This window comes from Symbiobacterium terraclitae (genome assembly GCF_017874315.1).
GTDB lineage: Bacteria > Bacillota > Sulfobacillia > Symbiobacteriales > Symbiobacteriaceae > Symbiobacterium > Symbiobacterium terraclitae.
This window is the reverse complement of sequence record NZ_JAGGLG010000012.1, coordinates 1-111,172: the sequence shown is the minus strand read 5'-3', so window position 1 is coordinate 111,172 and position 111,172 is coordinate 1. Positions and strand designations below refer to the sequence as shown.

The 111,172-nt window shown below is 68.6% G+C and carries 97 protein-coding genes and 3 tRNA genes; 26 read left to right on the top strand and 74 right to left on the bottom strand.

The annotated features are described in order from the left end of the window. Window positions 1-125 precede the first annotated feature (125 nt). Window positions 126-2,222, bottom strand: a complete 2,097-nt coding sequence (locus tag J2Z79_RS08990; RefSeq protein WP_209466529.1) for a beta-L-arabinofuranosidase domain-containing protein — start codon at window positions 2,220-2,222, stop codon at window positions 126-128. Beyond that, a complete protein-coding gene (locus J2Z79_RS08985; RefSeq protein ID WP_209466528.1) occupies window positions 2,215-4,752 on the bottom strand; it encodes a glycoside hydrolase family 2 protein in 2,538 nt (845 codons plus the stop codon). The genes J2Z79_RS08990 and J2Z79_RS08985 overlap by 8 nt, the downstream gene beginning before the upstream one ends. Before the next feature lie 139 nt (window positions 4,753-4,891). Here J2Z79_RS08985 and J2Z79_RS08980 point away from each other — a divergent pair, with 139 nt between their 5' ends. Both J2Z79_RS08980 and J2Z79_RS08975 read left to right on the top strand, forming a co-directional pair. Beyond that, a complete protein-coding gene (locus J2Z79_RS08980; RefSeq protein WP_209466527.1) occupies window positions 4,892-7,459 on the top strand; it encodes an alpha-mannosidase in 2,568 nt (855 codons plus the stop codon). Window positions 7,460-7,577: 118 nt separating this feature from the next. Continuing rightward, a complete protein-coding gene (locus J2Z79_RS08975; RefSeq protein ID WP_209466526.1) occupies window positions 7,578-8,147 on the top strand; it encodes a thioredoxin family protein in 570 nt (189 codons plus the stop codon). Between the two features lie 86 nt (window positions 8,148-8,233). On the opposite strand, the gene J2Z79_RS08970 is transcribed toward J2Z79_RS08975, so the two are convergent. From J2Z79_RS08970 to J2Z79_RS08925, 10 genes are all read right to left on the bottom strand, one after another. Further along, a complete protein-coding gene (locus J2Z79_RS08970; RefSeq protein WP_209466525.1) occupies window positions 8,234-8,695 on the bottom strand; it encodes a GNAT family N-acetyltransferase in 462 nt (153 codons plus the stop codon). Window positions 8,696-8,811: 116 nt separating this feature from the next. Next, the gene (locus J2Z79_RS08965; protein WP_245302481.1) at window positions 8,812-11,244 is read right to left on the bottom strand and encodes an alpha-mannosidase; all 2,433 of its coding nucleotides are present in this window, start codon (window positions 11,242-11,244) and stop codon (window positions 8,812-8,814) included. Beyond that, window positions 11,241-14,777, bottom strand: a complete 3,537-nt coding sequence (locus tag J2Z79_RS08960; protein WP_209466524.1) for a glycoside hydrolase family 38 N-terminal domain-containing protein — start codon at window positions 14,775-14,777, stop codon at window positions 11,241-11,243. Before J2Z79_RS08960 ends, J2Z79_RS08965 begins: the two co-directional genes overlap by 4 nt. Continuing rightward, the gene (locus J2Z79_RS08955) at window positions 14,774-15,355 is read right to left on the bottom strand and encodes a D-sedoheptulose-7-phosphate isomerase (RefSeq protein WP_209466523.1); all 582 of its coding nucleotides are present in this window, start codon (window positions 15,353-15,355) and stop codon (window positions 14,774-14,776) included. Before J2Z79_RS08955 ends, J2Z79_RS08960 begins: the two co-directional genes overlap by 4 nt. Then, window positions 15,348-16,355: an ROK family protein gene (locus tag J2Z79_RS08950; RefSeq protein ID WP_209466522.1), complete on the bottom strand. Its 1,008-nt coding sequence runs from the start codon at window positions 16,353-16,355 to the stop codon at window positions 15,348-15,350. Before J2Z79_RS08950 ends, J2Z79_RS08955 begins: the two co-directional genes overlap by 8 nt. A 14-nt stretch (window positions 16,356-16,369) precedes the next feature. Continuing rightward, on the bottom strand, window positions 16,370-17,257 hold the full coding sequence (locus J2Z79_RS08945; RefSeq protein ID WP_342589454.1) for a carbohydrate ABC transporter permease: 888 nt from the start codon (window positions 17,255-17,257) through the stop codon (window positions 16,370-16,372). Between the two features lie 5 nt (window positions 17,258-17,262). After that, window positions 17,263-18,198 (bottom strand): carbohydrate ABC transporter permease, encoded by a 936-nt coding sequence (locus J2Z79_RS08940; protein WP_209466521.1) that lies wholly within the window; start codon window positions 18,196-18,198, stop codon window positions 17,263-17,265. 91 nt (window positions 18,199-18,289) lie between these two features. Then, window positions 18,290-19,639 (bottom strand): ABC transporter substrate-binding protein, encoded by a 1,350-nt coding sequence (locus tag J2Z79_RS08935; RefSeq protein ID WP_209466520.1) that lies wholly within the window; start codon window positions 19,637-19,639, stop codon window positions 18,290-18,292. 84 nt (window positions 19,640-19,723) lie between these two features. Beyond that, complete coding sequence (locus tag J2Z79_RS08930; protein ID WP_209466519.1) at window positions 19,724-20,947, bottom strand: ROK family protein; 1,224 nt, start codon at window positions 20,945-20,947, stop codon at window positions 19,724-19,726. 206 nt (window positions 20,948-21,153) lie between these two features. Beyond that, window positions 21,154-22,419, bottom strand: a complete 1,266-nt coding sequence (locus J2Z79_RS08925; RefSeq protein WP_209466518.1) for an MFS transporter — start codon at window positions 22,417-22,419, stop codon at window positions 21,154-21,156. 173 nt (window positions 22,420-22,592) lie between these two features. Between J2Z79_RS08925 and J2Z79_RS08920 the strand changes: the two genes are divergently transcribed. The 4 genes from J2Z79_RS08920 to J2Z79_RS08905 all read left to right on the top strand — a co-directional run bounded on the left by J2Z79_RS08920 (window position 22,593) and on the right by J2Z79_RS08905 (window position 26,757). After that, window positions 22,593-24,044: a glycoside hydrolase family 32 protein gene (locus tag J2Z79_RS08920; RefSeq protein WP_209466517.1), complete on the top strand. Its 1,452-nt coding sequence runs from the start codon at window positions 22,593-22,595 to the stop codon at window positions 24,042-24,044. Between the two features lie 221 nt (window positions 24,045-24,265). Further along, a complete protein-coding gene (locus tag J2Z79_RS08915; RefSeq protein WP_209466516.1) occupies window positions 24,266-24,790 on the top strand; it encodes a V4R domain-containing protein in 525 nt (174 codons plus the stop codon). Then, on the top strand, window positions 24,787-25,980 hold the full coding sequence (locus J2Z79_RS08910; RefSeq protein WP_209466515.1) for a sensor domain-containing diguanylate cyclase: 1,194 nt from the start codon (window positions 24,787-24,789) through the stop codon (window positions 25,978-25,980). Before J2Z79_RS08915 ends, J2Z79_RS08910 begins: the two co-directional genes overlap by 4 nt. Window positions 25,981-26,073: 93 nt before the next feature. After that, window positions 26,074-26,757: a DUF554 domain-containing protein gene (locus J2Z79_RS08905; RefSeq protein ID WP_209466514.1), complete on the top strand. Its 684-nt coding sequence runs from the start codon at window positions 26,074-26,076 to the stop codon at window positions 26,755-26,757. 50 nt (window positions 26,758-26,807) lie between these two features. Here J2Z79_RS08905 and J2Z79_RS08900 read toward each other — a convergent pair. The 15 genes from J2Z79_RS08900 to J2Z79_RS08830 form a co-directional block, all read right to left on the bottom strand. Next, a tRNA-Thr gene (locus tag J2Z79_RS08900) sits at window positions 26,808-26,883 on the bottom strand. Window positions 26,884-26,960: 77 nt separating this feature from the next. Then, complete coding sequence (locus J2Z79_RS08895) at window positions 26,961-27,332, bottom strand: hypothetical protein (RefSeq protein WP_209466513.1); 372 nt, start codon at window positions 27,330-27,332, stop codon at window positions 26,961-26,963. A gap of 77 nt (window positions 27,333-27,409) precedes the next feature. Then, entirely contained in the window at window positions 27,410-28,075 is a 666-nt protein-coding gene (gene sigH / locus J2Z79_RS08890; protein ID WP_209466512.1) for an RNA polymerase sporulation sigma factor SigH, read from the bottom strand. A 319-nt stretch (window positions 28,076-28,394) separates the two neighbouring features. Next, on the bottom strand, window positions 28,395-29,180 hold the full coding sequence (locus J2Z79_RS08885) for a VanW family protein (RefSeq protein ID WP_209466511.1): 786 nt from the start codon (window positions 29,178-29,180) through the stop codon (window positions 28,395-28,397). 86 nt (window positions 29,181-29,266) lie between these two features. Further along, window positions 29,267-30,007, bottom strand: coding sequence for a 23S rRNA (guanosine(2251)-2'-O)-methyltransferase RlmB (gene rlmB / locus J2Z79_RS08880; RefSeq protein WP_209466510.1), 741 nt, complete (start codon window positions 30,005-30,007; stop codon window positions 29,267-29,269). 20 nt (window positions 30,008-30,027) lie between these two features. Further along, window positions 30,028-30,531, bottom strand: a complete 504-nt coding sequence (locus J2Z79_RS08875) for a dihydrofolate reductase (RefSeq protein WP_209466509.1) — start codon at window positions 30,529-30,531, stop codon at window positions 30,028-30,030. Next, window positions 30,528-31,379: a thymidylate synthase gene (locus J2Z79_RS08870; RefSeq protein ID WP_209466508.1), complete on the bottom strand. Its 852-nt coding sequence runs from the start codon at window positions 31,377-31,379 to the stop codon at window positions 30,528-30,530. Before J2Z79_RS08870 ends, J2Z79_RS08875 begins: the two co-directional genes overlap by 4 nt. 183 nt (window positions 31,380-31,562) lie before the next feature. After that, window positions 31,563-32,933, bottom strand: coding sequence for a TolB-like translocation protein (locus tag J2Z79_RS08865; RefSeq protein WP_209466507.1), 1,371 nt, complete (start codon window positions 32,931-32,933; stop codon window positions 31,563-31,565). 81 nt (window positions 32,934-33,014) lie between these two features. Next, the gene (locus tag J2Z79_RS08860) at window positions 33,015-33,407 is read right to left on the bottom strand and encodes a Mini-ribonuclease 3 (RefSeq protein ID WP_209466506.1); all 393 of its coding nucleotides are present in this window, start codon (window positions 33,405-33,407) and stop codon (window positions 33,015-33,017) included. Further along, window positions 33,404-34,813, bottom strand: a complete 1,410-nt coding sequence (gene cysS, locus J2Z79_RS08855; RefSeq protein WP_209466537.1) for a cysteine--tRNA ligase — start codon at window positions 34,811-34,813, stop codon at window positions 33,404-33,406. The genes J2Z79_RS08860 and cysS overlap by 4 nt, the downstream gene beginning before the upstream one ends. After that, a complete protein-coding gene (gene cysE / locus J2Z79_RS08850) occupies window positions 34,800-35,489 on the bottom strand; it encodes a serine O-acetyltransferase (RefSeq protein ID WP_209466505.1) in 690 nt (229 codons plus the stop codon). The genes cysS and cysE overlap by 14 nt, the downstream gene beginning before the upstream one ends. Before the next feature lie 360 nt (window positions 35,490-35,849). After that, window positions 35,850-36,323 carry a 2-C-methyl-D-erythritol 2,4-cyclodiphosphate synthase gene (ispF, locus tag J2Z79_RS08845; RefSeq protein WP_209466536.1) on the bottom strand — a complete coding sequence of 158 codons (474 nt, stop codon included), beginning with the start codon at window positions 36,321-36,323 and terminating at the stop codon, window positions 35,850-35,852. A gap of 2 nt (window positions 36,324-36,325) precedes the next feature. After that, entirely contained in the window at window positions 36,326-37,027 is a 702-nt protein-coding gene (gene ispD / locus J2Z79_RS08840; RefSeq protein WP_209466504.1) for a 2-C-methyl-D-erythritol 4-phosphate cytidylyltransferase, read from the bottom strand. Then, window positions 37,024-38,130, bottom strand: coding sequence for a PIN/TRAM domain-containing protein (locus J2Z79_RS08835; RefSeq protein ID WP_209466503.1), 1,107 nt, complete (start codon window positions 38,128-38,130; stop codon window positions 37,024-37,026). Before J2Z79_RS08835 ends, ispD begins: the two co-directional genes overlap by 4 nt. Window positions 38,131-38,266: 136 nt before the next feature. Then, window positions 38,267-38,746, bottom strand: coding sequence for a CarD family transcriptional regulator (locus J2Z79_RS08830; RefSeq protein ID WP_209466502.1), 480 nt, complete (start codon window positions 38,744-38,746; stop codon window positions 38,267-38,269). Window positions 38,747-38,961: 215 nt separating this feature from the next. Between J2Z79_RS08830 and J2Z79_RS08825 the strand changes: the two genes are divergently transcribed. After that, window positions 38,962-39,037 (top strand) — tRNA-Ala (locus tag J2Z79_RS08825). A 191-nt stretch (window positions 39,038-39,228) separates the two neighbouring features. After that, window positions 39,229-39,627, top strand: coding sequence for a nucleoside triphosphate pyrophosphohydrolase family protein (locus J2Z79_RS08820; protein ID WP_209466501.1), 399 nt, complete (start codon window positions 39,229-39,231; stop codon window positions 39,625-39,627). Window positions 39,628-39,700: 73 nt separating this feature from the next. Here J2Z79_RS08820 and disA read toward each other — a convergent pair whose 3' ends face one another. The 6 genes from disA to yedE form a co-directional block, all read right to left on the bottom strand. Next, entirely contained in the window at window positions 39,701-40,765 is a 1,065-nt protein-coding gene (disA, locus tag J2Z79_RS08815; protein ID WP_209466535.1) for a DNA integrity scanning diadenylate cyclase DisA, read from the bottom strand. Window positions 40,766-40,816: 51 nt separating this feature from the next. Continuing rightward, window positions 40,817-42,187 (bottom strand): DNA repair protein RadA, encoded by a 1,371-nt coding sequence (gene radA / locus J2Z79_RS08810; RefSeq protein ID WP_209466500.1) that lies wholly within the window; start codon window positions 42,185-42,187, stop codon window positions 40,817-40,819. Window positions 42,188-42,326: 139 nt separating this feature from the next. Further along, window positions 42,327-43,385: a bifunctional 3-deoxy-7-phosphoheptulonate synthase/chorismate mutase gene (locus J2Z79_RS08805; protein WP_245302479.1), complete on the bottom strand. Its 1,059-nt coding sequence runs from the start codon at window positions 43,383-43,385 to the stop codon at window positions 42,327-42,329. A 375-nt stretch (window positions 43,386-43,760) separates the two neighbouring features. Continuing rightward, window positions 43,761-43,973 carry a putative Se/S carrier protein gene (locus J2Z79_RS08800; RefSeq protein ID WP_209466498.1) on the bottom strand — a complete coding sequence of 71 codons (213 nt, stop codon included), beginning with the start codon at window positions 43,971-43,973 and terminating at the stop codon, window positions 43,761-43,763. Window positions 43,974-43,989: 16 nt separating this feature from the next. After that, window positions 43,990-45,159, bottom strand: a complete 1,170-nt coding sequence (locus J2Z79_RS08795; RefSeq protein ID WP_209466497.1) for an aminotransferase class V-fold PLP-dependent enzyme — start codon at window positions 45,157-45,159, stop codon at window positions 43,990-43,992. Continuing rightward, complete coding sequence (gene yedE / locus J2Z79_RS08790; protein WP_342589452.1) at window positions 45,156-46,283, bottom strand: YedE family putative selenium transporter; 1,128 nt, start codon at window positions 46,281-46,283, stop codon at window positions 45,156-45,158. Before yedE ends, J2Z79_RS08795 begins: the two co-directional genes overlap by 4 nt. Before the next feature lie 212 nt (window positions 46,284-46,495). On the opposite strand from yedE, the gene J2Z79_RS08785 reads away from it, so the two are divergent. Then, entirely contained in the window at window positions 46,496-47,782 is a 1,287-nt protein-coding gene (locus J2Z79_RS08785) for a choice-of-anchor Q domain-containing protein (RefSeq protein ID WP_209466495.1), read from the top strand. Between the two features lie 47 nt (window positions 47,783-47,829). On the opposite strand, the gene J2Z79_RS08780 is transcribed toward J2Z79_RS08785, so the two are convergent. The 5 genes from J2Z79_RS08780 to J2Z79_RS08760 form a co-directional block, all read right to left on the bottom strand. Next, a complete protein-coding gene (locus J2Z79_RS08780; protein WP_209466494.1) occupies window positions 47,830-50,331 on the bottom strand; it encodes an ATP-dependent Clp protease ATP-binding subunit in 2,502 nt (833 codons plus the stop codon). 158 nt (window positions 50,332-50,489) lie between these two features. After that, window positions 50,490-51,551: a protein arginine kinase gene (locus J2Z79_RS08775; RefSeq protein ID WP_209466493.1), complete on the bottom strand. Its 1,062-nt coding sequence runs from the start codon at window positions 51,549-51,551 to the stop codon at window positions 50,490-50,492. Next, window positions 51,538-52,080 carry a UvrB/UvrC motif-containing protein gene (locus tag J2Z79_RS08770; RefSeq protein ID WP_209466492.1) on the bottom strand — a complete coding sequence of 181 codons (543 nt, stop codon included), beginning with the start codon at window positions 52,078-52,080 and terminating at the stop codon, window positions 51,538-51,540. Before J2Z79_RS08770 ends, J2Z79_RS08775 begins: the two co-directional genes overlap by 14 nt. A gap of 15 nt (window positions 52,081-52,095) precedes the next feature. Then, window positions 52,096-52,551, bottom strand: a complete 456-nt coding sequence (locus tag J2Z79_RS08765) for a CtsR family transcriptional regulator (protein WP_209466491.1) — start codon at window positions 52,549-52,551, stop codon at window positions 52,096-52,098. Window positions 52,552-52,741: 190 nt separating this feature from the next. After that, complete coding sequence (locus tag J2Z79_RS08760; RefSeq protein ID WP_209466490.1) at window positions 52,742-53,914, bottom strand: class I SAM-dependent rRNA methyltransferase; 1,173 nt, start codon at window positions 53,912-53,914, stop codon at window positions 52,742-52,744. 120 nt (window positions 53,915-54,034) lie between these two features. Between J2Z79_RS08760 and J2Z79_RS08755 the strand changes: the two genes are divergently transcribed. Together J2Z79_RS08755 and J2Z79_RS08750 are read left to right on the top strand one after the other, a co-directional pair. Then, window positions 54,035-54,286 (top strand): hypothetical protein, encoded by a 252-nt coding sequence (locus tag J2Z79_RS08755; RefSeq protein ID WP_209466489.1) that lies wholly within the window; start codon window positions 54,035-54,037, stop codon window positions 54,284-54,286. A 4-nt stretch (window positions 54,287-54,290) separates the two neighbouring features. Then, window positions 54,291-55,076 (top strand): hypothetical protein, encoded by a 786-nt coding sequence (locus J2Z79_RS08750; protein WP_209466488.1) that lies wholly within the window; start codon window positions 54,291-54,293, stop codon window positions 55,074-55,076. Window positions 55,077-55,089: 13 nt separating this feature from the next. Here J2Z79_RS08750 and fusA read toward each other — a convergent pair whose 3' ends face one another. From fusA to J2Z79_RS08675, 15 genes are all read right to left on the bottom strand, one after another. Next, a complete protein-coding gene (gene fusA / locus J2Z79_RS08745; protein ID WP_209466487.1) occupies window positions 55,090-57,177 on the bottom strand; it encodes an elongation factor G in 2,088 nt (695 codons plus the stop codon). Between the two features lie 290 nt (window positions 57,178-57,467). Beyond that, window positions 57,468-58,148, bottom strand: coding sequence for a pyrophosphatase PpaX (ppaX, locus tag J2Z79_RS08740; RefSeq protein ID WP_209466486.1), 681 nt, complete (start codon window positions 58,146-58,148; stop codon window positions 57,468-57,470). 116 nt (window positions 58,149-58,264) lie between these two features. Next, window positions 58,265-58,714, bottom strand: a complete 450-nt coding sequence (locus J2Z79_RS08735) for a 4Fe-4S binding protein (RefSeq protein ID WP_209466485.1) — start codon at window positions 58,712-58,714, stop codon at window positions 58,265-58,267. Window positions 58,715-58,739: 25 nt separating this feature from the next. After that, entirely contained in the window at window positions 58,740-59,363 is a 624-nt protein-coding gene (locus tag J2Z79_RS08730) for a hypothetical protein (RefSeq protein ID WP_209466484.1), read from the bottom strand. A 25-nt stretch (window positions 59,364-59,388) separates the two neighbouring features. Continuing rightward, the gene (locus J2Z79_RS08725; RefSeq protein WP_209466483.1) at window positions 59,389-60,327 is read right to left on the bottom strand and encodes a c-type cytochrome; all 939 of its coding nucleotides are present in this window, start codon (window positions 60,325-60,327) and stop codon (window positions 59,389-59,391) included. A 29-nt stretch (window positions 60,328-60,356) separates the two neighbouring features. Next, the gene (locus tag J2Z79_RS08720) at window positions 60,357-60,521 is read right to left on the bottom strand and encodes a hypothetical protein (RefSeq protein WP_209466482.1); all 165 of its coding nucleotides are present in this window, start codon (window positions 60,519-60,521) and stop codon (window positions 60,357-60,359) included. A 21-nt stretch (window positions 60,522-60,542) separates the two neighbouring features. Continuing rightward, on the bottom strand, window positions 60,543-61,076 hold the full coding sequence (locus J2Z79_RS08715; RefSeq protein ID WP_209466481.1) for a QcrA and Rieske domain-containing protein: 534 nt from the start codon (window positions 61,074-61,076) through the stop codon (window positions 60,543-60,545). A 47-nt stretch (window positions 61,077-61,123) separates the two neighbouring features. Beyond that, a complete protein-coding gene (locus tag J2Z79_RS08710) occupies window positions 61,124-61,885 on the bottom strand; it encodes a cytochrome b family protein (RefSeq protein WP_209466480.1) in 762 nt (253 codons plus the stop codon). Between the two features lie 13 nt (window positions 61,886-61,898). After that, window positions 61,899-62,678 (bottom strand): selenite/tellurite reduction operon b-type cytochrome ExtP, encoded by a 780-nt coding sequence (gene extP / locus J2Z79_RS08705; protein ID WP_209466479.1) that lies wholly within the window; start codon window positions 62,676-62,678, stop codon window positions 61,899-61,901. A gap of 260 nt (window positions 62,679-62,938) precedes the next feature. Beyond that, complete coding sequence (locus J2Z79_RS08700) at window positions 62,939-64,165, bottom strand: 4Fe-4S binding protein (RefSeq protein ID WP_209466478.1); 1,227 nt, start codon at window positions 64,163-64,165, stop codon at window positions 62,939-62,941. Between the two features lie 63 nt (window positions 64,166-64,228). After that, a complete protein-coding gene (locus J2Z79_RS08695; RefSeq protein WP_209466477.1) occupies window positions 64,229-64,387 on the bottom strand; it encodes a hypothetical protein in 159 nt (52 codons plus the stop codon). Between the two features lie 13 nt (window positions 64,388-64,400). After that, complete coding sequence (locus tag J2Z79_RS08690) at window positions 64,401-64,586, bottom strand: hypothetical protein (protein ID WP_209466476.1); 186 nt, start codon at window positions 64,584-64,586, stop codon at window positions 64,401-64,403. Between the two features lie 21 nt (window positions 64,587-64,607). Then, a complete protein-coding gene (locus tag J2Z79_RS08685; protein WP_209466475.1) occupies window positions 64,608-65,570 on the bottom strand; it encodes a cbb3-type cytochrome c oxidase subunit II in 963 nt (320 codons plus the stop codon). 17 nt (window positions 65,571-65,587) lie between these two features. After that, complete coding sequence (locus J2Z79_RS08680; RefSeq protein ID WP_209466474.1) at window positions 65,588-66,991, bottom strand: cbb3-type cytochrome c oxidase subunit I; 1,404 nt, start codon at window positions 66,989-66,991, stop codon at window positions 65,588-65,590. A 39-nt stretch (window positions 66,992-67,030) separates the two neighbouring features. Next, window positions 67,031-67,639, bottom strand: coding sequence for a hypothetical protein (locus J2Z79_RS08675; protein WP_209466473.1), 609 nt, complete (start codon window positions 67,637-67,639; stop codon window positions 67,031-67,033). A gap of 342 nt (window positions 67,640-67,981) precedes the next feature. On the opposite strand from J2Z79_RS08675, the gene J2Z79_RS08670 reads away from it, so the two are divergent. Further along, window positions 67,982-68,353, top strand: a complete 372-nt coding sequence (locus J2Z79_RS08670) for a cupredoxin domain-containing protein (protein ID WP_209466472.1) — start codon at window positions 67,982-67,984, stop codon at window positions 68,351-68,353. Window positions 68,354-68,464: 111 nt separating this feature from the next. Here J2Z79_RS08670 and J2Z79_RS08665 read toward each other — a convergent pair. Further along, window positions 68,465-68,540: transfer RNA gene (locus J2Z79_RS08665), tRNA-Ala, on the bottom strand. A gap of 130 nt (window positions 68,541-68,670) precedes the next feature. Here J2Z79_RS08665 and J2Z79_RS08660 point away from each other — a divergent pair. After that, window positions 68,671-68,898: a hypothetical protein gene (locus J2Z79_RS08660; RefSeq protein ID WP_209466471.1), complete on the top strand. Its 228-nt coding sequence runs from the start codon at window positions 68,671-68,673 to the stop codon at window positions 68,896-68,898. Window positions 68,899-68,921: 23 nt separating this feature from the next. On the opposite strand, the gene greA is transcribed toward J2Z79_RS08660, so the two are convergent. Together greA and dusB are read right to left on the bottom strand one after the other, a co-directional pair. After that, window positions 68,922-69,395: a transcription elongation factor GreA gene (greA, locus tag J2Z79_RS08655; RefSeq protein WP_209466470.1), complete on the bottom strand. Its 474-nt coding sequence runs from the start codon at window positions 69,393-69,395 to the stop codon at window positions 68,922-68,924. Window positions 69,396-69,681: 286 nt separating this feature from the next. Continuing rightward, complete coding sequence (gene dusB, locus J2Z79_RS08650; RefSeq protein WP_245302477.1) at window positions 69,682-70,800, bottom strand: tRNA dihydrouridine synthase DusB; 1,119 nt, start codon at window positions 70,798-70,800, stop codon at window positions 69,682-69,684. 265 nt (window positions 70,801-71,065) lie between these two features. Between dusB and J2Z79_RS08645 the strand changes: the two genes are divergently transcribed. Next, window positions 71,066-71,740 (top strand): metal-dependent hydrolase, encoded by a 675-nt coding sequence (locus tag J2Z79_RS08645; RefSeq protein WP_209466469.1) that lies wholly within the window; start codon window positions 71,066-71,068, stop codon window positions 71,738-71,740. A gap of 60 nt (window positions 71,741-71,800) precedes the next feature. On the opposite strand, the gene J2Z79_RS08640 is transcribed toward J2Z79_RS08645, so the two are convergent. The 3 genes from J2Z79_RS08640 to J2Z79_RS08630 all read right to left on the bottom strand — a co-directional run bounded on the left by J2Z79_RS08640 (window position 71,801) and on the right by J2Z79_RS08630 (window position 75,637). Continuing rightward, complete coding sequence (locus tag J2Z79_RS08640; protein WP_209466468.1) at window positions 71,801-72,700, bottom strand: DegV family protein; 900 nt, start codon at window positions 72,698-72,700, stop codon at window positions 71,801-71,803. 186 nt (window positions 72,701-72,886) lie between these two features. Then, window positions 72,887-73,552, bottom strand: coding sequence for a response regulator (locus J2Z79_RS08635; RefSeq protein ID WP_342589451.1), 666 nt, complete (start codon window positions 73,550-73,552; stop codon window positions 72,887-72,889). Between the two features lie 15 nt (window positions 73,553-73,567). After that, window positions 73,568-75,637 (bottom strand): sensor histidine kinase, encoded by a 2,070-nt coding sequence (locus J2Z79_RS08630; protein ID WP_209466467.1) that lies wholly within the window; start codon window positions 75,635-75,637, stop codon window positions 73,568-73,570. A gap of 267 nt (window positions 75,638-75,904) precedes the next feature. On the opposite strand from J2Z79_RS08630, the gene acnA reads away from it, so the two are divergent. Together acnA and J2Z79_RS08620 are read left to right on the top strand one after the other, a co-directional pair. Beyond that, window positions 75,905-78,577 (top strand): aconitate hydratase AcnA, encoded by a 2,673-nt coding sequence (gene acnA, locus J2Z79_RS08625; RefSeq protein ID WP_209466466.1) that lies wholly within the window; start codon window positions 75,905-75,907, stop codon window positions 78,575-78,577. Between the two features lie 719 nt (window positions 78,578-79,296). Next, entirely contained in the window at window positions 79,297-80,946 is a 1,650-nt protein-coding gene (locus tag J2Z79_RS08620; RefSeq protein WP_209466465.1) for an S-layer homology domain-containing protein, read from the top strand. Window positions 80,947-81,000: 54 nt separating this feature from the next. Here the strand turns inward: J2Z79_RS08620 and J2Z79_RS08615 are convergent, their stop codons facing one another. Then, window positions 81,001-81,336 carry a hypothetical protein gene (locus tag J2Z79_RS08615; protein WP_209466464.1) on the bottom strand — a complete coding sequence of 112 codons (336 nt, stop codon included), beginning with the start codon at window positions 81,334-81,336 and terminating at the stop codon, window positions 81,001-81,003. Window positions 81,337-81,490: 154 nt separating this feature from the next. Here J2Z79_RS08615 and J2Z79_RS08610 point away from each other — a divergent pair, with 154 nt between their 5' ends. From J2Z79_RS08610 to J2Z79_RS19160, 4 genes are all read left to right on the top strand, one after another. Next, the gene (locus J2Z79_RS08610) at window positions 81,491-82,240 is read left to right on the top strand and encodes a DUF2161 domain-containing phosphodiesterase (RefSeq protein WP_209466463.1); all 750 of its coding nucleotides are present in this window, start codon (window positions 81,491-81,493) and stop codon (window positions 82,238-82,240) included. 185 nt (window positions 82,241-82,425) lie between these two features. Further along, window positions 82,426-84,033: a gamma-glutamyltransferase family protein gene (locus tag J2Z79_RS08605; protein ID WP_209466462.1), complete on the top strand. Its 1,608-nt coding sequence runs from the start codon at window positions 82,426-82,428 to the stop codon at window positions 84,031-84,033. 272 nt (window positions 84,034-84,305) lie between these two features. Further along, window positions 84,306-87,431 (top strand): pyruvate:ferredoxin (flavodoxin) oxidoreductase, encoded by a 3,126-nt coding sequence (nifJ, locus tag J2Z79_RS08600; RefSeq protein ID WP_342589450.1) that lies wholly within the window; start codon window positions 84,306-84,308, stop codon window positions 87,429-87,431. Window positions 87,432-87,443: 12 nt separating this feature from the next. After that, complete coding sequence (locus tag J2Z79_RS19160; protein ID WP_342589449.1) at window positions 87,444-87,857, top strand: thiamine pyrophosphate-dependent enzyme; 414 nt, start codon at window positions 87,444-87,446, stop codon at window positions 87,855-87,857. Window positions 87,858-87,935: 78 nt separating this feature from the next. On the opposite strand, the gene J2Z79_RS08595 is transcribed toward J2Z79_RS19160, so the two are convergent. After that, window positions 87,936-91,232 (bottom strand): S-layer homology domain-containing protein, encoded by a 3,297-nt coding sequence (locus tag J2Z79_RS08595; protein ID WP_245302487.1) that lies wholly within the window; start codon window positions 91,230-91,232, stop codon window positions 87,936-87,938. A gap of 268 nt (window positions 91,233-91,500) precedes the next feature. On the opposite strand from J2Z79_RS08595, the gene J2Z79_RS08590 reads away from it, so the two are divergent. Beyond that, entirely contained in the window at window positions 91,501-92,340 is an 840-nt protein-coding gene (locus tag J2Z79_RS08590; RefSeq protein WP_209466460.1) for an SDR family oxidoreductase, read from the top strand. Here J2Z79_RS08590 and hemG read toward each other — a convergent pair. The 5 genes from hemG to J2Z79_RS08565 all read right to left on the bottom strand — a co-directional run bounded on the left by hemG (window position 92,337) and on the right by J2Z79_RS08565 (window position 97,637). Continuing rightward, window positions 92,337-93,743 (bottom strand): protoporphyrinogen oxidase, encoded by a 1,407-nt coding sequence (hemG, locus tag J2Z79_RS08585; protein ID WP_209466459.1) that lies wholly within the window; start codon window positions 93,741-93,743, stop codon window positions 92,337-92,339. The two genes, J2Z79_RS08590 and hemG, sit on opposite strands and share 4 nt — an antisense overlap. Before the next feature lie 3 nt (window positions 93,744-93,746). Next, a complete protein-coding gene (gene hemH / locus J2Z79_RS08580; protein WP_209466458.1) occupies window positions 93,747-94,676 on the bottom strand; it encodes a ferrochelatase in 930 nt (309 codons plus the stop codon). 6 nt (window positions 94,677-94,682) lie between these two features. Beyond that, the gene (hemE, locus tag J2Z79_RS08575) at window positions 94,683-95,717 is read right to left on the bottom strand and encodes a uroporphyrinogen decarboxylase (protein WP_209466457.1); all 1,035 of its coding nucleotides are present in this window, start codon (window positions 95,715-95,717) and stop codon (window positions 94,683-94,685) included. Between the two features lie 137 nt (window positions 95,718-95,854). Next, complete coding sequence (locus tag J2Z79_RS08570; protein ID WP_342589448.1) at window positions 95,855-96,265, bottom strand: EVE domain-containing protein; 411 nt, start codon at window positions 96,263-96,265, stop codon at window positions 95,855-95,857. Between the two features lie 13 nt (window positions 96,266-96,278). Further along, on the bottom strand, window positions 96,279-97,637 hold the full coding sequence (locus tag J2Z79_RS08565; protein ID WP_209466456.1) for an N-acyl-D-amino-acid deacylase family protein: 1,359 nt from the start codon (window positions 97,635-97,637) through the stop codon (window positions 96,279-96,281). A 405-nt stretch (window positions 97,638-98,042) separates the two neighbouring features. Between J2Z79_RS08565 and J2Z79_RS08560 the strand changes: the two genes are divergently transcribed. The 3 genes from J2Z79_RS08560 (at window position 98,043) to J2Z79_RS08550 (ending at window position 100,154) form a co-directional block, all read left to right on the top strand. Continuing rightward, window positions 98,043-98,330 carry an RNA recognition motif domain-containing protein gene (locus J2Z79_RS08560; RefSeq protein WP_209466455.1) on the top strand — a complete coding sequence of 96 codons (288 nt, stop codon included), beginning with the start codon at window positions 98,043-98,045 and terminating at the stop codon, window positions 98,328-98,330. A gap of 118 nt (window positions 98,331-98,448) precedes the next feature. Continuing rightward, window positions 98,449-99,588, top strand: coding sequence for a rod shape-determining protein RodA (rodA, locus tag J2Z79_RS08555; RefSeq protein ID WP_209466454.1), 1,140 nt, complete (start codon window positions 98,449-98,451; stop codon window positions 99,586-99,588). Window positions 99,589-99,605: 17 nt separating this feature from the next. After that, window positions 99,606-100,154, top strand: a complete 549-nt coding sequence (locus tag J2Z79_RS08550) for a hypothetical protein (protein ID WP_209466453.1) — start codon at window positions 99,606-99,608, stop codon at window positions 100,152-100,154. A 38-nt stretch (window positions 100,155-100,192) separates the two neighbouring features. On the opposite strand, the gene sdhB is transcribed toward J2Z79_RS08550, so the two are convergent. Genes sdhB through J2Z79_RS08535 form a run of 3 tightly spaced genes read right to left on the bottom strand, consistent with a single transcriptional unit; the run spans window position 100,193 to window position 103,401 of the window. After that, window positions 100,193-100,945 (bottom strand): succinate dehydrogenase iron-sulfur subunit, encoded by a 753-nt coding sequence (gene sdhB, locus J2Z79_RS08545; RefSeq protein ID WP_209466452.1) that lies wholly within the window; start codon window positions 100,943-100,945, stop codon window positions 100,193-100,195. Between the two features lie 15 nt (window positions 100,946-100,960). Beyond that, a complete protein-coding gene (gene sdhA, locus J2Z79_RS08540) occupies window positions 100,961-102,739 on the bottom strand; it encodes a succinate dehydrogenase flavoprotein subunit (RefSeq protein WP_209466451.1) in 1,779 nt (592 codons plus the stop codon). Window positions 102,740-102,756: 17 nt separating this feature from the next. Then, window positions 102,757-103,401 (bottom strand): succinate dehydrogenase cytochrome b558 subunit, encoded by a 645-nt coding sequence (locus tag J2Z79_RS08535; RefSeq protein ID WP_245302476.1) that lies wholly within the window; start codon window positions 103,399-103,401, stop codon window positions 102,757-102,759. A gap of 359 nt (window positions 103,402-103,760) precedes the next feature. Here J2Z79_RS08535 and J2Z79_RS08530 point away from each other — a divergent pair, with 359 nt between their 5' ends. Further along, the gene (locus J2Z79_RS08530) at window positions 103,761-104,462 is read left to right on the top strand and encodes a hypothetical protein (protein ID WP_209466450.1); all 702 of its coding nucleotides are present in this window, start codon (window positions 103,761-103,763) and stop codon (window positions 104,460-104,462) included. Window positions 104,463-104,545: 83 nt separating this feature from the next. On the opposite strand, the gene J2Z79_RS08525 is transcribed toward J2Z79_RS08530, so the two are convergent. Both J2Z79_RS08525 and J2Z79_RS08520 read right to left on the bottom strand, forming a co-directional pair. Then, window positions 104,546-105,730, bottom strand: coding sequence for a pyridoxal-phosphate-dependent aminotransferase family protein (locus J2Z79_RS08525; RefSeq protein ID WP_209466449.1), 1,185 nt, complete (start codon window positions 105,728-105,730; stop codon window positions 104,546-104,548). A gap of 48 nt (window positions 105,731-105,778) precedes the next feature. After that, a complete protein-coding gene (locus J2Z79_RS08520) occupies window positions 105,779-106,270 on the bottom strand; it encodes a bifunctional nuclease family protein (RefSeq protein WP_209466448.1) in 492 nt (163 codons plus the stop codon). A gap of 157 nt (window positions 106,271-106,427) precedes the next feature. On the opposite strand from J2Z79_RS08520, the gene J2Z79_RS18905 reads away from it, so the two are divergent. Further along, window positions 106,428-107,117, top strand: a complete 690-nt coding sequence (locus J2Z79_RS18905) for a molybdenum cofactor biosynthesis protein (protein ID WP_209466530.1) — start codon at window positions 106,428-106,430, stop codon at window positions 107,115-107,117. A 47-nt stretch (window positions 107,118-107,164) separates the two neighbouring features. Here J2Z79_RS18905 and J2Z79_RS08510 read toward each other — a convergent pair whose 3' ends face one another. From J2Z79_RS08510 to J2Z79_RS08500, 3 genes are all read right to left on the bottom strand, one after another. Then, entirely contained in the window at window positions 107,165-109,261 is a 2,097-nt protein-coding gene (locus tag J2Z79_RS08510; RefSeq protein ID WP_209466447.1) for a hypothetical protein, read from the bottom strand. Window positions 109,262-109,352: 91 nt separating this feature from the next. After that, on the bottom strand, window positions 109,353-110,159 hold the full coding sequence (locus J2Z79_RS08505) for a type III pantothenate kinase (RefSeq protein ID WP_209466446.1): 807 nt from the start codon (window positions 110,157-110,159) through the stop codon (window positions 109,353-109,355). Window positions 110,160-110,164: 5 nt separating this feature from the next. Beyond that, window positions 110,165-110,956 carry a type III pantothenate kinase gene (locus J2Z79_RS08500; RefSeq protein ID WP_209466445.1) on the bottom strand — a complete coding sequence of 264 codons (792 nt, stop codon included), beginning with the start codon at window positions 110,954-110,956 and terminating at the stop codon, window positions 110,165-110,167. Window positions 110,957-111,172 lie beyond the last annotated feature (216 nt).

The following is a 111,172-nucleotide window of genomic DNA, read 5'->3' as shown; positions in this document are numbered from 1 at the left end:
ATTGTAACAGAAGGGCGGCTTCTTTTGTATTTAGACAAAAAGAAAAGGGGGCTGTCCCTAAGTCATCCTCGATGACTTTTGGGACAGCCCCTTCGCGTTGCGCCAGATCGCGGCCGGTCCCGCTCCTACTCCTCCGGCAGCCCGAAGTCGATCCCCCAGCGGGCCGCGTACCGTGCCGCCTCCTGCGCGGCGTAGAGCACGGCGCCCACGCTCCAGGCGTGGGAGAGCGTGAGCAGCATCCCCTTGGGTTGGAAGCAGTTGGTGTTGTAGTAGCGCTCGGTCACCATGCCTCTGTAGGCGTTAAAATCGCCGTCGGCCCGGGCGATGAACTGGAGGAAGCAGGCCAGGTTGTCCCGGGTGCGCTCCAGGTAGTAGTCGTCGCCGGTGTGGCGCCAGAGGCGCACCATCTCGGGCAGGGCGATGAGGCCGTAGTTGTGCAGGTGCTGGTTGGAGGGCGAGGCCTGGTCTGCGCCCCGGGAGCGGAAGTCGAACTGGGCGAGCATGGTGTGCTCCGGGAAGGCGAGGTTGTAGGTCCAGCGGAAGGTCATCGTCCAGTCGGCCGCCTGCCGGGCCACCGCCAGCCACTCCGGGTCCCCGGTCTCCTCGTAGAGCCGCACGTAGGCGATGACGGCGTTGTAGCCGTCCTCGCTGGTCGGGCAGAGGTGCACATCCTCCGGTGCGCCGTAGATGTAGGCCTCGTCCACGAAGCGCCGGTAATAGCGGCCGGCCAGCAGGGCGGCATCCCGGAACCGCGCGGCCTGGTTCTGGTGGGCTCCCTCCGCCGCCGTCTCCAGGAGCTCCGCACCCTCCAGCAGCGCGGCGATCCACAGCAGGCCGCCGGCGCCGTCCCAGTCCATCACCTCGCCGGTCTCCGCGTGGTAGTAGGCCCCCAGGGCGCCGTCGGGCCGCTGGACGCGGCAGACGTAGTCCAGGTTCGACCGCACGGCCTCTGCCCAGGTGGGGTGATCCACCCCCCGGGCCCGCTCCGCCGCGAGGGCGCGGATCGTGAAGAGCGCCGCCTCGGCGATGGTCCGGGCGTGGACCCAGCCCTTGTTGGGGGTCCACCCCTGGCTCCAGCCGCGGCCGCTGCGCCACTCGCCCCAGAAGATGCCCGCCGGCGCGAGGCCTGAGGCGATCTTGTCCATCACGGCCACGGCGGCGTCCACGTACTCCGCCCGGCCCTGGGCGCGCCCGTACTCGAGCAGGGCGTGGAGCCACGGCGTGCCGCTCACCCAGCCCACGTGCATGTTGGGCCGGTCCGGGGCGCCGGCCTCGCGGTCGAAGGCGGCGGTCTCGCAGAGGATAGCGAGCTCGGGCTTGTAGTGCCAGCGGTGGAGGCCGTGGGCGGTCAGCTCGGCGGCCCGGCGCAGGCCCATCCAGGGGCGCAGCGGGTTGACCGGCCGGTCCAGCCGGTACAGCTGCCGGACGAAGGGGGCGTAGGCGTGGGGCTCGGGCCCGCCGATCCAGACCCTGAAGCGCAGGACCACCTCCCCGCCCGGGACGAAGCGGTGGCGCGGGCGGTCGGCCGGCCCCGGCGTGCCCGGGGCCAGGAATGCGACGGGCTCCTCCCGGTAAGGGAAATCCAGCCAGATCCGCGTTCCGTCGGCATTGCCCGCGAAACCCACCCCGGAGATCCCCAGGGGGCCGGTCTCGGCCGTGGCCAGGGCCGCGGAGCCCTCGCCGTCCCAGGCGAAGACGGCCGGCACCGCCGCCCGGTCCGCCCGAAAGGCCCAGCGGTCAGAGACCAGCTGCTGCGGGTCGCCCCCGGCGAAGTCGTACCGGGGGTAGATGCGGGTGCAGTGGGGCAGCCGGTTCTCCCTGTAGAAGGCGCCGGGGATGAGCCAGGTGGGGCGGCCGGTCCCCAGCAGGTCGAAGCCGACGCGCAGTGCGGCCTCCAGCGGCGCCTCGCCCTCGTAGCGGACGCGGAGGTCGACGTCCCAGTAGGGGGCGTCCTCCCCGTCCCGGGGGGTCCAGACGCCCTCGGCCGCGAACCCGTGCGCCCTGCCCCGCACGACGAGCAGCGTACTGTGTGCCACGGCGCCAGATGCGGCCCCGGGGACACCGTCGGATTCGGCCCTGGAAACACCGCCGGCGCCGGCTCCGATCGGCACGGGAAGCGCACGCTCGCCCCCGCCTTCCGGCAGGAGCACCTCCAGCAGCGCCGTCGCCCGCAGCCGGTCGCCGACCCGGATCTCACCCTCGCGCACCCGCACCTCAGCCATGGCGAATCGCCTCCGTGTTCCAGCCCTTGATGACCACCGGCCGCTCCGGCCCGGCCTCGGGGGACCACTCCACCCGCACCGTCCGGCGCTCGCCGGGCAGCAGGTGGAAATGGTTGTCGCTGAACCAGGCCCAGCCGGGGGCGTCCAGCGGGCGGCCGTCGTCCAGCCGCATGCAGAGGGCGGCCACCGCCCCCCGGTTGGTGAGCGTCAGCTCCCCGCCCTCGCCCGCGGCCACCTCCACGCGGACGGTGGGCTGGCGGAGCATCTGCCGCAGGTCCGCCCCCGTGGCGAACAGGTAGCGGTTCCCAGCCACCCGCCCGGCGGCGCCGGACACCGCCAGGTCCAGGAAGAAGAGCGGCTCGGCGATCTCGGCCAGCGGCACCTCCACCGCCAGGACGGGGGCCGCGCCGGATGCGGGCGCCTGAACCGCCTGCTCCCGCGCCCAGTAGATCCGGCCGCCGGCGCCCACCACCCGTGCCGTCAGGGTAAGCCCCTCCACCGGGTGCGCGCCGGCGTGGGCCAGCCAGACCTCCGCAGCGAACCGCTCCCGGCCCGCCCAGACCTGGCTGTCGAACCGGGCGGTCACCGCCAGCGGGGCGTAGGCGCCGGCCACGGCCCAGTAGCCGGCCTTGGGCTCGGCGTAGTAGTCCACCGCCGCCGTGCACCAGGCGTTGGGGAACGGCTCGTTGAACTGCCAGGGAATCGAGCCGCTGCACCGCCACTGGCGGCGCCGGTTGGCCTCCAGGGCGTAGCGCAGCGCCTCGTGCTGCAGGAACTGGCTGGCGTGCGACAGGGTGACCCAGTCACCGATGCCGCCGAAGGCCTCCTGGACCAGCGGCTCGTTGTTCCACCAGGCCCCCCGGTGGAAGTAGACCGGGTTGTCCTTGGTGGCCGGCCACCGGTGCTCCGGGGCGATGGTGGCCTCGATGGCCTTCGCGTTGGCCATGCCCTCGGCGCCGAACTCCGAGTGGAGCATGGCGGTGGACCGGTTGTAGAGGGTATACTGCGCCGTGAGCCCCTGGTGCTCCCAGGGCCCGTGCACGTCGTGCAGGCCCTCCGGGTGCTCGTCCAGCGCCTTCACCGTCAGGTTGGAGACCGGGCCCGAGGGCGAGGTGGGCAGCCAGTGCCGGTCGGGGTCCAGCCGGCGCACGGCGTCCTTCAGGGCGGCCAGGACCGGCTCCGCGTCGGTGAGCGGCACGCCGCGGTCCATCAGCTCGTTGCCGCCGCACCAGATCACCAGCGACGGGTGGTTCCGCCGGCGGGGGATGATCCGCTCCGCCTCTCGGGCCATCATGGCCACATACGCCGGGTCGGTGGAGGGCTTGTTGCCGATGCCCGAGCTGGAGAGGATGAACTCCTGCCAGACCATGATGCCGTGCCGGTCGCAGAGGTCGTAGAAGGGCTCCTTCTCGATCAGGCCGCCGCCCCACACCCGGAGCAGGTTCACGTTGGCCCGGACCGCCAGCCCGATCAGCCGCTCCAGCTTGGCCGGCCGCTCGACGCCGTACAGCGCATCGATGGGCACCCAGTTCCAGCCGTTCAGGTAGATGGGCCGGCCGTTCACGACCAGCGTGTAGGGCAGGGCGTCCGGCGGGGCCCCCTCGTTCCGCACGGCCTCCACCTGCCGGATGCCGAAGGTGACCGTGCGGCTGTGGGACACGGCGCCATCCGCGGTGACGAGGCGCAGCGTCGCCTGGTAGAGCGGCTGCGGCCCGTGGCCGTTGGGCCACCAGAGCGCCGGCCGGTCCACCGGCACGGCGAAGTTCAGCCGGGTCTCCCCCGGGGGCAGGGCGTGGCGGGAGCTGTACCGCGCCACCACGGCCCCCTCGTGTGCGATCTCGATCTCGGCCTCCACCAGGCAGCAGTCCGCGGCATCCAGCGCTGCCGAGACCGAGAGGTCGGCCCGCCCGAAGCCCGGCGCAAGCTGCGGCCGCACCCAGAGGTCCGCCGCCCGCACGGGGCCGGTCACCTCCAGATAGACGTCGTCCCAGATGCCCTGGTGGACCATGCGGGGGCAGAAGTCCCACCAGTAGTTCATGCGGGCCTTGTGGGTGCGGACGTACTCGGTCTTGCTCACCTGCGGCTCCTCGTCCGGCGCCCGCTCGATGACCACCGCGAGCAGGTTCTCCTCGCCGTAGCGCAGCCGGTGGCCCACCTCGAACTCGACGGTGGTATACATCCCCTCGTGCCGGCCGAGCGGCTCGCCGTTGAGGAAGAACTGCGCCGCATAGTCCACGCCCTCGAAGTGCAGGGTAACCCTCCGCCCCCGCCAGCTGAGGTCCGCCTGGAACGCCTTCTTGTAGATCCAGGTCCGCTGGTGCACCCACTCCGAGAGCAGGCTCTGCTGCTCGTAGTAGGGGTCCGGGATCTGGCCGAGGCGCAGCAGGTCGGCCTGCACGCTGCCCGGAACCACGGCGGGGTACCACCAGCGCACGTCACGGGTGCCGGGCTTTTCGGAATCCCGCCAGACCCAGTCCTCGCCCAGGAAGCCCTTGAACAGCCAGTCCGATCCGTTCAGCGAGACCCGCACAGCGATCCCTCCGGTCTGCGATGACCTGGCCGGGGTGACCAGGAAAATGCGGAGACTTAGTCTAATGCTTATAGGAAGTCCTTCGCCCAGGCGGGGAGGATCTCCTCCCGGCGGGCGAGAGAAGGAGGATACGCCGCTCGTGAACAGCAAGCGCAGCAAGGCGGTCACCTTTACCCTGGCCGGCCACGCCCACCTGGACCCGGTCTGGCTCTGGGACCGGCAGGAGGGGTGCGAGGCCGTGAAGGCGACCTTCCGCTCCGCCCTGGACCGCATCCGCGAGAACCCCGACCTGGTCTTCGTGCACAGCTCCGCCGCGCAGTACCAGTGGATGGAGGTCCACCCCGACCTGATGGCCGAGATCCGGTCGGCAGTGGCGTCCGGCCAGTGGGAGCTGGTGGGCGGCTGGTGGGTGGAGCCCGACGTGAACATCCCCTCCGGCGAGTCGCTGGCCCGCCAGGGGCTCTACGGCCAGCGCTACTTCCAGCGCACGTTCGGCCGCCGGGCCCGGGTGGCCTTCCTGCCCGACTCCTTCGGCCACCCGCCCACGCTGCCGCAGATCTTCCGGCTGCAGGGCCTCGAATACTTCGTCTTCTGGCGCCCCCACCCCCACGAGGTAGAGTTGCCATCCAACCTCTTCTGGTGGCAGGGGCCAGATGGCACGCGGATCCTCAGCGCCCGCATCGAGACCTACAACTCGAACCCGAACCAGGTGGTGGATTCGCTGAACGCCGCCATCGACTGGCGGCCGCCGGACGCGCCCGAGTGGCTCGTGGTCTTCGGCGTGGGCAACCACGGCGGCGGGCCGACCAAGAAGGCGATCGCCAACCTCAGGGAGCTGATGGCCGCCCCCGACTGGCCCACCCTCCAGATGGGCCGCATCGACGGCTTCTTCGACCGGGCGGCCGCACGGGAGCACCCCGTCTACGCAGGGCCCCTGCAGTACACCTTCCGGGGCTGCTACACCTCCCACGCGGGGGTGAAGCGCTGGAACCGGGAGGCGGAGTCGGCCCTGGCGGCGGCGGAGAAGTGGTCCACGGTCGCGACCCGGTTCGGCCTGGCCTACCCGGAGGAGGCCCTGGGACGGGCCTGGCAGCACCTGCTCTTCAACCAGTTCCACGACATCCTCGCCGGTACCAGCATCCCCCGCGCCTACGCCGATGTGCAGCGCGAGATCGGCGAGGCGACCGGCACCGCCCGCCGCGCGGCGCACGCCGCCATGCAGGCCATCGCCCACCACATCGACACCCGCAGCGGGGACCACCCGGTGGAGGAGGCGATGCGCCGGGTGCGCACCGGCCCCGGCAACGCGGTGGCCGACCTGGGCGACGGGGTGCCCGTGGTGGTCTTCAACCCCAGCCCCTGGCCCCGCCGAGAGGTCATCGACGTGGAGCTGAACGATTGGCACATCGACGAGCTGCAGGTGCAGGACGACCAGAACCGGCCGGTGGTGCACCAGTTCGCCGAGGGCGAGGCCGGGCCCCCCCGCAAGCGGGTGGCCTTCCTGGCCGACGTGCCGCCCATGGGCTACCGGCTCTACCGGATCGTCGACCGGCCGGCTGCGCTCCCGGGCCCCGACGCCCTCCCCCTCACCGCCGACGAGCGCGTGATGGAGAACGCCTGGTGGCGGCTGGAGCTGGAGCCCCGCACCGGCGCCCTGCGGAGCCTCAGGGACAAGCGGCTGGGCCGGGAGCTGCTGGCGGGAGCCGGGGCGCAGCTGCTGGTGGTGGACGACCCCACCAACGCCTGGGGCAAGGGTGCCCATTTCCGCCACCTGGCCGGCGCCTTCGGCGAACCCGAGATCCAGCTGATCGAGCACGGCCCGGTGCGGGCCACCTGGCGCATCACGCTGCGCTGGGGCCGGTCGACCGCCCGGCAGGAGATCACCCTCTACCGGGAGAGCCCGGCAATCCACGGCCGGCTGGAGGTGGACTGGCACGAAGAGTACCGCTTCCTGAAGCTGGCCTTCCCCTTCGCCCTGGAGGAGGCGAGGATGACCTGCTCCGTGCCCTTCGGCTTCGTGGAGCGGCCGGCGGCGGGGCAGGAGGAGCCGATCCAGCAGTGGGTGAACGTGACCGGCTTCCTGGCGGGGGAGGGGAAGACCACCGAGGCCAACTGGGCCGGCCAGGGGGACGAGGGCGGCGCCGCGGGCGACCGGGCCGCCCGGCGCATCACCTACGGCGTGGCCCTGCTGAACGACGGCAAGCACGGCGCCGACGCGCTGGGGGGCGAGCTGCGGCTCTCCATCCTGCGCAGCCCGATTCACGGCGGCGGCGACCGGGACGCCCGGCCGCTCCGCCCTGCCGACCGCCACCTGGACCAGGGGCTGCACGAGTGCCGCTGGGCGCTGCTGCCCCACGAGGGCGACTGGCGGGATGCGGCGGTGGTGCAGGCCGCCCAGGACTTCAACGAGCCGCTCAGCTTCGTGCGGGAGTACGCGCACCCGGGCGCCCTGCCGAAGGTGCAGTCCTTCGTCTCCGTCGACCCGCCCCACGCCGCGGCGGTGACGGCGCTGAAGCGCGCCGAGGAGGGCGACGACTGGATCCTGCGGCTCTACGAGCCCTGCGGACGGCCGGCCCGGGTGCGGGTGCGCATCCCGCTCTTGGGCGCGGACGTCCCGGTGGAGCTGGGGCCGTGCCAGATCAAGACGCTGCGCGTCGGGCCGGACGGTGGGGTGCGTGAGGTCAACCTGTTGGAAGAACTGTTCTGACCGTACTCTCCAGGGGCAGGGCACGCTGGCGACGCAAATGCCGGCGGGTCCGTAGCGCAGGGCGGGCCGCCGCCGTCAAAACCACAGCAGGCGCATTTCGCCACGAGGAGGGGTCAGTGTGCCGGTGGTATCGGCGGAGCGTTTCGCGACGGGGCTCACGTGGGGAGAGTACCTGGCCGGGGCCACGCAGCATCAGGAGCGGCGCAGGGAGATCTACGAGTCGGTGACCTTCACGCCGGAGCAGCGGGAGGCGCTGGCGGCGCTGCGCCCGCTGGGGCTGAAGGTGCTGGTGCTGGAGGAGTACTGGTGCGGCGACGCCGCCCGGACGGGGCCGGTGCTCGCCCGGATGGCCGAAGAGGCGGGCATGGAGGCGCGCTGGTTCTTCCGGGACCAGAACCTGGACATCATGGACCAGTACCTGGAGAACGGGACCTCTCGCGCCATCCCCTGCTTCGTCTTCATGACCCGGGACGGCGAGTACCTCACCCACTGGGGCAGCCGGCCCCGGGCGGTGAAGGAGGCGGCCCGGCCGCTGCTTCCGCTGCCCCCGCAGGGCGACCCGGCCCGCCCCGCCGCCTTCGAGCGGTTCGTGCAGGTGCTGGGCGAAGCCTACGACAAGGTGATGCCCCACGGGGTGATCGACGAGCTGCTGGAGTACGTCAACACGGCGCTGAAGGCGAAGGGATAACGGAACGAGACCCGGGCGGCGCACGCCCGGGTCTCGTTCGTTGTGATCTGCCCTCTGCCTCCGGCGGAGTCGCCCGCACCCCGCGCTCACAAGTCCAGTCGGAGGCGGATCATGTCGCGGCACAGGATCCCGTTCTCGTAGATGGGCTCGGGGTAGTTGCGGGTGAAGAAGTCGGGGTCCACGCCCACGATCCGGAACCCGCACTTCTGGTAGAGCGCCAGCTGGTTCAACGAAGAGTTCCCCGTTCCCACCTCGAGGCTTCTGTACCCCAGAGAGCGGGCGGTTTCAACGGCGTGCAGGACCATCCGCTTTCCGATGCCCCTGCCCTGCTCCGCCTCCGCCACAGCCACGTTCACCAGTTCGACCGTGTGCGGCCGCGTGTCGATGAGGACGTAGACGGCGATGACCCGCCCGGCGCGTTCGCCGACGTAGCACCGGCCGCGGCGGAGATAGCTCTCCACGGCCTTCCGTGACGGATCGGCGAGCAGCAGAAGCGCCATCGGCGCCTCCTCGTCGGCCGCGAGCGGCCGGATGTTGAGGTCGTCCATCAGCCCCGCACCCCCCGTAGATGGCAGTCGGCCGGCATCCCCGGCATCACGCCGAGTCCGCGCAGCGCTGCGCTGCTCCTCCCGTCCAGCCGGGCGAACGGCCGCCGGCGCCGCGCTCATTCCTCCGTCCACTCGAGCAGGTTGGTCTCCACCACCGGCTCCGCCGGGTCGGTCGGCACCCGGAAGGTCTTGATCTCGCACGGCCCGAACCGGGCCTCGATCTCCCGGCCCAGCAGCGGGATGCGGATGGTGGCACTGGTGGCGACCCGATCCGTCTCGTAGGCCCGCACGATCAGGTCGTCGCCCTCTTCGGCCTTCTTCACCACGCTGACGATCACGTTGGGCGCGTCGACGGAGAGGAACGACATGGCGGGCGGCAGCGGGCCGTCGTGATAGGTCTCCAGGAGCGCCACGGCGGGCTGGTTCAGCTCGGCCGCCCGGCGCACCGTGCCCGCCTCCTCCCAGCCGCCCTCGTGGGGCAGCAGCGAGTAGGTGAAGCGCTGGACGCCCTGGTCCATGTACGTGTAGACGCCGTCGGGCGTGGGCACGTACGGGTCGTGGTGCGCGTAGATCGGGCTGCGCAGCACCGTCAGGCTCAGCTCCTTCCCCGCCACGGAGAAGCTGTACTTCCCGTCGTTGAGCAGCGAGAGCCCGTAGATCCCATCGGTGCCCCGCACCACGCCGGAGAGGTCGAGCCAGCTCTGCCCGGGCTCCTCTTCCCCGTCCGTCGGCCGCTCGATGTGGCCGTAGGGAATCTCGTAGGTGGCCTTGGGGAAGTGCAGGTTGGTGGGGAAGCGGAGCTTCAGCACCTTGTGCTGCTCCCGCCAGTCGACCGTCACCGCGACGTCGATGTGCTCCAGCTCCCGGTAGAGGCTGAAGTCCTGGATCACCGTCGAGCTGCCCCAGGCGCTCTCCACCCGGATCGTGGCCTTCACCGGCCCGCGCTCGATCAGGCGGACCCGGGTCGCCGTGAAGGAGCCCACCTCGTCGTCGAACTTGAGCACGCCGTGGCTCCAGGTGTCGCTGGGGTCGTGGATCACCGCGGGCCGGGCGCCGCCGCCGGTGATGACGGCGAAGTCGGCCTTCTTGTCGTAGAGGTGCTTGATGTAGCCCGTCTCGGGGTCGATCTCCAGCCGGAAGCGGCCGTTCTCCAGCACCGTGTCGGTGGCGCTCACCTCGGGGAAGGGCAGCCCGGGCTCCTCCCGCAGCACGAAGCGGTAGGTGCGGTAGCCCAGGGCGGGCAGGTCGGCGACGAAGCTGACCCGCCGGCGCCAGCCGGTCACGGTGGCGTGGGAGCGCACGAACTGGAAGGGCACCTGGTTCCCCTGGTCGTCCAGCAGCACGTGCTCCTCCTTCAGGCCGCCGGTCTCCATCTCCACCAGCAGCTTCGCCGGCCAGGCGTGGGGGTTGAAGACGACCACCGGCTTGCTGCCCTCGACGTGGTCGATCTTCACCCGCCACGCCACCGACTGGATGGCGTGGTTCAGCGCCCGCGCCCCGATGGCCATCGCCTCGCCGTAGAGGTCGCGGGCGTCCTCGTAGGCCTCCTCCAGCGACGTGCCGGCCAGGATGTCGTGGAACTGGTTGAAGAGCACGGCTCGCCAAGCCCGCTCCATATCGGTCGGATAGGGCTGGCCGGTGAGCCGCTGGGCGAGGGCCGAGAACTTCTCCGCGGTGATCAGCAGGTTCTCCGCCTTGCGGTTCCAGCGCTTGATGCCGCTGTGGGCGGCGTAGCAGCCGCTGGCGTGGTGCTGCAGGTCGTCGTGCACCACCGGGATCGGCAGGCCGCGCTCCAGCTGCGCCGCGAAGAAGCGGTCGGGCGAGCTCATCACCAGCTCCGGGAAGTCCGCCTCCCCGTTCATGCGCCGGATGGAGTCCAGGTTGGCCTTCGTGGGGCCGCCGCCGTGGTTGCCCACCCCGTAGAAGCACATGATCTCGTTGAACGGCTCCTTCGCCTCGCCCTCGCACTTGCGCACGTGCTTCTCGATGTCGCCGCTCCAGGTGAGGTACTCGAACGGGATGCGGAAGGCCAGCACCCGGGAGCCGTCGTCCGACTCCCACCAGAAGAGCCGCCCCGGCAACCCCTTCTCGTGGGGCCCCGGCCGCATGAACGTGTAGTAGTCCATACCGCTCTTCTTCAGGATCTGCGGGAGGCTGCCCGCGTGGCCGAAGCTGTCGGGGTTGAAGCCGGTCCGGGCGATCACGCCGAAGCGGGAGCGGAAGTACCGCTGGCCGTACAGCCCCTGGCGCACGAAGGACTCGCCGCCCGGGATGTTGCAGTCGGGCTGAATCCACCAGCCGCCGACGATCACCCAACGGCCTTCCTGCACGCGGCGCCGGATCTCGGCGAACATCTCGGGGTCGTTCTCCTCCACGAAGGCGTAGAAGGCCGCGGAGGAGCCGGTAAAGATGAAGTCGTCGTACTCGTTCATGCGGTCCAGCACGGAGCGGAAGGTCGCCTTGACCTCCTGGAATCCCTCCTGCCACTTCCAGAGCCACACCGGATCGATGTGGGCGTTCCCGATCATGTGCAGCTTCGCCTGCTTCAAGGCTCGGCGCCTCCCTCGTTCGTTTCCTCCAGCTCAATACGCACCGTTGTGAGGCCCCACGCGGGGACCGGCACCGCCAGCGAACCGTCGGGCCCGGGCGCCAGTTCCGCCCGCTCCCGCTCCAGCAGATCGGTCAGCCAAGCCCGGGCGATGCGCCTCCCGGGGATGCGCACGTACGCCGTCCTGGCCCCTCCGGCGATCTCCTGCAGGCGCAGCACGTAGCCGCCTGCCCAGCGCGCCCGGGCGAAGGCGGTCAGCACCACCTGCTCGGGTCCCACCTCCGCCAGCCGGCCGCCCGAAGGATCTGCGTAGGGCGCGCGCACCGGACGGAAGTCCTGGAACGACATCCGCTGGGCGTAGAGCCCCTGGCGGGTCGTCCAGCCCAGGCGGTAGGCCCTGTCCCGGGGGATGGTCCGGCCGCTGGTCAGCCGGTAGCGGAAGGCGATCTCGCCGCCCTGCTCGGCCTTGTAGTTGGTGTGCCAGTAGTTGTTCATCACGTACGAGAAGACTTTCCCGCCGGTCAGGTCCATCTCCTTCGGCCACCGGCCGCGCACCACGGAGCCCACGGTGAAGAGCGGGATGTCCGGCGAGCAGATCTGGATCTCCGCCTCCTCGGTCGAGAGCAGGATGGAGGTCTGCAGCGGCAGCCACTCCTTGCAGCCGCCGGGCAGCTGATCCCGGTGCCAGTCCACCCAGCCCAGGTGGCCGTCAGACAGGACGGCGGCCCCGGCCAGCGCGGTGGGGAAGGCGACGTAGACCGCCTCCTTGGCGCGGCGGGCCTCCTTGCGGTACCGGTACGCCAGGTCGACCCACCTCGCCCGGTGGGGCAGGGTGACGGTGAGCGTGAGCTCGCCCGCCTCCACCTCGCCGGTGAGGACCAGGGCCTGTCCCAGCGCGTGCCGTTCGATCCGGCAGCCGGTGGGACGGAACCGGTCCAGCACCTCGGGGTCGCCGTCGGGCAGGTCGGCCTGGTTCGAGACCAGCCGGGTGCCCTCGCCGCCCCGGGCGTAAAGGAGCCGGCCGAGACCGCAGGGGTCCGCCGCGTCGACCAGTTCCCTCCCGAGCGCCTTGTCGAACCAGCTGGCGATCGCGCCCCTGGCTGTGTCGACCGACACGCGATAGAAGTCGTTCTCGAGCACGACAGGTTCGTCGAACCCCGTCGTGCCGGTCTCGACAGTCACGCTCCGCTCCACGGCCGGCGACTGCTCCCCTGCGGGAACGGCAGTCTCAGCCCGCCCGGCCTCCTCCGGCTCTCCGGCCTGCCGCCGCTGCAGCACCAGCCGCCTGTAGCTGAGGCCAGGCAGCGGCTCGATCCAGAGCTCCACCAGGGCCTGCGTGGCCAGCCGCCGCACCGTCCGCATGGGCACGGCCTCCCCGGTGGCCGGGTCCACCGGCACCTCGTCGGGCTCGATCTCCACCTGCACCGCGCCGCCGGCGGCGAAGCTGTGGGGGTTGTAGACCACGACCTCCCGGCCGTCGTTGTTCCAGTTGAGGCTGTGGCGGGTGGCGGCCGCGTGGAGGAGCCGCCGGGCCCAGTCCGCGGCGCCGCGCGCGAAGCCCTCCTTGACGGCCCACTGGTCCCGGGCCAGTACGGCGTCTGGCTCGGTGCAGCTGAGGAACGCGCCCCACGTGTGCTCGTCGTAGAGCAGCAACTGCCGCCAGGCCTCGTCGAACTGGTCCAGGGGGAAGGCCCAGCCGGGGGTGTGGATCGCCGCCAGCGCCTCCAGCCGCTCGGCCGCGGGCAGGCTCGCCTGGGCCTGGCGCACCTGGATCGTCTCGGCCGCGGAGCTCAGCGCGCCGTCCTCCCAGTAGGCGCCGCCGTCGCCCCGCACCGTGGGCAGCCGGTCGCCGAAGCGCCCGGCCACCTCATCGAAGAACTCGGCCACGTCGCAGGCGATCAGCCGCGGGTACGCGTACGTCTCGTTCCAGCGCTGCACGAAGTCGGCCGGCTGCGGGTCCAGGTCGGTGTTGTCGGCCTCCTGCCCGTAGAGGAGGACGGCGTCGGGCAGGTAATCCTCCCGCTCGTACTCCGCCAGCCACATCTCGAGCCCGCAGGCGGCGGCGTCGGGCACGGGCGGCGAACCGCAGACCTTGCGCAGCTCGCAGTACATCTTGGACAGCCAGACCAGCACCCGGCCCCCGGCGGCCCCCTCCCACCAGAAGGGGGAGCGCCGGTGCAGGTTTCCGTTCAGCCGGAAGGGGCCGCGGTCCTGGTTGTTGGCGTGCACCAGGTACCGGATGCCGGACCCGGCCAGGATCGTCGGCGCGGCGCCGGTGATCGAGGCCACGTCGACCACGGCGTTGAAGCGGGCGGCGATCCCCAGCGGCCGAAGCATCCGGTCGCTCGCCGCCTGGTTCCGGATCAGATCCTCCAGCCCGGCCAGGTGGGTGAGCAGGTCCACGTAGTTGCCGGCCACGCCGATCTTGCCCGCGCTGACCGCCCGGACGAGCTGCCGGATGCGCTCCGGGCTGCGCGTCTGCAGGTAGTGCTCCAGGGCCCACGTGGAGTCCAGGTGGTACGCAAACCGGGTCTGGCCCTCCGGCAGCGCGGCCAGGCGGTCGAGGGCGAAGTCGATGTTCCGGCACAGCCGCTCCGCCACCTCCCACTGCCGGTGGGTGTAGCCGATGTCGGTGTGGGCGTGGGGGGCCACGTAGACCCGCCACTTGCGCTTCCGGCGCATCCGCCCTTCCCGGGCCCAGCCGGGCCCCTCGAGCCGCCACTGCACCTCGCCCTGGCCGTCGAACAGGTCGAAGGGCAGGCGGATGTGGCCGAAGGGCCGCTCCGGCAACTGCAGGCGGTACTCCTCAACCCGTTCGCCCTCGCGCAGGGTCAGCAGGACTTCTCCGGCGGGGCAGGCCCCGGCCAGCTCGATCACCACCCAGCAGCGCTCCACCAGTTCGCCGGCGCGGTTCCGGCGCCAGAGCACGGTGGGCACCGCCGAGACCCGGTGCACCCCGCCGTCCGGCCGCGCCGGCAGCTGCAGGAGCTCCAGCCCCTGGTAGACGAAACCGGCCCCGTTGGCCATCCGGTCCAGCCGCTTGATGGCCTCGGGGCGGTCGACCCGCAGGACCTCCCCCTCGTCCCGGGCGGTCAGTACCAGCTGGTTGGCGCCGCGCCGGAGCAGCTCCGCCGGCAGCACCACCTCGGCGACGCCCTCGGCGTAGATGGTGGTGTGCAGACCGGCGTGCAGCCGGATCTCGCCGGACCGGGCCGGCTCCGGCTGCAGGTAGACGGTACCGGCCACGCCGTTCACCGCCACCTCCAGGTGGGCCAGCCGCGGGGCGATGGCAAGATGGCAGAGCCGCAGGAGGTAGGCACCCTGCGGCTCATCGGGGAGGGCAAACTGGATGACATAGGGATAAGGGCGGTAACCCCCGTCGGGGTCGGCCTCGCTGGGGTGGAAGAGCGGCCACCGGCGGGTGCCGGCCGGGGCCGCGGCGTCCCAGACCACGGATCCCGTCAGGTCGGGCCGCCGGTAGTTGTCCACCAGGTCGGCCGGACCGATCTGCCAGAGGCGCTTTCCTTGGCTCACCCGTCCTGCCTCCCGGCGAGCGCCCAGTCGTCGATGCGCTCGCAGATCATGTGGATCATGAGGATGTGCATCTCCTGGATGCGGGCGGTAGTCCCCGACGGCACCACCAGGGCGTGGTCGGCGACCGGCGCCACCCGGCCACCCGAGCCGCCGGTGAGCGCTACGGTCACCGCCCCCTGCCGCCGGGCGGCCTCAAGGCCGCGCAGCACGTTCTCGGAGTTGCCGGAGGTGGTAATGCCCACCACCACGTCACCGGGGCGCACCAGCCCCTCCACCTGCCTGGCGAAGAGGTCGGCGAAGTCGTAGTCGTTCCCGATGCAGGTCACCGCAGAGGGGTCGGTGGTCAGGGCCACCGCAGGCAGCGGCCGCCGCTCGCGCCGGTAGCGGCCCACGAGCTCGGCGGTGAAGTGCTGTGCGTCGGCGGCGCTGCCCCCGTTGCCGAAGGCGTAGATCCGCCCGCCCTGCTCCAGGGCGCGGCAGATGACCTGCGCCACATCCTCCACCTGCGGCAGGAGCGACTCCATCTGGAGGGCGACGGACAGGTGCTCGGCCAGGTAGCTGCGCAATTGCTCAGACATGCGTCTCCACCTCCGTCCGGGCCTCCAGACGCTCCAGCACCACCGCTGCAGCACCGAGGATGCCCACGTCGTTGCCCAGCTCCGCCGGCACGATCTCCACCGCGCTGGCCAGCGGCCGCATGGCGCGCGCCAGGGCGATGCGCCGCACCGGAACGAAGAGCAGGTCGCCGTAATTGGTGATTCCCCCGCCCAGCACGATGCGCTGGGGGTTGAAAATGTTGATTACGTTGGCCAGGCCCGCTCCCAGGATCTCCATGGTCTCGTCCCAGATGCGCCGCGCCAGCGCATCCCCGCGCAGCAGCGCCTCCTTGACGGTCTCGCCCGAGATCGCGTCAGGCGAACCCGCCAGGTCCGTGAGCAGCGAGGACTCGCCGGCCTCCACCGCCTCGCGCGCCCGGGCGGCGATGCTGGTGCCCGAGGCGTACGCCTCGAGGCAGCCGCGGCCGCCGCAGTTGCAGGGGCGCCCGTTCACGTTGAGCGACATGTGTCCGATCTCGCCGGCGTTGCCGTTCTCGCCCGAGTAGAGGCGGCCGCCGAAGATGAGGCCCCCGCCGATGCCGGTGGAGATCGTCAGGTAGACCATGTTGCGCACGCCGCGCCCCGCCCCGAATCGGTGCTCGCCCAGGGCGGCGGCGTTGGCGTCGTTGTCGAGGTAGACGGGCCTGCCGAAGGCCTCTTCGAGGGTCTGCACCAGCGGAACATCCAGCCACCCCGGCAGGTTGGGCGGGTTCATGACGCGGCCGCGCTTGATGTCCAGCGGGCCGCCGCATCCCACCCCGCAGGCGAGCACCTGCTCCCAGGTGATGCCCGCCTTGCGCACCACCGTCCGGCAGAGCTCCTGCACCCGGGCGATCACCATGTCGGGGCCCTGGTTCGCCTGCGTGGGTATGCGCTCCTGGGCAACCACCCGACCGTCCCGCGTCACCACCCCGACCGCAAGCTTCGTTCCACCGATGTCTATGCCAAGTAGATAATCGGATCCCTTGTCGCCGGAGCGCATGCGCAGCCTCCTCTTCAGCCCTTCACGCCACCCGAGATGGCCGCGCCTTCCACGAAGTACCGCTGGAAGGCCGAGAACAGGACGATGATGGGGAGCATCACGATGATCGAGGCGGCCATGAGGTGCTGCCATTCGGTCTGCGAGCTCGACTTGAACATCGCCAGGCCGACCTGGACGGTGTACAGCTTCGGGTCGCTGATGTACAGGACCGGGCCGACGTAGGCGTTCCAGGCGCCCTCGAAGCTCATCAGGGCGACCGTGGCCAGCGAGGCCTTGGAGAGCGGCATGATTACCCGGGAGTAGATCCAGAACTCGTTGGCCCCGTCAATGCGAGCCGCCTCGCAGAGCTCCTCGGGGATGCCCATGAACATCTGGCGGAGCAGGAAGATGAAGAAGGGCGTTCCGAAGAACTTGGGCACCACCAGGGGCAGGTAGCTGCCCACCCAGCCCATCTTCGAGAAGAGGACGTACTGGGGGATCATCGTGACCATGCCGGGGATCATCATCGTGGAGAGCATCACGCCAAACAGCAGGTTCCGCCCCGGGAAGCGCAGGCGGGCGAACCCGTAGGCCACCAGGGAGCTGCTGAGCGTCTCGCCGATCACGCAGGCGGCGCTGTAGAGGGCCGTGTTGATGGTGTACCGGGTGAACGGCACCGAGGTCCAGGCCTCGATGAAGTTCCGCCACACCGGCGGCCGGGGAATCCAGGTCGCCAGAGCCACCTGGTCGTCAGGCTTCAGGGCCGTGGAGAGCATCCACAGGGCCGGGAAGAGGATGAAGGCGCTGACCGCGCCGAGGATGAGCATTGCCACCGTCTTCCAGGCGATGGTGTAGATGAGATGCCGCCGGCGGCTGCGCAGCAGCTCGGGTGTCAACTGGGGCGATGTCGAACTGGTGGCCACGGCGACTACCTCCTCTCACCCTCGTAGTAGACCCAGCGGTTCGAACCCCAGAACTGAATGGCCGCCAGGATCAGCGTGATGACGAACATCACCCAGGCCATGGCCGACGCATAGCCCATCTTCAGGTCGCGGAAGGCGGTGTTCCAGATGTACAGGCCGTTGAACAGCGTCGAGTTGGAGGGGCTGCCCGGCGGGTTGGTCACGATCAGGGCCGCCTCCCAGTACTGCATGGCGCCGTTGATGCCGGTGATCAACTTGAAGAAGATCGTGGAGGAGAGCATCGGCAGCGTGACGTTCAGGAACTGGCGCCAGCCTGAGGCCCCGTCGATCTGCGCCGCTTCGTAGAGCTGCTTCGGGATCGCCTGGAGGCCGGCCAGGTAGAGCAGGATGCCGCCCGTGGCGCTCCAGGCCGACATGACGATCAGGGCCGGCTTCGACCACTTCGGGCTGGCGAACCAGAGCGGCGGGCTGTCCACCCCGATGGACCGCAGGAGGTTGTTCATCAGGCCGTCCTGGGGGTTGAAGACCCAGACCCACAGCATCAGCACCGCAACACCGGTGAGGACCTTGGGCAGGTAGAAGATGGTCCGCCACATCTTCTGGAGCGGTACGTTCTGGAAGAGCATGACGGCGGAGACCACGCCCACCATGATGTTGATCGGCACCGAGAAGACCGTGAAGTACAGGGTGTTCCCCATGGACTTCCAGTAGAACGGGTCATTGAAGAACATCTTCTTGTAGTTGGCCAGGCCGATCCAGTCGAACTTCGAGGTCACGTTGTAGTTGGTGAAGCTGGCGTAGAGCGAGAAGAGCATCGGTCCTGCGATGAACACCACGAAGCCGATTGCCCAGGGCAGGATGAACAGGTATCCGGTCAGCGCCTCGCGCGCCCTGGCTGTCCACTGGAAGCGCGCACGCTTGGGCCTGGCTGCCGCTGCCATTCTGTGGTGTCACCTCCCTGAGTATGGAATGCGCACCTACGGAACGCCCCGGGGGGAGCCTGGCCCCCCGGGGCTTCGCCTCCGCGAACTGCTAGTTGCCCGCGAGGTTCTCCGCGACGACGTCCTCGATCTGGGACTGGGCCTGGTCCAGCGCTGCCTTGGGGCTCATGCTGCCCATCAAGGCCTCGTCGATGGCCGGGTTGAGGAAGTCCATGAAGTTGGTGGCGGTCATCGGCACGGGGATCAGGCCGGTGTACTTCATGTTGTCGGCCGCCCGCTTGAACTCAGGCGTGGTGATGGTCTCGACGGCCTTGGTGTACGCCGGGAAGTCGTTCTGCTCCTGGGCCCAGATCACGGCGGCCTCCTGGGTCCAGTACTTGGCGAACTCGAAGGCCTGCTGCGGGTGCTTGGAGCCCACGGGCAGCTCCACCGCGAAGCCGCCGGAGTAGGAGGCGTTCTGGTGCTGCTTGCCGTCGGGCGTCGGGACGGGGATCACGCCATACTCCAGGTTGGGGGCGTTGGTCTTGATCTCCTTCTCGAAAGTTGCGGTCTCGACCACCATGCCGATCTTGCCCTGGATGAACGCGTGCTGCGGGCCGGTGCCGAAGCTGCCCTTGAAGCTGGCGAACACGTCGTAGCCGTACCGGTCGGTCCACTTCTTGATCCACTCGAGGACCTCGACGTTCTTCGCGGCGTTGATGGTCGGCTTCTCGTCGTTCTCGAACAGCAGGCTGCCGGCGTTCCAGACCCAGCCCTGGAAGCCGAAGTTGCCCATCAGCGGGTGGAAGCCCATCTGGACGAGCTTGCTGCCCTCCCACTTATCGAGCTTGTCGGCGAAGTTCCAGAGGTCATCCCAGGTCACAGGAGCCTTCTCGGGGTCGAGCCCGGCCTCGCGGAACAGCTCCTTGTTGTAGTACAGGAACTTGGTCTCGCCGACCCAGGGCAGGGCGTAGATCTTGCCGTCATCGGTGGTGACGGCATCCCAGAAGTTCGGGTAGTACAGGTCCTTGACGCTGGCGGCGCCCAGGGCGCTCAGCTCCATCGCCTGGCCGTTCTCGCCGCGCTGGATGGAGGTGAAGATGTCGGGCGACACGACCATGTCGGGCGGGTTGCCGCCGGCCACGGAGGCCAGGTACTTGGTGTTCATCTCACCGAAGGGCACGAAGGTGTACTTCACCTGGATGTCAGGATGCTCGGCGTTCCACTTGTCGACGATCTTGTTGATGGTCGGCATGCGGGTCTCCGAAGACCACCAGCCCCAGAACTCGAGCGTCACCGGCTGGGAAGACGGCGGGGTCTGGGTCTGCTGGCCCCCCTGGGCGGGCTGCTGCGTCGCGGGCGGAGTGGTGCTTCCGCCCTTGCCGCCGCCACCGCAGCCGGCCAGCAGCGTGGCGGCGAGCACGGAAGACAGGAAAACAGCGGTAACCTTGCGTCCGATCATGCCCATGCGAACCTCCTCAGCGTGTAATGCGGGCCTCTATCGCCTGGGGACCGTGTGAGCCTCGGCCCAACGAACTCCCCACGCTCACGATGGAAAGAGATTGACCGGTCCCCGGAAGAGCCGGGCCAGGATCAGCGATGCCGCCCCTCGCACCAGAAAGTCATCCCCGAGGCCGGAGCGCACGATGCGCACCTGGTTGGAGAGCACCGGAAAAGCTCTCGCCCTGCCCAGCTGCAGCGCACGTTCGAGGACGATGGGACTGCGCTGGGCCAGCCGGCCCGCCAGGACGATCAGTTCGGGGTTATACATGTTCACCGTGTTGGCGACGGCGATGCCCAGCATGCGGCCGCACTCGTCCAGCAGGTCCGCGGCGAGCTTGTCGCCGGCCTCGGCGGCAGCCAGGATGTGCTCCGTGCCGATGCCGGACTCGGCCAGGTCCGCCAGCTGGCTGTTCACGCCCCTGCGGATCAGCTCGGCCGCCTTCCGGCCCAGGGCGAAACCGGAGGCCAGCGCCTCCAGGCAGCCGTGGTTGCCGCAGCTGCAGCGCGGCCCGTCCAGATCCAGCGTCCCGTGGCCGATCTCGCCGGCCCCGCCCTTGCCGCGGTAGAGCTGACCGCCGATCACGATACCGGCACCGATGCCGTCATCCACGATGATCAGGATCAGGTTGCGCACCGCCTTGCCGGCGCCGAACCAGACCTCGCCCGCTGCGGCGGCGTTTCCGTCCTTCTCCAGCATCACCGGCAGCCCGGTGGCCTCCTCCAGCAGCTGCCGCAGCGGCACGTTCTGCCAGCCCACCATGTTGGGCGGCGTCAGCAGCACGCCCGACTCGGCGTCCAGGGGACCCGGGGCGGCCACACCCAGCCCCTCCACCTTCTCAGCGGAGACGCCGGCGGCGGCGAGGACCTCGCGCACACCCTCTGCGATGCGGGCGACCGCCTCGTCCGGGGAGGTGCGCGGACACTTGGGCTTCTGCACCCGGCCCACCAGGTTGCCCGCCAGGTCGAACAGACCGATGACGAGCTTGGCGCTCTGGAGCTCGCAGCCCAACACGTACCGGGCGGTTGGGTTCAGCGTCAGCAGTACGGGCTTCCGCCCGCCGCTGGAGGTGCCGAGGCCGACCTCCTTCACGAGGTCGTCGGCGATCAGGTCGGCCACTGCGTTGGTCACCGTGGTGAAGTTCAGACCGGTGACCCGCCTGACCTCGGCCCGGGAGACAGGTCCCTGGCGCCGGATCACGTCCAGCACGAGCGAGCGGTTCAGTTGGCGGATCAAGTCGCTGTTCCCGGTCACCACCCGGCGGGTCACCTTGCGGTTCCACCTTTCTTTATCAGAACATGTAAGTTGCGCGATTCCTGGCAGCTGGGACCCCCGGAGGGCGGGAAAACCCCGCTCATTCGGGTCAACTTAGTCTATGTGCTAGAGTAATTGGCCGCGCACTGGGGGTTTTCCTGCTGACTTCCCGGGCCAAATCGCGTTTTTCTCATCCTCGAGTAGGAAACGGCACGAAAGCACTAGTCCGCGGGAAGGATCTGGCGCATCTGCCGTACCAGCGCGGGCTCTACCCGCACGGTCCAGAGGAGGCTCAGGAGGCCTGAGAGGAGGGCCGACCCGATGAAGAGCGGGACCAGGTGCTCTCCGGCCAGACGCCCGGCCAGGACGGGCGTGAGGAAGCCGGTCAGGCCTGCTGCGGCGGCGAAGAAGGCGAAGTACGAGGCGCGGTCCTGCCGCGGCGCCAGCTGCATGTTCAGGGTCTGGTTGGCGAGCCCCATCCCGGCGGAGGCGGAGCCGTGCACCAGGTGGCCGACGACCAGGGGGGCGAGCCCGAGCGGGGCGCCGAGCAGGTAGAGCAAAGGCACGAGTGCCAGCATCAGGGTGAGGATGCCGATGGCCCTGGTCTGCCCCACGCGGTCCTGCCAGCGCCCCCAGAGCGGCGCCGTCACGATCGAGGAGATCGAGGCCAGCGTGGCCAGCCAGGAGACGGTGGTGAACGAGAGCCCCAGGTACGAGAGCAGCGCCAGGGAGTAGAACGGGGTGGCGAGGCCCTGTGCGAAGCCCCACGCGGCGAAGAACCAGGTGGCGGTGAGGTGCGGCCCCGGGCGGGTGAGCGGGATGCGGACCGACTGCCAGAAGGAGTGGCTGCCGCGGCTGTCGCCCTGGGGAAGCTCCGGGTGGCGGAGCCACCAGTAGAGGTTGGCCAGGGCCGCGGCCAGCGCCACGACGTAGAGTGCGGTAAAGCCCGGAGCGCCCGGCCAGCGGTCGAGGATGCTGCCGAAGAGGAGCACGGCCAGCATCGAGACGAGGGCCGACCACGAGTTGCGCTGGGCGAAGAACCGCCCCCTCACCTCCACAGGCACAAGGTCGGACATGTACCCGTTCCAGACCACGGTGGACGGAGCCATCGCGATCCAGGCGAGGGCCTGGAGGGTCACGAAGACATAGAGGGCAGCGGGCCTGGGCAGAAGCCACAGCGCAGCCAGGCCGGCGAGGGCGCCGCCCACCCGCTGGATGCCCGAGAAGAGCGCCAGGAAGTCGCGCCGGCGCGCCAGCCCGGCGACCAGCGGTGCGACGAACAGCTGCATCATCGTGGCGAGGGAAGAGAGCGCCCCGAGGATCCCGAGCACGAACCCGCCCGCCCCCAGGTGCAGGGCCATGCCGGTGAGGAAGTTCCCGCCCAGCGCGCTCGACCAGATTGAGAAGGTACAGCCCTCCACCGTCGATGCCACCATGCCGCGTCGAGCCCGGTCATCCAGCGGGCCCGTTTGATCCGGTTCAGCCATTGCAGATCCTCCCTTGTGTTCCGAGCATCTCTTTGCTACAGTTGATATCCAAGTTCGCACGGTTCCGGTACAAACGGTTTCCAGGGGTCCCAGGGGGCTTGCGCGGCTGACCACTACAAGCGTATATGGTTGTGGGATGCATTATATGCCTATTTGAGGAGGATGACGAGCCCTTGGATGATCCGGTTAGTCGCCCGGTCGACGCCGTTCACCTGCGGCCCACAGACCGGAGCGCCAACGCCTGGTTCGGAGATCCCGTTCCGTTCTACTGGGAGGGGACGTATCACCTGTTCTACGTGTGGGACCAGGGGCACCTCGTGCTGCCCCGCGTCTGCCACAAGTGGGGCCACTTCGCCTCGCGCGACCTCGTGCACTGGACGGAGTACCCCATGGCCATCGAACCCGGCGAGGAGGCCTCCTGCGGTACCGGCTCGGTGTTCCACCAGGACGGGACGTTCCACATGTACTACCTCGGCCGCTACTTCACCACCAACGGGGTGATGCACGAGACCCTCTGCCACGCCACCAGCACCGACCTGGTGCATTGGACGAAGGATCCCGCCAACCCGATCTCGCGGCCGGACCTGAGCCGGTACGCCGCCACCGACTGGCGAGACGGTTTTCCGTTCTGGAACGAGGAGGCGCAGGAGTACTGGATGCTCGTTACCGCCTCCCTGAAGGACGGGCCCGAGCCGTTCCGGGGCGCGATCGCGCTGCTGGCTTCCAAGGACCTCCGCTCATGGGAGGTGCGGGACCCGTACTGGGCGCCGCACCTGACCCGGCACCTGGAATGCCCCGATCTCTTCGAGTGGAACGGCTGGTGGTACCTGCTCTTCTCCGGAGGCCATAACTCCACCCACGGCACGCTCTACCGCCGGGCCCGCAGCCTGAACGGCCCCTGGGAGACGCCCCGGGTGGAGACCTTCGACGGCCCGTTCTTCTACGCCGCCAAGACGGCGGGCGACGGGCGGCGGCGCATGCTCTTCGGCTGGCTGGGCACCCGCGCGGGCGACGCGGACTCCGGCTGGCCCCAGTGGGGCGGCCACGGGCTGGCCCGCGAGCTGGTGCAGGACCCGGCTGACGGCAGCCTGTGGGTCAAGTGCCCGCCGGAGCGGCTGCAGATGGGCGTCCCCGCGCCGGCGCCGCAGTTCACCCCCCGCCTGGGCGAATGGCGTGACGAGGACGGCAGGCTGGTGGCCGCTTCGCCCGGGCTGGCCTACGCCACCGCCGACCTGCCGGGCAACCGGCTGATCCGGTTCCGCTTCCGGCCCGAGGGGCGGGCCCGGCGCTTCGGCGCCCTGCTGCGCACCGACCCCGCGCTCACCGGCGGTTACCGCCTGACCATCGACCCCGAGGGGCAGCGGTTCACGCTGAGCAGCTACGGGCCGGAGGGGCAGCCCCGGCTGCAGGCCGTGGACCGTCCGCTGCCCTGCACGCCCGACCAGGAGTTTGCGGTGACGCTCTTCATCTCGGGCTCGATTCTCGAGGTCTTCGTCAACGACCGCGCCGCGCTGGCCGTGCGCGTCTACGACCACCGCGGGCCGTCCTTCGGCCTCTTCGTCGACGAGGGGCGGGGCGCGTTTACGGATGTCGTGGTGCGCACCCTCCCCGCCGATCCGTGGTAACCCCTGGCAGTTCCGACCCGAGGTGACCTCGTACACCACCGACCCCCTCGACCCGTCCGGCGGGCGTCCGGACCACCGACGTGAAAGCAGGCACCCCCGCGATCGTTCGGGGGTGCCTCTTCTTCCTGTGCAACTCTTTGCAGCGAACCATGTCTGGCCAGTGTAAAATAAAGAGTGACAGGTACCGTTCGCAGTGGCTCGCGTCAGCGAGGAGGATGGCCATGCGGAATGGGAACGGCCGATTCGCCTGGGATGCGATAGGGGACATCGCGCTGGGACGCCCGAACCTGGGGCCCACGGTCCGCCTCGAGATGTACCGGCTCCTGCAGTTCAGCCTCCGGAGCGTCCTCGAGGCCGATCTCGGCACCGAGGCGACCAACCGGATCCTCCGGGAGGCGGGGCGCCTGGCCGGCCGGGCGTTCGCCGAACGCTTCCTGGGGCCCATGACCGCCATGCCCGAGTACGTGCGCAACCTGCAGGCCAGGCTGCGGGAGTATGGCATCGGCATCATGCGCATGGAGGAGGCCGACGCCGAGGCCGGCCGCTTCGTGCTGACCATCGAGGAGGACATGGACTGCTCGGGCCTGCCCGAGATGGACACGGAGGTCTGCCAGTTCGTCGAGGGTTTCATCGCCGGTGCGCTCGAGTTCTCCACGGGCCGCGCGTTCCGCGTGACCGAGGTCGACTGTTGGTGCACGGGCGGGCGCATCTGCCGCTTCGTGGCTGAGGCGGTGACGGAGTTGTGAGCGCGCCGGACTCCCGCCTGGACAGCGCGGTCGCGGCCCTGCAGCGCCTGCTCACCGATCCTCAGGCCAGCGCCCTGCCGCCGGAGGAACTGCAAGGCCACGCCGCCTTCGCGGCCCTCTACCGGGAGCTGGCGGCCATCCGCGGCCACCTGATCCGCATCTGCCGCGGCGACCTGAGCCAGACGATCCGGGAGCGCGGGGTCCTGAGCGGCCATCTCAAGTCCCTGCAGGCCAAGCTGCGCCACCTCACGCGGCAGACGCAGAGGATCGCCGCCGGCGACTTCACGCAGCGGGTGGAGTTCCTCGGCGAGTTCTCGGCCGCGTTCAACGCCATGGCCGAGGCCCTGGCCCGCACCACCGCCGAGCTCGAGCGCAGCGAGGCCCAGTACCGGCTCCTCGCGGAGCACGTGGCAGACGTGATCGTCACCCTCGACCGCGCCGGCCGCTTCGTGTACGTGAGCCCCTCCGTGTGCCGGCTGACCGGCCACACCCCGGACCAGCTGGTCGGTCGCCCCCTCGCGGAGGTGACCGACGTCGGGGCGGCCCCGCGGCCGGACACGGTGATCGAGCTGGTCATCCGCTGCCGGGACGGCTCCGCCCGGTGGGCGGAGATGAGCACCGCGGCCCTGCCGGCCGACTCCGGCGACGGGGCGGTACGCATCTGCGTGCTGCGGGACATCACCGAACGGAAGCGGCTGGAGGCGAACCTGCAGCAGATGGCGACCACCGACGAGCTGACCGGGGCCTTCAACCGGCGCTTCTTCGTGCAGCTCTGCCAGCGGGAGCTGGTGGAGGCCGCACGCCGCTCCAGCCCCACCTCGCTGCTGCTGATGGACATCGACCACTTCAAGCGGATCAACGACCGGTTCGGGCACGCCGCCGGCGACGAGGTGCTGCGCCAGGTGGCTGTGACGGGCCGGCAGATCCTGCGGGCCGAGGACTCCTTCGCCCGCATCGGCGGCGACGAGTTCGCCGTGCTCCTGCCCGGGACGACGGCAGCCCAGGCGGTGCGGGTGGGCGAGGAGCTGGCCGTTCAGCTCACGGCCAGCTTCGGCGTGGCCCAGTGGCGGCCGGAGCACACCAGCGTCGAGGGCCTGCTCCACCGGGCCGACTGTGCGCTCTACGCCGCCAAGCGGGCCGGGCGAAACCGCGTGGAGAGCGACGCCTCCTGTGAGGAGAAGGAGGAGTAACCCTGTGCCATCTCCCGCGCCATCCGTGCAGGAAAGATGGACAAAAGGCCGAACATTTACGCTGGTAAAGGGGAAAAGCGGGAGGCTGTTGACGTGATCGGACTGGGCACCCTTGCGAACGTGGGAGCCGTGATCGTGGGTGGCGCGCTGGGGAGCCTGGTCATCCCACAGGTGCCGGAAGCCGTGCGCAAGGGCACCATGCAGGCCCTGGGCCTTGCGGTGATCCTCATCGGGCTGAAGATGGCGTGGGAGACCGAGAACGTGCTGCTGCTGGTCGTCTCGCTGGCGGTGGGCACCATGATCGGCGAGCTGCTGCGCATCGAGGACCGGCTGCAGGCGTGGGCGCAGAGGCTGGAGCGCTGGCCCATCACCCAGCGGGGGAGCTTCGCCAAGGGGTTCGTGCAGGCCTCGCTGCTCTTCTGCACCGGCGCGATGGCCATCACCGGGGCGCTGGAGGACGGGCTGAACGGCAACCCGGCGATCCTGTACGCCAAGTCGATCCTCGACGGCGTCGCGTCGATCATGTTCGGCTCCGTCATGGGCATCGGGGTGATGTTCGCGGCGATCCCCGTGGGGATCTACCAGGGGCTGATGACCCTGGGGGCGTCGGCGATCAGCGGGGTGCTGACCCCGGCGATGATCCGGGAGATCAGCGCCACCGGCGGGATCATGGTCGCGGCCATCGGGCTGAACCTGGTGGGCGCGACGGAGATCCGCATCGGGAACCTGCTGCCCGGGCTGGTGGTGATCGCGGTGCTCGCGGGACTGGTTCTGTAAATGCGAAGGGGCTCCGGAGGGCGTTTGCCCCCGGAGCCCGGGTATGTTTCTGGAGCTGGCGACAGGAATCGAACCTGCAACCGCCTGATTACAAATCAGGTGCTCTGCCAGTTGAGCTACGCCAGCGAATCGAGGCAGCGACTATCATATCACATTCCCCGGCCAGATTCAAATGTGTAAGGAGGGCCGGTGCCCTCCGGTGCCTAGGCGCAGCCGCACTTCTGCTTGCGGCGGTCGATGGGCAGTACGGGTATCTGCTGCGGCGGGGTGTTCACCGTGGCCACGCAGGGCACGCCTCCCGGTCCCGGCACGAAGAAGGACTTCGGGCACGTGACCAGGTTGAAGGCCTGGCCCTTCGTGCGGAAGGTGACGGGGGTGCAGTCCACGGTGACCTCGCCGATGGGTATCGCGCGGCGCCTGCGGTGGTGCCGGTCGTGATCGTGGCAGCCGCAGTCATCCCAGTCGTCCCAGTCGTGATCGTGCCAGTGGTGATCGTGCCGGTCGTGGTCGTGCCGGTCGCGTCCGCCGGCGCAGCCGCAGTCCCGGTCTGAGACGTCGTCGTTCCACCAGCCCATGCTCTCCCTCCTTCCCCCTTCCAGCCTATGACAGACGCGCGGCCGTTGACATAAAGAAAAAGGCCGCTGCCGGCGGCCTAGTCATGTCCCCTATCCATCCCCTGATTCCGGTTCTCCAGGTACCGTTCCAGCTTGCGCTTCACCCGCTGCAGGGCGTTGTCGATGGACTTCACGTGCCGGTGCAGCTCCACGGCGATCTCGTGGTACGACTTCCCGTCGAGGTAGCTCATCAGCACCTTCCACTCGAGGTCACTGAGGATCTCCTCCATCTTGCCCTCGATGTCGCCGAACTCCTCCCGGCTGATGATCAGCTCCTCCGGGTCGGTCACCTTGGAGCCCGAGATCACGTCGAGGAGGGTCCGGTCGGAGTCGTCGTCGTAGATCGGCTTGTTCAGCGACACATAAGAGTTGAGGGGAATGTGCTTCTGACGGGTCGCCGTCTTGATGGCGGTGATGATCTGGCGGGTGATGCACAGCTCCGCGAAAGCGCGAAACGAGGAGAGCTTGTCCGAGCGGAAGTCGCGGATGGCCTTGTACAGGCCGATCATGCCCTCCTGCGTGATGTCGTCGCGGTCGGCCCCTATGAGAAAGTAGGAGCGAGCCTTTGCCCGCACGAAGTTCTTATATTTGTTGATGAGGAATTCCAGCGCCTCCGTCGACCCCTCACGGGCAAACTCCACAATGTCTTCATCCAACATGGAGTCGTAGTCGGGGAAGACATCGCGCTGCGGTGTCGCCGTCATGAGCCGTCCCCCTCTCAATTCAATCCTTCAACAGATGTAGACTACGTATAAGTACGGCGACTACCCGTCCTGAGGCTGTCGCAACCGTCGTGTTGCGGATTGGAAGAGCGGCCCGAATTACGCCTTGTCCCTCTGCGGCAATCCTAATGTGGATTATACTCGCTGGCGCGAGATACCGTCAAGGCAACAGGCCCGCGTAACCGTAATCCGGCAGCGAAAATCGCCCCGCCTGAGCAGGGATTTCGACGGCGGTGTCGAAATATGTGTGTCGCCTTATTAGCGTCATGTCGGGTGGCCGGAGCAACCGGCCACCCGACTTCTATTCGCCCGTTCCCACCAGCACCTTTCCGGCCCGGGGCGGGTAGCGGTCGTGCGAGACCAGCTCCCGGCGTGCGCCCGGCCCGGCGCCGAAGACGCGGTAGATGCGCACCTCCAGGCCGGGCTGCCCCTCGTCCACCACCACCCGGCGGCCGCGGGGCAGCCCCGGGTCGGGCACCTCCGTCAGGTCGGGCGGCAGGAAGCGGACGTGCTCCTCCTCGATGGCGATGGGCTCCCCCTCCACGGGTCGGAGGGTGAGGAGCGCCACCTCCAGGTGTGCGGGCTCGCCCGGCACGAGGCGCACCGCGAGCCGCACGGGCACGGCCAGGCTGTTGCGGAAGCGGAAGTCCAGGAGGCCCCACACCACCGTGGCGTCCCGGCCGGGGTCGATGTACTGCAGAGGCCGGTCGTGGTGGTAGCGCTCCCGGATCTCGAGCCCGCCCAGCAGCGCGGCGTTGTACAGGGTCGAGGTCACCTGGCAGATGCCGCCGCCGTAGCCCAGCACGTACTCCCCCTGGTAGATCTCGTTGGCTTGGGCCCAGCCGTGCGCCGCATCCCGGGGGCCCACCACATCGTTGAAAGAGAAGATCTCGCCTGGCTGCAGCACACGCCCGTCGATCTTGGCGGCGGCGAGGGCGATGTTGTGCACGCGCCCCGGCTCCGCGCTGACGATCGGGGTGCTGAACCGCGCGAGAAGGAACTCCAGCCCCTCCGGCGGCCGGTCCGGGGCGCCATGCGCCCAGGCCGTGATCCGAAGGGGACAGGTGGCGAGCAAGGCAAGAAGCAACAGGGCGCAGGCCAGCCGGCCGGCCGCGGCTTGGGCGGAGCTGTGGCAGAGTCCGGTGTGGCGGCGGATGGAAGCGCCCCCCTTCGCTATCCCGTGCTGCTGCGCTGCCGGCGGATCTCGTAGACGAGGATGGCCCCGGCCACGGCGGCGTTCAGCGAGGTGACGTGGCCGAGCATCGGGAGCCGCACGACGAAGTCGCACTTCTCCCGGACCAGCCGGCTCATGCCCTTGCCCTCGCTGCCGATCACCACCGCGAGCGGGCCCGTCAGCCGGGCCTCGTAGTAGAGCTCCCGGCCGTCCTGATGGGTGCCGACGACCCAGTAGCCCCGCTCCTTGAGGGTGTCCAGCGTGCGGGCGATATTGGTCACCCGGGCCACGGGCACGTACTCCACCGCACCCGCCGACACCTTGGCCACGGTCTCGGTCAGCCCCACGGCCCGGCGCTCGGGGATGATCACGCCGTGCACGCCGGCCGCGTCTGCCGTGCGCAGGAGCGAGCCCAGGTTCTGCGGATCCTCGATCCCGTCCAGCACCAGCAGCAGCGGATCCTCACCGGAGGCCGCGGCCCGGGCCAGCAGGTCGTCCAGGTCGTGGTAGCGGTGGGCTGCGGCGAGGGCGATCACGCCCTGGTGGTTCCGCCCCTGCGCCATGGCATCCAGCCGCTCCCGGTCGACCTCCTGCACGACCACCCCCCGCTCGCGGGCGAGGGCCACGACCTGCCGGATCGACCCCTCACGGGCGCCCCTGGCCACCAGGAGCCTGTTGAGCGCGCGGCCTGCCCGCAGGGCCTCCAGCACCGGGTTCCGTCCTTCGATCTGTCCAGACACGGGTTCAGTCTCCTTCGCCTTCAGTCTGCCCGCACCGGCCTTCCCTGATGTGCAGCGCGCCGGTACCGCTCGATCACGAAGTCGTACGGGTTCTCGTCGTCCCGCGGATGGGGGGTGGCCTCCACCAGCTCCCACTCCGACGCCTCCCAGGCGGGAAAGAAGGTGTCGCCCTGGAATTCGTGGTCGATGCGGGTGAGGATCATCTCGTCCGCGTGGGGCAGGAACTGCCTGTAGAGTTCGGCCCCGCCGATCACGAAGAGCGGCCGCGGGTCCGCCAGCACCTCCGCCACGGAGTGGCGCACCTCGCAGCCCGGGGCCCGGAAGCTCCTGTCGCGGGTGAGCACGATGTTGGTGCGTCCCTTCAGCGGCCCGCCGATCGACTCGTAGGTCCTGCGGCCCATCACGACCACGTGGCCCATCGTGGTGCGCCGGAAGTGGCGCATCTCGGCGGGGAGGCGCCAGGGCATCCGCCCGTCCCGGCCGATCACCCGGTTGCGGTCCATCGCCGCGATAAGGATGATCATGTCGACATCTCCCCGCGAATCGCCGGATGGTGCCGGTAGTTCACCAGCTGGATGTCGTCCATGGTGAACTGGTCGATCTCCCGCACCTCGGGGTTGAGCCAGAGCTGCGGGAGGGGATAGGGCTCCCGTGCGATCTGCAGCCGCACCTGGTCCACCAGGTTGCGGTAGATGTGCACGTCGTTCAGGTAATGCGTGAAGGTCCCCGGCTGCAGCCCCGTGACCTGCGCCACCATGTGCAGGAGCAGGGCGTAGCTGGCGATGTTGAACGGCACCCCCAGGAAGAGGTCGGCGCTCCGCTGCCACAGCGCCAGGTGGAGCTTGCCGTCCTTCACGTGGAACTGGAAGGGGCCGTGGCACGGCGGAAGCGCCATCGCCTCCAGGTCCGCCACGTTCCACGGGTTGACGATCAGGCGCCGGGCGTTGGGATTGGGCCGCTCGGGGTCCGCCGCGATCTGTCGGATCTGGTCGATCACCCAGGCGATCTGGTCGTACGTCCGGCCGTTCGCGCCCTCCCACGCCCGCCACTGCTTGCCGTAGATCGGCCCCAGCACGCCGCCGTTCCGGGCGGCGTCCTTGTCCCAGATGTGGCAGCCCCGCTCGTGCAGGAACTCCAGGTCCGTCCGGCCCGCCAGGAACCAGAGCAGCTCGGCCTTGACGGAGTTGAAGAAGAGCTTCTTCGTCGTCAACGCCGGGAAGCCCTCGGCCATATCGTGCTTGAGCATCCGGCCGAACACGCCCACCGTGCCCGTGCCCGTCCGGTTCGGCGTCCAGCGACCCTCGGCGATCTCGGTCTGGTTCTCGTCGAGAATCTCGCGGCAGAGATTCAAGTATTGGATCTCGATATTCACGCGCCGAACCTCCCGCGGATGAGAACTTCTGTTTATTATTCCATCCCCCCGGCCCCGCCCCTGCCCGTGCATTCGCCGAATCGGACGCCGGGACCGGCTGAGGACAGCGGCACCCCCTGGATTCAGGGGGTGCGAGTGGTGCGGAAAGACGCGGCGCACGGGCCGTCGACGAAGCAAGACGGCCTAGTGGCAGCTGTCCTGGTAGGCCACGAACAGCTCCTCCCCTGCCAGCCCCACCGACAGCGTCCGCAGGGGCGCACAGGTCTGGAGATCGGCGAGCGAGCGGAGAACGGTCCCGGTGGCGACGTCGATCACCTGCCCACCGCCCATCACCAGGTGGCGGGAGTCCGGGGCCCAGACGGGCGCCCACTGCGGGTGGAGCATCTCGTCGCTGAGGGCCACGGCCGGGGTGGCAGGGTCATCGGTGGCGAAGATCCCCATCCGGTCGAAGTCGATCACCCACCGGCCATCGGGCGACTCCAGCTGCAGGGGCCCAGTGGGCTGACTGAGCTCCCCGGTCTCCAGGTTCAGGGTCCAGGCCGGCGTCCAGTTGGGGCCGCTCTCGGTGATCGCCAGAACGTCATTCGCGGCCCTCCGCCAGAGCAGCTGGGTCACGTCGCCGGACTGGGCAACGGTCGCCAACTCCCGCGTCGACCCCTGCGCCAGGTCGACCAGAACCGCCTGTTGTGAACCCAGCAGAAGCAGTGCAGCATCGCCCTTGGGTGAGACCGTCCCCTGGATCACGGAACCCGGCAGGGTGATCTCTTTCAGGACCTCCCCCTGGCGGTCGACGCGCCGCAGCGTGTGACCGTCGGCGATGAGCAGGTCGCCGCCACGCAGGAGCCTGGCCCATGTGCCTTCCTGGGTGTAGGCTACCGGGCGAACCTCTCCCGCCTCGAACAGGAAGTAGATCGTGCCCGCCCTCCCGAGCACGCTCCCCGCCGGGTCCGAGTCGACAATGGTGGCGATGTCGGCGGGAAACCCGTCGATCGGCAGGCCGTCGACGGCCCCGACGAGCCGATAGGCACCGCCGTGACACGGGAGACGCAGGCTCAGAGGAGGGTTCCGGTCGGGCAGCAACTCCCTGCCCGCTGCGTCCTTCACCCCCGCCATGGAGAGCTCAGCGCTGGAGCAGCCTGCCTGCAGTGTGAGCAGCGCCTCCTGGTCGCCGGACCATTCGAGGGTGTACGGGGTGTTGAAGACGGACTCAGCCACCCGTGCCTCCACGGAGCCGCGGTCGACGGGGCCGCTGAACTGGATGCGGATCTGCTTGGAGAAGGCGCTCACCCGGGCCGGCGCCTTGACCCAAGGGTACTCCACCAGGGAGATGGAGCTGGAAACGCTGACGGCAGCGCTCTCCCCGCCGGCTCCTCCCGCGGTGGTCCCCCCGCCGTCTGACCCGGTGTCGCTGCTGTCCCCGGCCTGTGCCGGTTCGCTCCCCACGGTCCCGCCCGGGCCCGTGGTCTCCCCCTGCGCACGCCCGCCGGAGGAGCACCCCACGGCCAGCACGCAGACCAAAGACAGTGCGGTCAACAGCCATCGCCTCGGAAGCATAGACCTTGCGTCCTCCTTAAAGAAGTCCCGTACTTCCTAGACGATGTTCAAGGGAAACGAGTTACACTGCGTGCACGAGCCTTAATGCTGCTCCTCCACGTGCGCCGCGGCAGCCTGGAGCAGCTGCTGGAGCCGCTCCTCCCGGCCGGCCAGGTGCAGGTAGCCCAGCAAGGCCTCGAAGCCGGTGGAGGCGGCGTACTCCGCCGCGTCGGCCGACTTCGGGGCCGCATGCCCCTTGGCGTTCCGGCCCCGGCGCACGACGTCCTGCTCCTCCTCGGTCAGCGCGGGCAGCAGGTGCTGCAGGATCCCGGCCTGGGCGGTGGCCCGGACGTAGCGCAGGGCCTGGCGGTGCAGGTCGTTCACCCGCACGTGTCCCAGGTCCAGCAGCCGCTCCCGCACGAAGGCCTCGTAGAGCGCATCGCCCAGGTAGGCCAGCGTGAGCGGCGGCAGCTCCAGCGGGTTGCTCAGCCTCATACCCGCTTCCACCTCACGCCCTGCGGGGTGTCCTCCAGCACGATGCCTATCGCCTTGAGCTGGTCGCGGATCCGGTCGGCCTCGGCGAAGTTCCGGGCCTTCCGGGCCTCCTGCCGGGCCGCGATCAGGGCCTCCACCTCCGCGTCGAGGTCCTGGGCCGCCCTCTCACGCTGCAGCAGCCCCAGCACCCCGGCCAGCTCCTTCAACAGGGCCAGCCCGCCCTCGGCGAGGACCCGGGAGGCGCCGGGAGCCACCCGGCTGTTCAGCTCGCGGCTGAGGTCGAAGAGCACGGCGATGCCCTCGGCCGTGTTGAAGTCGTCGTCCATGGCTGCGATGAACCGCTCCCGGGCGGTGGCCAGCTCGGCCAGCACCGCCGCCTCCTGCTCGGTGAGCTCCGCGTTCGGCGCGGTGCGCGCCAGGTGCTCGAGGTTGGCCACGGTGTTGTAGAGGCGCTCCAGCGCCCGCCGGGTGTCGTCGACCAGCTGGTCGCTGAAGTTGAGCTGCGTGCGGTAGTGGGCCGAGAGCAGGAACATACGGATCACTTCGCCGTCGAAGTGCTTCAGGATGTCGCGCACGGTGAAGAAGTTGCCCAGCGACTTGGACATCTTCGCCCCGTCGATCATCAGGTGCGCGTTGTGCATCCAGTAGCGGGCGAAGGGCCTGCCCGTCACGGCCTCCGACTGGGCGATCTCGTTTTCGTGGTGGGGGAAGGCCAGGTCCTCGCCGCCGGCGTGGATGTCGATGGTGTCGCCCAGGAACTTCCGGGCCATCGCGGAGCACTCGATGTGCCAGCCGGGCCGGCCGGCCCCCCACGGCGCGGGCCAGGCCGGCTCACCCGGCTTCTGGCCCTTCCACAGGGCGAAGTCGAACGGGTGCTCCTTACGGTCGTCCGGGTCGACCCGCTCCGACGCGCCGGCGACAAGATCCTCCAGGTTCTTGTGCGACAGCTTCCCGTAATCGGATTTTGTCGTGACCCGGTAGTAGACGTCGCCGCCCTCGACCACGTAGGCGTGGCCGCTGTCGATCAACTGCTGGATCATGTCGATCTGCTCGTCGATCAGCTCGGTCGCACGGGGGTGGACGTCCGCCGGGCGCACGCCCAGGGCCCCGGCGTCCTCGAAGTAGGCGGCGATCATCTCGTCGGCCAGCGCGCGCACGGTGATGCCCCTCTCCTGGGCGCGCTTGATCATCTTGTCGTCCACGTCGGTGAAGTTCTGCACGAAGGTCACCTGGTAGCCCCGGTACTCCAGGTAGCGCCGCACCGTGTCAAACACGACGAAGTTGCGGGCGTTGCCGATGTGGAAGTAGTCGTAGACGGTCGGGCCACAGTTGTAGAACCGGACCTTGCCGGGCTCGAGGGGGACGAACTCTTCCTTCTGCCTGGTCAGATCGTTATAGATGCGAATGCCCATGGGTCAGACCCTCCTGTGCTCTGCGCAGCGCCCGATTCTCCTCCTCCAGCCGCTCGATCCGCTGGGTGAGCCTGTCGATCTGCCGCTGCATCTGGTCAAACATGTTGGCGATGGGGTCAGGCATGTGGATCATGTCGAGCTGGTCCGTGCGAACGCCGTTCTGCACGACGACCCGGCCCGGGTTACCGACCACCGTCGAGTTGGGCGGCACCTCGCGCAGCACCACCGCGCCGGCGCCGATCCGGCTGTTGGCGCCGACCCTGAAGGAGCCCAGGATGCGCGCCCCGTTGCCGATCACCACGCCGCTCTCGATGGTCGGGTGCCGCTTGCCCTTTTCCTTCCCCGTGCCGCCCAGGGTGACGCCCTGGTAGATGGTGACGTTGTCGCCGATCTCCGCCGTCTCGCCGATGACGACTCCGCTGCCGTGGTCGATGAAGACCCCCTGTCCAATGACGGCGCCGGGGTGGATCTCGATCTGCGTAAAGAAGCGGGAGATCTGCGAGATCACCCGGGCCAGGAGCTTGAAGTTCCGCTTCCAGAGCCAGTGCGCCACGCGGTGCGCCCAGATGGCCTTCAAGCCGGGGTAGCAGAGCAGCACCTCCAGGACCGAGCGCGCAGCGGGATCCCGCTCCAGCACGACCTGAATGTCACGCCGAATCTGGCTCAACATCTCGCTTCCCTCCCCCTGACAGACGAAAGACCCGCCTCTGTCATCCCAGAGGCGAGTCAGTGCCCGCGGTTCCACTCTGATTGGGCGCACAAGCCGCGCCCCGCTCTTCGGGGTGCCATCACACCCTGTGCCCGCTAACGGTGGCCTTCCGTGGGCGCCTAGCGGCCGCAGGCATCGCCCGCGCCCGTTCGGGCCCCGGCTCCCGGGCGCATTTTCCCTGCGCTCGCCCGACCTCCGCTTGCAGCCGTGGCGGTGGCTCTCTGTGCGGGTTCCTGCAGGTACTTCTCCCGTTCGCTGCCTTTGCATTTCCTATGATTTTACGGGGGATGCCACCAGATGTCAAGTTGCCCGGGCCGGCGGTCAGGCCTCCGCGATCAGCGCCACGGCGTAGGCCGCCATGCCCTCCTCCCGCCCCACGAAGCCCATGCCCTCGTTGGTGGTGGCCTTGATGCCCACCCGGCGGGGGGCGACGCCCAGGACCCCGCTGATGCGCTCCCGCATCTGCCCCACGTGGGGTCCGATCTTCGGCCGCTCGGCCAGCAGGGTGATGTCGCAGTTGACCGGCCGGTACCCCTCCGCCTCGAGGAGGGCCACCACCCGCCGCAGGAGGTCCAGGGAGTCCGCCCCCTTGTAGGCGGGGTCGGACGGGGGAAACTGCTGCCCGATGTCGCCGAGGCCGGCTGCCCCCAGTAGGGCGTCCATCAGGGCGTGCAGGATCACATCGGCGTCCGAATGGCCGTCCAGCCCCAGTGCGTGGGGAATCCGGACGCCGCCCAGCACCAGCGGCCGCCCGGGCACCAGGCGGTGCACGTCGTAGCCGAACCCGACCAGCATCGTCATGCACCTCCCTCCAGCGCGGCCTCCGCGGCGCGGAAGTCCGCGGGGGTGGTCAGCTTGATGTTGCCCGGCTCCCCGCGGAAGACCCGCACGGGGACGCCGGTCCGCTCCACCAGCGAGGCGTCGTCGGTGCCGCTGAAGCCGTCGGCCATGGCCTGGCGGAAGGCCCGCACCAGCACGTCGGCCCAGAAGACCTGGGGCGTCTGCGCGGCCCACAGCGCGCGCCGGTCGGGCGTGGCGACGACGCGGCCTTCGTCGTCCACCTGCTTGATCGTATCCTGCACCGGCACGGCCACCACCAGCGCCGGGTGGAGGGCCGCCGCGCACAGCACGCCCTCCAGCACCTCCGGGGTCAGCAGAGGGCGGGCGGCGTCGTGCACCGCCACGATGCGGGGCCGGGAGTGGACGGCCTGCAGGGCCGCCCACACCGACTCCTGCCGGGTCTGGCCCCCGGGCACGATGCGGGCCACTTTCGGCAGGTGGCCCACGAGCTGCCGGGTCGTCTCGAGGTTACCCGCGGCGATGACGATCTCGTCCACCAGCGGGCACCTGCTGAAGAGCCCCACAGTCCGCACCAGCACCGGCTCGCCGCGGAGAGGGAGGAACTGCTTGGCAGTTCCTCCCCCCATGCGCGTGCCCGTGCCGGCGGCGGGGATGATCACGCTGACGGGAACCTGCACGCCACCGACATCGATGCTCACGGTGCCACCCTCTCCAGAGAAGAAAGCTTCGGCTTGGCAAAGATCATACGGCCGGCGGCCGTCTGGATGACGGAGGTCACCAGCACCTCGATCGTCTCGCCGATGTAGCGCTTGCCGCCGTCCACGACGATCATCGTGCCGTCGTCCAGGTAGCCCACCCCCTGGCCGGGCTCCTTGCCGTCCTTGACGACCGAGACGGTCATGTCCTCGCCGGGCAGGACGATCGGCTTGAGCGCGTTGGCCAGCTCGTTGATGTTGAGCACCTGCACGCCCTGCAGCTCGGCGACCTTGTTCAGGTTGAAGTCGTTGGTGACCACCACGCCGCCCAGCATCTTGGCCAGCTTCAGCAGCTTGATGTCGACCTCCGGCGCGTCGATCTCGCCCTCGTAGATGCGCACGTCGGCGCCGGTCTGCTTCTGGATCTGGTTGAGGATGTCCAGCCCGCGGCGGCCGCGGTTCCGCTTCAGCACGTCCGAGGAGTCGGCGATGTGGCGCAGTTCCTCCAGCACCACGGAGGGCACGACCAGCGGCCCCTCGAGGAAGCCGGCCTGGACGATGTCCGCGATGCGCCCGTCGATGATCACCGACGTGTCGAGGATCTTGGGCCTGCTGATGCCCTTGTACTCCTGAGGCTTGGACGCCGGCGCGGCAGCCGCCTGCTCCTTCTTGGCCGAGCGGCTGAAGATGGACGCGAACGCCTCGCTGACCTCCTCCCGCTTCCGGGTAGTGACCGTCATGCCCAGGTAACCGAACATCAGCGCCGTCAGAATGGAGATCACACCGCCGAAGAGGGGAATCTTGCCGATAAAGATACCGAGCAGGGCCGCAATGAGAAGCCCGCAGATAAGTCCGACCGAACCGAGGATGATATCGATGAATGAAGTTCCCGCCAACCGACCCTCGAGCCAGGTCACGAATGGATGCAGCACGAATCCGAGAAGGCCGCCCACGAGCGTGCCCACGACGAAGTAGAGCAGCGTGAACGCCCAGTGTTCCGGAACCGAAAGCAGAAGGGCGACGCTCTCCTTCCACAGGAACGTGAAACTGAAACCGCTGAGCGCTCCCACGGTCGTGAGCGCAATCCGCAGATTCCTCCTCAACATCCATTCACCTCCCTTTCTCCGATTGGGGGGCAGCTTGGACTGCTTCACCCCTCCGATTATGTGACGCTTTGGAGCGGTGCCAGGTTCTCTCGTTGCCAAAATGTGCACAAAGGCGGCGCCGGATTTCGGCGCCACCTCACTGGGCGAGGACGTGGTCGAGAAAGGAGCTGGCCTGCTCCAGCTTCAGGTCTCGCATCAGCACGATCTCGGACAGCAGGATTTGCCGCGCGTTCTCCAGCATTTTCCGCTCCGCGGTCGACAGCCCCTTCTCCCGGTCGCGGTGTGAGAGCGAGCGCACCACCTCGGCCAACGCGAAGATGTCGCCGCTGCGGATCTTTTCCATGTTCATTCGGTAGCGGTGGTTCCAGCTCTTCTCCGGCTGCTTCTTGGGGGAACGCAGCACCTCGATCACCCGCTGGAACGCCTGCTCCGACATCACCTGGCGGAGCCCGACGCTCTGCGTGGCGTCGCAGGGAACCAGGACCTGCATGTCGGAGACCGGCAGGCGGAGCACGTAGTACCGTTTTCGCTCGCCCAGCACCTCCCGGTCCTCGATGGCCTCGATGATCCCGGCGCCGTGCATGGGGTAGACCACCTTGTCACCTACCTGAAACACCGCCCTCACCCCCACCTTTTCGGACCGAACGCTCCGCACTTCGCCTGGATACAGGGCCGTCTGCCTCTCAGGGTACCAGACTCTAGCACCATTGTCAAGAAAAGTTTATATATTGTTTGTATTATTCGCGCGTGTGCTGTTCTGCGTGCCTGTCCGGTTCCCGCGGGGAAACGCTTGACGCAGGCGGGTCCGGCGTCTTACAATGCAGTCGGATCGGGGCTATAGCTCAGCTGGGAGAGCGCGTGAATCGCACTCACGAGGTCGGGGGTTCGAATCCCCTTAGCTCCACCAGACGCAGGGCGGAGCCGCAGGGCTCCGCCCTCAACCTTTGGGATCCGGCTGCGAAAAATGGCGCGGTTTCCCTGAACCCGCTGTTTGTCCCGGTTCTCCCCCTCTGCTACAATAGGAGCAGACCGGGTACTTCCCGCCGGTGCCGGCCCGGCGCACCCCTGACCCGCGACGGGACTGAGAGGTGAATGTCTGTGAAGGACCTGCTGTGCGACCAGTTTCAGGAGACGGTAAACGAGTATCTCATCAGGCACCGCAGCGTGCTGGACATCATGGCAAAACTCCAGGAGTCGACCGCCCGCGTCAACCGGGCAGTCACGAAGTCGGTGACCTCCTGCGGCTGTGTGGAGGTTCACGCGGCCCGGCAGCAGTACCCCGCGGACGCCACGCTGGAGCAGCTGCGCGACCACGCGGCTGACCACGTGAACGGCAAGCTCTGCGACCACTGCCGCGAGGTGGTGGAGGCCGAACTGGGCAACAACCTGTTTTACCTCGCCGCGCTCTGTAACACTTTCGACCTAAACCTTTACGACGTGATCCTCAAGGAGCACAAGAAGCTTGCGGCCCTTGGGGTGTACAACTTCGCCGATTGACGACTGAATGAAAAAGGAGCCCGAGCCGCTGAGCTCGGGCTTTTTGCTGCATTGGCGCGGCCGCCGTGCCACCTCAGGGCGGGGGCGGGTTCTGCGCCGGCCGCCCTCTGAGCGGCGCGCTGCGCTCCCGGAGGCGGTGCAGCCCCTCGCGGATCGCCCGCGCCCGCGCCTCGCCGATGCCGTCCACCTCGTCCAGCTCCTCCAGCGAGGCCTTCAGCACCCCCTGCAGCCGGTCGAACTGACAGACCAGGTTCTCGATCACCCCGGCCGGCAGGCGCGGGATCCGCCGCAGCATGCGGTATCCCCGGGGGGCGATGGGGCTGTCCAGCGACCCGGGGAGCGTGCCCGCGCCGAGGAGGCGGGCGATCGCCGTCAGGTCCTGCAGCATGTCGTAGGGCCAGGAGGCCAGCTGGGCGCGCAGCGCCTCCGCGTAGCCGGGGTCGCTGATGGCGGCGTAGTCGCGGATGATCAGCAGCTCTTCGGCGGCTACGCCCGCCGTCAGCTCCTCGAGCTGCATCGCCACCAGCCGGCCCTCGACGCCCAGTTCGGCGATGTAGCGCTCGATCTCAGCGCCGACGCGCAGGACCATCTCCGTGCGCTGGATCACCGTGGCGACGTCCTGGACGCTGACCATGTCGTCCAGCTCCAGCGCCGAGAGGCGCTCGACGGCCTCGTCCCGCACCAGTTTGTACTTCTCCAGGGTCTGCAGGGCCTGGTTCGTCTTGGCCAGGATGACCGGGAAGTCGCGCAGGATGTGCTTCACCGGCCCCTGGTAGAGCGTGATCAGGCTGCGCCGCTGGGAGATGGAGATGACCAGCTCGCCCGTCTGCTTTGCCACCCGCTCGGCCGTGCGGTGGCGCGTACCGGTCTCGCTGGTCGGAATCGACGCGTCGGGGACCAGCATCGCGTTGGCGCAGAGGATGCGCCTGGCGTCACGGGTCAGGATGATGGCCCCGTCCATCTTCGCCAGCTCGTACAGGCTGGCGGGGGTGAACTCGCAGTCAAGCCGGAAGCCGCCGTCCACCAGCGCCATGACCTCAGGCGAGTCGCCGACGACGATCAGCGCGCCGGTGCGGGCGTGCAGGATGGACTCCAACCCCTCCCGCAGCGGGGTGCCCGGTGCGACCTGGCGCACCATCCGCCATATGCCGCCCTGCTCCTCCACCCGATCACCCCCGTCGCCCACGAATCAGCGGTTCAGGGCCGCTTCCAGCCCTTCCATTACTGTCTCCACCCCGATCAGCTCCAACTCGCTCTTCACGCTAAGGCTACGAAGGTTGGCCCGCGGCAAGACCATGCGCGCAAAACCCATCTTCTCCGCCTCGCGGATGCGCTGCTCGATCCGGGAGACGGCCCGCACCTCGCCGGCCAGGCCGACCTCGCCGGCGACCACGGTCCGCGGATCCGGGGCCTGGTCCCGGAAGCTGGAGGCCAGGGCGACCGCCAGCCCCAGGTCGATGGCAGGCTCGGCCAGCCGGACGCCCCCGGTCACCTTCACGTAGGCGTCGTGGTTGCCCAGCAGCAGGCCCACCCGCTTCTCCAGCACGGCGATGATGAGCTGTACCCGGTTCAGGTCGATGCCGTCAGCCGTGCGGCGGGGCGAGACGAAGGTGGATGCGCTCACCAGGGCCTGAACCTCCACCAGCAGCGGGCGGGTGCCCTCCAGGGAGGGAACGACGACCGAGCCGGCCGCGTCCAGGGGCCGCTCCGAGAGGAAGAGCTGCGAGGCGTTGTCCACCTCCACCAGCCCGGCGTCGCGCATCTCGAAGAGGCCGATCTCGTTGGTCGAGCCGAACCGGTTCTTGACCGCCCGCAGGATGCGGAAGCTGGCGTGGCGTTCGCCCTCGAAGTAGAGCACCGTGTCCACGATGTGCTCCAGCACCCGCGGGCCGGCGAGGGAGCCCTCCTTGGTGACGTGCCCGACGATGAAGACGGCGGTGTTCTGCCCCTTGGCCACCCGCAGCAGCTGGGCGGCGCACTCCCGCACCTGGCTGACCGAGCCCGGGGCGGAGGCGAGGTCGGGCTTGAAGACGGTCTGTATCGAATCGACGATCAGCAGCGCGGGGCTGACCGCCTTCGCGTGCTGCTCAATGGCGTCGAGGTCGGTCTCGGCGAGGACCAGCAGGCGCTCGTGGATGGTGCCCAGCCGATCCGCCCGCATGCGGATCTGCCGGGCAGACTCCTCCCCCGACACGTAGAGCACGGTGCCGTGCTCCCGGGCCACCCGGGCGGCCAGCTGCAGCAGGAGCGTCGACTTGCCGATGCCGGGGTCCCCGCCCACCAGGACGAACGATCCCGGCACGATGCCGCCGCCCAGCACCCGGTCCAGCTCGGCCGAGCCTGTGGGCATGCGCCGGGCGTCCTCCGCGGCCACATCGCCGATGGCCACCGGCCGGCCGCCCGTGCTGAGGCCGGGCGAGAGCGAGCCGCGGCCGCCGGCCCGGGCGGACGGCTCCTCCACCATGCTGTTCCAGGCGCCGCATCCGGGGCACCTGCCCATCCACCGCGGCGACTCGTGGCCGCACTCCTGACAGAAAAAGAGGCTCCTGGCCTTCGCCATGCCTGTGCGGAACCCCCTTCGACGTTTGCTGAGCTACGTCTTTGTTTCGGAGCCGGCGCGCCGCCCTCCTGCCCGGCGGGCACACCAGAGAGCACCCCGGCACGGGCCGGGGTGCTCCTTCCGACAGAACTCCTCTGCGCTACAGACCCTCTTGAAGCCGCCGGGAGCACGCGAGGATGGCCTCCCAGACGGCCCGGACGTCCTCTCCGCGCATGGCCGGGCCGGCCCGCTGGATCAGCCGCTCCAGCAGGGCGTGCTCCCTGTCTTCCTGCAGCACGGGCAGCCCTGCCGCCGCCTTGATCTGCCCCACCCGCCGCACGGTCTCCATCCGGCGCAACAGGAGGGTGAGAATGCGCTCGTCCAGCCGGTCGATCTCCTCCCGGCACTCGGCGAGGCTCTGCAGGTCGTCGGCAGGCAGCAGCCCCAGCTCGCCCATCAGGCCGCGGAAGGCGGCGAAGTCCAGCTGCTGCTGCGCGTCGGAGAGGGCGCGGTCCGGGTCGGGGTGCACCTCGATCATCAGGCCGTCGAGACCGGCGGCCAGGGCCGCCCGGGCGAGGGCGGGAATCAGGTCCCGTCGGCCTGCGGCGTGGCTGGGGTCGACGATGACCGGCAGGCCTGAACGCTGCCTGGCCACGATGGCCGTGCTCAGGTCGAGGGTGTTGCGCGTGCAGGTCTCGAAGGTGCGGATGCCCCGCTCGCACAGGATCACCTGGTCGTTGCCCGAGTCGGTGATGTACTCGGCCGCGGAAAGCCACTCCTCCAGCGTGGCGCTCAGCCCCCGCTTCAGCAGCACGGGCTTGCCTGCGCGGCCCACCTGCTTCAGCAGGGCGAAGTTCTGCATGTTGCGGGAACCCACCTGCAGCACGTCGGCATACTCCGCCACCAGGTCGATCTGGGCGGTGTCCATCACCTCGGTCACGACGGGCAGCCCCGTCTCCTGCCGGGCCAGGGCCAGGAGCCGGAGCCCCTCCTCCCCCAGCCCCTGGAACGACCGGGGTGAGGTGCGCGGCTTGAACGCCCCGCCCCGCAATGCCGTCGCCCCCGCGGCCTTCACGGCCCGCGCGGCGGCCAGAATCTGCTCCTCGTCCTCCACGCTGCACGGCCCCGCGATGATCATCGGACGGCCTGAGCCCAGCCCAAGGCCCGCAAACCGGCCAGCCACCTTGCGCATCGTCACAGCAGTCAGACCTTCGGCCATGCTCATCCGCCTCCTTCGTGAAAATCAACAGGCTCCCGCCCCGGCAAGGGACGAGAGCCTGACTCCCGTGGTACCACCCTTCTGAGCCGCCCTGCGGCGACCCACTCGACAGCATGCGCGGAGGAGGAGATCTCCTCGACGCCGCTCCCCGTTAACGGAGGGAACCCGGCCCGGCCTACTGGAGCCGCTCTGCGCGGCCGTTCAGCTGGCAGCTCCCGGGCGAACTTCGGCGGCGGCCTCCATAGCGGCGCTTCCAGTCAGCGACGCCGCCTCCCTGCATGGGGTCCGGTCCGCGTACTTTGCCCGTTCATCACTTTTCGATATTGAAGCTCATTCTAGCCAGTCCCCGCCGAATCGTCAAGGGGGATTTGCATGCTATCCATCAAGTTCGTGTACCCCGGCCGTCTCCACCCGGCCATCCTCCAGCAGGCGTTCCACGCGCTCCCGCTCCGCCCAGTCGAAGCGCAGCGCGAAGCCGCAGTCGCTGGAGAACTGCCGCGGCGTGGGGACGAGCCTGACAGCGATGCCCTGCGCCTTCAGCGCCTTCTCCGCCTTGAGCGCCATCGACGTCGTGTGAAAGAGCACCACGCCATGTGCCAGGGCCTCACACCCCCCTTGCGATCGCCCGCACGGCCTGGATGGTCCGGTCGATCTGATCGACGGTGGTGAAGGGTCCGGGCGACAGCCGCACCGTACCCGTGGGGAAGGTGCCGATGGTCCGGTGCGCCGACGGGGCGCAGTGGAGCCCGACGCGGGTGAGGATGCCGTACTCGTCGTCCAGCCGGCAGCCCACCTCGGACACGGTCAGGCCGTCGATGGTGAACGAGACCACGGCCACCCGCTCCGTGCGGTCCGCTGAGCCGTACAGGCGCACGCCCGGGATCTCCGACAGCCCCTCCCAGAGGCGCTGCGCCAGTTCGCCCTCCCGCTGCCCCACGGCCGCGGGGCCGCCCATGGCCGCCAGCGCTTCCAGGCCTGCCCCGAGTCCGGCGATGCCCGCGAAGTTGACGGTGCCCGCCTCGAAGCGGTCCGGCAGGTCGGGCGGCTGCCGCTCCTGTGCCGAGCGGGAGCCGGTGCCGCCCCGCAGCAGCGGGACCATCTCCGCGGCGTTCACGCGCTCGCCCAGGATGAGCCCGCCCGTGCCTGAGGGCCCCAGCAGTCCCTTGTGCCCCGTGAAGGCCAGCAGGTCGACGCCCAGCGCCTCCATGTCGATGGGGACGGTGCCGGCGGTCTGCGCCGCGTCCAGCAGCACCAGTGCGCCCGCCCGCCGGGCCACCGCCGCGGCCTCGGCCACGGGGCAGAGCGTGCCCGTGACGTTGCTGGCGTGGTTGAGCACCACCATCCGGGTCGGGGCCGCCTCCACGGCCCGGGCGAAGGCGTCCAGGTCCAGCCGGCCCGCGGCGTCGCAGGGGGCGACGACCACCGTGACGCCGTGCGCCTCCAGGTCGCGCAGCGGCCGCATCACCGCGTTGTGCTCCATGCCGGTGCAGACCACGCGGTCGCCGGGGGCCAGGAGGCCCCCGAGCGCCATGTTGACCGCCATCGTGCCGTTGTGGGTGAAGATCACGCGTACCGGATCTGGCGCGCCGAAGAGCTCCGCCACCGCCTCCCGCACGGCATAGACCCGCCGGCCAGCAGCCAGAGAGAGCCGGTGCCCCGACCGGCCCGGGTTGCCTGCCTCGCGCTCCAGGCACTCGACGATCGCCTGCGCGACCCCCGGCGGCTTGGGCCAGGAGGTCGCGGCGTTGTCCAGGTAGGTCACGTCGCCGCTCATGCCGCCGACCTGGACTTCTCCTCGCCTTCGGCCACGTCGCGCAGGGTGAGGCCCAGGATCACCACCACCACGAGCCCGATGATCACCGCGGCCGGCCCGTACGGAGAGGGACCCGCGGCGGAGCTGGCCAGGTTGAAGTTGTGCGCCATGGCCGCGCCGGTCAGCAGGCCGAAGAAGAAGACCGCCGCGTCGGTGTCGCCCTCGCCGGCCAGGAAGAGCTGCCGGCCGGGGCAGCCGCCACCCAGTGTGAAGGCCAGGCCTGAGAGCAGCATGCCCATGAAGTTCCAGAGCCCGTCGGTGTGTGCGATGGGCTGGCCGGCAAAACCCGGCTTGAACTGCCCCAGGACCAGGTTCGTGACGAACGCGGCGGCGGCGAGGGCGACCACGCCCATGAAGAGCTTGGTGTCACGCAGCATGAAGAGGTTGCGGAAGGCGCCCACCGAGCAGAACCGGCTGCGCTGCGCCAGGAAGCCGATCGCGAGAGCCGCCAGGAGCGAGATCCACCAGGCCGCGTGCTGGGCGCCCGGCCCGCTGGTGCTGAAGAAGACCGGGCCAACCGGGTTTCCGTCCGCGTCGCGGCCGAAGAGCGGCGCCGCCAGCAGGAGGGCCAGCAGGCCCACCATCACGGCAGGCATGATCCAGCCCATCACCGGCGCCATCGGCCGGCTCCTGCCCAGGCTGTAGCCCCTGCGGAGGAAGAAGGTGGCCGCCCAGATGCCCGCCGCGAACCCGATCAGCCCCACGATGGCGTTCCAGTCGCCGCCGCCGAGGCGCAGGAAGGCCCGCCACGGACAGCCCAGGAAGACCAGCGCGCCGATCGCCGCGATCACGCCCATGATGTAGCGGACCAGGGGCGAGGAGCCGCCGCGGGCACGCCACTCACCCGCGGCCAGGGCCGCGATCGTGGCGCCCAGGACCAGGCCGATGATCTCGGGCCGGATGTACTGCACCGCCGCGGCCCGGTGCAGCCCCAGGCCGCCTGCGATATCTCGCGTGAAGCAGGCCACGCAGACGCCCATGTTCCCGGGGTTGCCCAGCTTGACCAGGATCGGAGCGAGGATGCCGACGACGAGTCCGGTGATGATAATTCCCCAACGTCCTTCGAACAGGCCTTTCAGCGACACGCACCGAACCTCCCTCGATAAGGGTGATGGTTCGTATATTTGACGTATCGGAAAGGATACCTTTACAAACAAAGACAGTTCATATGTGAGTGACACTTGGCCAGGCGGGGGACGTAGCGCTCCCGCCATCGACACGCTCCCGGAGACGCCTTTGACCAAATCCGACATAGCTTAAGGATGAGCGCGGATTATGTCACCCTGGGGGTGAGATGATGGCCACGATCCTGGTTACCAACACCCTCGACGCGGGACCGGGTTCGCTCCGGGACGCGCTCCTGGAAGCCAACGCCAACGGCGAACCCGACCTGATTCAGATCGTGGCCACTGGCACCATCACCCTGGTTACGGCCCTGCCCACGATCACCGAGGATCTGATCATCACCGGACCAGGCCAGGACCTGCTGGCGGTGGACGGCAACGACGCCGTGCGGATCTTCGCCATCGACCCAGGGGTCACCGTCCCCGTCCAGGACCTGACCGTGACCAGGGGCTCGGGCACGAACATGGGCGCGGGCTTCTATAACCAGGGAAGCCTGACCCTGGTCCGCACGACGGTTTCCCTGAACAGGGCGTCCAGCGGGGCAGGCGTCTTGTCAGACATCAACTCGACCCTCTCCGTCCTGGACTCCGCTTTCGTGGGAAACAGCGCAGCAGACGACGGAGGCGCAATCTTCGCCAGCCGCAGCACGGTGACGGTGAACAGGTCCCGCTTCACCGGCAACAGCGCGGCCGACAGCGGCGGAGCGCTGGCCTCGCTCTTGGGAACGTATGCAATCTTCGCCTCCAGCTTTTCCGACAACACGGCAGAGTTCGGAGGAGCGATTGTCGCAGCGTCGTCCAACGCGGTGGCGATCCGGGACAGCGCGTTCTTCCGCAACCGCGCCGATGCCGCGGGCGGTGCCATGTTCGTCTCAGGCTCCTTGCTCCCCGTGGTCAACAGCACCCTGGCGCAGAACACAGCGGGCATCACCGGCGCAGCGGTCCAATCCTCCGGTGCAGTGACGACACTCAGCTTCGTCACCGTGGCCGACAACGTGGTGGGCCCCGGCGGGGCCGCGCTGGCCACGGAAGCGGGTGGCAACATCCTGGTCAGGAACTCGATCATCGCCAGCACCATCGGCGGGCCCAACTGTGCAGGCAACATCGTCGACCTCGGCGGCAACCTCTCCACCGACAACAACTGTTCCACTTTCACGGTCGTTACCCGCGATCAGCTCAACCTGGGTCCCCTGCAGCTCAACCTGCCGGGCATCACCGAGACCATGGCCCTCCTCCCGGGGAGCGTCGCCATCGACGCGGCCTTCGGCTGCGTCGACGCGGCGGGCAATCCGGTCCTGACGGACCAGCGGGGAGTGCCCCGCCCCTTCGGCGCGAACTGCGACGTGGGGGCGTACGAGTTCCGGTCGGGCCGCAGGCGCTTCGTGCCGGGCCGGCCGCCGCTCTTCGAAAGCCGGGGCGCCTGCCAGAACCAGCGGATCCGCCGGCCGAGGGCCCAATGAGGAGAGCCGGGGGAGAACGCCTCCCCCGGCTGCCACTGCCGGCGCGGTTACCCTTCGCTCGTCCCCGGTCCGGCTGCGCCCACCGACGCGGCCGACGGCTCCGTGCGCTTGAAGAAGACCTTGCCGTCGGCGTCCAGGTCCACCTCGACCTGCTCGCCGTACTTGAACGGCTTCCGGAGCATCTCCTCGGAGAGCGGGTCCTCCACCAGCCGCTGGATCGCCCGGCGCAGCGGACGGGCGCCGTAGTTCTGGTCGTAGCCCTCCGCCACCAGCTTCTCCAGGGCGGCGTCGGAGACGGTCATGTCGACCCCCTGCTCCTTCAGCCGCTGGGCCACCTTCTTCACCTCGAGGTGGACGATCTGCTTCAGATGCTCCTTGTTCAGGTTGTGGAAGATGATGATCTCGTCCAGCCGGTTGATGAACTCGGGCCGGAAGAGCCGCTTGACCTCCTCCATCACGCGGCCCTTCATCCGCTCGTGCTGGCCCTTCTCGTCCTCCTGGACGGTGAAGCCCAGCTGCTTGTCGCCGCGGATGACCTGCGCGCCCGCGTTGGAGGTCATGATGATCACGGTGTTCCGGAAGTCGACGGTGCGGCCCTTGGCCTCGGTCAGCCGGCCGTCCTCAAGTACCTGGAGCAGGATGTTGAAGACCTCGGGGTGCGCCTTCTCGATCTCGTCGAGCAGCACCACGGAGTAGGGCCGCCGGCGCACGGCCTCGGTCAGCTGGCCGCCCTCGTCGTACCCCACGTACCCGGGAGGCGCGCCCACCAGGCGGGAGGTGGTGTGCCGCTCCATATACTCCGACATGTCGATGCGGATCATGGCATCCTCGTCGCCGAAGAGCGCCTCCGCCAGGGCCCGGGCCAGGTGCGTCTTGCCCGTGCCGGTGGGCCCGAGGAAGATGAAGGAGCCGATCGGCCGCTTGGGGTCCTTGAGGCCGGAGCGGGCCCGGCGGATCGCCCGGGCAACGGCCTCCACCGCCTCGTCCTGGCCGACCACCTTTTCGTGCAGGATCTTCTCGAGGTTGAGCAGCCGCTGCGACTCGTCCATCGTGAGCTTGGAGGCCGGAATGCCGGTCCACTGGGAGACGATGTGGGCGATGTCCTCCTCCGTCACGATGGACTTCGAGGTGACCTTCTTCTGCTGCCACTCGTTCTTCTGCCGCTCCAGCTCTTCCTTCAGCTTGGTCTCCTTGTCGCGCAGGCGGGCGGCCTTCTCGAACTCCTGCCCCTGGACGGCGGCCTCCTTCTCCTTGCGCACCTCCTCCAGCTTCTCCTCCAGCTCCTTCAGGTCGGGTGGGGCCACGAAGGTGGAGAGGCGCACGCGGGAGGCGGCCTCATCGACCAGGTCGACGGCCTTGTCGGGCAGGAAGCGGTCGGTGACGTACCGGTCGGAGAGCCGCACGGCGGCCTCGATGGCCGCGTCGGTGATCTCCACCCGGTGGTGGGCCTCGTACCGGTCGCGCAGCCCCTTGAGGATCTGGATCGCGTCCTCCTGCGACGGCTCATCCACCATGACCGGCTGGAACCGGCGCTCCAGGGCTGCGTCCTTCTCCACGTGCTTGCGGTACTCGTCGATGGTGGTGGCGCCGATGGCCTGCAGCTCGCCGCGGGCCAGGGCCGGCTTCAGGATGTTGGAGGCGTCGATGGCGCCCTCGGCCGCGCCGGCGCCGATGATGGTGTGCAGCTCGTCGATGAAGAGGATGATGTTGCCCGCGTTGCGGATCTCCTCCATCACCTTCTTCAGCCGTTCCTCGAACTCGCCCCGGTACTTGGAGCCGGCGACGAGCGAGGCGAGGTCGAGCGCGACCACCCGCTTATCCTTCAGGATCTCGGGCACCCGCCCGTCGGCGATGCGCTGGGCCAGCCCCTCGGCGATGGCCGTCTTGCCCACGCCGGGCTCGCCGATCAGCACCGGGTTGTTCTTGGTGCGGCGGGAGAGGATCTGGATGACCCGCTCGATCTCCTTCTCCCGGCCGATCACGGGATCCAGCTTGCCGTCGCGCGCCATTTGGTTCAGGTCGCGGCCGAACTGGTCAAGCGTAGACGTGTTGGTCTTCGGCCCCTTGGACTTGGCGGCGCCGGGCGAGGCGGAGCCCGCGGGCGGATGGGGTACGCCGCCGAGCAGGTGGATCACCTGGTTGCGCACCCGCTCGAGGTCGGCGCCCAGGTTCTGCAGCACCTGTGCGGCGACGCCCTCGCCCTCCCGGATCAGCCCGAGGAGGATGTGCTCCGTGCCCACGTAGTTGTGGCCCAGCAGCCGGGCCTCCTCGATCGCCAGCTCCACCATCACCTTCTTGGCCCGGGGGGTGAAGCCGATCTCGCCCCGAGTGGAGGCGGAGCCCTTGCCGATCATCTTCTCGACCTCGGCCCTGACCTGTTCGAGCTGGATGCCCAGCGACTGGAGCGCCTTGGCGGCGATGCCCTCGCCTTCCCGGATCAGCCCGAGCAGCAGGTGCTCAGTGCCCACGTAATCATAATTCAAACGCCGGGCCTCGTCCTGGGCCAGCACGATCACGCGCTGGGCCCGTTCCGTATAGCGGCTGAACATGCGTGACTTACCCCCTATCCTCCTGTCTATTCCGCTACGCCGATCCACAGCAACTCACACTGCAAACCAGGGTCTCCGATCCGCACTTCCGTATGCTGGTTGACGCGGCTGTACATACCAGTTGGGTCCGGTTCTTGTGTTCCTGCGATACGGTACCATCAGGAGGCCAGGTGAGAACGGATGAGCGCCGCCCGCTTCACGTCCCGCTCCAGCGGGTTCAGCTCCCGCCCCTCCGTGCGCTGGAGGAAGGCGGGCTGCATCGCGACCATCAGCTCGTTCAGCTTGCGGTAGTCGATCGGCGGCAGAACCCCGAGCGCGATGCCCAGCCGCACGTCGGAGAGCAGCCGCATCGCCTCCTCCGAGGTGATCACCCGCGCGTTGGAGAGCAGGCCGAACGCCCGGGAGACCCGGTCCTCGATCTGCAGGCGCATCTCGCGGTGGAGGTGACGGCGGGCCTGCTCCTCGGTGTCGATCACGGTCCGGGCGATCGCCTCCAGGTTGGAGATGACCTCCTCCTCGGCCTTGCCCAGCGAGGTCTGGTTGGAGATCTGGAAGATGTGGCCGGCCGCCTCGGTGCCCTCGCCGTAAAGCCCCCGCACCACCAGACCCAGCTGGGAGAGGTTGTGGAAGAGCCGTCCCGCCTGCTGGGTCAGCACCAGCGCCGGCAGGTGCATCATCACCGAGGCCCTGAGGCCCGTGCCCACGTTGGTCGGGCAGGCCGTCAGGTAGCCCAGCCGCTCGTCGAAGGCGTACTGGATGCGCTGCTCCAGCGCGTCGTCCACCTGGGAGGCCACCCGCCACGCCTCCTGGAGCTGCAGCCCCGGGGCGAGCACCTGGATGCGCAGGTGGTCCTCCTCGTTCACCATGATCGAGATGGACTCGTCGGCCGAGATGGCCACCGCCCGGGCCATCGCCTCCCGGGACTGCAGCGGGCTGATCAGGTGCTTGTCGACCAGCACCTGCCGGTCCAGGGGCGTCGTGTCGGCCAGCCGGTACAGCTCCACGCGGGAGGGGAAGCCGATCAGGTTGATCTCCCGCACGCCCTCCTCGGCGGCCGCCAGCAACTTGGCAGCGTCTGCCTCGGACATGCGCTGCGGGAACGGCAGGTTGTCGAGGTTGCGCGCAAGCCGGATGCGCGAGGAGAGCACCACGTCCGCGTGCGGCCCCGTACCCTCCATCCACCGGCTCGAAGCCCGGGTGACCAGCTCATTCCATCCCACGGTCCTCACCCCCTGCAGCGATCTCCGCCTCCAGCGCCCGAATCTGGTCCCGGAGCCGGGCTGCCTCCTCGTACCGCTCGCCCTGCACCGCGCTCTGCAGCTGGGCCCGGAGCGCCGCGAGGTCACGCCGCTTGCGGGCGATGCCGCCGGTGCGCTTCGGCACCTTGCCGCTGTGGGTCGTGGTGCCCTGAATCCGCTTGATCATGGGCAGCAGCTGCTGCTCCATCTCCTGGTAGCACCTGGGGCACCCGAGCACCCCGGCCTGGGCGAACTGGCTGTAGGTCATGCCGCAGTAACGGCAGGTCGGCTCGGCCTTCAGCTGCGCCTTGGGGGCCCCGGTTCCCGGCAGCGTCTGGCCCAGGAAGGAGCTCAGCAGCTGCTGCATCGAGAGGTTCGGGAACGAGAAGTTCGGTATCGCACCGATCTCCCGGGCGCACTCCACACACAGATGCGATTCCTGCTTCACACCATTGGTAACCATGGTCTGGTGAACCGTCGCCTCGCGCTGGCCACACCGTTCGCACAGCATGACCGGCCACCTCCTTCAGAAGCGCAGGATTGCCGTGAGCATGGCCTTGAGCAGGCTGGCCCGCACGACGTCTCTGGCGGGCAGGTCGAGCGGCAGCGCGTCCCGGCGCAGCACGGACTGCATGATGGCCGCCTCCCGTTCGTCGATGATCTCCTGCTCGTAGAGGCGGGCCACGATGTCCAGCGCCTCGGCCTGGCTGATGCCCTCGCCGACCTCCCGCTGGATCAGTTCCTGCAGGTCGTCGCTGTTTCGGATGTTCAGCCTGATGATCCGGATGTAGCCGCCGCCACCCCGGCGGCTCTCGACCACATAGCCCCGCTCTGGGGTGAACCGGGTGGAGAGCACGTAGTTGATCTGTGACGGTGCGCAGTCGAACCGGGCGGCCAGCATGGCCCGCTGAACCTCCAGGATCTCAGACCTGCGGAGATGCTCCTTGAGGTACCGTTCGATCTCGTCGGCCAGATTGGCCATGGCCGCTCACCCCCTGACCTTATTTGACCTTTCTGCCTATCACTTTACCCGGTTGCCCGCGGACGGGCAAGCACGACCTGGAGCGAACACCGTCCAACAACCTTCAGTTTTCCCAGCCACAGTCCCACGGAGACCGTATCTGATGTTATTTGACGTTAATTCGCCGCCGGGGGAGACGGCCTGCCGCCCGTCAGATCACCTCGTAGATGAGGCACTTCAGGTAGTGGCTCTCGTCGTAGCCCACCACGATGGGGTGGTCCACTGCCTGGGCCCGCTCCTCGACGAGGCGGAGCCGCCGGCGCGAGTCCCGGGCGGCGTCGGCCACCACCGCCTTGAAGATGTCGGGCGTCATGTGGTAGGAGCAGGAGCACGTGACGAGGAAGCCGCCCTCTGGCAGCATGCGCAGGGCGCGCAGGTTGATCTCCTTGTAGCCCCGCACGGCCCCCTCCAGCGCGGCGCGGTTCTTGGCGAAGGCGGGCGGATCCAGCACGATCAGGTCGAAGCGCTCCTGGTTCGCCTCCATCTGTCGCAGAATGTCGAAGGCGTTGCCGGCCAGGAATCGGATCTTGTCGCTCAGTCCGTTGCGCTCGGCGTTCAGCCGCGCCGCGGCCAGCGCCTCCTCCGACGAGTCCACGGCGACGACCTCCCGCGCGCCGCCGGCGGCGGCGTTGAGGGCAAAGCCGCCCACGTTGCAGAAGCAGTCCAGCACCCGCCCGCCGGCGGCGTACGGCCGCACCGCGCGCCGGTTCTCCCGCTGGTCGAGGAAGTAGCCGGTCTTCTGCCCCGTGGCGACGTCCACCGCGATCTCCAGCCCGTTCTCCACGATGGTCAGCCGTGGGTCGAACTCTCCCCGCAGGTAGCCCGTGCGCTCCTCCAGCCCCTCCAGCCGCCGCACGGGCACGTCGTTGCGCTCGTAGATGCCGCGGGGGTGCAGCAGGTCGTCCAGGATGTCGACGATGTCCGGAAGCCAGCGGTCGATGCCGAGGGCCAGGGTCTGCACCACGAGCACGTCGCCGAACTTGTCCACGATGAGGCCCGGCAGGAAGTCGGCCTCGCCGAAGACAACGCGGCAGGCCTCCACGTCCGGCAGCAGGCGCTGCCTGTAGGCCCACGCCCGTTCCACCCTGCGCCGGAAGAAGTCGCGGTCGACCGGTTCGTCCCTGTTCGTCAACATCCGCACGATAATCTGCGAAGCCGGGTTGATGTACCCCTTCCCGAGGAATCGCCCGCGGTAATCGACCACGGTCACGACATCGCCGGGTGCGAACTCGCCGCGCACCTCCTCGACCTCGCCCTGGAAGATCCAGGGGTGCCCGTCCTGCACCCGCTTGTGCCGGCCCCTGGCCAGCTGAACAACAGCCATGACGCTGCCCCTCTCTGCAACCGATTCGTCCATATCTTACCCTGCGCCCGCACGCTGCGCCAGCGCGGAACATGGATCGCTCCGCCTCCGGGCACGCTAGGGCGGGAGGGGGCGATTGGAATGGCAAAGCGCAACCACGAACCCGAGGCCGTCAAGACGACGCTCACGGGGACCCACGCCGCCGGCCACCACCTGAACGAGGCGGCGGAGTTCGGCCGGGCCGCCGCGGTGTCGACCGACGATCTCGCCTGGATCGAGCGGGAGGACCAGGCGAAGCAGTCCATGGCCCGCACGGGCGACATGCGCAGCGCGCAGGCCGCCCCGGACCGGCCTCACCCGGCCGGGCACCCGGAGACCGGTGGACGTCAGTAACAGGATGCGAGGGCGGCGGCCTGCAGGGTGGGCTGCCGCCCTCGCGGCCCTCGCGGCGGGGCTGGCTGCGCTGCCGGCCTCGCCGCCTCCTCCCGCGGTACCGGCCGTGGCGGTCACCGCCGGCCACGGCCAGCCCGTCCCGGCTGACTGGGTCCCGCCCCTGGATTCGGTGGCCAGCCTCCGGCTTTCCCTGCGCGCGCCCGCAGGGCCGGCGGAGGCGCCCCTGCCCCTCTACACCACCCATCCGGACCACCGGCCGACGATCGCCGTGGTGCTCGACCTCCTGCTCGGCTCGCGGCTGGCGCCGGGAGCTGCCGTCGCCTCGCCGAAGGGACCGGTCCTGCAGATCGCGCTGCGGCGGGGCGAGCCCGTGGCCGTGCAGCCCGCCGGCGACTGCCCCGGCTTCTCCAGCGAATCCGGCCACGGCTTCGCCTGCCCCCCCTCGCCCAGCGACGTCATCCTGCGGCGGGGGGACGGCCGGCAGGTGCGGCTGTTCAACCCGCAGATGGCCGCCTGGCTCCAGGAGGGATGGCGGGAGCACGTCCCCACCGGGGAGCCTGCGCTGCTGGACCGGGAGGCCGCCATCGCCCTGGCGAGAGAACAAAGCCGCCTGCCGGGGTGGCAGGCGAGCTTCGTCGATGCGTATCCCGTTGAGCGCCCAGGGGAGATTGAGGTGCGGAGGGCGTGGCTCCTGGAAGCCGAACTGCCCGCAGGGCAGCGGATCCGTCTGGTGGTGGACGCCCTGACCGGCGAGGTGCTCCGCCTGGTGCAGTTGGAGGCGATGGAGTAGTCCGGCGGGGCGGCTACTCCGAGTCTTCCTTCCGGTTGGCGGCGGCGGCCTCGATGACCGCCTTGGCCACCTGGGCCGGCGCCTCCTCGTAATGGTCGAACTCCATCGTGAACTGGCCGCGTCCCTGGGTCATGGAGCGCAGGTCGATGGCGTAGCGGCGCAGCTCGGCCAGCGGCGCGGAGGCACGGATGATCTGCTTGCCGTCGCCGGTGGGCTCCATGCCGGCGATGCGGCCGCGCTTCTTGTTCAGGTCGCCCATGATATCGCCCATGTACGACTCGGGCACGATGACCTCAAGCCGCATGATCGGCTCCAGCAGGACCGGCTTGGCGTTCATGAAGGCGATCTTGAACGCGTTGCGGGCGGCGATCTTGAAGGCCATTTCGGAGGAGTCGACGTCGTGGTACGAGCCGTCGAGCAGGGTGCAGCGGATGCCGGTCACCGGATAGCCGGCCAGCACGCCCTCGGCCATCGTCTCCTGCACGCCCTTGTCGACGGCCGGGCGGTAGTTGAGCGGGATGGCGCCGGCAAAGATCTTGTCGACGAACTCGTACTCGCCGTCGAAGAGCGGCTCAATCTCGATCTTGCAGTGGCCGTACTGGCCGCGGCCGCCGGACTGCTTCTTGTGCTTGTACTCGCCCTGGGCCTTGCCGCGGATGGTCTCCTTGTAAGCGACCTTCGGCTCGCTGAGGACGGCTTCGGCGCCGAACTTCCGCTTGAGCCGCTCGACCATCACGTCGACGTGGGTCTCGCCGAGGCCGGAGATGATGATCTCGGCAGTCACGGGGTCGCGCTGGACCGTGAAGGTGGCGTCCTCCTCGGCCAGGCGCTGCAGGCCTGAGCCGATCTTCTCCTCGTCGCCCTTCGCCTTGGGATAGACCGCCACCGAGTAGACCGGCGCCGGGAAGGCCACGGGCTCGAGCACCATGGGCCGGGCTTCCTCGCCCAGGGAGTCGTTGGTCTGGGTGACGGAGAGCTTCGCGACGGCGATGATGTCACCGGGGCCCGCCTCGGTCACCTGCTCCTGCGCCTTGCCCTTGGGAATGAACATGTGGCTCAGCTTCTCGGAGCGGCCCCGCGTGATGTTGTACACGGTCTGGTCGTTGGTGACCTTGCCGTTGAAGATGCGCATGATCGTCATGCGGCCGACGAACGGGTCTGCCGTGGTCTTGAAGACCAGGGCGCTGAAGGGCTGGTCGTCGCCGATCGGGCGGCTCACGGGCTCGCCGTCAGGCGTCTGGCCGACCAGCTCGCCGCGGTCGGCGGGCGACGGGGCGTAGGTGGCGATGGCGTCCATCAGCGTGGTGACGCCGATGTTCTTCGTGGCCGCCGCCACGAGCACCGGGACGATGTCGCCCTTGTGCACCCCGAGCCGGAGCCCGCGCTCCAGCTCCTCCTGCGAGAGCTCGCCCTCCTCGAGGAACTTCATCGTGAGCTCGTCGTCGGCCTCCGCGGCCAGCTCCATCATCTTCTCGCGGATCTCTGCGACCTGCCCGGCCAGATCGCCCGGCACGGCCTCCTCCTTGACGTTCTTGCCGGAGAAGACGTAAGCCTTCTGCGCAACAACGTCGACGACGCCGCTGAAGCTGGCCTCGGCGCCGATGGGCAGCTGGAACGGCACGACGGCGCGGCCGAACGTGGACTCCAGCGCGCCCAGGGCCTTCTGGAAGTTGGCGTTCTCCCGGTCCATCTTGTTGACGACGATCATCCGGGAGACGCCGGCGTCCACCGCGTGCTGGTAGGTCAGCTCGGAGCCCACCTCGACGCCACCGACGGCGTCGATCACCAGGACCGCGGTCTCCACGACGCGAAGCGCCGCCTTGACCTCACCGACAAAATCAAAATACCCGGGGGTGTCCAGCAGGTTGAACTTCAGGCCCTTCCACTCCAGGGGCGCGATACCCATGGAGATGGAGACCTTCCGCCGGATTTCCTCGGGGTCAAAGTCCATTATCGTATTGCCCTCGTCGACGCGCCCAAGCCGGTCCGTCGCCCCGGCGTTGAAGAGCATGGCCTCAGCCAGCGAAGTCTTCCCCGCGCCGCTGTGGGCAATTAAGGCGAGGTTCCGCACCTTCTCGACAGCAAATCTTCTCAACCCCATCTCCTCCTCAACGGTTGATGGAACTGCGCTCAGCCGGGAACCCCACGGCAAGACGGTTCGGATTTGCGGATCGGGTGCAGGGGGGGCAAAGGCGCACCGCCTCGGCGGTGCGCTTCCCTTCGGCTGGGCGCCGGACAACGCACGGTTGGATCACTCACCCCGATAGTGTTGCAACTTCGACCCGCCCGAAGGCGTCTCCTTCTGCCCGGGACAAACTTGTCCGAAAGCGCTACCGTTCACAATAGATACTCTGCCACTCTTTCTCCCAAACATACACCTAGTCTCCAGATTTATCCTGGGCCTGCGGCACTCCCGCAGTCGCCTCCCGCAGGGCCGGTCACCACCGTGACGAGATCCGCCGGCTGCTCGATCCAGAAGTCGGGCCGGCAGGCGGCCAGCGGGGCCGGGTTGGCGGCCCAACCCACCGCGGCGGTCATGCAGCCCGCGGCGCGGCCGCAGGCGATGTCAAAAGGGCTGTCCCCCACCATCAGGACGCGCGGCCCCGGCTCCACGCCCAGGAGGGCGATCGCCCTCAGCGCAGGATCGGGTTCGGGCTTGTGCCGCTGGGTCTGATCCACGCCCACCACCACTGGGAAGTAGTCCGCGATGCCGCAGACGCGCAGCCCCCGCAGGGCCAGTTCGGTGATCTTCGAGGTGACGACGCCCAGGCGCACGCCCGCCGCCTGCAGGTCGGCCACCGCCCCGGCCACGCCGGGGAAGGGGCGCACCATCCGGTCGTGCTGGCTGAGGTTGAACTTCCGGTAGGCGGCCACCAGCTCGTCCGCCCGGTCCGGGCCGTAGCGGGCGAGCGTGGTATGGAGCGGCTCGCCGAAGTACGGGTAGATCTCCGCCGGGGTCACCTCCAGGCCCAGTTCGCTCCGGAAGACGTGCTGGAACGACTCCACGATCAGTTGGTTCGTGTCGATGAGCGTGCCGTCAAGGTCGAAAAGGACGGCGTCAAAGTTCCGCAAGTAATTCCCTCCGTTCTGGTGCAGGTTTCGACTCCCGCCACGCCGTCCCCTGCGACAGTTCGACAATGGAAACGGGAGCCCTCGACCACGAGGGCTCCCGGATGTGGCTTGTTAGCTCAGGCCCGCCCCTCCGCCAGCGCGGTGGGGTGGAGTTCGCCGGGCGGGACGACGATGATCGCGCCCTTGGCGCACACCTCCTCGCACTCCCGGCAGGCGACGCAGGCGTTGGGCCGGACCAGCACCGCGGTGCCGAAGAACGGACCGTCACCGGCCAGCTCGAGGCAGTCGAAGGGGCAGATCTCCACGCAGAAGTCGCACCCCGAGCAGGAGACGGGATCGATGACGGGCTTCGGCCAGTCAGACCGCTTGGCGATGCGGGGCTTGTAGACGCCGAACTCGTCGGCGATGGCGAGCACCGGGCAGGCGCGCACGCAGGCGTCACAGTCGATGCAGAGCTTCGGGTCTATGAAGTGAAGCTGCTTCCGCTCGCCGCTGATCGCCTCTGTGGGGCAGACGGACACGCAGGCAGTGCAGCCGATGCACTTCTCGTCGATGAAGTGGGGCATGTCTCTCCCTCCTTTGGGGTTACCACTAGCCGGTCGCGGGCACGTTGGCTGCACGCAGGCAGCGCGTCACCCGGTAGCAGAGCGGCCGGCTCGCCGTGGGCGCGGGGGCGAGGGAACCGACGTACTCGGCAAGGCCCTCAGGGTTGAGCACCGGAAGCCCCTCCGCCTGGTACTCGGGAAGCGCCCTCATACGAGCCAGCAGCAGCACGGGCACCACGGGCAGGTCGGCGGCCGCCGGAAGGACGGCGAGCGCTTCCCGTACCCAGTCCGCCGCAAGGCGGGCCCGCTCGGCGGCCGAGGCCACCCGAACGCGGGTGCGACTGCCCAACAGCGCCCGCGGCGAGTGCTCCACGCAGATCGCCAGGAGGCCGCCCGGCCCCACCAGCAGGTAGTCCGGACGCCCGCCGGGCTGTCCCGACCAGTCGGTGATCACCCAGTCCGGCTCCAAGGCCTTGATCGCCTCCTGCACGCTCCGCAGGCCGGAGCGCTGCTGGAGTCGGGAGAGCGCCAGGGAGCCCACCACGCCGAACAGGAAGATCCCGAAGGTGGCGAACATGTTCCAGATGCGCATGCCCGTCACCTCGGTGGCCCGGAAGAGGCTCCCCACGAGGAAGGCGATCACCAGGAGGCCGATCAGGTACCCCCGCAATGGATCACTCCCCCATCTCCCCGTTCTACTTCAGCCCCAGCAGGTACTCGGCGATCGTCGCGATCTCTTCGTCGGTCAGCCGGCCCTCGAAGGCAGGCATGTAGTACGGCCCCTCGGAGACCACCTTCTTGCTCAGGTCGATCTCCGTGCTCGCGATGGCACGGTTCTGGCTCCAGTAGATGGGCATGCGCTCGTCGTGCGGCATGGCGTTGGGACCGCTGGCCCGCTTGATCCAGTCCTCCAGGAAGGCCTGGTCGATGCCCCAGGCGCCCACCCGGGTCAGATCCGGACCGATCTTGCCGCCCTTGGAGCCGATGGTATGGCAGGTGAGGCACTGGCTCTTGGTGTAGTCCCGCAGCAGCGCCTTGGCGGTGGCGTTGACCTCGGGAGAGACGTCCGCGTCGGGCAGCGGGATCTCGCCGGACTCATCAGCCGTCAGGTCGGCGGCCGGGATCGGCGCCTTCTGGGAGTTGCCGACCATATACCACTGCGACCCCGTCGGATCGTCCTTCATGATGAAGAGGGTCAGCGCCTTGACGGCCTCCTCGTCCATGGGGCCGCCGTAGGCCTTCAGCCAGGCGGGCATCTCGGTGTAGGACATCCAGGCGTCCTTGCCCTCGGGCGTCTGCACCTTCACCCACTGGAAGTGGTTGGCGTTGCCATCCCGCCCCATGGCGATCGTGTCGTAGATGTAACGGTAGATATCCTTGCCGGCCGGGGAATCGGGGTCCGCACGGAACTCGGCCCGGTTCAGCGGCATGCCGATCACGCCCTCGCCGTAGGGGCCGTGGCACTGCACGCAGTTCTCGGCATAGAGCTGGGCGCCCTTCAGCACGTACTCCTCGTGCTGCCGGTACTCCGCGGTCGCCATGCGCCACGGTTCCCGGATGCCTGTGCCCAGCAGCAGGATGGCCAGCGCAAAGGAGAGCAATGTAATGACCTTGTACTTCCTCTCGTTACGCACAAGCGGTGAGCTCCTTTCTGGGCACCGGTCTAGTAGTCACCGATCCAGCGCTGGATGAAGTAGACGGTGACGAGCACGCCGAGGAACAGGGTCAGCACAATCAGGAGCTCGGTGGCCTCGGAGACCCGCACCCCGTGGTACCAGGGGGTGGGAATCGGCGAGGCGTAGCCCAGCTGGGTGGTAAAGTCGAACATCAGGCTGCCTCCTCCCTCGCCCTAGATCTTCACGGCATGCTCGGGCTCGTGGCGCACCCGCTCGGTGATCTTGCCGGTGTTGACCAGCACGGTGCCGTCGGGCTCCACCGTGATCTCCATCATATCCAGGGGCCGGGGAGCCGGGCCGGCGATGTTCTGTCCGGTGATGTCGTAGACCGAGGCGTGGCACGGGCACATGAACTTGCCGGCGGCAGCGTTCCACGGGACCGTGCACCCCAGGTGCACGCACTTCCAGTAGAGGGCCATGAGGCCGTCCTCGCTGCGGGTGAGGTAGTACTTGCCGTCCCGGACGGTGACGACGTCGCCCACCTGCATCTCGTGCGCCTTGACCGGGGCGGGGACGATGCCGCCGAACCCGGAGAGCTTGATCGGCCAGAACATGCCACCGCCGCCCGCCGCGGCCAGGCCGAACATGGCCCCGATGGTGGCAAACATCGAGCTGCGCAGAAGCTGGCGACGGGTCATGCCTTCCGCGGCAGGGCCGGAGGTCGGCGGAGCGGCCGCCGCCGCGTGGACCCTATTCTCAGCGGCCATGGAGGTTCACCCTTTCCAGAGGTTAGTCAGCTGGCGGTGATGCCGGCCTAGTGCGGAGGCTGGAGCTCCCACGGCCAAACGAGGTGCATCGACTCGCCCCGGAAGAAGGTGCCGATCGCGGAGAGCACGATGAACGAAGTGAAGTAGAACGTGTACAGTGCGATCATAACCTCCCGGGTGTTGGCCTTGTAGCGCCGCCTGACGATCGAAACCAACACCCAGGGGATGCCGATCATCAGGCAGAGGGGGATGAAGATCGACCCGACCCAGGAGACTGCGGCGGTCGGCAGGCCGGTCTGCTCCAGGAGGTAGGTCACCGTGGCCGAGATGCGGTAGGAGCCCTCGGGCATGCCGGGCACCCGGACCACCTCGTCCACCAGCACCAGGGCGATCTCGATCACCGCGGTGTAGATGGCGGAGAAAACGGTGATGGGCACGCCCTTCTTGGTGGAGAACCAGATGCCGGTGCCCCGCCGGTCCCGGTCAACGTAGGGGATCATCGCCAGCAGCACCAGGGCGGCCGTGGGCACGATCACGCCGGCCAGCGCCGGGTCCATGTGGAGCAGCAGCTCCTGCAGGCCCAGGAAGTACCACGGCGCCTTGGCCGGGTTGGGCGTCTTGTCGGGGTTGGCCATGTCGAGCAGCGGCGCGTCCACGAACGTCGCCATCAGGGCGAAGGCCAGGATCATGGTGACAGCCATGATCGCCTCGATGGAGACGAGGAACGGCCAGGTGTAGACCATCTCTTCCTTCTGACCGGGCTGCACCTTGGGGCCCGTCTGCTGATACTTCTCGGTCGTGTCAGCCATGCGAGCTCCCTCCCTACTTGTTCGGCTCGTCGCCGCCCGGCGGCGGATTCTCGTCCTGATCCTCATCCTCGTCATACGGGATGGGGGTCGAGATGCCGCCGTCCTTGCGGATGCGCCAGAAGTGCATGGCCATCAGCACGATGCACGCCAGCGGCAGCAGGATGACATGCAGGGTGTACCAGCGCACCAGCGTGGCCGGGCCGATGTCAAAGCCGCCCAGGAGCGCCCGCTGCACGTAGGTACCGATCACCGGGGAGACCTTGGCCATGTTGGAGCCTACCTGGATCGCCCAGTAGGCCAGCTGGTCCCAGGGCAGCAGGTAGCCGGTGAACGAGAGCAGGACGGTTACGAGGAAGAGGACGACGCCGATCACCCAGTTGAACTCCCGGGGCGGCTTGTAGGAACCGGTGTAGAAGACCCGCGTCATGTGCAGCCACACGGCGATAACCATGCCGTGGGCGGCCCACCGGTGCAGATTGCGGGCGAACGGGCCGAAGATCACGTTGGTCTCCAACAGCTTCATCGATTCGTAAGCGTCAGGAACGGCCGGGACGTAGTAGAACATCAGCCAGACGCCCGTCACGGTCAGGATCAGGAACATGAGCAGCGACAGCCCGCCAAGGCCCCAGGTATAACTCATCCGCACGGCGCGCCGGGGCACCTTCACCGGGTGCAGGTGCAGCACGACGCTGTTGAGAATCACCAGCACCTGGTTGCGCGGGGTATCTGGGTACTCGTTTCGGTAGATCGACTTGTAGAGCGTCGTGTTCTTGAACCTGGCCCACAAACTCACCGAACCAGCACCTCCCCTAAGTCGGAAGCCAGCAACCCGAAAACCAACCAGTCACGTAAGAGCCAAACTAGAATCATTATAAAGGAGTGCGGTTATCAGTATCAATACGAATAGACGATAACCGCCCCGCGCAGCAATGATTCCCAGCCACTCGGCAGGGTAACCTCGTAGCCCGTTTGGCCACCCAGATATAGTTCTTTGTATCTACGCCAAATCCTCGCGCGCTCGGCCATCTAAGTCGAAAACTCCTTGAACCGGGGTCAGTACACCACGTGCACTGTCTCGAAGCTGGCCTCCGCCCCGCTCTGCTCGCCCACCACGCGCACGGTGAAGCGATGGATGCCGACCTGCCGCTCGGTCGGGTTCACGCGCAGCCTCACCAGGGCGCGTTCACCGGGTCCGAGGTCCACCGTGGTCCGCTCCAGGGCGGCCCAGCCCTCCGGCAGCCCCTCGACGAGCAGGCGGAAGTGGTCCGCGCGGTCCGCGAGGTTGATCAGGGACACGGCCATGACGCCGCCGCTGCTCACCGGGCCGCCGGCCGCCAGCACGTGCCGGTGGTCCTTGGCCACCACCAGGTCCACCAGCGGCCGGTTGGCCAGGAGGTAGCCCGACACACCGCTGAGCACCGTGGTGAGAAGGAGCGGCAGGACCAGCCGGGGCGCCAGGTGGCGCACGTTCTGCAGCAGCCGCCCCCGCTCCCTCAGTGCGACCGCCCGTTCGCCCGCGCCGATGGTGAAGTTCAGCACCCGCGGCACCCCGCGGGCCTGCGAGACGAGGGCGCAGGCGTCCAGGCAGTCGCCGCAGACCACGCAGTTCTTCTGCTCAGGCGTGCGCGGGTCCACCCCCATGTGGCAGATCTCGGCGCAGAGCCCGCACGTGGCGCAGATGTCGCGGGTGCCCGGCATGTTGAACACCTGCAGGTGCATCGTCTCCGCATTCGTGATGATCGACTGCAGGTGCCCGTAGGGGCAAGCCACCCGGCAGATCGCGGTGCGCCACCACGCCATGGCCAGCGTGAAGAAGAGCCCGGCGGCGGCGATGAAGGCCGTGGGGCCGACCGGTACCTGCCCGCTCAGGTACTGCCGCAGGAGGACGGTCCCATCGCTGAAGTAGCTCCAGACGACGAAACCGCCGAACAGGCCGACGAGCAGCGAGACCAGGATGCTGCCGGCGCGGCCGAAGCGCCGGTCCCATTCCCGGGTCACCTCGTTGAACAGGTTCTGCGGGCAGACCCAACCGCAGAAGACCCGCCCGAACAGCAGGCTGGCCGCGATGATGAAGTAGATCACCGTTACCAGCAGCAGGAAGAAGACGACCACGTGCTTCGTCCAGAGCCGGACGCCGAACAGGTAGAGCGACATGCTGGGCAGGTCGAACCGGAAGAGGTTCACGAACGGTGAGAGGATCAGCAGGGAGAGGACGGCCATCTGCGAGGCACGGCGATAGCGCCGGATGACCGTTTTCACCTTGCCGAGGCGGCTCTTCATCTTCATCCCCTCCGCGGGAGAGAGACCCCCCTCGCCCCGCGGCGAGGGGGGACCGATCCGACGTCAGAAGCCCGTCGGGCTGTTGGGCCCGAAGCGCAGGCCAGTGGCCATGTAGTAGATGAAGAAGAGGGCGATCACGGCGTAGACGAGCAGCAGGAACTTGGGGACGGGAGCCCCCTGGTCGTGCGCGGCCTCGGTCTGCGGCCGGTTCTCCTCAGACATGGTCACACCTCCGTCAGTGCGAGACAGGTTCGTCGTCCTTCACGTACTTGAACTTCACGCCCTCACCCATGCTCGTGCTGCCCGAGATGAACGCCCAGTACATGACCAGGGCGATCAGGGCCCAGACGACCAGGATGAACAGCAGCAGCAGGCCGCTGGAGGGCGCCAGGTCGCCGAACCGGGTCCACTCGATATCCACCGGCGGGTCCCCCCTTGATGGCTACTCCTTGCCGGCCAGGGACTTGATGTAGGTGGTGAGGGCCCAGCGGTCCTCCTCCGAGATGCCGTTGAGGCGCCACGCCGGCATGCCGGAGCCGGTGCCGTCCTCCTTCAGCGTGCCCTCGGAGATCACCCAGAAGATGAACTGCTCGGAGTGGGTCTCCGCCGCCTTGTACCAGTTGGTCGGATAGGGCGGGCTGGCCCAGCCGTCGGCGGCGGTCTTGCCCCTCATGTCCTGCCCGTGGCAGGCCAGGCAGCCGTTGGCCTCGATCAGCGCCTCGGCCCGGGCCAGGACAGCGGCATCGTCGCCGCTGTACGGGTTCTGCAGATTGCGGTACTCCTCGGGCAGCAGGTCGTCGGTGGCGGCGAGGATGTCAGGCCCGGGGTACTTGGCCAGCGTCTTGATCGGGATGGCCCAGTCGCGCAGGGTGAGCAGGTACTCGGCCAGCGCGTCCAGCTCGTCGGGCGGCAGATGGGCGTAGGACGGCATGATCGAGTTGGGCTCGGTGGACCGCGGGTCGATCAGGTGCGCGATATGCCAGTCCTTGGAGGGCAGGCGGTGCCCGACGTACTTCAGGTCCGGGCCGGTCCGCTGGGAGCCGAGCAGCGCCGGGTTGTCGTTGCCGTAGTCCTCGGGGCGGGTCGGACGGCCGCCGAGGACGGTGCCGTCGTCCAGCGTGACGGCAGGAGCCTGGAAGGCGGCGTCGTTATCCAGCGTGCGGACCTGCTGGGTGTGGCAGTAGAAGCAGCCCTCGCGGATGTAGATCTGCCGACCCCTGGCCACCTGCGGGCTGATGGGCTTTCCGTCGTTGAACATCCCCTCGTAGCGGGGAGACGAGGGCGAGGCAGCGTACAGGTCCTCCTGCATCAGCGGCAGCGCCACGGTGATCGCCACCGCGAAGCTGAGGAGCAGGAAGGCGCCGAGAGCGAGCAGCGCGGCGTTCTTCTCAAACTTGTGGCCCATCGCACATCGCCTCCTCTCTACGCGCCGGCCATGGCGGAGCCGGCCTCGGCGCTGCTGGCGCTGAACCGGCTGCCGGCAGTCGCGGTCTTGTAAATGTTATAGATGAACAGGAACTGGGCGCCCAGGATCATCGCACCGCCCACGGCCCGGGCGATGTTGAAGGGCCGCTGGTTGATGACCGAGGCGATGAAGTTGGCAGACTGGTTCGCCGCCCAGTCGGAGCCCTGCACGAGGCCGCCCACGGTCAGGGAGACGAAGAAGAGCGTAAAGCCGATGAGCGAGAGCCAGAAGTGCCAGTCCATCAGCTTGGCCGACCAGATCTCCCGGTTGATCAACCGGGGCAGGGCGTAGTAGATGGTGGCAAACATGATGAAGGAGAAGGTGCCCACGAGGGCCAGGTGGGCGTGGCCCACCACCCAGTTGGTGAAGTGCGTCACAGCGCTGACGGACCGCAGCGACTGCATGGGCCCCTGGAAGCAGGTGATGAAGTAGAAGACCATGGCGCTCACGGTGAACTTCAGGGGCACCGACTCCTTCAGTGCGCCCCAGCGGCCGTTCATGGTGCCGTAGAAGTTGGTGAGAACGGTCCAGACCGGGATGATCAGGCAGACGGAGAAGGCGATGGCGACGGTCTGCAGCCAGTACGGCACCGGGCCATTGACCAGGTGGTGGGCCCCCGTCGGACCGTAGACGAACATGAGCATCCAGAAGCCAATCATGGAGAGCCTGTGGCTCCAGACCGGGTTGCCCGTGAGCTTCGGCAGGAGGTAGTAGACGGCGCCGACGCCAATGGGCGTGAACCAGTAGCCCAGGATGTTGTGCCCATAGAACCAGTTGACCACGGCGTCGTTCACGCCGGTGATGGGGTTGGTCGGCATGAGGAACTGGTTACCCACGACGTAGATGATCGGTGTGGTCGCTACCGCGCCCAGCATGTACCAGGCGGTGACGTAGAGCTCCTTCTCCTTCCGGTTGACCACGGTCATGACCACGTTGAAGAAGACCAGAGCGAAGAGCACCACGGTGAGGAGTTTCAGGACCCAGGTCGACTCGGCGTACTCCCGGCCCGCGTTCATGCCCAGGAGCAGGGTGATCGCGTAGGCGGTCATCAGCAGGTTGTGCAGCACCACGGTGAAGTTGCCCAGGCGCTCGCTCCAGAGCGGGGTGCCACACAGGCGAGGAATCATGTAAAAGAGCGTCGCGAAGTAGGCACCGCTCAGCCAGCCGAAGAGCACCAGGTTGGTGTGGGTCGGGCGCACCCGACCGAAGGTGAAATACTCGAGCACGGGAATGCCCTTCACCAGGTCGGGGAAAATAAGGAGCACAGCTGCAAACAATCCGAAACTCATCCCGATGGCCATCCACAGGACCGCGGTGTAGAAGAAGTTCCGACTTGCGGATCCTTCTACGGCGCTGAACATCAGCTCTCTCCTCCCTTGTGCAGATTGCACCGCAGCAGCCTAGAGTCTTGCACCTGGCGGAATACGGAAAATCGCGACCAGAACCCCCACCGTGAAGCAGACCGCCAGGATGCCCATGGCCGCAAACGGAATCCACATCAGCCGCTGCTCGCCGGGCCGCGCGACCCGGCTCGCCGTCGGTTCGGGCGGGTCGCCGTTCCGCAGGACGACGTACTTCACCGACTCGCCCATGTTCAGCACCCCGGTGCGGCTGGCGAGGTAGTAGACCCCGCCCCAGAACGAGACGAAGACCACCAGGGTGCCGAGGAGCTGCTGAGTGGCGAGGCGCCCCCACGCCTCGTCGCCCAGCCGCCGCTCCGCAACGCCCACTGCGCTGGCGTGGAAGCCCCCGCCTACCAGAACCAGCAGCCCGATGGCGAGAAGCCACCGGCCGTAGCGGTGGCCGAGCCGGCGCCACCGCCGGGGCACCAGTCCAAGCACGCCGAGGAGGCCACCGAAGCCGAGCACCAGCGCGATGCCGCCGTAGAGACCCATCAGGTCGCTCTCGCCGCCGCTCAGGTGCGAGGCCGCGGCACTCCCCGGAAAGAGGATCAGGGCGGCGAGCGCCACAAGGAGTCCTGTTCCCAGCGCTCGTGCAACACTTGCCACGTGAACGCCCCCAGAGTTTCAGGCTCGCATATATTAAAGTATGAGCACAACTTCAACCCAAATGTGGTGAATGTGAGCGCGAGTACACCTTGATGCGGTGGTGGACGCCGTGGTATTATCTCTGCCGGAGTTGCCTGTATTTCTGTAAATAAGTGCAACTACAGGGTTTTCGGCCGCTATTTTAACACGCCTAGCACGGAAGTTGCATGCATGGTAGTCCTTAGGGTCTAGACCCTACCCCCTGCGTAGATGGGAGTGCTCGGGTACATCGCGCGTCCGATTGAGGCAATCTCCGCGGTTTGGCAAGATGGAGTCCAGAAGAAAGGGAGTGAAACGTCAACGATGAAGCGGATTGCCATGCTCTTGCTTGTTGCCGTGCTGTCCCTGGGTGTTCTGACTGCCTGCGGTGGTGGCGGCGGCGGCAACGTGACGGAGTTGACCGTCGAGATGGGCATCAACGGCGAGATGAAGTTTACGCCGGATGTCCTGGAGGTCAACGAGGGTGACACCGTCAAGATTACCCTGGTGAACAAGGATCCGGCCGTGGCCCACAACTTCCTGATCCCCGCCCTGAACGTGAACTCCGGCCAGGTGCCGGCCGGCCAGACCGCCAGCATCCAGGTCAAGGCCAGCAAGAAGGGCGAGCACGAGATCATCTGCGACGTGCCCGGCCACCGGGAGTCCGGCATGACGGGCAAGCTGATCGTGAAGTAACCCGCACACCGCAGCAGGGCGGCCCTCATCGGGGCCGCCCTGCCTTGTTCCTATCCCAGAGCCAGGCCGACTGCGCACAAAAGCGGACCGGGCACTGCCCGGTCCGCCACTTGGTGGAGCTGAAGGGATTCGAACCCTCGACCTTCGCCTTGCAAAGGCGCTGCTCTCCCAGCTGAGCTACAGCCCCGTCGACCGCTTAGCTATTGTACCCGTCACGTTCATCCCTTGTCAACGCTGATCCTGCTGCCACCGGGCCATGATCTTGCCACTCAGCGCCCGCTCAGACCGGGGCAGACTACGCGGGGGAGGCGATGTCCGTGCCAAGACCGCTCCACGACATGAAGCAGCCGCAGGCCGGACCCACGGCCGGCGACCTGGGCCAGTCCGCATACGAGCACAGCCTGCGCGCCGACCGGAGCGTCAGCGCCCCTGGGCGCGAGCAGACCGTCCGGGCCTGGGAGGCGCCCGAGCCCCGCAACCCGCCGCCCGGCCGGGAGCGGGGGGACGGCCCGGCCATCCGGATGGGCAGGGAGGCAAGGGACTGAGGGCGGGGGGCGCATGCCCCCCGCTACTTGATCTCCACGATCTCGTACTTCAGCTTCCCGTCGGGCGCATCGACCTCGACGACGGTCCCCACCTTCTGCCCCATGATCGCCCGGCCGACCGGGGACTCGTTGGAGATGCGGTTATGTGAGGGGTCCGCCTCCGTGGTGCCCACGATGGTGTAGGTAAACTCGTCGCCGTACTCCAGGTCCTTGAGCACCACCGTGCTGCCGACCAGCACCACCTCGTGCTCACCGACCGGCTCGTCGATCACCCGGGCGTTGCGGAGCATCTTCTCCAGCACCAGAATGCGGCCTTCGATGAACGCCTGCTCGTTCTTGGCATCCTCGTACTCGGAGTTCTCCGAGATGTCGCCGTACTCCCGGGCCTGCTTGATCCGTTCTGCTACCTCGAGGCGCTTCACCGTCCGCAGGTGAAGCAGCTCCTGCTCCAGCTGCTTCAGGCCGTCCAGGGATAGGAGTACCTCTTTCTCGGACATGCGGTTCTCCCCTTTTCTCCACAACTACACCCAACGATGGTCAGCGTTACGAACCCTCGTCAAGCTACGGATGTATACGAGCCGGCAAAGCCGCAGTATACCCCCGGGACCCCCCTGCTGCGATGAAGCACTACGAGTCCGGTCCTGCTCGGCCGGACAGCATCCGGCCCGGGCCCGGTTCCTCGCAGTGCCCTGCTTCTGTAGCCTATACATTATACGTGCGCTCGGCAGCCAGTGTCAACTTAACAGTCTGACGCTTTGTGCGGATTCCGGGGCACACAGGGGCCTATTCCGGCAGCGCCTGCCTGCATTCCAGGTTCGCCTCGCCGCATTCCGAAGCCATCTCGTCGCGCGCTGCGAACATGCCGTCGTCCTCCGCGGGCGCCTCATACCCGCCGCCGCGGGCCTCCCACCGCTCGAGGAAGGCCAGGAGCAGAGACCGCATCTCGTCAGGGCGCTCCGCCCGGTTGATGGCGGCCCTGGCCTCCGCGGCGCCATACAGCCCTTTCAGGTACCAGGCCGCGTGCTTGCGCATCTCCCGCACCGCAAGGAACTCGCCCTTGTAGGCGATCATCAGGTCCAGGTGCCGGAGCGCCATCTCCACGCGCTGCCGGGCGTCAGGCTCCGGCAGCATCTCGCCCGTCTCCAGGTAGTGCAGGGTGCGGCTGAACACCCACGGATTTCCCAACGCGCCGCGGCCGATAGCCAGCCCCGCCACACCGGTGGTGCGCAGACGTTCCTCGGCGTCCCGGGGGCTGGTGATGTCGCCGTTGCCCAGCACCGGAACCGACACCGCCCGGGCCACCGCCGCGATCACGTCCCAGTCGGCGCGGCCCGAGTAGTGCTGCTCCCTGGTGCGCCCGTGCACCGTGATGAGCGCGGCCCCGGCCTCCTCCACCCGCCGGGCGACCTCCACGGCGTTGATCGACCGCGCATCCCAGCCGATGCGCATCTTCACCGTGACCGGAAGCGGGGCCACGGCCCGCACTACCTGCCGGACGATCTCCTGAGCCAGCTCCGGCTCCTTGAGCAGCGACGAACCGCCGCGGCCCCGCGTGACCTTGGGGGCGGGGCAGCCCATGTTGATGTCGATCAAGTCCGGCTGCACCAGCTCGACGACGCGGACGGCGGCCCGGGCCATCGTGTCGGGCTCGGCGCCGAAGATCTGCACGCCCGCCGGCCGCTCGTCGTCCAGCAGCAGGATCATCTCCCGCGTGCGCCGGCTGTCGTAGATCAGTGCCTTGTCGCTCACGAACTCGGTGACGACCAGCCCGCAGCCCTGCTCCTTGCAGAGGCGGCGGAACGGCCAGTTGGTGACGCCGGCCATGGGGGCCAGCGCCAGCGGGCGCTCGATGGTCAGACTGCCGATGCGGATCGGTTTGAGCAGCTTTTCCGGCAACCCCATCACCCCCGCCATGACATAAGTGGCGGGTCTATTATACCCACGCCGCGCCACCAGGTCTATGCCACATGCTGTGCGCCGGCAGCTGCGCGGCAGCGGCGCTCGCGCGGTCTGAGCATTCGGAGAAGCAGGAGAATGGAGGGAGCAATCGGGAAATAGGGTACAGGGTGCTCCAGCGCGATGCCCGCCCGGCCTCGTTCTCCGCACGCGGGCGCGGCCCGGAGGGCATCACTTCATTATTAGAAGATAACCCGAAGGAGGCGATCTCGTGCGAATCCGGTACCTGGGTCACTCGGCGTTCGAGATTACGCATGACCGGTGGAACCTGCTGATCGACCCTTTCATCACGGGCAACCCGGTCTGCCCCGTCAAGGCTGAGGAGCTGAACCCGCAGTACATCCTGGTGACGCACATGCACGGCGATCACGTGGGCGACACCGCGGCCATCGCCCGGCGGACGGGCGCGACGGTCATCACCAGCTTTGAGGCTGCACAGGAGCTGGCCAAGGACGGCGTGAACGTCGCCGACTTGGCGCTGGGCGGCAAGCGCCGCTTCGACTTCGGGCTGGTCCGGGTCACCCTGGCCTACCACGGCTTCGGTTCGACCGGCGGCCACGCCGCGGGCTTCGTCATCCACCTGGGCGGCAAGCGCATCTACCACGCCGGCGACACCGCCCTGTTCAGCGACATGAAGCTGCTGAACGGCGTCATCGAGGAGCCGGGCATCGACGTGGCGCTGCTGCCCATCGGCGACAACTACACGATGGGGCCGGAAGACGCCGCCACCGCCGTGCAGTGGATCCAGCCCAAGGTGGTCATCCCCATGCACTGGGGCACCTTCCCCGTCCTCGTGCAGGATCCCGGCGACTTCGTCGCGCGTGTGCGGGAGACGACTTCGACCACGCCGGTCGTGCTCCGGCCCGGCGAGAGCTACGACCTGTAGGCAGCACGGCACAGACGGCCGCCCGGTCTGCGGGCGGCCGTCCTCACTGTATGGGTTGGGTCAGTCGGCGGCGACGACGTCGCGCGCCAGGTACGGCAACGGGCCGGGGAAGTATGCCACGCCCAGGGCATCGGGGCCGACGTGGGCGCCGAGGCTCGGGTTGACGTGCAGGTGATGGAACCAGATGACGTTCAGCCGGCTGCGGAGCAGGGCGACGACGTGGGCGACCTGCTCGGGGCAGTAACCCTCGAGGACCATCAGGCTCACCTCGTTGCCCTCGCCCACCTCGTCGATGATGCGCTGGGCCACCTCCTCGACGGCACGCCGGAACGACCGCGCCTTGCCGACGGCGATGTACGTCCCGGTGGACTTGTCGACCGTGACGATGGGGCGGATGCCGAGGAGTCCGCCCACGGCCCCGGCGACGCGACCGATGCGGCCCCCCTTGCGCAGGTAGTCCAGCTTGTCGATCGTGAAGTAGAGGTGCGAGCGGGCGTTGATGGCCCGCAGCGTATCGCAGATCTCGGCGACGGGCAGGCCCCGCTCCGCCATCTCGGCGGCCACCAGCACCTGGAGGGACATCTCACCCGAGAGGGTCATGGTGTCCACCTGGGTGATGTCCAGGTGCGGCAGGAGCGAGCAGGCGGCCCGGGCGGCGTTGTAGGAGCCGGAGAGGCCGCTGGAGAGGTGGAGCGACAGGATGGGCAGCCCGTGCTCCGCGGCCCGCTGGTATGCCGCGACGTAGTCGCCCACGGACGGCTGCGAGGTGGTCGGGAACTCGCCGCGCGCCTTCAGACGCTGGTAGAACTCGGCGGGGGTGATGGTCACACCGCTCTGATAGGACTCCGCGCCGAAGTGGACCGTGAGCGGAACCACCTGAATGTGATACTGCCTGACCAGGTCCTCAGGCAGGTCTGCTCCACCGTCGACGACCAGCGTGCAGGAGCGACCGTGCGTCATGCCAGTTCCTCCTCGCAGGGCGGCACACAGCGGAAAGCTGGGGCGCCCACGTTACTCAGACTAGCGTAACCCGGCGAGGCGGGCATGACATCTGCCTGCAGGACCGATCCCAGGGCACAGTTGAGCGCCGCCCGCGGGGCGGCGCGTCTGCCTGGAGTTATAGTCCAAAATGGGGAGGAACCCCGGTCACACCAGGTGGAGTTCCTGGGCCAGGAGGACCGCGTGCACCCGGTCACGGGCGCCCAGCTTGCCGAAGATTGCCCGCACGTGGTGCTTGACCGTGCCCAGCCCGATGTAGAGCGCGGCTGCGATGTCCTGGTTGGAGGCGCCCGAGGCCATCAGCCGCAGCACCTCCAGCTCCCGCTCGGTGAGCGGTTCGGCCAGCGCCTGCGGCTTCGGCCGGGAGGCGGCCATGGACGAGAGGCGGCTGAACTCCTTGAGCACGCGCGTGGTGATCTGCGGCTGCAGCAGAGACTCACCGCTGGCCACGGTGCGGATGGCCTGCGACAGCTCCTCGTACTCCGCGTCCTTCAGCAGGTAGCCGCGCGCGCCGGCCGCCAGGCCCTCGAAGATGTACTCGTCGTCGTCGAAGGTGGTCAGGATGATCACGCCGGCCCGGCAGCCGCGGCGGACCAGCTCCCGGGTGGCCGCCACCCCGTCGAGCACCGGCATGCGCACATCCATGAGAATGACGTCAGGATCGGCCTCGGCGGCGACCCGGAGCGCCTCCTCCCCGTCGCCGGCCTCGGCGACCACCTCCATGTCCGGGTTGCGGTTGAGCAGCGCCGCCAGCCCCCGCCTGAGCAGGGACTGGTCGTCCACGATCATGATGCGGATCTTGCCTCCGTCCACAAGGCGTTCCCCCCGTCAGTGCCCGATCGGCAGGATCAGTGACACCTGAAAGCCACCCTCGCTGCGCGGCCCGGCCTCGAACTCGCCCATGAGCGCCTGTGCGCGCTCCTTCAGGCCGAGGAGCCCGAAGCCGGAACGCACCGCCTCGTCGTGCTCGCTCCGGCCGAGGTCGTCGTTGATCACCCGCAGGATCACCCGGTCGGCCAGCTGGGTCAGGGCGATCTCGACCCGGGTGGGCCGCGCGTGCTTCTGGATGTTGGTCAGGCTCTCCTGCACCGTCCGGAACAGGGTCATCCGGGCCGCGGTGGACAGGTCGGAGCCACCGCCGTCGACCCGCAGGATCACCGGGGTGCCGGTCACCTGCATCCAGCGCGTGACCAGGTCGTGGATGGCCTTGGGCAGCGGGCGCTCGAAGCGGTCCAGAGCGTCGACCATCTCCTGGCTGGAGCGCATGGCGGCCTGGATGACCTCCAGGGCGCTGTGCACGTGGGCGCGGGCCGCATCGGGCTCCTCCGCCGCCAGCGCCTCGGCGTTCTGCAGGTCGACGATCACGGCTGTGAGGTGGTGGCCCAGCCCGTCGTGGATCTCGCGCGCCATGCGCACCCGCTCGCGGGCGATGGCCACCTGCCTGGCCTCCAGCAGCCTCGCCTCCAGCAGACGGTTGACCTCCCGGAGCTGCTGGGCGTAGTGGATGGCCCGGGTGCGGGCCTCCACCTGCAGCCGGGTCATGTGAGCCATGACCGCCGCGAAGAAGTAGGTGACGCCGAAGGCGACGGTGAGCGACAGGGGCGAGACGCCCAGCGCCGCGTTGGAGAACAGCAGGGCGGCCGCGGTCAGCACGGTGGGAAAGGCCACCGCCGCGACGACCCCCCACGTCCCCCCCGGCATCAGGAAGACCATCTGCGCGGAGACCACGAGGAAGAGGTGGTTCATCAGCGGCTCCCGGGTGAGCAGGACCAGCGTGTAAACGAGGCCGGCGCCGATGACGACGAACAGGGCGCGCAGCGCGTACGGAACCCCCCGCGCCGAGGCACCGGCATAGACCGTCAGCAGCCCCAGCGTGAGCAGGAGCACCCGGAGCCAGTCCGGGCTGCCGCCTACGAGCCGGGATGCCGTCATCACCCCGGCGGTGAGCACGAGCACGCCCACGTTCCAGATGTGGTACAGGTTGATGGGGTCGGTCAGCTTCAGGTTCACCTGCGGCTCCGGTGGGGCGTCGAACCGCCAGGGGGAATCGGCCTCCTCCAGCTCGCCGCCCTCCTCGGCCGGGCGCAGCGCGCGCACCGCGTCGCGCACCTCGCCCAGCACGGCCTTGGCCTGGAGCCGGGCGCCCCGCACCGCCTGCCTGTCCGGCGAGCCGCTCTCCAGGATCTTCCGCAGCTGCACCTCCAGGTCCCCGAGCCGCACGGCCAGGCGGGCGTGGATCGTCTGGGCCAGCCGCTCCCGCTCCTCGCTCTCGGCCCTGTGCTCCACCGTCTGGTCGTACTCTCGCAGCACCTCGTGCCGCTGGTTCACCCCTTCCAGCAGCTGTTGGGCCAGCCGGCCCTGCCGCTCCTGCTGGAGCATCGTGAGGGTCACCAGCGAGGCGAAGACCAGGTAGAGGAAGTACATGCCGATGCTGGCCACCATGTTCTCGCCCGGCTCACCCGGGGGCGTGATGGCCAGGTACAGGGCCAGCCAGAGGGCGGCCAGGGTGCCCACGAAGGGCGCCCACCGCCGGACCGGAATCAGGTAGACGGCCTGGACGGCCACCACCGAAAAAAGGAAGCGCGTCAACCCGCCGTCCAGGGCGTAGATGGCCGCCACCATGGCCGCCTGCGCCAGCAGGTAGAGCTCGTGGTAGGCCCCGCGCCGCCAGGCAGGCGCAACGGGGCGGATCCGCGTCCAGACGGCCAAGTAGATCAGGCCGAGGGCGATGCTCGTCAGGCGCGCCCACGCCGCCCTGTCCGCGGCCTCACCCGACAGCCACGAGAGCGCGGGCACGAAGGCCAGCATGAGGGCCGCAAAGAGGTTCATGGGGTGTGGATACCCGGTGCGAAACAGCGCGTCCAGCCGGCGCACCACACGGCTCTGAACAACTTCCATGCGTCTATTGTATACCTCTTTCGAACCGCCGACACTCCCCTGTCCGCGGTCGAAAAGCTCCCGACCCTCCTGCATTATGGCCTCATAACGACGCGTCATAGGGGCGTCGATTTACTGCTCCGAAAGATTGGTCTAGAATAAGGCTATGGACTACTAGTCTTCTCCGGTATGCACCCCAAATAATCATGGATCCCGAGTACGAAGGGTGGGGGCACGCCGGGGCCAATCGCCGTGGGACAAAATGCAGTGGAGAAGAGGGATGCTGACATGACCCGCACAGATGTCTTCCAGGCCAGGGCGACCTTCGATACGGGCTCGGGCACCGCGGTCATCTACCGGCTCGCCGCCTTGGAGAAGGCCGGACTGGTCAAGCTCGACCGGCTGCCCTTCTCGATCCGCATCCTCCTGGAGAACCTTCTGCGGAACCTCGACGGCTTCCTGGTCACCGAAGAGGACGTGCGCACCCTGGCGTCCTGGAACCCGCAGAGCCTTCCCCGGAAGGAGATCCCCTTCATCCCCTCCCGGGTGGTCCTGCAGGACTTCACCGGCGTGCCGGTGGTGGCCGACCTGGCCGCCATGCGCGACGCCATGGTGAAGCTCGGCGGGAAGGCTGACCAGATCAACCCGCTGGTGCCGGTGGACCTGGTCATCGACCACTCGGTGCAGGTCGATGCCTTCGGCACTGACTGGGCGTACAAGTTCAACGTCGACCTGGAGTTCAAGCGGAACAGGGAGCGCTACGTGTTCCTCAAGTGGGCCCAGAATGCCTTCCGCAACTTCCGCGCCGTGCCGCCGGGCATGGGCATCGTCCACCAGGTCAACCTGGAGTACCTCTCCCCCTGCGTTGCCCTGCGCGAGATCGACGGGGAGAAGGTCGCCCTGCCCGACACGGTGGTGGGCACCGACTCGCACACCACGATGATCAACGGCCTGGGCGTGCTGGGCTGGGGCGTCGGCGGCATCGAGGCCGAGGCGGCCATGCTCGGTCAGCCCTCGTACATGCTGGTGCCCGAGGTCATCGGCTTCAAGCTGACCGGCAGGCTGCCCGAGGGGGCCACCGCCACCGACCTGGTGCTGACCGTCACCCAGATGCTGCGCCAGAAGGGTGTGGTGGAGAAGTTCGTCGAGTTCTACGGCCCGGGCCTCTCCAACCTCTCGCTCGCTGACCGGGCGACCATCGCCAACATGGCGCCGGAGTACGGTGCGACGATGGGCTTCTTCCCCGTGGACGAGATCACGCTCGACTACCTGCGCCAGACCGGCCGCGACGAGGCGCACGTCGAGATGGTGGCCCGCTACCTGAAGGAGCAGGGGCTCTTCCGCACCGACGCGACGCCTGACCCCGAGTTCACCGACACGCTGGAGCTGGACCTCTCCACCGTCGAGCCCTCCCTGGCCGGGCCGCGGCGCCCGCAGGACCGGGTGGTGCTCAGCGGGGTGAAGCCCACCTTCCACAAGAACTTCGACGAGCAGATCCAGAAGGGCGGCGGGGTGGCCGTGGCCACCAAGACCGGCGTCCAGCACGGCTCCGTCGCCATCGCCGCGATCACCTCCTGCACCAACACCTCCAACCCCGCCGTGATGATCGGCGCCGGCCTCGTGGCCCAGAAGGCCGTCGCGAAGGGCCTCACCCGGAAGCCCTGGGTGAAAACCTCGCTGGCTCCCGGCTCCCGCGTGGTCACCGACTACCTGAAGGCCGCCGGCCTGCTCGACTCCATGGAGGCGCTGGGCTTCCACGTGGTGGGCTACGGCTGCACCACGTGCATCGGCAACTCGGGCAGCCTGCCTGAGGACGTCGCGCAGGACATCACCGCCAACGACCTGGTGGTGGCCGCCGTCATCTCGGGCAACCGGAACTTCGAGGGCCGGGTCAACCCGCTGGTCAAGGCCAACTTCCTGGCCTCCCCGATGCTGGTCGTCGCGTACGCTCTGGCCGGCACCGTGGACATCGACCTGAAGAGCGAGCCCATCGGCGAGGACAAGGACGGCAACCCCGTCTACCTCAGGGACATCTGGCCGACCAACGCCGAGATCCAGGAGGCCATCCGCAAGGCCATCACGCCGGAGATGTTCAAGGCCCAGTACGCCCGGGTCTTCGACGGCGATGAGAACTGGCAGCAGCTCGAGGCGCCCGACGGCGAGCTCTTCGCCTGGGATCCCGACTCGACCTACATTCAGCAGCCTCCGTATTTCAAGGACATGCAGCTTCAGCCTGCGCCGCTCAGCGACATCCGTGGCGCCCGGGTGCTGGCCCTGCTGGGCGACTCGATCACCACTGACCACATCTCGCCGGCCGGCAACATCGCCAAGGACAGCCCGGCCGCCCGGTACCTGATGGAGCGGGGCGTCGACCCGGTCGACTTCAACTCCTACGGTTCCCGCCGCGGCAACCACGAGGTGATGCAGCGGGGCACCTTCGCCAACATCCGCCTGCGCAACGCCCTCGCCGACGGCAAGGAGGGCGGCTACACCAAGTACCTGCCCACCGGCGAGGTCATGCCCATCTGGGATGCGGCCGTGAAGTATATGGAGTCGGGCACCCCGCTGGTGGTGCTGGCGGGCAAGGACTACGGCATGGGCTCCTCCCGCGACTGGGCCGCCAAGGGCGTGATGCTCCAGGGCGTGAAGGCCGTCATCGCCGAGAGCTTCGAGCGCATCCACCGCTCCAACCTGATCGGCATGGGCGTGCTCCCGCTGGTCTTCCAGGAGGGCCAGAACGCCGCCTCGCTGGGCCTCGACGGCACGGAGGAGATCACGATCGAGGGCATCAGCGGCGAGCTGACCCCGCGCCAGACCTTCGCCGTCACCGCCCGGAAGGCCGACGGTCGGGAGATCCGCTTCAACGTGACCTCCCGCCTCGACACCGCCGTCGAGATCGAGTACTACAAGAACGGCGGCGTGTTGCAGACGGTTCTGCGGCGGCTGGCCAGCGAGAAGTAGCTGATTCGGCGTCTCGACCAGTACGCTGAGAACCAAGTTGATAACTGGACCTTCCTACCGGGGGCGGGCCGACATGCGCAGCCCGCCCCCGGGGCACGGCGTAGCAAAGGCCGGGGGGAGGGTGTAGGGAGGGGGGCTCCGCCCCCCTCCCTACTTCAATCAACGGCGGCGTGCTGCAGACGGTTCTCCGGCGGCTGGCCAGCGAGAAGTAGCTGACTCGGCGTCTTGACCAACACGCTGAGAACCAAGTTGATAACTAGACCTTCCTACCGGGGGCGGGCTGACATGCGCAGCCCGCCCCCGGGGCACGGCGTGGCAAAGGCCGGGGGGAGGGTGTGGGAGGGGGCTTGGCCCCTCCCACTTCGATCATGGGCCGACATGTGCGGCCCGCCCCCGGGGCACCAGGTACCAACAGCCTGGGGGAGGGTGTAGGGAGGGGGCACCCCCTCCCTTCGTTGATCAAAGGGGCTTGACCCCCTCCCACTTGGATCGGAGGGGGCTTCTGCTGACATAGCGGAAACCGCAGTTGTATAGAGAGTAGGAGCCGGGCGACCCACGTCCCGCGGCACGCGGGTCGAAATTTCGGCATAGGGTACCCAATGGGGTTTATCCAGGTCAGCAAGGGAGTGCTTACCATGAAGGTCCGGTCCTGATGGCTCGCATGGCTCCTCTCCCTCGCCCTCTGGCTGCCGCCGGGAGTGCTGCAGGCGGCGTCTCCAGTGCCGATCAACCCGTTACCGATCGACCCGTCCCTCCCCCCCATCTTCCCGCCGCCCGTGTTGCTCCCAGACCTGACCATCACCGTAACCGGCCCCGAAGAACTGAGGCAGGGGCAGTCGTACGACGGCCTCGTAAAACTCCAGGTTTCGAACAAGGGCCTGCCGTCAGTGCCGGGCAACACAGAGGGCACCGAGAGCTACCTGATCGACCTCGAACTGGTGCAGGGCGACACGCGCATCCCGCTCACCCAGATCACGGCCACGCCCAGCGTGAACGGCGGCCAGACCGTTGAGCTGACGCCGGCGGGGGCGATCCCCAGCTCCACCCCGCCCGGCGATTACTGCCTGACGGCGGTCATCGACCCCACGAACCGGGTAACCGAAGCCAATGAAGACAACAACTCCCACTGCGTCAACATCACCATCAGGCGCTTCCTGCTCATCCCCATCGATCCCCTGCCCATCGACCCGGGGATCATCGTCCTGAAACCCGACCTCACGGTGTCGCTCTCCGGGCCCGCCGAAGTCGTCCGTGGCACCAGCCTGGAAGGCCTCGCCACCGTGAAGGTCACCAACGGCGGCGCGCTGAAGGCCGCCGGAAACCGCCCGGGGCAGGAGGGCTATGAGCTCGCCTTCGTGCTGTCCACGTCGACCGAAATCCCCGTGGCGTACGGCGAGGAGTCGGCCAGCTTCCGGGACGGCGCCGTGCTGCCGCGCGGCCGCATCACGGCCACATCTGACCTGGAGCCAGGCACATCGGTTGAGTACCCGGTGAAGGGAACCATCCCTGCCGACACTCCTCCGGGACTGTACTGCCTGGGTGTCGTGGTCGACCCCGCCGGGCGCGTCAGCGAGGCCAGTGAGGAAAACAACACGGCCTGCCTCATGGTGACCGTCCGGCCCAGCGACAGGACGCTGCCGATACCCGATCCGGAGCCGCCCATCGCTGATCCCGGGGATCCGGCGCCCCCGCCGGGTGACCGCGGGGATCCGACCCCACCGCCCGACGACCCTGGGGACCCGACCGACCCGTCGCCCGAGCCCCCGGGCGACTCGGAACCTCCGGCTTTCCCCACGACCTGCACCGATCAGGACTTCAGCGATCTGCCGGCCAGCCACCCCGCGTGTGCAGCCGTATCCGTCCTGGTGGCCGAGGGCATCATCAACGGCTACGAAGACGGCACCTTCCGACCCGAGCGGTCGGTGACCCGGGCGGAGTTCGCGAAGATGTACACCCTTGCAGTCGGAATCGATCCCCGCCCGGGCGAGCCGCTGCCCTTCTCCGACACCGCGGGCCACTGGGCGGATACGATGGGCTTCCTGGCTGCGGCCGTGGCTAACGGCGCCATCATCGGCTTCCCGGACGGCACCTTCCGGCCCGACGACCTGGTCACCCGGGCGCAGGGCGTGAAGATCGTCACCGCCGACCTGGTCGCTGCGTACGGCCGGACGGTGGGTTCGCTGCCCGTCGACGTGACCGCCGACCTCTGGTACTACGCCTACGTCGCGGTCGGGATCGACGCCGGGCTGATGGGCGCAGGGGCACACTACCCCGTCTTCGCCTCGGCGGCGTTCGCGGGCGACACGCCCATGACCCGGGCCGAGGCGGCCATGTTGCTCGCCAACCTCCTGGTCCTCCGGGATCGGTAACAACAGCGGGCGGACCGGCAACGCCGGTCCGCCCAAGCGCGTGCGCAGACTTGGTCACAGGCAGAAGGGCACCCCGAACACCGCCGGGACCCCCGTGCTGAACGGTTTGCCGAAGGGGCTGAACGCCGGGGCCGCAGGGAACGGGAAACCGAAACCGATCGCGGGCACCCCGAAGGGGTAGGTACTCGGAATCACCGTGGGCGCGGTCGGCGTGGGCAGCGGCACCTTGGCCGCGGGGGTGAAGGGGCTGACCACCGGCGCGCCCCAGGGGACCGGGAAGGCGCCGGGCGAGGGCAGGGGAATGCCCTTGCCCACAGGGCTCAGCGTCGGGGTCGGAAAGGGCGGCGACGGGCAGTTGATCCCGGGAATGGGAAAACCTCCGAAGAGCACGGCCATACCTCCTGCTCCAGGGAACCATATCACGCGACTCTTCGTTATGCTATGCTCCGGCGCTGTCCCGGGGCCACTCCCGAAGGGCTGCAGGATTTGGTCGCCGCCGCAAGGAAGATGGGCAGGGGAAAGCCTCACAAGGGGAGGTGAAGGAATGCAGGCCCGCCGCGAGACCGACCTGTACGGTCCGGTCAAGGCGCTGCTGGAGGGGATGGGCTTCACCGTGAAGGGCGAGGTGAACGGCTGCGACCTGGTGGCCGTCAGAGGCGAAGACCTGGTGATCGTGGAGCTGAAGCGCACGTTCACCCTCGACCTGGTGCTGCAGGGCGTGGAGCGCCTGCGCCTGTCGGAGGCGGTCTACCTGGCCGTGGAGGAGCCGGGCCGTTCCGGCAGCAGCCGCCGCTGGTCGCAGGTGAAGGCGCTCTGCCGCCGGCTCGGCGTGGGGCTGATCACGGTCCGGTTCCGCGGGACCGGCCCCTCGGCCACCGTGCTGCTGGACCCCGAGCCCGTCCGCCCCCGCGCCGCGCGGAAGCGGCGCATCGCGTTGCTGCGCGAGTTCCACGCCCGGTCGGGCGACCGCAACACCGGCGGCTCCACCCGCCGCCCGCTCGTCACGGCCTACCGGGAGGACGCCCTGCGCCTCGCCGCCTTCCTGCAGCGCCGCGGCCCGGCCCCGCTGCGCGCGATCCGGAGCGAAACCGGGGTGCAGCGGGCTGGGGCGATACTGCAGGACGACCACTACCGCTGGTTTGAGCGGGTGAGCCGCGGCGTCTACCGGCTGTCGCCGGCCGGCGAAGCCGCGCTGCAGACGTACGCGGACGTGGTGAACGCCCTGGCCGAGTCCGCCGCAGCGCAGCAAGGCCTGCCCGGGCCAGGCGGTGGCGCCGAGCCGCCCTGCCCGTAACTGACCGAGCTGCTGCACCGGGGCAGGGCGAGCGAAGGCGCGTTGCTGGCGCCGGTTCAAAGCTCCGCAGGAGGCCGGCGCGAGCGCAGCGGAGCGAGCACGCCCGGCCGACGAGGAGCATTGCCGCTGCTGAGCGCCAGCGGCGCCGAGCCGCCCTGCCCAGGCTACCCAAGGAGGAGTGACAGATGCGCTTCGATCCGCTGGAGTACCCGTATCCGTCGCGACGCAACTGCGTCTATGCCGCCCGTGGGATGGTGGCCACCTCACAGCCGCTCGCGGCCCAGGCCGGGCTTGCCATTCTGCAGCAGGGCGGAAACGCTGTGGACGCGGCGGTGGCCACGGCGGCGATGCTGACCGTCGTCGAGCCCACGTCCAACGGCATCGGCTCCGACGCCTTCGCACTGGTCTGGTCCGGCGGGCGCCTCCACGGCCTCAACAGCAGCGGCCCTGCGCCGCGCGCACTCAGCGTCGAGGCGCTGGAGCGTGCAGGCCACCGCGAGATCCCGCGGCACGGCTTCATCCCCGCCATGGTGCCCGGTGCGCCGGCGGCCTGGGTGGAGCTGAACCGCCGCTTCGGCCGCCTGCCCCTCACCCGGGTGCTGGCTCCCGCGGCCGAGTACGCGGAGCGCGGCTACCCGGTCTCGCCCACGCTGGGGCGCTACTGGCAGAGCGCCTTCGCCAGCTACCGGAAGAGCCTGGACGGAGAGGCCTTCCGCCCCTGGTTCGACACCTTCGCACCCCAGGGGCGGGCGCCGGCGGTCGGAGAGGTATGGCGCTCTCCGGCCCACGCGCGGACGCTGCGCATGATCGCGGAAACGGCAGGCGAGGCCTTCTACCGGGGTGAACTGGCGGAGCGCATCGCCGCGTTCGCCCGGCAGCACGGCGGCTACATCAGCGCCGATGACCTGGCCGCCTTCCGGCCCGAGTGGGTGGAGCCCATCTCGGTCCACTACCGGGGTTACGACGTCTGGGAGCTGCCGCCCAACGGGCAGGGGCTGGTGGCGCTGCTGGCGCTCAACATCCTCAAGGGCTTTGAGTTCGGCGCGCGAGAGGACGTGGGGACCTACCACCGGCAGATCGAGGCGCTGAAGCTGGCGTTCGCTGACGGCAGGCGTTTCATCGCGGACCCCGCCGCCATGGACGAGGCGGTGAGCGACCTGCTCTCAGAGGCATACGCGGCGGAGCGCCGGCAGCTGATCGGCCGCACCGCGCTGGACCCTGCCCCCGGCCAGCCGCCGCGCGGCGGCACGGTCTACCTGGCGGCCGCGGACGGCGAGGGGAACATGGTCTCCTACATCCAGTCCAACTACATGGGCTTCGGCTGCGGCATCGTCATCCCGGAGACGGGCATCGCGCTGAACAACCGGGGGCACTGCTTCAGCCTGGAGCCCGGCCACCCCAACCGCCTGGAGCCGGGGAAGCGGCCGTACAACACCATCATTCCCGGCTTCCTCACCCGGGACGGTCAGCCGGTCGGGCCGTTCGGCGTGATGGGCGGGTTCATGCAGCCCCAGGGCCACCTCCAGGTGATCATGAACACCATCGACTTCGCCCTGAACCCGCAGGCCGCGCTGGACGCGCCCCGCTGGCAGTGGATCGAGGGCAGGACGGTGGAGCTGGAGCACAGCGTGCCCACGCACATCGCCGACGCCCTGGCCCGCAGGGGGCACGCGGTGCGCTGGGCCATGGGATCGGGAGGGTTCGGCCGCGGCCAGATCATCTGGCGCCAGCCCGACGGCGTGCTGGTCGGCGGGACCGAGCCGCGCACCGACGGGCAGATCGCCGCGTGGTAGTGCTGCAGGAGTTCCTCTTTCCGGATGATCGGGCCGCAGCGGCGAATGGTGGGGTCGTCGCCCGATTGCGCCATGGCCGCCCTACGGCGCGGACTGTGCCCAACTGCTCATAAGGGTGCCCTGTATTCACCCCACAAATTGAACCATGTGCCCTGTCCGAAATGGGGACTTTGTTGCCCTGTCAGCCCAAAGTACACTGACGCTACAATATAGCAGGACTAGGAGCATGAAGGCCGCGACCCTTGCGGCCTGAAAGATAGGAGCGTGACTTGATGCCCAGAAGAGTAACTATCGACGGTAACGAGGCAGCGGCATACGTCGCGTACCGCACCAACGAAGTGATCGCGATCTACCCGATCACCCCGTCATCGCCGATGGGCGAGTTTGCGGATGCGTGGGCGGCCGCGGGCGTGAAGAACCTGTGGGGCACGGTGCCTCAGGTGCAGGAGATGCAGTCGGAGGGCGGCGCCGCAGGCGCCATCCACGGTGCCCTCCAGGGCGGCGCGCTCGCAACGACCTTCACCGCATCCCAGGGTCTCCTGCTCATGATCCCCAACATGTACAAGATTGCCGGCGAACTCACCCCGACCGTTTTCCACATCGCGGCGCGGGCGATCGCCACCCAGGGCCTCTCCATCTTCGGTGACCACTCCGACGTGATGGCGGCCCGCCAGACCGGCTGGGCGATGCTCTTCAGCAGCAACGTCCAGGAGGTCATGGACCTCGCGCTGGTGGCCCAGGCGGCCACGCTGAAGGCGCGGGTTCCCTTCGTGCATGCCTTCGACGGCTTCCGCACCTCCCACGAGGTGCAGAAGATCGAGCTGCTCCCGGACGAGACCATCCGGGCGATGATCGATGACGAGCTGGTGCGGGCTCACCGGGAGCGCAGCCTCTCGCCTGACCGCCCCGTGATGCGCGGCACCGCGCAGAACCCCGACGTCTACTTCCAGGCGCGCGAGGTCTCAAACCCGTTCTACCTGGCCACCCCCGGCATCGTGCAGGAGTGCATGGATCAGCTGGCCCAGCTGACCGGCCGCCACTACCACCTCTTCGACTACTCCGGCGCCCCTGACGCGGAGCGGATCATCATCCTGATGGGCTCCGGCGCCGAGACCGTCGAGGAGACCGTCAAGTACCTGACCGCCCGCGGTGAGAAGGTCGGCCTGATCAAGGTCCGCCTGTTCCGGCCGTTCTCCGCCGAGGCCCTCCTCAAGGCCATCCCGGCCACCGTGAAGGCGATCGCCGTCCTCGACCGGACCAAGGAGCCGGGCTCCGCCGGCGAGCCGCTCTACCAGGATGTGCTGACCGCCCTCTCCGACGCCGTGATGAGCGGCGCCCGCGCCAGCCTGCCGCGCGTGGTCGGCGGCCGCTACGGCCTGGGCTCCAAGGAGTTCACCCCGGCCATGGTCAAGGCCGTCTTCGACGAGCTGAAGAAGGACGCGCCGAAGAACCACTTCACGGTCGGCATCATCGACGACCTGACCAACACCCACCTCGAGTACGATCCCAGCTTCTCCACCGAGGCTGACGACGTATTCCGGGCGATGTTCTGGGGCCTCGGCTCCGACGGCACGGTGGGCGCCAACAAGAACACCATCAAGATCATCGGTGAGGAGACGGACTTCTACGCCCAGGGCTACTTCGTCTACGACTCCAAGAAGTCCGGCGGCATCACCATCTCCCACCTGCGGTTCGGTCCGCGGCCGATCCAGTCCACCTACCTGATCCAGAAGGCCAACTTCGTGGCGATCCACCAGTTCGTCTTCGTCGAGAAGTACCCGGTGCTCGACGCGGCGATGCCCGGCGCCACTGTACTGCTCAACTCGCCGTACCCGGCGGACGAGGTCTGGAACCACCTGCCGCGCACCTTCCAGAAGCAGGTGATCGAGAAGGGCCTGAAGCTCTACGCGATCGACGCCGACGCCGTCGCCCGCGAGACGGGCATGGGCCGCCGGATCAACACCATCATGCAGACCTGCTTCTTCGCCATCTCCGGCGTGCTGCCGCGCGAAGAGGCGATCGCCAAGATCAAGAAGGCCATCGAGAAGACCTACACCGCCAAGGGCGAGGCCGTCGTGAAGAAGAACTTCGCCGCCGTCGACACCGCCGTGGCCCATCTGCACGAGGTGAAGATCGGCGAGGTGACCAGCACCATCGACCTGCGCCCGCCGGTGCCCGCCGAGGCGCCCGAGTTCGTGCAGAAGGTGACGGCGGAGATGATCGCCAACCGCGGCGACAACCTGCCCACCTCGCTGCTCCCCGCCGACGGCACCTATCCCACCGCCACCACCCAGTGGGAGAAGCGCTCCATCGGCCTCGAGGTGCCGATCTGGGATCCGGACCTCTGCATCCAGTGCGGCAAGTGCGTCATGGTCTGCCCGCACGCCGTGATCCGGGCCAAGGTCGCCGACGAGGCCGCCCTGGCCGGGGCGCCCGAGGGCTTCAAGCACATGCCGGCCAGGTTCCGCGAGCTGCCCGGCAAGCGGTACACCATCCAGGTTTCCACCGAGGACTGCACCGGCTGCGCCCTCTGCGTCGAGGCCTGCCCGGCCAAGAGCAAGCAGGATCCGTCCCACAAGGCCATCAACATGACCGATATCATCGCCGCCCGCGAGCAGACGAAGGGGCACTGGGACTTCTTCCTCTCTCTGCCCGACGTGGACGCGACGGCCATCCCGTTCAACAACGTCCGCAACGTCCAGCTGGCCCGGCCGCTCTTCGAGTTCTCCGGCGCCTGTGCGGGCTGCGGCGAAACGCCTTACCTCAAGCTGATCTCCCAGCTCTTCGGCGACCACATGCTGATCGCCAACGCCACGGGCTGCTCCTCGATCTACGGCGGCAACCTGCCCACCACGCCGTGGGCCAAGGACGCCGCGGGCCGAGGCCCCGCCTGGTCCAACTCGCTGTTCGAGGATAACGCCGAGTTCGGCCTCGGCATGCGGCTGGCCGTCGACAAGCAGACCGGCATCGCGATGGAGCTGGTGGAGGCGCTGCGGGATCAGATCGGCGCCGATCTGGCGGACGCGCTGCTGACGGCCGACCAGTCCGATGTCGCCGGCATCGCCGCCCAGCGGGAGCGCGTCGCCCAGCTGAAGGAGCGGCTGGAGAAGCTGAGCGACCCGCGGGCCGCACAGCTGGCCGCCGTGGCCGACTACCTGGTCAAGAAGTCGGTCTGGATCATCGGCGGCGACGGCTGGGCCTACGACATCGGTTTCGGCGGCCTCGACCACGTCATCGCCTCCGGCAAGAACGTCAACATCCTCGTGCTCGACACCGAGGTTTACTCCAACACCGGCGGCCAGGCCTCCAAGTCGACCCCGCGGGGCGCCGTGGCCAAGTTCGCTGCCGGCGGCAAGCCGGCGGGCAAGAAGGACCTGGGTGCGATCGCCATGCAGTAGGGCAACGTCTACGTGGCGCAGGTGGCCCTGGGCTACAACGATGCGCAGGTCCTGCGGGCCTTCCGCGAGGCTGAGTCCTACGACGGCCCGTCGCTGATCATCGCCTACAGCCACTGCATCGCCCACGGCATCGACATGGCCAAGGGCCTGAACCAGCAGAAGCTGGCGGTGGAGTCCGGCCACTGGCCCGTCTACCGGTACGACCCGCGGCTCGCGGCCGAGGGCAAGAACCCGTTCCAGCTCGACTGCCCGGCGCCGAAGGTCCCGCTGGAGCAGTACGTCTACAACGAGACCCGCTACGCCCAGCTCCGCAAGAGCAACCCGGCGGCCGCCGAGGAGCTGCTGCGGCAGGGACAGGCCGACGTGGAGGCCAGGTGGCGGCGTTACGAGCAGCTGGCCAAGATGGAAGTGGCTTCGGCCGACTAGCGGAACCGACAGGCATGCATACCAAAGGAGCAGGACGCCCCCGGGCGTCCTGCTCCTTCTGCTTTTCGCCGCCGGCCGTCAGTCGTTGCGCACGTCGCGGCTGCGGCGCTCCACGCTCATCTTGATGATCACGTCGCCCCGCACCTCGAGCTCGACGCGGTCGCCGGTGTAGACCTCGTCCAGCGGAACGCTCGACTCCCCGATGAACGGGAGCACGTTGTCGGCCAGGGTCAGGACCCGCTCACGGCCGTTGCCGACGCGGACCGTGATGTCGCGGTCGGCGACGCCGACGATCGTCCCCTTGACGACGCTGGTGCGCGGCCGCTCCACCACGTCTACGGTGGCGGCGATACCGGCGACCAGCCCGACCCGCACCCGGTCACCCGGCAGCAGGTCCGCGAGCTCCAGGGTCCTGTTCCCCTGGCGGTAGAGCGTCTCCGGTCCGACGGTAATCAGACGCGTGCCGTCCTCCACCTTGACCAGGATGCTGGGCTGGAAGGTGATCGACATGTGGTAGACGGCCAGCACCTGACCGGTGACCTCGTTCCGGCTCACCTGCTCGGCCTCGATGGCGGTCGCCACCCCGGCGACCAGGGTGACGGTCACCCGGTCGCCCTTGCGCAGGTCGTCGAGCTGGACCGGCTTGCCGGCTCGGGTGATCACCACGTCCGGCGCCAGCGTGATGTGGCGGACGCCGTCATCGGTGCGCAGGTCGATGCTGGACTGGAAGGTGATCGATACCGGGTAGATCTCCTCGATCGTCCCCTGGAGCGTCTCGGACTCCGGCCCCCGCTCGTGGACCTGGATCGCCGTGGCCACGCCGGCCGTCACGGTGACCGTGACCTGGTCGCCCTTGCGCAGGTCGTCCAGCGTCAGCCGCTGCCGGCCGTAGCTGATCGCCACGTCGGGCGCCAGCGCAATCGTGCGCTTCTCCTTGCCAGTGTCCACCTCGATGCTGGACTGGAAGGTGATCGAGACCGGGAAGATCTCGCTGATCGTGCCCTTCACCTCTTCGACCACGGGCCCGCGCTCCTCGACGCGGATCTCCGTGCCGGTGCCACCCACGACCTTGACGACCACCTTGTCGCCAGGGCGCAGGTCCCCAACCTTGAGGCGGGTGTTGCCGTGGCGGATGGAGACGTCGTCGGCCAGGGTGATGCGGCGGCTGCCGTCGGCGGTCTTCACCGTCACCCGGGCCTTGGCCGTGCGGGTGGCGGGCTCAACCGCCTCAACGGTACCCTTGACCTCCTCGACCTGCGGGCCGCGGGTGGTCACCGTCACCTCGGTGCCGACACCGTCCACCACCTTGATGGTGACCTCGTCGCCCAGGCGCAGCTCATCCGCCTTCAGCCGCTTGCTGCCGTGCTTGATCGTCACGTCGGTCGCCAGGGTGACCGTCTTGCTGCCCTTGCTGGTCTTCACCGTGAGCTTGGGCCCGTTCTTCCCGGCGGCCGGCGCGATGGCCTCGATGATGCCCGAGACCTCCTCGACCAGCGGCCCGCGGCTGTGGATCGTCATCTCGGTGCCGATGCCGTCCACGACCTTGATGGTGACCTCGTCGCCCAGGCGCAGCTCATCCAGCTTCAGCCGCTTGCTGCCTTGCTTGATCGTCACGTCGGTCGCCAGGGTGACCGTCTTGTTGCCCTTGCTGGTCTTCACCGTGACCTTCGGCCCCGTCGTCCGGGTGGCGGGAACGATGTCCTGGATCGTGCCCTTCACCTCTTCGATCACCGGGCCCCGGCTGAGAACCCGAACCTCCTCGGCCGCGCCGTTGACCAACCGGACCTGCACCTCGTCACCCGCGCGGAGGTCAGCGAAGTTCAGGCGGTTGTTGCCGTAGCGGATGACCGCGTTCTTCGCGAGCGTCACCGTACGGGTGCTGCCGCTGTCGGTCTTCAGGCGGATGCGCGCCTCGCTGTTCTTCGTGGCCGGGTAGAGGGTCTGGATCTCGCCGCGGACGGTCTCCTCACGCCGGGCGGGCTTGTCGACCGTGATGCGGATCGCGACGCCGCCGGCCAGGCGCACGGTCACCTCGTCGCCCTTCTCGAGGTCCGTCAGGTCAACCCGGTTGCCCTCCTTGGTGATCACGACCCCGGGCGCCACCGTGACGGTGCGGGTGGTGTTGCCGACCTTCAGGTCGATGGAGCCCAGGAACGAGATCGAGTACGGATGGACGGCGGTGACGGTGCCCTTGATCTGGGTCTCGCTGCCGGTGCCGGAGGACCGCTGGGTGACGTCGATGGCGATCGCGACGCCGGCGACGACGTCCACCGTCACCTTGTCGCCGACCCGCAGTTCACCCAGGTCGATCTTGCGGCCGTTGTAAGTGGCGGTGACCTGCGGGGCAAGGGGATAGGTCCGCTCCCGGCCGCCGCTGGTCTCCAGGACCAGGAGGCCCAGCCCGCCGGCCATCTCAGAGGGCAGGAAGATCGCGCTGATCTCGCCCGAGACGCCGCTCGTGTTCGGGGACTTCACAGGAGTGCGGGCCATGATCAGCAGGACCCGTTCGCTGGAGTCGAGCACCACCGAGACCCGGGCGCCCTGCGGCAGGCCGCCGAGATCCGCGGGCCGCTCATCCAGGAAGACGGGCGCATCCGCGAAGACCTGCAGCGTCCGGTTCCGCCCCTGCACGTTCAGCGTGATCGTGAGATCCCGTGCGCTGACCCTCACCAGGTCGCCGGTCAGGATCCCGGGCCGGAACCGCCCGAGCTCGCCCAGCTGGCGGTCCGTGCGGGAGAGCAGCGCCGCCGCCTGGGCGCGGGTCAGCGCGTCGTTGGGCCGGAACGTCCCGTCGGGGAAGCCCGCGACCAGCTCATGGTCCACGGCAGCCGCGACGTAGCCCACCAGGGAGGCGGGGATCAGGTCGGCGTCGCGGAAGGGCAGGTTCGCCTTCATCTTGGCCTGGGCCTCGGCTTCGTAGCCCAGGGCCCGGACCAGCAGGACCGACACCCAGAGCCGGGTGGCATTCTCGTCCGCCCGCAGCAGGCCGTCCTCGGCCACGGGCACGATGTCGTGGTCGACGGCCACGGCGATATACGGCCGCGCCCAGTCCGGGATGTCCCTCCTGTCGCTGAAGGGCAACAGCGACGCGATCTCGTCCTCGTCCAGGTCGTAGACTTCGTCCTCCAGCCCCATCAGCCGGATGGCCACGGTGACGGCCTGGGCCCGCGTCAGCGGCGCCTGCGGCTGGAACAGACCGTTGCCCACGCCCTTCATCAGGCCCTTGGTCTGCATCTCCACCACGTACGGCAGTGCCCAGTCGTCCTCGGGCACGTCCAGGAACCAGGAGCGCCAGCCTCCGTTCGCCGCCAGGGTCGGGGCCACCGACCCCAGCAGGAGCGCAAGCGCCAGCAACAGACTGAACAGTCTTCGCATGCGCACCGGAACCCCCTCCTCACAAGCCATGTTCCATCGATACAGACGATTCGCTGCTTGGACGACGTTTCATGGGGGTCGCACCCTGAGTTTGCAAAACGCCGCGCGCATGGCCCCGCATCCCTGCAACCCGTCGCACCTCCTCCGCTCCTGCCGGAGGGCAATGCCAAACCCCGCCGCGGGATGCGGCGGGGTGAAGCAGGACTGGCCATCCGGGTGTCCAATCAATACATAACGTTTTCGCTTATCGAGCAAAGGGGGAGCGAGGATGCCGGGAGTATTGGAGGGACGCGTCGCCATCATCACCGGCGCAAGCCGAGGCATCGGCCGCGCGCTGGCGATCCGGCTGGCGCGGGAGGGCGCCGACATCGTCGTGGCGGCCAAGAGCGAGCAGTCCACGGAACACCTGCCGGGATCCATTTACGAGACGGCGGAGGAGGTCCGCCGCCTCGGGCGCAGGGCCCTGCCCGTCAAGGTGGACGTGCGGGACGAGGCCCAGATCGCCGCGATGGTGGACGCCGCCGCCCGCGAGTTCGGACGCATCGACATCCTGATCAACAACGCCGGTGCGCTCTGGTGGCAGCCCGTGCTGGACACGCCGGCGAAGCGGTTCGACCTGCTGATGCAGGTGAACGTACGGGCCGCCTACCTCTGCAGCTACTACGTCCTGCCGCACATGCAGCGGCAGCACTGGGGCCACATCATTACCATGGCCCCGCCCATCTCCACCGAGGCCAACCCGGGCATGGTGGCCTACATGATCGCCAAGATGGGCATGGCCCGCCTCGCCATCGGCATCGCCGCCGAGCACCGGGAGGACAACATCGCCAGCAACTCGCTCTGGCCGGTCGCACCCATCGAGACGGCGGCAGTCATCAACCACGGGCTGGGCGACCGCTCCCAGTGGCGCACCCCCGAGATCATGTGCGACGCGGTGATGGCCATCCTCTCGCAGGAGCCCTCGGCCTGCACCGGGCGGCAGCTGCTGGACGAGGAGATCCTGCGGGAGGCCGGCGTCACCGACTTCGACCGGTACTGGTGCGAGGGCAGGCCGCCGGAGAACCCGATCTGGATCGACGGGCGTGAGCAGTGGGGTCTGACCCGCTAGACCCACCCGAGGTGTCGGGCGGCCTTCTCGGCCGCCTGCGCGCCCTCGCGCACGCAGTCCGGCAGGCCGACGCCCCGGAAGGCGGCGCCGCCGAGGTAGAGCCCGGGCGCCTGGGCTATCAGCCGGTCGACGCGGTCCATCCGGTCGAGGTGCCCCACCAGGTACTGGGGCATCGCGCGCCGCCACTTGAAGACGCGGGTCAGGATCGGCTCCGCCGTGAGGCCCATCAGCCGCTCCAGCTCCTTGCGGGCGTGGGCGATGATCAGATCGTCAGGCTCCTTGGTCCAGTCGCGGCCCACGCCGCGGCCGATGAAGCAGCGGATGAGCACCTTGTCCTCGGGCACGGCGTGGGGCCACTTCGATGAGACCCACGTCGACGCCGTCACCACGGTCGGCTCGCGGACGGGCACCAGGAATCCGGAGGCGTCCAGCGGGTGCGACACGTCGCTCCGGTTGTAGGCCAGGGCGGCGACCACCGAGTGGTGGTAGGGGATGGCGCTCAGCTCGGAGGCAACGTCCGGCAGCCAGTCGCGCACCAGGCCGGCGCTGGCGTACGCGGGCAGGGCGAGGATGACCGCGTCGGCCTCGATGCGCTGGCCGTCGTCCAGGCCCGCCACGTAGCCGCGCCGCTCGGGACCGGGGACGAGCCCCGTCAGGGAGACCCCCGTCAGCAGCCTGACCCGCCCCTCCAGCCGCGCCACCAGGGCCTGAACCAGCCGGTTCAGGCCTCCTTTGACGGTCACGAAGGCGCTGCCGGTGGGCCCCTTGGGCTTCAGCGCCTTGTTGCGCCAGGCCTGGAGCAGCAGCGAACCCCCCTCCCGCTCCATCGCGAGGAACCGGGGGAAGGTGGCCTTCATGGAGACGGCGTTGAAGTCGCCGCCGTAGATACCGCCCATCAGCGGGCCGGCGATATTCTCCAGCACCTCGCGGCCGAAGCGGCGGCCGACGAACGAGCCGATCGACTCGTCCTCGTCGCTGCGCCGCACGGGTACGAAGGGCTCCAGCCCGGCCCGCAGTTTGCCCCAGGGGGTGAGGAGCCGGGTGGTGAGGAACGGCCAGACCTCGGTGGGGATCATGACCTGCATGCCCACCGGCAGCTGCTCCAGCCGGTTCTTGTGCAGGATGTAGGTCGACCGGATCCGGGGGTTGGTGCCCACGGTCTCCAGTCCCAGCTCCCGGGCCAGCTCGACCGCCCACGGCTTGTAGGCGATGACCGAGTCCGGCCCCTCCTCGATGATCATGCCGTCGACCACCTCGGTCTGGGTCTTGCCCCCGAGGCGGTTCTCCTTCTCGACCAGGATGATCTCCGGGTTGCGCCCGGCCGCCTGCGCCTTCTTCAGCAGCGAGTAAGCCGCGGAGAGGCCGGTCATGCCGCCTCCGGCGATGAGAATGCGTTCCTGCATCGTCTACAACGCTCCCCGCGCGGCCCGGAGCACGGCGTTCGCCAGGGCCTGCGCCAGACCCGGGTGGTCGTTCAGCATGCGCGTCCGCTCGAGGTGGACGCCCAGCTCCGCCGCCGCCTGCTTCAGCTCGATGTCCAGATCGTAGAGCACCTCAAGGTGATCCGAGACGAAGCCGATGGCCGCGACCAGCACAGCCCGGGCCCCGGCGGCGGCCAGCTCGGCCACCTTGTCCCGCACGTCCGGCCCCAGCCAGGGCTCGGGCGTCCGGCCGGCAGACTGATAGGCGAAGTGGAACCGGGTGACGCCGGCGCCCCGGGCGATCGCCTCGCCCATCTCACGCAGGTGCTCGGGGTACGGGTCGCCCCACTCCAGGATGCGGGCCGGGAGCGAGTGGCAGGTGAAGACCACCTCCGGCTCCCCCCCGGGGAACCGTGCGAGGCCCTCGCGCATCAGTTCCACCTGGGCGGCGATGAACTCCGGCTCCAGGTGCCAGGAGAGGATCCGCTCCACCTGCAGCGGCCTGTCCAGCCTGGCCAGCGCCTGGTCGACCTGCTCGAAGTAAGCGCCGGAGGACATCTTCGAACCCTGAGGCGCCAGTACGATGCCCACGGCCTGCTGGATGCCGTCCTCGGCCATCCGGGCCACCACGTCCGGGATCCACGGTTCCCAGTGCTTATTGGCCTGGTAGAGCCGCCAGTCCACGTCCGGCGCCATCGCCTGCAGCGCCCGCAGCACCGACTCCGCCTGGCTCCGGCTGATCTGGTTCAGCTGGGACAGGCCGCCGATCGCCTCGTAGCGCTCGATCAGCTCCTGCAGCTGCTCTGGCGTGGGCGGGCGCCCGCGCCGGATGTGGGTGTAGTACGGCAGGATCTCCTCCTTGCGGTTGGGCGTGCCGTAGGCCATGACGAGCACGCCCACCACGGGCCTTGCCATGCTCCTCTACACCTCCCGCACTTCGTAAGCGTGGACCAGCTCCACGACCCGCTGCAGCGCCGACACCGACATCTGCGGCATCACGCCGTGGCCGAGGTTGAAGATGTGCCCGGGCCGGCGGCCGGCGCGGCGCAGCACGTCCGTCACCTTGGCCTCCAGCACCTCCGGCGGGGCGAAGACCGCCACCGGGTCCAGGTTGCCCTGCACGGCGAAGTCCGGCCCGATGATCCGCCAGGCCTCGTCCAGGTCCGTGCGCCAGTCGACGCCCATCACGTCGGGCCGGAGGTCGGCCATCGACGCCAGCAGGTGGCCCGTGTTCACCCCGAAGTGGATGACGGGCGCACCGGTGGCGCGCACGGCCTCGATGATCGGGTACATGTACGGCCGCACGTAGGTCTCGTAGTCGGCGCGGGTCAAGTTGCCCACCCAGGAGTCGAAGACCTGCACCGCCTGGCAGCCGGCCTCCACCTGCTGCACCAGGTACCGGGCCACCATCGCCGCGAGCTTCTCCATCAGCTGCCCCCAGACACGGGGCTCGCTGTACATGAAGGTCTTGACCTTGCGGTAGTCACGGGTCGGCCGGCCCTCCACCATGTAGGAGGCCAGCGTGAAGGGCGCCCCGGCGAAGCCGATGAGCGGCACGTCCAGCTCCCGCACAAGGATCCGGATCGTCTCGAGCACGTAGGGCACGGCCTCCTCCGCGTCGAACGGCGGAAGCGCCGAGACCTGCTCCTCCCGCACGATGGGCTCCTCGAACACGGGGCCCACGTTCTCGACGATGTCCACCTTCAGCCCCATGCCCCTGAGCGGGGTCATGATGTCGGAGAAGAGGATGGCGGCGTCGACGCCCAGCTGGCGGACCGGCAGGAGCGTGACCTCGGCGCAGACGTCCGGGTGCTCGCAGATCTCCATCAGCGTATACTTCTCACGAATCTGCCGGTACTCGGGCTGGTAGCGCCCGGCCTGGCGCATGAACCAGACCGGGGTACGGTCGACCACCTGGCGGCGGCAGGCGCGGAGAAAGCGGTCATTCTTCAGCATCGGGGCTGATCACGGCTCCTTTCGGGCGCACTGCCCGCCAGTCACCGGCGGCGGGCCCGAGATACTCCGTATTAGTGTATACCATTTAACATCTGTCCGACCATAGGGCGTCCGTCGGACGAAACGGAGCCGCCTTATCAGCCCATTCGGGCCATCTCGTGGATCCACTGCCACTGGTCCGGCGAGACAGGCATCACGGAGAGGCGCGACTGCCGGACCAGCGCCCAGTCCGAAAAGCGCGGGTCGGCCTTGATGGCCGCCAGCGTCACGGGCGACGGCAGCCGGTACGCCGGCTCGACGTCCACAGCCACCCAGTTGCCCTCCTCCGCGGTGGGGTCGGGGTAGGGCTCGCTCACCACGCGCCCCACGCCTACGATCGCCCGCTCACTCCCGGTGTGGTAGAAGAGGAAGAGGTCCCCGGACCGCATGGCGCGCATGTGCCTCGCCGCGGCCGCGTTGCGCACGCCGTCCCACATCTCGGGCGACTTCCGCTCCAGGTCGGCGTAGCTGAACTCCTCCGGCTCCGTCTTCATCAGCCAGTAAGCCACGCACGTCACCTCCTTACTCGCCGCGGCGGAGCAGGCGGCCGTACCGTCCTCCCTTCCACTCTCCCTGCTCCACCACCACGTGGCCGTTGACGAGCACGTAGGCGATGCCCTCAGGGTACTCCTGGGGGCTCAACCACGTGGTGCGGTCTGCGATGGTCTCCGGGTCGAACACGACCACGTCCGCGAACTGCCCCGCCTTCAGGTATCCCCGGTCCGTCAGGCCGAACTCGTCGGCCACCTGGCCGGTGGCCTTGCGCACGGCCTGCTCCAGCGTCAGCAGCTTCTCCTCCCGCACGAGCGTGCCCAGCAGCTGCGGGTAGGCTCCGTAGGAGCGCCGGTGGAAAGCGTAACGCCGAGCCTCCGCCGCCGTGGCCAGCTTGGGCTGGGCCTCGCCGTCCGTGGAGACCAGGCTCCACTCGGCCTGGAAGAACCGGCGCATGGCGCTCCCGCTGGAGACCAGCGCGACGATGCGCACGGACGGGTAGCGGGCGAGCAGCCTGCCTGCGGCCTCCGCCGCGGGGACGCCCAGGCGGGAGGCGGCCTCGGCCACGGTCAGCCCGTGCAGCTCCTCCGCGGCGCCGTCCACGATCAGCAGGTGCTCGGGCGGAAGGAGCGCGGCCCATTCCGATAGGGGCCGGTTGACCGCGTAGTCCGGCGCCAGGTAGGGGTAGACGTCGGCGAAGACCCGCTGGCCGGCCCTCCGGGCTTCCTCGATGAGCGCGACCACCTCGTCCTCCTTCGCCCAGTTGCGGTAGTGCACGATCTTGAGGTGGGCCAGGTTCACGGGCACGCCGGCCTCAGCGCCGATCGCCAGCGCCTCCCGGATGGCTTCGACCACCCGGTCGCCCTCGCTGCGCACGTGCGTCGAGTAGATGCCCCCGTAGGGGGCGGTCTCGGCGACCAGCGCCGTCAGCTCGGCCTGGTCAGCGAAGGAGCCCGGCTGGTACTCGAGGCCGGTGGAGAGGCCGAATGCGCCGGCCTCCATGCCCGCGCGCACCAGCCGCTTCATCTCGGCCAGCTGCGCTTCACCGGCCGGACCCGGGGCCCAGCCCATCACGTGCGCCCGCACCGACCCCTGGCCCAGGAACAGGCCGAAGTTGACGCCTGTCCCCTCTTCCTCCAGCTGCGCAAGGGCGGCTGCGATGTCCACCGGGGAGCGGCCGTCGACCCCGCCGAACTCCGTCGTGATCCCCTGCATCAGCGACGCCTTGGCGTCGCGTTCAACAAAGGGGTTGAGCAGGTCGTCGTGGGTGTGGGAGTGCGGGTTGATGAACCCGGGCGCCACGACCATCCCCTCTGCGTCGATGACGCGGTCGGCCGTGTAGAGGCCCAGCTCACCCACGGCGACGATGCGGTCGCCGACGATCGCCACGTCTCCCCGGTAGCGGGAGGCTCCGGTACCGTCGACGAGAGTACCACCGCGGATGACAAGATCATAGACTGATGGGGCAGCCTCAGGTGCAGGCGGAGCGCCGGTTGTCACCCCCGGCGAGTCTCCGGACTCGGCGGGAGGCTGTACGGCGACCGCCCCGGCGCCGCCGTTCTGAGGCTCGGCGCAGCTTGCCAGAAGCACGAGACTCAGCAGCGCAGCCACCAACCTTCGCAGCACAGCAACCCCTCCACAATCTGGGTGATTTCACTGTAACCAAAGCGCGCCGCGTGGTCAAACCCTCTTGCACCATGACCAGCCCTACGTGTAAACTGAATTAAGCATCGCGATGTTGCCTGCGGGGCAACCGGCTGCGAGAAATCCAAAGAGACGGGAGTACGAGAGCAGATGGCCAAGACCCTTTATTTCGGTAACCTGCCGTGGGCCGCCACCAGTGACGACCTGCACAATGCCGTTTCGCAATACTGCGAGGTCATCTCCGCTCGCATTGTGACAGACCGAGAGACCGGCCGCAGCCGCGGTTTCGGGTTTGTCGAGGTGCCGGACGAGGCAGCCCAGCTGGTCATCGATGCCCTGAACGGCGCCGAGTGGGCCGGACGCCCGCTCACCGTGAACGAGGCGAGGCCCCGGGACGGCGGCCGGGGGAACCTGGGCCTGCCCGTCAAGAAGGTCTAGCCGAAACCGCTATGATCTGTGCCGGTGCCACCCTGCGGTGGCACCGTATTTTGTTCGTCCCCAGAAGCAACCAGGAGGGGTTTGATCAAGTCATACGAAATGGTATACCGCTGCGGAGGTGATCGCACTGTACTGGCACCCGCGCTTCTGGAAGATGATCGACTGGCCGCTCTTCGCTATCGTGCTCGCGATCACCGCCGTCGGCTTCGTCGTGATCTCCAGCGCAGCGCCGAGCTACGAGGTCAAGGCGGACCTCATCAAGCAGGCGGCTGCGCTGATCATGGGAATGGTCGCCTGGGCGATCCTCGTCCTGCTCGACTACAATGAACTGCGAACCCTCCACTGGTGGGTATACGCCTTCAACATCGCGATGCTGTTCGCCGTCGTCGCCTTCGGCGTCGAGGTCATGGGCAACAAGAACTGGCTGGACCTCGGCGTCATCATGGTACAGCCCTCCGAGCTCGGCAAGGTCCTCCTGATCGTCACGCTGGCGAAGCAGCTGGACGACATGGAGAGGCTCGAGGCGTGGTGGCACCTGGCGCCACCGATTCTCCACGTCATGCCGGTCCTGGGGGCGGTCGTGCTGCAGAAGGACCTGGGCACGGCGCTGGTCTTCGCCGTCATCGGTGTCGTCATGGTGTACGGCCGCGGATTTCCGGGCCGCAAGCTGCTGGCCGCAGGCGTGCTGGCGGCCGCGTTCGTGGTCGGATCGGTCTGGAGCCACTACACCTACGGTACAGTCTTTCCGCTGAACATCAACCCGGGGCAGTGGAATCGCATCGACGCCTTCCTCTACCCCGAGAAGGATCCCGAGGGCGCCGGCTACCAGGTGCTGCAGTCGAAGATGGCCATCGCCTCCGGCGACATCTGGGGCAAGGGGTACGGCAAGGGCGAGTACCAGCAGAACGGCTGGCTCCCCTTCCCCCACACCGACTTCGTCTTCGCGGCGCTGGTCGAGGAGTGGGGGTTTGTGGGCGGCGCGGTGCTGCTGGGGCTGTACGCGCTGCTCTTCCTCAGGCTGGCGGTGATCGCCTTCTCGGCCAACGACCGCTATGGTACGCTGATCGTCGTGGGCGTCGCGGCGCTCTTCGGCGCGCACGTGCTGGAGAACGTCGGCATGACGATGGGGCTGATGCCGGTGACCGGCATCCCGCTGCCCTTCGTGAGCTACGGCCCCACGGCCCTCGTGGCCAACATGGCCGCGATCGGCCTGACCCAGAGCGTGGCGGCACGGCGGGAGCCGCTGCCCTATGACTGATAAGGAGCGAGGTTACATTGGCGCTGCCTGACTGGATTCGCGGGATGCTGCTCCGGCCGGCAGAGACCTTCGCGCAGGCGCAGAAGGAGATGCGGTACGCCTACTTGTGGATCCTCCTCTGCGTTTTCACGATCGAGGCGGTCATGCTGCTGTTCCACCCCGACGTCCGTGCGGCGGGGCCGGGCGTGCCCGCCGACCTGCTGTTGTTCAACCTCTTCAGCCTGCTCTTCATGATCTTCAGTGTCCAGGTGGGGCTGCTCTTCTGGAGCGGACTGGCATTCGGCTGGCGCATCAGGCTGGCCGACGCGATGAAGTACACCGGCCTGATCTGGGTGTTCTTCCTGGCGGAGGACGTGGTCACCTTCGTCCCGGCCCTCAAGGAGCAGGACATGCTCTCGCTCTGGCTGTCGCTGCCCTTCCTGGTGTGGCGGATCGGGGCGCTCACCGCGGGGATCCGGGCGGTCTCTGGATTGCCGCCCGCGCGCACGCTGGCCATCGCGCTGATGGCCACCCTGCCCTGGCAGCTGCCGCTGCTCTACCTGAACTGGACCTCCCTGAACGGATAGGGTCCGCCGCCCGGAACCGGGCTGGCGGACCCTGATGCTTACTTCCCGAACATCTTCTTGACCATGTACCCTGTAAGCTGGCGCTGGATGTCGGCGATCGACGTGGTGAGCGGGATCTCCTTCGGGCAGGCCCGCACGCAGTTCTGGGCGCTGCCGCACTCCATGACGCCGCCGGGGCCGGCCAGGGCCTCCAGCCGCTCGTGGGCGTGCATCTTGCCCGTGGGATGGGCGTTGAAGAGCCGGGCCTGCGAGATCGGGGCGGGACCGATGAAGTCGGTCGTCTCGTTGTAGTTGGGGCAAGCCTCCATGCAGCAGCCGCACGTCATGCACTCGGACAGCTTATACATCCACTCCTGGTCGTACGGCGACTGCCGGGGGCCGGGACCCAGGTCGTGCGTGCCGTCGATGGGGATCCAGGCCCGCACCCGCTTGAGCGCCTCAAACATGCGGGAGCGGTCGACCATCAGGTCGCGCACGAGCGGGAAGGACTTCAGCGGCTCGAGGGTGATCGGCTGCTCCAGGGTGTCAACCAGCGCGGAGCAGGCCTGGCGGGCCTTGCCGTTGATGACCATGGAGCAGGCGCCGCACACCTCTTCCAGGCAGTTGCAGTCCCACGTGACGGGCGTGGTGCGCTTGCCCTCGGCGTTGACCGGGTTGCGCTGAATCTCCATCAGGCAGGAGATGATGTTGGCGTTGGGACGGTACGGGAGCCGGAACTCCTCCCAGTAGAACGGCTTGTCTGGGCCCTCCTGCCGCCTGATCCGGAGCTGGATGAACTTCTGCTCGGCCACGGTTCCCGTACCCCCTTACTTCTTGGTGTAGTCCCGCTTGCGCGGCTGGATGTGGGTGACGTCGACGGGGATATAGCTCAGCTCGGGCCCGGACTCGGTGTGCCTAGCGATCGTGGTCTTGAGCCAGTTCACGTCGTCTCGCTCGGGGAACTCCGGCTTGTAGTGGGCGCCGCGGGACTCGTTGCGGGCCAGGGCACCCTTGGTGATGACCTCGGCGAGCACCAGCATGCCGTGGAGCCAGCGGGTGAAGACGGCCGGCTGGTTGGAGTGGCTGCCGGTGTCGGGCACGCCGATCCGCCAGTAGCGCTCCTTGAGCTCGGCGATCTTCACCAGCGTCTCCTCGAGGTTCTTGTTGTACCGCACGACGGTGACGTTGTCGGTCATGACCTTGCCGAGCTCGTCGGCGATGACGTAGGGGTTCTCCGGGCCGTCCATGCGCAGGATGCGCTGGTACTTCTCCTGGGCCTCGCGCACCGCCGCCTCGAAGATCGAGTCGGGAAGCTCCTCGGCGGGGGTGGTGTTGAGGCCCTTGATGTACCGCACGGCCGCGGGACCGGTCACCATGCCGTCAAAGACGCAGGAGACCAGGGAGTTGGCGCCCAGACGGTTGGCGCCGTGGTGCTGGAAGGAGGCCTCGCCGGCGGCGTACAGCCCGGGGATGTTGGTCATGAAGCTCTTCGGGCTGTCGAGGTCCATGTCGTTGTTGGCCTTCTTTTCGTACCCAGCCCATAGGCCGCCCATGGTATAGTGGACACCCGGGAAGATCTTCATCGGCACCTTGGTCGCGTCGTCGCCGACGAACTTCTTGTACATGTCGATCAGGTTGCCGATGCGGCGGCGCAGGGTCTCCGCGGGGATGTGGCTCACATCCAGGTAGACCATGTTCTTGCCGTCCACGCCCAGCTTCTGGTTGACGCAGACGTCGAAGATCTCGCGGGTGGCGATGTCGCGCGGGACCAGGTTGCCGTACTTCGGGTACTTCTCCTCGAGGAAGTACCAGGGCTTGCCATCCTTGTACGTCCAGACGCGCCCGCCCTCACCGCGGATCGACTCGGACATGAGCCGCAGCTTGTCGTCGCCCGGGATGGCGGTGGGGTGCACCTGGATCATCTCGCCGTTGGCGTACCACGCGCCCTGCTGGTAGACGATGGCCGCCGCGGAACCGGTGTTGATCACGGAGTTGGTGGACTTGCCGAAGATCATGCCGATGCCGCCGGTGGCCATGATGACGGCATCCGACTTGAAGGCCCGGAACTCCATCGTGGTCAGGTTCTGCGCGGTACAGCCGACCACGCGCCCCTCGTGGAGGACGAGGCCGGTGAAGTCCCAGCCCTCCCACTTGGTAACCTTGCCGTCCACCTCGAAGCGGCGCACCTGCTCATCCAGCGCGTAGAGCAGCTGCTGGCCGGTGGAGCCGCCGGAGAAGGCGGTGCGGTGGTGCAGCGTGCCGCCGAAGCGGCGGAAGTCGATCAGCCCTTCCGGCGTGCGGTTGAACGGCACGCCCATCCGGTCGAAGAGGTAGATGATGCCGGGGGCCGCCTCGCACATCGCCTTGACGGGCGGCTGGTCCGCGAGGAAGTCGCCGCCGTAGACCGAATCATCGAAGTGGATCCAGGGGGAGTCGCCCTCGCCCTTGGTGTTGACGGCGCCGTTGATGCCCCCCTGCGCGCACACGGAGTGGGAACGCTTTACGGGAACCAGCGAGATGAGGTCGACGTGGAACCCGGCCTCTGCGGCCTTGATCACCGCCATGAGCCCGGCCAGGCCACCGCCAACGACGATCAGATTGCGCACGACTGTTCCCTCCTACATCAGCGGAATGCGAACAGGGCGGTGAGGCCCATCGCCGAGACCATGACGAAGAGCACGTTCGTCACCACACTGGAGACCCGCTGGCTGCGCGGCCCGATGGTGATGCCCCAGGTGATGAGGAACGTGTAGAGGCCGTTGGCGAAGTGGTAGGCCGCGGCGATGATGCCGATGCCGTAGATCGTCGCCACGATGGGATCGGCGAAGGCGTTGGCCACGGTGAAGTAATCGGGCAGGCCCGGCATGGCGGTGCCCTCGTTGTAGGCACCCAGGGCCTTCGGGACACGGAAGTGGAAGATATGATAAGTAACCCAGACGAGCGTGATGAGGCCGGTGACGCGCTGCAGCAGGAACGCCCAGTTCCGGCCGTAGCTGTAGTTGGAAACGTTGTGCCGGGCGTCCAGTGCGATCCAGATGCCGTAGATGGCGTGGAAGTACAGGGGCAGGAAGATGCCGAAGATCTCGAACAGCAGCACGAACGGCAGCGAGTTGATCGACTCTACGACGTGGTTGTAGGCCTCAACTCCCTGTATTGCCCTCGAGTTCTCGAACAGATGGAACACCAGGAATAGGCCCACGGGCACCACACCGGTCAGCGAGTGGAGCCGGCGGAGCAGGAAATGGTTGCGCTGCACGAACTCTCGCATTCCCTGGTACGCTCCTTCCCCCTATGGTCTTGTCAGGAACCCCTTCCCCGTTCATACTGGACCTTACCCCGTCCTCCGATGCAAGAAGTAGGTACAAGGCGCCTGGGGACTGTAGACCGTGCTCATTGTAGTCCTGCAACCAAAGTACTGTCAACGTTCTGAAAGGCTATTACTGGGAGCAATTCCTCCCAGTAGCGTTACTTATCGCCCTTGCGTCAGTTTGTGCACTTCGGCTCAAGGCGCTTCACAGGCGGCGACAGGACCACCTCCCGCCCGGGGAGAGAAAGTCGGTGCGTTTGCTGTAATATAACCGCAGCTTATCTCGCCCAACATGCATTTCTATCTCAGGAGGGACGCGAATGCGGCAGCAGCTGCTCCTCGAGGCCGCCGGGGGTACCAGGCACGTGGTTCCCCTGGCCCATCTGGTTCGGATGCAAGACGCCATTGAGATACTCGGCGCCGATCCCTACCCCTTGCTGATGCGGTTGGGAGCCGTTCGCACGGCCGAGCTGCAGCCGGTGGTGGCGGGATCCCTCCTGAGGGAGGTGGAGCGGGTCACTCCCCGACTCGGGCAGCTGCTCGTGCCCACCCTGACCTTCCTGGACGGCGCCGGCGCCCCGATGGGCGCGTTCTACGGCGGCCCGGACGAGACCGAGATCGCGCGCACCGATGACGGCGTCGTCTCGCTGACCGCCGAGGGCATCAGGATCGCCCTGCGCCGCTTCCCGCCGCCGGTCGGCTTCCGCTCCGACCCCGGCGTGGCGCGGGGGTGGTACGTGTGTTGCTTCTCCTCCCTCGCCTTCGGCCCGGAGGGCGCACAGGGCCGGCGGACGCCCGGGATGAGCGGTTCGGGCGCCCCCGTTGCGCTGCCGGGGCTGCCGCCGCTCCCCCCCGTAACCCGCTGGCATCAGGCGAGCGTGGCCGGCTCGCCTGCGGTGGCGTCTGCCGTGTTCGCCACCACGCCGGCCGCCGAGGTGTTCCGGGACCTGCTGCACGCCATCACCGCGGCCTGCCAGGAGGCGCTGCGGCTCCGGCAGCCGCTCCGGGCGGAGCGGGCCTAGCAGCCCGCCGGCCGCGGACAGAAGAAGCAGGCGGGGCCCTCCGCATGTGACGGAGGGCCCCGCCTGTTGTCGTCCCCCGGGACCTACTGCTTGTACACGGCCCGGGCGGCTGCGACCGCCGCGCCGCGTTCGCACCGGTACCCCTGCTCCACCAGCGCGGTCTCGAGGGCGCTCAGCAGCCGCATCACCGGGGCGGGGTTGGCGTTGACGCCCATCAGGCCGACTCGCCAGGTCCGGCCGGCGAGGGGCCCGAAGCCGCCGGAGATCTCGATGTTCTCCTCCAGCAGCCGGCGGCGGACCGTCAGGTCGTCGATTCCCTCGGGGATGTTGATCACGTTCAGCATCGGGAGCCGCCTGCCCCGGGTGAAGAGCGAGAGTCCCATGGCCTCCAGGCCGGCCACGAACGCCTCGTGCGCCTTGCGGTGGCGGGCAAACCGGGCCTCGAGCCCCTCCTCCAGCACAATCCGCAGCGCCTCGCGCATGGCGTAGATCATCGTGATCGGCCCCGTGTGGTGGAAGACCCGGGTGTTGGCCTTGCCGTCGCCCCAGTAGGCGAAGAGCAGGTTCAGGTCAAGGTACCACGACTGGCACCTGGACTTCCGGCCGGAGACGACCTCCATCGCCCGCGGGCCGAAGGTGACCGGCGAGAGTCCGGGAGGTGCCCCGAGGCACTTCTGGGAGCAGGAGGCCGCCGCGTCCACGTCCCACTCGTCGATCTTGACCGGCATGCCGCCCAGGGAGGTCACGCAGTCGATGGCGAGGAGCGCGCCGTACCGGTGGGCGATCTCCGCCACCGCCGCGACCTCCTGCTCCGCGCCGGTAGAGGTCTCGGCGTGCACCATGGCCACCAGTTTGGCCGGCTTCCGCTTCAGCTCTTCCTCGAACCGCTCCGGCGGAATCGACTCGCCCAGCGGCGCCTCGATCACCCGAACGTTCGCGCCCGTGCGCGCGGCCACGTCGGCCATCCGCTGGCCGAAGTAGCCGATGATGCCTACCACCACGTCGTCACCGGGCTCCAGCAGGTTGACGAGCATCGTCTCGATGCCCGCAGAGCCCGTGGCCGAGATGGGGACCGTGTGGTGGTTGCGGGTCTGATACACCTGGCGGAGCCAACCCATCGTCTCGTCCATCAGCCCCAGGAAGGCAGGATCCAGGTGCCCGATGACCGGCGTAGCCATCGCCCGGAGGATCCGCGGGTCGACGTTGGAAGGGCCGGGCCCCATGAGGAGCCGCTCAGGCGGATTCAACTCGGGTAGCATTCGGCTCATGTGATCTCCTCCTCGGTGTGGGGTGCGGGTAGCGGCGCCCCCGCCCGGCTAGTGCAGGACGGGTCCCTTCTCCCCGTCGTCCTCCTTCTCCGCCCCGTCGGGGGTCGCCTCCTCCTCTTCCAGCTCCTCTTCCAGCTCTTCTTCGGGAACCCCGGCGGCTTCCAGCACGGCCTCCTCGGCCACGATCGGGACGCCGGCCCTCAGAGCCAGTGCGATGGCGTCGCTGGGGCGCGCGTCGACCAGCACCTCCCGCCCCTCGGCGGTGAGCAGTTCGAGGTCCGCGAAGAACGTCCGGTCACGGTAGTCGCAGATCACCACCCGCGTCAACGTGCCCCCCAGCGCCTCCATCACGCGGTGGGTCAGCTCATGCGTCAGCGGGCGGGGCGTCCGCACGCCCTCGGCCTCGAGGGCAATCGCCCTGCCTTCCATGAGGCCGACCTCCATCACCAGAAGGCGGCCGAGCGCAGCGGCCCGCAGCACGAGGATCACGCTCGCGGTCTCCTCCACCACGCCGACGCTGACGAGATCCACGCCTACCATGACGGCGCCCCCCTTCTTCCAAGCCTAAGTATACGCTACACCCTGCGAGGTGGAAAGCGGCGCAAGTGCGGCGCCCGACGGTGGACGCCCCCCCTGCTGGTGTTCTATACTGAGTGCGGTCGAACCAACTCCCCGGGGAGGGTCACCATTGATCACCGTGAAGCTGTTTGCCGCCGCGGCCGACGCGGTCGGCCGGCGCTCGCTGCAGGGCGACTGGACCGGACTGACCGCCGCGCAGCTCCTGGAGCAACTGCAGAAGGACTACCCGGGTCTCGCCCGGCTGGCTCCGGTCCTCTCCATCGCAATCAACCGCGAGTATGCCACCCCGGACCGCCGGCTAGCCGACGGGGATGAAGTCGCACTCATCCCGCCGGTCAGCGGCGGAGCCCCCGGCCCTGCCGAGCGGCCCCTCTTCGAGGTCACCACCGATCCCCTCTCCGCCGACGAGATCGCCGCCCGCGTGACCAACCCCCACTCCGGCGCCACCGTGGTCTTCGTGGGCACGGTTCGGGAATGGACCCACGGCCGGCGCACCGTACATCTGGAGTACGAGGCTTACGCCGAGATGGCCGTGGCCCAGATGGAGCAGATCGGGCGGGAGATCGCGGAGCGCTGGCCCGGGGCGCGCACGGCCATCGTCCACCGGGTCGGCAAGCTGGCCATCACCGAGGCCAGCGTCGTCATCGCCGTCGCCACGCCCCACCGGGCGGACGCGTTCGAGGCGTGCCGGCACGCCATCGAGCGGCTGAAGCAGATCGTGCCGATCTGGAAGAAGGAAGTCTGGGAGGACGGCGAGGAGTGGGTCGGCAGCCAGACCGGCCCCGAATGGATGCACAGAACGGAATGACGGGCACAAAGAGGGCCTGCACGCACGGGTGCAGGCCCTCGCCGCGCCTAGTCCAGTCGCCATCCGCCGTCGTACCGGTAGTTGATGCAGCCCATGACGCCCTCGCAGAAGCTGGCGCCGGTGCTGCTAAGCGACGCCCGCATCGTCTGCCCGCCCAGGACGATAAGGCCCCGCGCCGGGCGCTCCGCCCCCGGCGTGTGCATCACCCGGAGCGACAGCACCATGATGCGGTTGACCTCCTCCTCCAGGGGATCGGCGGGCGCCCAGACGCCGTACTGCCAGTTGAAGGCCAGCAGCGTCGCCGCCACGTCGGACCGCCCGAGGAGCAGCAGCCGCCGCTCCTGGCCGGCCTGGACGATCTGGGCCGCCTCCCAGCGGGAGACCACCCCGTCGTAGGTGGCGACCAGCTGCGCCTGCCCGGGGTAGTGGAGGATGGCCAGGTGCGTGCCGGTGGGGTTGGGGGGGAGCGAGACCAGCCGCGTGTTGTCGCCGGCCTCAATGACGGAGACCCCGTAGCGCCCGTCCGGGTCGATCAGCTGCCGCAGGCGGTTGGCCGTCGGTGAGGCCGGGTCGACCCGCCTCAGGAACTCGGCCACCTGACCCGCGTACCACTCCAGCTCGCCCGGGGTGTGCGGACGGGTGAGCTCGGCCACGTAGTAGGTGAGGATGGGCAGGGAGTTGAGCGTGCCGTCCACCCAGGTCAGGTAGTGGCAGTCCCCGGGCCGCTGGCAGACCGCCACCTGCGGCTCCTCACCCGCCTCCAGCGCCACGCTGAAGTCGGGCATCTGGTCCCGGTCCCAGGAGATGGTGACCGCGTGAGGGGAGACCGAGGCGATGTTCCACAGCGGCGCCTCGGGCAGGAAGCCCACCCAGTCGCTGGCCGGCTGCCAGTCGTTGCCGGCGTCCAGCAGCAGCAGGTGAACCCCGCGGCTCTCCACGGTACCGGCTTCCCGGTCGGCCGTCTCGTCGACGACCAGCAGGAGGGCCGGGTTACCGTGGTGGGCCGTCACGCGCACCGACTCCACCGGGCCGGGCAGGTCGAGCACCCGGGTGAGCGGGATCCCGCCGCCCGTGCGAAACTGCACGGCCGTATACGCGAGCCCCTTGAGGGACTCGGGGGCGGGCACCGTAAGCAGCCGGGCGGAGAGCGCACGCCCCTCGTCCTCGAGGATGCGGGAGCCGTCGGGCAGCCGGAGCGCCAGCCCGTCCGACCAGCCGCCCTCCGCCGCCAGCGTCCGGGTCAGCTTGGCCGTGGCCAGCTGCCAGGCGATCTCCGCGGCCTGCTTCGGCGATACAGACAGCGCCTCGAACACCGCCTGCGGGCAGTCGCCCTCCTGGCGGCACCACTTGGCCGGATCTGTGGCCATGGACATCAGGGTGACGGCGTCAAACCGCGACTCGTCGACCAGCTTAAACCGGCCGTCCCACTTCAGGTAGACCTCCGGCGCCAGCACGAGGGTGCCGCGTTCCCGGTCGTCGAAGGCGGGCGCCCACGGGCCGTCCGCGATGGTCACCCGCAGGATGCCCTCCTCCAGCTTCAGCTGTGCGGTGCCGTAGGTCCCCTCCATGCCGGCGAACGCGTCGGAGACCAGCGCGAAGGGGCCGCTTCCCGGCCCGCTGAACTGGGCCACGAAGCCCGTGCGCTCGCCCTCGCGCAGCGTGAGGGTGATCAGCTGCCCACCGGGCTCGCTGTACACCCGGGCCGCATCCAGGCGGCCCAGCGGGAGCGGGGTCAGTTCGTAAGCGAAGGGCATGCTGCCGCCGCGCACCTGGACGACGACCCGGTCGGCCTCGTCCACCAGGCTGCGGCCCGGCAGCGCCAGGGCGTAAAGGTGGACGCCGCTCCCCAGGTCCACGTGGCGCACCATCACCTCGACGCCGGGCCGGGGCGAGGCGGACCACTCCTCGTCGGTGATCTCGTAGGACTCAGGCCGCTGCAGCAGTGAAAGCAGAAGCCGCACCGAATCGTCGGCTGCGGCGCGGCGGGCGGCGCTGGACGCCGTGCCGTCGAAGGCGGCGGACACCCGCTGGCGCAGGTCAGCAAGGGTGGGATCCACCTGCTTCGGCTGCGCTTCCCTGGCGCAGGCGGTGAGGAGCAGCAGGGCTGCAATCAGGCAGACCACCCTGGTTCGCAGAATCGACATCGGGGTACCTCCCGCATGCGGAATGGATAGCTGTCCCTCTTTCCCCGTGTTTCGCCCGAGTGCGTGCCCTTTCCTTCCCGGCGCGCCCGGGCTAGGCTTCCCGCACGGGGTCGGCCCAGTTCAGCTCGTACATGCGCCGGATCCCCTGCAGCGTGAGGTGCGGGTCGACCAGCTCGATCGTGTGGCTCTCGGGCGCCACGAGGTCCGCCAGCCCTCCGGTGGCCACAACCACCGGCTGCGGTCCCGCTGGCGCGATCTCCCTGGCCAGCCGCCGCACCAGCCCGTCGGCCAGGCCGACGAACCCGAAGAGGATGCCTGACTGGAGGCTGGCGACGACGTTGCGCCCGATCACGGACCGCGGCCGCTGCAGCTCCACCCGCTGCAGCAGGGCCGTGCGCCGGGTCAGGGCGTCCGTGGCGATCCCGATGCCCGGGGCGATGCAGCCCCCCAGGTACTCGCCCTCGGCGCTGACGCACTCCAGCTTGGTGGCCGTACCGAAGTCGACGACGATCACAGGCCGGCCCTGCGGACGCCCGTAGATCTCCCAGCCGGCCAGGGCGTTCACCAGCCGGTCGGTGCCGAGGGCGTCGGGGTTGTCATACCGGATGGCGGGCAGGCTGCGCAGGTTGCTCCGCAGCTCCTTCAGGTTCACGTTCAGGTAGCGCTGCACGGCCCGGCTCAGCACGGCGTTGAGCGGCGGAACCACCGACGCCATCGCAGCGCAGGAGATGTCGCCGGGGGTGTGGCCGTCGCCCTCCAGGAGGTGAACCAGCTGCAGGCCGTACTCGTCCCAGGTCTGCGCCCGGTCGGCGGCCAGGCGCCACATGGTGATCAGTTCGCTGTCCAGGAACAGACCGACGGTGATGTTGGTGTTCCCGACGTCCATCGCCAGCAGCATGCGCGCTACCTCCCTCCCCGGGCAGCCTGGTGCCGGTCGTAGATGATGCGAAGGCCGTTCAGCGCGAGGTAGGGGTCGTAGTGCTGGATCGTGGCGCACTCCCCGGCCAGCAGCTCCGCCTGCTCGCCGGTGGCGACGACCTTGCAGCCCTGCCGCCGGGGGTCGAGTTCGGCCGCCATGCGCTCCACCAGCTCGTCCACCATGCCGGCAAAACCGAAGATGATGCCAGACTGCATGGCGTGCACCGTGTTGCGCGCCAGCGCCCGCTCCGGCTTCGCCAGCTCGATGCGGGGGAGCTTGGCCGCAAACTGGAACAGGGCGTCGGCCGAGACGTCGATCCCCGGGGCGATCACGCCGCCCAGGTACTCCCCCCGGGCCGAGATCGCGTCCAGGATGATCGCCGTGCTGAAGTCCACCACGATCAGGGGGCCGCCGTACTTCTCAAAGGCCGCGACCGCGCCGACGATCCGGTCCGCACCCACCTCCCGTGGGTTGTCGTACCGGATCATCATGCCCGTGCGCACGCCTGGCCCGATCACCAGCGGCTTGAGGTGGAAGTACTTCTGGCACATCCACTCCAGCGTGGGCAGGAGCGGCGGCACCGACGACGCGATGGTCACGGCCGTCACCTGGCGACGGCTGAATCCGGAGCGCTCGAGCAGGCTGGTGAAGAGCAGCCCGTACTCATCCAGGGTCTTGCGCGGGTCCGTGTGCACGGCCCACTCCGCCTCGAGGCGCTCACCCGCAAAGACGCCCAGCACGATGAATGTGTTGCCTACGTCGATCGCCAGCAGCACCGGTCTGACCTCCCCGGTGGCCGGCCCGCCCCGGCGGGTCCAGCCCCTGAAAAACTCAAGCACGATTATAGCATACCGAAAGCAGGGAGGAGCGCGGGCCCCCTCCCCGCCGGACGACGGCAGAAGATCGAGTAGACCGTAGGGTCGCCCTACGGCCTCTCACAACACCGGACATGCGGGTCACGCATCCGGCGTTTCGTCAAGCACTCCGAGTCG

Bases quoted from the DNA above. Each gene is read 5' to 3' on its own strand.
- cysE (WP_209466505.1), bottom strand. From the start codon at position 35,489: ATGTTGAGCCAGATTCGGCGTGACATTCAGGTCGTGCTGGAGCGGGAT.
- J2Z79_RS08875 (WP_209466509.1), bottom strand. From the start codon at position 30,531: ATGATCATCCTTATCGCGGCGATGGACCGCAACCGGGTGATCGGCCGG.
- J2Z79_RS08530 (WP_209466450.1), top strand. From the start codon at position 103,761: ATGCGGCAGCAGCTGCTCCTCGAGGCCGCCGGGGGTACCAGGCACGTG.
- J2Z79_RS08640 (WP_209466468.1), bottom strand. From the start codon at position 72,700: ATGACGCACGGTCGCTCCTGCACGCTGGTCGTCGACGGTGGAGCAGAC.
- J2Z79_RS08915 (WP_209466516.1), top strand. From the start codon at position 24,266: ATGCGGAATGGGAACGGCCGATTCGCCTGGGATGCGATAGGGGACATC.
- hemH (WP_209466458.1), bottom strand. From the start codon at position 94,676: ATGGCAAGGCCCGTGGTGGGCGTGCTCGTCATGGCCTACGGCACGCCC.
- J2Z79_RS08685 (WP_209466475.1), bottom strand. From the start codon at position 65,570: ATGGGCCACAAGTTTGAGAAGAACGCCGCGCTGCTCGCTCTCGGCGCC.
- J2Z79_RS08680 (WP_209466474.1), bottom strand. From the start codon at position 66,991: ATGTTCAGCGCCGTAGAAGGATCCGCAAGTCGGAACTTCTTCTACACC.
- sigH (WP_209466512.1), bottom strand. From the start codon at position 28,075: ATGACGGCGACACCGCAGCGCGATGTCTTCCCCGACTACGACTCCATG.
- J2Z79_RS08925 (WP_209466518.1), bottom strand. From the start codon at position 22,419: ATGGCTGAACCGGATCAAACGGGCCCGCTGGATGACCGGGCTCGACGC.
- J2Z79_RS08670 (WP_209466472.1), top strand. From the start codon at position 67,982: ATGAAGCGGATTGCCATGCTCTTGCTTGTTGCCGTGCTGTCCCTGGGT.
- J2Z79_RS08700 (WP_209466478.1), bottom strand. From the start codon at position 64,165: ATGAAGAGCCGCCTCGGCAAGGTGAAAACGGTCATCCGGCGCTATCGC.
- J2Z79_RS08595 (WP_245302487.1), bottom strand. From the start codon at position 91,232: ATGCGAAGACTGTTCAGTCTGTTGCTGGCGCTTGCGCTCCTGCTGGGG.
- nifJ (WP_342589450.1), top strand. From the start codon at position 84,306: ATGCCCAGAAGAGTAACTATCGACGGTAACGAGGCAGCGGCATACGTC.
- J2Z79_RS08710 (WP_209466480.1), bottom strand. From the start codon at position 61,885: ATGGCTGACACGACCGAGAAGTATCAGCAGACGGGCCCCAAGGTGCAG.
- J2Z79_RS08950 (WP_209466522.1), bottom strand. From the start codon at position 16,355: ATGCGCTCCGGCGACAAGGGATCCGATTATCTACTTGGCATAGACATC.
- J2Z79_RS08940 (WP_209466521.1), bottom strand. From the start codon at position 18,198: ATGGCAGCGGCAGCCAGGCCCAAGCGTGCGCGCTTCCAGTGGACAGCC.
- J2Z79_RS08755 (WP_209466489.1), top strand. From the start codon at position 54,035: ATGGCAAAGCGCAACCACGAACCCGAGGCCGTCAAGACGACGCTCACG.
- J2Z79_RS08865 (WP_209466507.1), bottom strand. From the start codon at position 32,933: ATGCTTCCGAGGCGATGGCTGTTGACCGCACTGTCTTTGGTCTGCGTG.
- J2Z79_RS08785 (WP_209466495.1), top strand. From the start codon at position 46,496: ATGGCCACGATCCTGGTTACCAACACCCTCGACGCGGGACCGGGTTCG.
- J2Z79_RS08990 (WP_209466529.1), bottom strand. From the start codon at position 2,222: ATGGCTGAGGTGCGGGTGCGCGAGGGTGAGATCCGGGTCGGCGACCGG.
- J2Z79_RS08770 (WP_209466492.1), bottom strand. From the start codon at position 52,080: ATGCTGTGCGAACGGTGTGGCCAGCGCGAGGCGACGGTTCACCAGACC.
- J2Z79_RS08630 (WP_209466467.1), bottom strand. From the start codon at position 75,637: ATGGAAGTTGTTCAGAGCCGTGTGGTGCGCCGGCTGGACGCGCTGTTT.
- J2Z79_RS08935 (WP_209466520.1), bottom strand. From the start codon at position 19,639: ATGATCGGACGCAAGGTTACCGCTGTTTTCCTGTCTTCCGTGCTCGCC.
- J2Z79_RS08765 (WP_209466491.1), bottom strand. From the start codon at position 52,551: ATGGCCAATCTGGCCGACGAGATCGAACGGTACCTCAAGGAGCATCTC.
- J2Z79_RS08860 (WP_209466506.1), bottom strand. From the start codon at position 33,407: ATGAGGCTGAGCAACCCGCTGGAGCTGCCGCCGCTCACGCTGGCCTAC.
- J2Z79_RS08510 (WP_209466447.1), bottom strand. From the start codon at position 109,261: ATGTCGATTCTGCGAACCAGGGTGGTCTGCCTGATTGCAGCCCTGCTG.
- J2Z79_RS08610 (WP_209466463.1), top strand. From the start codon at position 81,491: ATGCAGGCCCGCCGCGAGACCGACCTGTACGGTCCGGTCAAGGCGCTG.
- J2Z79_RS08695 (WP_209466477.1), bottom strand. From the start codon at position 64,387: ATGTCTGAGGAGAACCGGCCGCAGACCGAGGCCGCGCACGACCAGGGG.
- J2Z79_RS08780 (WP_209466494.1), bottom strand. From the start codon at position 50,331: ATGTTCAGCCGCTATACGGAACGGGCCCAGCGCGTGATCGTGCTGGCC.
- J2Z79_RS08720 (WP_209466482.1), bottom strand. From the start codon at position 60,521: ATGTTCGACTTTACCACCCAGCTGGGCTACGCCTCGCCGATTCCCACC.
- J2Z79_RS08795 (WP_209466497.1), bottom strand. From the start codon at position 45,159: ATGAGCGGCGACGTGACCTACCTGGACAACGCCGCGACCTCCTGGCCC.
- J2Z79_RS08805 (WP_245302479.1), bottom strand. From the start codon at position 43,385: ATGGCCGAAGGTCTGACTGCTGTGACGATGCGCAAGGTGGCTGGCCGG.
- J2Z79_RS08970 (WP_209466525.1), bottom strand. From the start codon at position 8,695: ATGGACGACCTCAACATCCGGCCGCTCGCGGCCGACGAGGAGGCGCCG.
- J2Z79_RS08505 (WP_209466446.1), bottom strand. From the start codon at position 110,159: ATGCTGCTGGCGATGGACGTCGGGAACACCAACATCACCGTCGGTCTG.
- dusB (WP_245302477.1), bottom strand. From the start codon at position 70,800: ATGGGGTTGCCGGAAAAGCTGCTCAAACCGATCCGCATCGGCAGTCTG.
- J2Z79_RS08525 (WP_209466449.1), bottom strand. From the start codon at position 105,730: ATGAGCCGAATGCTACCCGAGTTGAATCCGCCTGAGCGGCTCCTCATG.
- J2Z79_RS08750 (WP_209466488.1), top strand. From the start codon at position 54,291: ATGCGAGGGCGGCGGCCTGCAGGGTGGGCTGCCGCCCTCGCGGCCCTC.
- acnA (WP_209466466.1), top strand. From the start codon at position 75,905: ATGACCCGCACAGATGTCTTCCAGGCCAGGGCGACCTTCGATACGGGC.
- J2Z79_RS08520 (WP_209466448.1), bottom strand. From the start codon at position 106,270: ATGGTAGGCGTGGATCTCGTCAGCGTCGGCGTGGTGGAGGAGACCGCG.
- J2Z79_RS08895 (WP_209466513.1), bottom strand. From the start codon at position 27,332: ATGGGCTGGTGGAACGACGACGTCTCAGACCGGGACTGCGGCTGCGCC.
- ispF (WP_209466536.1), bottom strand. From the start codon at position 36,323: ATGCTGGTCGGGTTCGGCTACGACGTGCACCGCCTGGTGCCCGGGCGG.
- hemE (WP_209466457.1), bottom strand. From the start codon at position 95,717: ATGCTGAAGAATGACCGCTTTCTCCGCGCCTGCCGCCGCCAGGTGGTC.
- hemG (WP_209466459.1), bottom strand. From the start codon at position 93,743: ATGCAGGAACGCATTCTCATCGCCGGAGGCGGCATGACCGGCCTCTCC.
- radA (WP_209466500.1), bottom strand. From the start codon at position 42,187: ATGGCGAAGGCCAGGAGCCTCTTTTTCTGTCAGGAGTGCGGCCACGAG.
- J2Z79_RS08955 (WP_209466523.1), bottom strand. From the start codon at position 15,355: ATGTCTGAGCAATTGCGCAGCTACCTGGCCGAGCACCTGTCCGTCGCC.
- J2Z79_RS08590 (WP_209466460.1), top strand. From the start codon at position 91,501: ATGCCGGGAGTATTGGAGGGACGCGTCGCCATCATCACCGGCGCAAGC.
- J2Z79_RS08535 (WP_245302476.1), bottom strand. From the start codon at position 103,401: ATGCGAGAGTTCGTGCAGCGCAACCATTTCCTGCTCCGCCGGCTCCAC.
- fusA (WP_209466487.1), bottom strand. From the start codon at position 57,177: ATGGGGTTGAGAAGATTTGCTGTCGAGAAGGTGCGGAACCTCGCCTTA.
- J2Z79_RS08835 (WP_209466503.1), bottom strand. From the start codon at position 38,130: ATGTTGAGGAGGAATCTGCGGATTGCGCTCACGACCGTGGGAGCGCTC.
- J2Z79_RS08760 (WP_209466490.1), bottom strand. From the start codon at position 53,914: ATGGCTGTTGTTCAGCTGGCCAGGGGCCGGCACAAGCGGGTGCAGGAC.
- J2Z79_RS08715 (WP_209466481.1), bottom strand. From the start codon at position 61,076: ATGGCCGCTGAGAATAGGGTCCACGCGGCGGCGGCCGCTCCGCCGACC.
- disA (WP_209466535.1), bottom strand. From the start codon at position 40,765: ATGGTGCGCCAGGTCGCACCGGGCACCCCGCTGCGGGAGGGGTTGGAG.
- J2Z79_RS08605 (WP_209466462.1), top strand. From the start codon at position 82,426: ATGCGCTTCGATCCGCTGGAGTACCCGTATCCGTCGCGACGCAACTGC.
- greA (WP_209466470.1), bottom strand. From the start codon at position 69,395: ATGTCCGAGAAAGAGGTACTCCTATCCCTGGACGGCCTGAAGCAGCTG.
- J2Z79_RS08560 (WP_209466455.1), top strand. From the start codon at position 98,043: ATGGCCAAGACCCTTTATTTCGGTAACCTGCCGTGGGCCGCCACCAGT.
- J2Z79_RS08735 (WP_209466485.1), bottom strand. From the start codon at position 58,714: ATGCCCCACTTCATCGACGAGAAGTGCATCGGCTGCACTGCCTGCGTG.